This is a genomic window from Actinophytocola gossypii, assembly GCF_025165815.1.
In the GTDB taxonomy this organism is placed as follows: Bacteria; Actinomycetota; Actinomycetes; order Mycobacteriales; family Pseudonocardiaceae; genus Actinophytocola; species Actinophytocola gossypii.
Window position 1 is genome coordinate 511,614 of sequence record NZ_JAFFZE010000006.1, and the last position, 111,345, is coordinate 622,958.

Below are 111,345 nucleotides of genomic sequence, written 5' to 3' on the forward strand. Positions count from 1 at the left end.
GCGCCACGCCTGCGCCAGCCGGAACCGGGCCGGCTCGTCGGCGGCGAACGCGAACGCCAGGCTCTCGACGGGAAGCCGCCAGGTCTCGCGGCTGACCACGAGCCGGTCGATCGACACCCTCGGCGTGTGCGGCGCGGTCGGCATGATCTTGAACTGCTGCACCAGCTGGCCCATCAGCTGCTCGTTCAGCAGCTCCACCAGGTCCATCCGGTGCCCGCCGTCCCGGTCGTGCACCACCAGCCGGCCGTCCACCTCGGACACCAGCAGGTCGGCGACGAGCAGCGCGCCGGCCAGGTCCGGGCCGCACGCGTCGTGCGCGGACACCACCCGCAGGTCGCGCGGCTGCACCAGCGCGTCGGACAGCCGCTGCGGGGTGCCGCCCTCTTCGCGGGTCGCGGCCAGCACGATCCTCGGTCCGCCGAGGTCGTGGACCATGCCGGCGTGCAGCTGCGCCGCGTCCGGGTGCTGGGAGACGAACAACGCCGACCGCATGGTGTTCACCCCGGCGTGCAGCTCGCCGAGCACCCACGTGACGTCCCCGGCCCGCGCGGCGGCGGCGTCCTTCGCGGCGACCAGCACGTCCGGGCTGTGCTGCACGGCGCTGCGCCACCCGGGCCGGCGCGCGGCGAACGCGGCGCTCACCTGGTCCCGCACGGCGTCCGCGGTGAACGTGACCGCGCGCGCGTCCCGGTCGATGTCGAGGATGCCGGCCCACCGCTCCTGCAGCGCACCGGTCAGCCTGCCGACCACCCGCTGGTCGAGCCGGAAGATCACGTCGTTGGCCCACAGCCAGAAGTCCGCGAACCGCAGCGTCGACGCACCCGTCGCGGTGGCGCGCTCCCGGTGGATGTCGCGCAGCGCCCGCCGGTACAGCGCCGCACCGGCGGAGGTGAACCAGCGCGCGCTCTCCAGCAGCAGGGTCAGCGGCGGCCACAGCGTGGCCAGCACGTCCGGCCCGATCGTCACCTCGGTGTCGCGGCGGCACTCCTCGTGCACCAGCGTGCGGCCGGCGTAGAACTGGCCGGGCCTGCGGACCGCGGCGGCACCGGTGTGCCGGGTGAACGCCTCCTGCAGCGCGGCGATCCCGGCGGTGAGCCGGTCCGGGTCGCCGGTCGCGGCGGCCACCGCGCGCCGGCCGGCCTCGACCTCGTCCAGCGCGGCCAGCGCCGGCTCGCGGGCGTCGTCGTCGGTGATCGCCGCCAGCTGCCGGCGCAGCGCGTCCTGCGGCACCAGCTCGGCCGGGGACACCTCGAACGCCCAGGCGATCCTCCGCTCGTCCCGCAGTTTCCGCAACGCCCCGTACACGTCCACGCCGGGCAGTTCGGCCGCGATCTCGTGCGCGGTGCGCCGCCCGTCGACCGCGCGGAGCACGGCGGCCTCGTCGGGGTCGAGCGCGAGCGGGCTGCGCAGCGGAACGTGCAGCAGGTCGCCCTCGATCCCGACGAACGGCATCCGGCGCGGCACCGCCCACGGCAGCCGGTCCTCTGTGGACAACGCGCCGGCGAGCGCGTGCACCGCCCAGTTCTCCAGGTACACCGTGCGGTTGGCGAGCAGCCCTGGCCCGGGCCGCTGGTCGATGCCGGTCGCGTCGTCGACCACCCGCGCCCAGCCGACCGGGCCGAAGAAGCCGATCGTGTCGTTCTTCGTGGCGTAGCGCTGCAGGTAGCTGGTGACCAGCGCCTCCCACTGCCGGTACTGCGAGTTGCGCGCCGGGTCGCCCGCCGCGCGGCGCAGCGAGTCGACGGCGGTGTGCAGGGCGCGCGGGTTCTGCCAGCCGACCGCCTCCCGGAACCGCGGGTCGTCCGCAGCGTCCCGCAGGGCGGCGGCGAGCGGGCCGGTGGCGGCGGCGAACGCCTCGGCGTAGCGCGCCTGGGCGGCGGCGAGCCGGTCGGCGGCGGCACGGACGTCGTCGACGTCCGCGCGGTCCGACAGCTCGGCAGACAGCTCGTCCAGCCGGCCCTTGCAGATCATCTTCGAGTCGCGCCGCAGCCGCGGCTTGTCCTCGGCCGGCGCGACGGTCAGCGCCGCCTTGATCCAGTCGAGCACGACGCCGCGGATCGCGTAGAACTCCCGCTCCAGCCGGTTGACCTCGGCCGCGGCGGCCGCGACGGCCGGGGAGGCGATGCGCAGCAGCGGGTCGACGCCGAACCCGGTGCCGCGCAGCTCCACCCACCGCCACAGCGCCCAGTTCCGGTCCAGCGCCACCTGGTGCGGCGGCACGCTCGGCGCCTCCCGGTACGCCGACCGGTCCCGCCGCACGATCGCCACCTTCGGCGGGGTCGGTGAAGCGGACAGGGTGCCGACCACCTCGGTCAGCTCCGCGAGCCGGCGTGTCCGGTAGACCTCGCGGATCGGCAGCTCCACGCCGAACGCCTCGCGCACCCGGAACGTCAACCGCATGGCGGACAACGAGTTGCCGCCGAGGTCGAAGAAGTCGTCGGCCGAGCCGATGCCGTCCGCGCCGAGCAGCGCCCGCCACACGTCGGCCATCCGCCGCTGCGGCTCGGTGGTCAGCGGCGCGTGCTCCCGGTCCCCGGACGCGGCGGGCGGCGCGGGCAGCGCGCGCCGGTCGATCTTGCCGGACGCGTTGAGCGGCAGCTTCGCCAGCGGCACGTACCCGGCGGGCCGCAGGTAGTCGGGCAGCCGCTCGGCGACGGCGGCCCGCACCGCGTCGAGGTCCACGTCGGCCGGGGTGAGGTAGGCGACCAGGCGCCGGTTCTCCCCGCTGCCCTGGACGACCACCGCCGCGTCGCCGACGGCCGGGAGTTCGCGCAGCACCGACTCCGGCTCACCCGGCTCCACCAGGTAGCCGCGCAGCTTGACCTGGTTGTCGCCGCGCCCGAGGAACTCGAGCACCCCGTCGGTGCGCCAGCGGGCCCGGTCGCCGGTCCGGTAGAGCCGCGAACCGGGCGGCCCGAACGGGTCCGGCACGAACCGCTCGGCGGTCAGCGCCGGCCGGTTCAGGTAGCCGCGGGCCAGGCCGGCGCCGCCGGTGTACAGCTCGCCGGGCGCGCCGGTGGGCACCGGACGCAGGTCGGCGTCGAGCACGTGCACGGTGGTCTGCTGCACCGGCCGGCCGATCGGGGTGGTCGTGGTGGCCTCGGCGGGGTCGGTCATGGTGTGGCAGCTGGTGAACGTGGTGTTCTCGGTCGGCCCGTACCCGTTGGTCACCGGCCGCCCGCCCCGGGCTTCGAGCGCGGCCCGGACCGCCGCCGGGGCGAGCACGTCGCCGCCGGCGAGCAGCTGGTCCACCTCGGCCAGCGTCGCCGGGTCGTGCTCGACGAGCTGGTGGAACAGCCCGGCGGTCAGCCACAGCAGGCTCACCCGGTGCTCCCGGACCAGCCGGGCCAGCTCGGTGGCCTCCAGCGGTCCTGGCGGCGCGCACACCACGCGGGCGCCGGTGAGCAGCGCACCCCACAGCTCCAGCGTGGTCAGGTCGAACGACGTCGCCGACGCGTGCAGGAACGTCTGGCCGGGGCCGACGGTGGCGAAGTTCGGCTCGTGCACCAGCCGCACCACACCCCGGTGCGGCACCGCGACGCCCTTCGGCTTGCCGGTGGAGCCGGAGGTGTAGTTGACGTACGCGATCGTCTCGGCCGTCGCCGGACACGGCCCGGGCGGCGCGTCCGGCAGGCCCACCGGGTCGATCGTCTCGACCGGACCCTCGGTCCCCCGGTCGGCGAGGACGAACCGCGCACCGCAGTCCGCGAGCATGGCCGCCGTGCGGGCCGGCGGGTTGGCCGGATCGAGCGGCAGGTACGCGCCGCCCGCCTTCAGCACACCGAGGAACGCCGCCACCAGCTCCGCGCCGCGGGGGAGCGCGACGCCGACCGGCTCCTCGACGCGCAGGCCGCGGTCCCGCAGCGCGTGTGCGACCCGGTCCGCGCGCCGGTCCAGCTCCGCGTAGCTCCACCACCCGTCGCCGGCCAGCACCGCCGGCGCGGTCGGGTCGCGGCGGACCTGGGCGGCGAACAGGCCGGGCACGGTGGCGGTGCGCGGGTAGGCGCCCGGCGCGCCGCTCCAGCCGGCCAGCCGCTCCCGCTCACCCGGGGCGAGCAGCTCCAGCTCCCGCACGGTCCGGTCCTGGCTCGTGGCCAGCGCGACGAGCGCGGCCCGCAGGTGTCCGGCGAGCGTGTCGGCCTCGGCGCGCGGGTAGCGGTCGTGGATGATCGACAGCGCCAGCCGGGGCTCGGCGAAGGCGTAGACGGTGAGCGGGTAGCAGAGCCTGCGGTGCATGGTGACCGTGCGCTCCTGCCACTGCGGGTTGTGCTGGCGCAGCACGGTGTGCAGGTCCTGGCGCTCGAACAGCACGAGGCTGTTCAGCAGCCGCACGTCCGACGGGGTGCCGGCGTGCCGCTGGATCCCGGCGAGCGGCGCCAGCTGGTGGTCCCGCACCCCGAGCGCGCGCCGGCGCAGCTCACCCAGCCAGTCCAGGACCGTCCGTCCACTGTCGACCCGCACCCGCAGCGGCACGGTGGCGAGCAGCATCCCGACCATGTCGTTCGCGCCAGGCACCGACCCGTGCCGGACCGAGCGGGTGACGCCGAAGACCACGTCGTCGGTGCCCGCGTGCGCGGCGAGCACCAGTGCCCAGGCCGCGTGCACGATCGTGTTCAGCGTGACGCCCGCGTCGTCGGCGACCCGGCGCAGGGCCGCGGTCTCGGCGTCGTCGAGGGTGAAGGAGACCACCGGGTCGGCCGGGCGCTCGTCGTCGACCCGGCCGAACGGCAGCGGGGTCGGCCCGGACAGGCCGTCGAGGTGGTCGCGCCAGAACGCGGTCTCCCGTTCCTCGGCGTCCCGCCCGCTGAGCCACTCGACGAAGTCCGCGTACCTCGGCCGTTCCGGCGGTTCGCCGAGCCCCCGGTAGTCGTCGTCGACCTCGGCCAGCAGCATCGCCAGCGACCGCCCGTCCAGCACGGCGTGGTGCAGCGTGACCACGATCGTCTCGCCGCCGAGCACGGTGACCCGCACCAGCGGCGGCCGGTCGAACGCGAACCCCCGCTCCCGGTCGGCCGCGAGAAAGCCGTCCAGGCGCTCGTCCCGGACGGTGAAGTCCAACTCGACGTCGGCGTGCACCACCTGGGCGAGGTCGCCATCCAGCCGGAAGCCGGTCCGCAGGATCGGATGCCGCTCCACCGCGCGCACCCAGGCGTTCCGGTAGGCGGCGACGTCCAGGCCAGGCCAGCGCACGACGCACTGCACGATGTCGATGCCCGCGCCGGGCGCGCGCAGCCCGTTGAAGAGCATGCCCTGTTGCAACGGCAACGCCGGATACACCTCCGGCGCCGCCGCCGGCGCTGTTTTCGGGCGCACATGACCTCCAACGCGCATGCGAATGCGGAGTGAAAAAACCAGTGAAAGAAGAATGCCGGCGAACGTCAGCGAATATCAGCCGGCGAGATGTTCCCGGACGCTGCGCGGCCGCATGTCGGTCCACACCTCGTCGATGTGCGCCAGGCAGACCGAGCGTTCACCCTCGGTGCCCTCGAGACGCCAACCAGCGGGAAGTTGCTGGCCCGCCAACCAGATCGAGTACTGCTCCTCGTCGTTGACCACGACCTGGTACCGCCGGTCGTCACCCGTGCTCATGAACCCACGCCTTTCCCTGCGCACTGTACGGCGTGGACGCTACAGAAACGGTGAGTGCGGCGAATCGCCCGAACGGACTCATGCGAAACGCGATTTCGGAAGTGGTGTCACAATACGAGAGCAGCCGAGTACGAAACGCAAATGTCAGTGTGCATACCCGTCGGAATGTTTCCCGTTTGCATTCGCGTCGAATACCCTGAACGGCACTCGCGCCGTTGGTCCGATCGATGAAATGTGCCGTGCGGGGTTAGTCCATCCAGTCGAACGTGAGAAGACTTCGCGTCTTCTTCCTAGGCCGACCGCCCCAACGCCGACGGCCTGAACCGATCCAGTTCGGACCGGCTCCTCAGACCGGCTTCAACGGATCGTGCCCGATCGACATGAGCCGGTGCCGCCACGCGGTCTGCCCCGCGACGGGTTCGAGGTCCTCCCGCCGCTGCGCCCGGACCCGGTCCACGACCTTGCGCATGACCCGCTCGTCGTCGTCGGTGAGATCGCCGCGCCGCTTCCCGAGCACGTGCAGCACCTGCTGCCCGGTGGGGGTGCCGGCCTGGTCGGGCACGGCCTCGGTGTCCTCGTCGGCGTCCCGGGTGCGCAGCCAGTCGGACAGCTCCCGGGAGGTCATGTTGACGACCTCGTGGAACTCCTGCCACAGCGCTTCGTCGATCATTGGAGTCGCCTACCCCTGCGACGGGGGTCCGAAACCCACGAGGATGCGTAGCGGCACCCGTGCCGGGGTACGTGAGACGCGAGATTACGGGAGGACGAGTTGAGCAAGCACAAGCTGATCTACAAGCCGTTGGGGCTCCTGTTCGGCGTGCTCGGCGGCGTCGCCGCCAGTGCCGTGTTCGGCAAGGTCTGGGAGGCCATCACCGGCGACCGCGAGGCCCCCGAGCCAACCGACAAGAACCGCACGTGGAGCCAGATCCTGCTGGCCGCGGTCATCCAGGGCGCGATCTTCGGCGGCGTCCGGGCGGCCATCGACCGCAGCGGCGCCATCGGCTACCGCAAGGTCACCGGCACCTGGCCCGACGACGACTCCGGCAAGAAGAAGACGAAGAAGAAGTGATCACGTGGCGTACTGACCGCACCGTTCGCACCTGGTGAGCAGGTCGTGTTCGCAGTCGACCACGTGAACGAGGAACCGTTCCGCGGCCTCGAGTCGTGCTCGTTGCGTTCGGATCAGGTGCAGTCGCCGCTCGATCACACCGACCCGCTCGGGCTCGTCCCGGTGCAGAACCTGCCGGATCTCCGGCAGGCTCATCCCGACGCCCTGGCACGCCCGCAGCACACGCAGGCGGTGGAAGTGCTCCTCGGTGTACTCGCGATGCCCCGACGGCGTGCGGTCGGGCACCACGACACCCTCGTCGTCCCAGTGCCTGAGCACGTGCACCGCGACGCCGAGCCTGCTGGCGGCCTCTCCGATCTTCATGCGCTCATTGTCGCCGCTTGACCTCAGGTCGACCTGAGGTCCTACCGTCCGGGCATGAACCCGACCGAGACGCCAGTTCCCGTCATGATCGACGGGGCGAGCATCGCGACCTACGTCCTGGAACCGGAACGACCACCGGTGGGAGACGTCGTGCTGTGCCACGGCACGCCGTGGTCGGCCCAGGTGTGGGCCGAGGTGGCCCGGCACCTGAGCGCCGGCCACCGGGTGTTCCTGTGGGACATGCCCGGCTACGGCCGGTCGACCAAGGACCCGGCGGTCCCGGTCGACCTTCCCGCCCAGGTGGCCCGGTTCGCCGCGCTGCTCTCGCACTGGGGGCTCGACACGCCACACGTCGTCGCACACGACATCGGCGGAGCCGTGGCGCTCGGGGCGCACCTGCTCCACGGCGCCGAGTACGCGGGCCTGTTCCTCTGGGACGTCGTGACCCTCGATCCGTGGGGGTCACCCTTCTTCCGCCTGGTCGCGGACCACCCCGACGTCTTCTCCGCGCTCCCGGCCGCACTCCACGGCGCCCTGGTGAAGGAGTACGTCGCGGGCGCGGCACGTCACCAGCTGAGCACCGCCCGGGTCGACGCCCTGGCCCGACCCTGGCTGGGGGAGACCGGCCAACCGGCCTTCTACCGCCAGATCGCCGCGCTCAGCCCCGAGCACACTCGACCGGTCGTCGAGCGCCTCGGGCACGTGCGCTGCCCGGTCGGCATCGGGTGGGGGACGCGAGATCCCTGGCTCCCGGTGGACCAGGCGTTCGAGCTGCGCGCCCTGCTCCCCGGAACCCCACCCGTGACCGAACTGGCCGACGTCGGGCACCTCGCCCCGGTCGAGGCTCCGTCGGCGGTGTCCTCGGCTCTCGACGAGTGGTTCAGGGCCGTAGCAGGATCTTGATCGCGCCGTCCTGCTTCTTCTGGAAGATCTCGTACGCGTGCGGCGCGTCGGCCAGGGGGAGCTTGTGCGTCGCCAGGTCCTCGACGCCGAGCGGGTCGTCGTCGCGGGTCACCAGGGGGAGGATGTCGTCCATCCAGCGGCGGACGTTGGCCTGGCCCATCCGCAGCTGGATCTGCTTGTCGAACAGCTGCATCATCGGGATCGGGTCCACCATGCCGCCGTACACACCCGACAGCGACACCGTTCCGCCCCGCCGCACCGCGTCGACGGAGGACAGCAGCGCGCCCAGCCGGTCCACGCCCGCCTTCTCGGTCATCTTCGCCGCCACCGGCTTCGGCAGCAGCGTCGTCAGCTGTTGGGCGATCTTCCCGGCCGGCGAGCCGTGCGCCTCCATCCCGACCGCGTCGATCACCGAGTCGGCGCCCCGGCCCGCGGTCAGCTCGCGGATCTTGTCGCCGACGTCGCCCGGCTCGGTCAGGTCCACCGGGGTCACGCCGTACTTCGCCGCCAGGGCAAGGCGTTCGGGAACCAGGTCGACACCGATGACCTTCTCCACGCCCTGGTGCCGCGCGATCCGGCAGCACATCTGGCCGATCGGACCGAGCCCGAACACCGCCAGGCTCCCGCCGTCCGGCACGTCGGCGTACGCCACCGCCTGCCACGCGGTCGGCACCACGTCCGACAGGTACACGAACCGCTCGTCCGGCGGCCCGTCCGGCACCGTCACCGGGCCGTAGTGCGCCTGCGGCACCCGCAGGTACTCCGCCTGCCCACCGGGCACCCCGCCGTACAGCTTCGTGTAGCCGAACAGCGACGCGCCCTTGTCCTGGGCGCGCACCTGCGTCGTCTCGCACTGGCTCTGCAGGCCCTGCTCGCACATGTAGCAGTGGCCGCACGAGATGTTGAACGGCACCACCACGCGGTCGCCCGGCTTCAGGTTCGGCACCGAGGAGCCGACCTCCTCGACGATCCCCATCGGCTCGTGGCCGAGGATGTCGCCCTCCCGCATGAACGAGCCCAGCACCTCGTACAGGTGCAGGTCCGACCCGCACACCCCGGTACTGGTGATCCGCACGATCGCGTCGGTCGGCTCCTGGAGTTTCGGGTCGGGCACGGTGTCCACCCGCACGTCGCGCTTCCCGTGCCAGGTAACGGCTTTCACGCTGGTCTCCTTATCCGGGGTGGGTCTCGCCGCCGAGTGCGGCCAGCACCTCACCGCTGTAGTAGGACGAGAGCTGGTTCGACGCGAAGAACACGTACGACGGCGCCAGCTCGTCGGGCTGGGCGACCCGGCCGTACGGGGTGTTGCCGCCGAAGCTCTCCACGTGCTCGGTCGGCAGCGTGGACGGGATCAGCGGTGTCCACACCGGACCGGGCGCCACACAGTTGACCCGGATTCCCCGGTCCACCAACGCCTGCGCCATCGCGTACGTCCACGCGTGCACCGCGCCCTTGGTCGCCGAGTAGTCGATCAGCGTCTTGTTGCCGCGCAACCCGTTCACCGAACCGGTGTTGATGATCGCGCTGCCCTCCTCCAGGTGCGGCAACGCGGCCGCCGTGACCCGGAAGTAGCTGTGGATGTTCACCTCGAACGTCCGCAGCCAACGCTCGTCGGTGATCTCGGCCGGCGTGTCGGCCGGCTCCTGCGTGGCCACGTTGTTCACCAGGACGTCCAGGCCGCCCAGTGCCGACACGGTCCGCTCGACCGTGTCCCGGCAGTGTTTCCGGTCGCCGAGGTCGCCGGGGATCAGCTCGCACATCCGGCCTTCCGCGCGCACCAGCTCCGCGGTCTGCTTGGCGTCGTCGTGCTCGGAGAGATACGCGATCGCGACGTCCGCGCCCTCCTTGGCGAACGCGATCGCGACCGCCCGGCCGATGCCGGAGTCGCCGCCGGTGATCAGGGCCCGGCGGTGCCGGAGCAGGTCACGGCCCTGGTAGTCGGACATCGAGTCCCTCGGCTCCGGAGTCATCTCGTCGGTCGAGCCGGGGTGGGCCTGCTGCTGTGGGGGTTGTTTCCGCTCCGCCATGTCGGCGGGTTACCCGCGCGGTGGCGGGTCACACGGGAGATTTCAGGCGGCGTTCATGCGCCGGAGATGGGCCAGGACATGGAGACGGTGGTGCCGTGCTCGGACGGGGTGATGTTGGCGTCGGGGGTGAGGCCGCGGATCAACGGCAGGCCGCGGCCGCGTGAGCCGGGGTCGATCGGGGGTGGTTTCCACTGGCCGTAGTCGGTCACGGTCACCACCACCCGACCCTGCTCCTCGTCACGCACCGCGCGCAGGTCGAGCACTCCCTGCAACTGCCCCACATACGCGTGCTCCACGCTGTTGGCCATGGCCTCGTAGCTGGCGAGGGTCAGCGCGTCCCGGTCCTCCTCGGACAACCCGCACTGCTCGGCCCACTCGGACAGCGCATGGCGCAACCCGGTCAGCCGCGCGGCGGCTGCGGGTACTCGGAAATGGAGGTCGCCCTCCGGGACGTCGTCGAGCTGTTGTTGCCCTGCGTTCACTCCGGAGTCCCCTTTCCGCCTCCGGTGTCCTAATGTCGCATAGGAATCGGAACTAGGCACGGCAAATCTCAATCCTCTGTCAGCGCCTGATCGCGAGTGGGGAAGATCGAGATGGCGTCGGCCAACCCGGTCAGTTCCAGCGGACGGAACGTGGACGCTCCGGTGGCGACGAGCCGGAAGCGCGTGGTGCCCGCCTGCTCGTTGCAGCCGACCAGCACGCTCATCCCGACCGAGGCCAGGAACCCCACCTTGCTCAGGTCGACGACCACCATATCCGGCCGACGGGCGAGCACGGTGGCGATCGATTCCTCCAGTACCGGGGCCGTGGTCAGATCCACCTCACCGACCACGTTCAGCACCACCGTCTCACCGTGGTTCTCGACCTCGACCGAGAACCCGCGGCCACCCGCACTGTCGTCCTGGAACGCCTCGGAGCTCATGCCGTCACCTGCCCACACGTGTACAGCCACATGCGCGGGGAGGTACCCGGGCACGTCCCGGTTGAAACCCCGTGTCGTTCGGACCTGTCACCGCTGTGGATAACCGCCCTCCGACGGGGTCAAACCCTGAGCACGAATCGTTCTCACCATCGTCACCCTGGGCCATCGGTCGAGCCCGTGGGCGGCCTCACGGGCGCGGACGGCGCGCAGGTCGGCGGGCAGATCGCGGTCGGGGAGCACGGTGAACCCGAGCCGCGCGTAGTACGGCGCGTTCCACGGCACGTCGGTGAAAGTGGTGAGCGACACAGTGGTGATGCCGCGCGCCACCGCCCAGCGCTCCGCCGCGCCGAGCAGCCGGGCGCCGATCCCGCGCCGCGCGTGGGAGGGGTGGACGGAGACCTGCTCGACGTGCGCGTGCCCGTCGACCGGCGCCACCAGCAGGTACGCCACCGGGTGCGCGCCGTCGACGTACACCCACGCCCGCCCGTCCGCCTGGTACCCGGCCAGCTCGTCGAGCGTCAGCGGTTCGTCGTCGGCGATCTCGGCCATCCCGATGTCCCGGAACGGCTCGCCGGCCGCGCGTTCGATCTCGCGCAGCACAGCGAGGTCGGCGCGCCCCGCGAGCCGGATCATCGGGGCAGGTGGGCCAGGACGTTGACGATCGTGCCGTTGGGATCCTCGACGAAGAAGCGGCGGATCCCCCACGGCTCGTCGGTGATCGGATAGACGACACGCAGGCCGCGCCGGGTCACCTCGGCGTGCGCGGCGTCGACCGATGCCGGGTCGCCGACGTCGATGCCGAAGTGCGGCTGCGGGTTCTCCATGCCCCGCGGCGTGACGACGATCTGGGCGGCGGGAGTGGTCGGGGACACCAGGCCGAGGACCGGGTCCCGCATCCCGACCTCGAGGCCGAAGACGCCCGCGTAGAAGTCCTCGGCAGCGGAGAGGTCGCCGCCGTCGGCGTAGGGGACGATTCGCGTGATGTTCATGGTGCCGAGTCTGCGCCTGGTCGGTGCCCGCCCGCTTGGACATTTCGGAGCTCCTCGGCGAGGAAGCCGGTCGGGCTGGTGCCGGTGAACCGGCGGAAGTCGCGGACCAGGTGGGACTGGTCGGAGAACCCGCACCCGTGGGCGATCTCCGCCAGCCGGGGACGCCGGCCGGCCCGGACCTCGGTGCCGATCGCCGCGACCACCCGGTCGAACCGCATGAGGCGGGCCAGGGCCTTGGGCCCGATGCCGAGTTCCCGGTTGACCAGGGCGGACAGCTGCCGGGTGCTCAGCGCGGTGTTCCTGGCCAACTCGGTGATCGTCACGGTGCCGTGGCTGAGCTGGTGCCAGGCGGCGGTCACCTCCGGGCGGGGGCTCGCGTGCCGTCCGGCCGCGCGGGACCAGAGGTACTCGTCGAGCGCGGCGAACCGCCGCGGCCAGGTCGGCAGCTCGTGCAGGCGTTCCCGCAGTGCCCGGACCCCGTCGCCGAGCACGTCGACGCCCTCGCAGGTCAGGGCGGCCAGCGACGCGGCTGGCAGCCCGAACAGCGATCGCGCCGCCAGCGGGTGCACGGCCAGCTGGATCCCCACCTGGCGGCGTGTCTGCCGCACGTAGGTGGGGTCGGTGCGCAGCCCGCCGAGCACGACATCGTGGCGGGCCAGGCGGTTCCGTTCCCAGTCGTCCCGGGTCCGGGCGGTCCCGACCGGCTCGTCCAGGCTGACGAGGAACGTCAGGTACCGGGACGGGAGGCCGCGGTGCAGGCCCGGTGCCACCCCGTCCATGAAGTAGCCGTAGGCCGCCGGCACACCGGGCACGGTCAGCGCCCCGCGGGCGACCTCCCAGGTACTCATCGCAGGGCCAGCCAGTCGGGTTCGCGCAGTGCGAGCAGGGTGTCGAGCGGGGCGCGGCGGAACCCGCCGTCGCCGGCGGCCAGGGCGCGGTCCCAGACCAGTGTCCTGGCCGGCTTGGCGACCCGGCACGCCAGCTCGACCTCGGCCACCAGCTCCGCGCGCGGGGCCAGGTCGGTGAACGGCTCCAGGTAGGCGTCGCGCAGCCGGTGCACGGCCGCGTCGTCCAGGTCGTGGACCAGGCGCGGGACGCCGAGCGCGACCAGCATGCTCGCGAACGGGTGCGCCACCACCGCGTCGCCCCAGTCGTAGAAGCGGGTGCCGTCCGCGAACACGTTGGCCGGGTGCAGGTCGTTGTGGTCCAGGCTCGACGGCACCGGCGAGGCCGCGAGCCGGTCGCACCACGAGACGAACTCCGGGCGCGACGCCACCACCTCGTCGATCGCGGCGTGGTCGTCCGGGCTCTCGGCACGGCTCCTGGCCACCTCGACCGCCTCGTCGAACCGGGCCGGCATCGCGGCCGGGCGCATGTCCGTGACCCCGACCGCCAGCATCGAGTCCACATGGGACGCCAGATCCCGTTGCAGCGCCCCGTACCTCGGCAGCACCTCGGCGAGCACGGTCAGGTCACCGTCGAGTGTCGGCCCGCCGTCCGGTAGCAGGAGCCAGCCCCGCTCGGGGTCCGTCGCGATCGGGGTCAGCACCCGGTCCGGCACCACCGCGGCGAGCACCTCGTACAACCGCACCTCGAACACCGTGCGCGGGCCCGGCGCCTTGAACCACACCGGCCCCCGGTCGGTCGGCGCGGTGAGCACCGTGCCCCAGGCCCGCACCCGGTGCTCGACCACCGGCCCGGTGCGCGCGATGCCCGCCGCGGTCAACCGGCCGTCCATCCAGGACAGCACGTCGGTCATCCGGTGCCGACCACGGTCATGTCGTCCGGCACGCCGGGCAGGTCGTGGAAGATCCACAGTGGACGCCAGCCGGGCACCTCGTGGTACCGGCGCAGCTCCACCATCCCGGCCAGCCACCCGGTCCAGCCCGTGTGCGGCGGCGCGTCGAACCCGCTCTGCACGAACGTGAGCCGCGTCCGCCCCTCGGACCCCGCCAGCTCCCACGTCGACACCATCCCGTCCGGCCACTCCATCGACACCCGCCGCGCCGGCTCCAGCTCCAGGATCCGCGCCGCGTGGTCGGGGAAGTCGAAGCCGCCCATCGCCCAGCGGCCGCCGACCCTCGGCTCGACCCCGAGGTTCGCGCCGAACCAGCGGCGGAACACCTCGGGGTTCATCAGCGAGTCGTACACCGCGGCCGGGTCGGCGCCGATGGTGACCTCCGCGCGCTGCTCGGCGGAGGTGTAGTCCGGGCGCGGCGTCGGCTCGCGGCCCTCCAGGTACTCCACCAGGTTCGCGATCGCGAGGCCCCAGAACGTGGTCAGGATCGCCAGGTCGCTCGACTCGTCGGCGACCGCGTCGGCCCAGTTCGGCACGCCGCCGTGGGTCACCGAGACGACCGTCCCGTCGGCACCCGGCGAGACCGCCAGCTCGACCGTGGTCTCCACGCCGCCGACGGTCCAGGCGAAGCGCAACGACCGGTCGTCGGCGGACAGGAAGCGTTGGCGCGGCTCGATTCCCGGCGTGCCGGGGCCCCAGAACGCGAACCGGTCGGGCAGGTCGACTTCGACGTTGTCGGCGAGCCAGACCCGCAGCGCGGCCGGGTCGGTCAGCGCGGAGCGGGCGGCGTCGAGGGACGCGTCGGCCCTGGCGCGCAGGCGCATGGTCTCAGTCACGGCCACTCCTCGGGTAGCAGGCGAGCGCGAGCTTGAACGCGTCGCCCTCGGCGCCGCCGTAGCGGCTGAACAGGGACTGCAGGGTGTCGCGCAGGTCGTCGAGGAACTCCTGGCGGCGTTCCGGCGCGACCCGGATCTCGCCGGAGACGCCGAGCGACGGCAGCTCGGGTGCGGGGTCGAGCGCGGCCACGTCGTGCTGGACCTCCTCCATGAGGTCGAGCAGGTGGCCGAGGCTCAGCGCGTCCCGGACCCGCCGGTCGCCGATGCGGCCGACGAGCCCGGGGGAGAGCCAGTAGGAGTGCGCGGTGGCCTGGTAGAGCCCCTCGTTGATGCCGCGTACCCGGCGTTCGGCGACCTGGCGCACCAGGCCGGCGTCCACCAGGCGTTTCACGTGGTAGTAGACCCGTTGCGGGGTCTGGTCGAGCACGCCGGCGACCTCGGTGCAGGAGTGCGGTTCGGCGAGCTGGCGCAGCACTTCGACCCGTTGGGGCTTGAGCAGTGCCTCGGCCTGCTCGAGGTCGTCGAGGTAGAGCACGTCCTTCACGAGGAACAGTCTTTATATACAATATAATTTTGTCAATGGGTACCCAGGGCCGCCTCCGTCGGGTTGGCGTCGCGTCGTACCCGCGCCGCCGTGTCCTACGCGCGGGCGATGCGGTCGTTCACAGCGCCGCCGCCACCTGGTCGACGCCCGAGCCGGAGAGCGCGGCCAGGCCAGCTGGGCGCCCGGCGGCGACCATCAGCAGGTCGCCGACCGGCCCGCGGAGTTCCCGATGGCCCTCGCCGGCTGACCAGGCGCAGTCGGTGGCGGTCAGGCGGAGGCCCGCGAACCGCTTGCGGGCGCCGTAGAACCGGCTGGTCCGCACGTGGTCCAGCGCGGCGATCGTCTGCTCGACCGGCATCGGGCGGTCACGGCCGAGGGGACGGGCCACGTCCTGGCCGTGCACCAGCGCGTCGGCCAGCGGGTCCAGCAGCGCGGCACCCGGTGTGCGGCGCGGCGAACCGGCCGTCTCCCGCAGCCGTGCGATCAGCTCCGCCCTGGTGAAGCGGGCCACCTGGGCGCGGGCGGAGTCGTCCACCATGCGGTTCCAGTTGCCCCGGGCGCGGATCATGCCCGTGAACATCGTCCACCCGGTCGTGCGGGTCGACGTCGTCAGGTGGGCGGCCACGTGCAGCACGGTCCAGCCATCGCACAGCGAGGGCACCCGCCACTCGTGGTCGCCGAGGCTTTCGAAGAAGTCGGCGAGGCTGACTCGTTCGTCGCGGGTCCAGTCGAGGATCATGACCTCTCTACGAACGGGCAGCGGCCAAATGGACAAGGTCTGCCAGGCGGGAGTTCGGTGTCACCGACGGTGAACGCCGCGCGCGACCAGCTCCACGGTGACCAGCACCGCGACCGCCTCGATGGCGAGCAGCGCGACCAGCACGAGGACCTGGGTGGCACCCGCCTGCACCGGATCACCCCCGCCCAGCAGCACTCCCACGAACGCCCCCGGCAGCGTGACCAACCCGACCGTGCGCGTCTGGTCCAGTGCCGGCACCAGCGCCTGATGCGCGGTCGGCCGGGTGACCAGCAACGCCGCGTCCCGCTCGAGAAACCCGAGCGCGAGCCCCGCCTCGTACTCCCCGCGCCGCCCCCGCAGCTCGTCCAAAGCCCGCCGCCCCGCGAGCGTCGTGGCGGTCATCGCCCCGCCGGTGAGGATTCCCGCGATCGGGATCACCGCGACCGGCACCAGCGGCACCAGCCGGGTGCCGAGCAGCAGCGCCAACACCGGCGCCACCCCCGCCACGATCGACACCAACGGGATCGCGTTGCGTCGCCCGAAGATCCGCCGCGCCGAGGTCAACGCGGCGACGGTGACCATGAGCAGGACGAACCCCGCCGTCAGCCACCCCGACGCGAGCACCGCCGTGATCAACAGCGACACCGCGCCCAACTGCACCACGGCCCGCGCGGCGGCGGTGGCGACCGGCCGCCACCCCCCGATCCCACCCAGCCACACGGTCACCGCCGCGCCCGCCGTGAGCAGCACGAGCACCCCGGCCAGCGGCCAACCGACCGCGATCGTCCCGTCCACCCGCCCAGTCTGCCCACCCACACACCCGCGAGTCGTACGTTCCCGTCGCGCGAGTCGTACGTTCAGAGGTCCGTGACCCCCGCGTAGTCGGCGACCGGCGCGGTACCGGTGACCGCGTACTCCAGGAGCAGCAGCCCGCGCGCCGTGGCCTCGTGCCGCACGAGCCGCAGCCCGGTCGGCGCGGCGGGATGGGTGAGCAGCCGACGCCCGGACCCGAGCACCGTGGGCGCCACGACGAGCCGCAGCGTCTCGACGAGCCCCGCCGACAGCAGCGCCGAGGCGAGGCGCGCGCTGCCGTGGATCTGCAACTCCCCGCCCGGCCGCGTGGTCAACTCACGCACCGCCGCCACCGGATCGCCGCGCAGCACGGTCGTCGGCGCCCAGTCGGCCGTCCCGATCGTGTTCGACACCACGTACTTCGGCAGGCTGTTCATCCGCTCGGTGAACGGATCGTCGGGATCGGTGATCGCCGGCCAGTCCCGGGCGAACGCCGTGTACGTGCGCCGTCCGAGCAGCAGGCCGTCGGCCCGGTCGAGCCAGTCCGACGCGCACCGGACGAACGTCTCGTCCAAATACGGCACTAGCCAGCCGCCCGCGCTGAACCCGTCACTGGTGTCCTCGGTGGACGATCCGGGCCCCTGGCTGACCCCGTCGAGCGTGACGAACTCGGTGACCGCGATCCTCACCGCCCGGCCCCGCTCTCCACCAACGCGGCGAGCTGCCCGGTGGTGGTGCCCCAGCCGTCCGCGAAGCCCAGGTCCGCGTGCCGCGCGCGGGCGGTGGGATCGCCGTGCCGCACGGTGATCCGGTAGTCGGTGCCCTCCGGGTGGTCGCGCAGGGTGACCTCCGCGGTCATCGACACCGGCACGGGACTCGCCGGACGCCACCCGCTGTCGATCGCATTGGTGAACACGATCCGCTCGTGGTCCTCCACCAGGAGGAAGCACGCGTCCAGGTGCGGGACGAACGCGTCGCCGTCCTCGCTCATCGACGTGACGAACGCCCCGCCGGGCCGGACGTCGAGCCGCTCGACACGGCAGCGGGTCGGGGCCGGGATCCACCACCGCGCCAGGTTCGCCGGATCGGTCCACGCGTCCCAGACGCGCTGCCGCGGTGCCCGGATGATCCGGTCGACAGCAAGGTCGAGATCAGGATTCACTACTGCTCCTCGGGGTCGGTGACGAATCGCTCCAGCCGGTCGGTGCGGTCGGCCCAGACCCGCCGCTGCTCCGCCAGCCAGCCCTCCACCAGCGCGAAGCGCTCCCGGTTGAGCTCGCAGGTGCGCACCCGGCCGGACTTCCTCGTGCGGATGAGGCCGTTCGACTCGAGCACGCGCACGTGCTTCATGAACGACGGCAGCGTCATCGGGGCCGCACCGGCGAGGTCGCCCACGCTGGCCGGACCTCGGCCGAGCCGGTGGACCACGGCACGTCTGGTCGGGTCGGCGAGCGCGAGGAAGACGCCGTCGAGCACGGCGGAATGCTGAGCCATGAGGCTAAGTATTAGCCGCCGACAACACTTAACGCAAGGGCTAAGTGTCCGAACGGGAGCGCAGGCCGCGGAGGAGAAGCTCGATGACCGCCTCGGCGTCCGCCTCGATCTCGGTCGAACGCCAGTCCTCGGCGTGCTTCGGGTCGTGGAAACGGCTGGTGGCGCCGAGAACGGCGCGGGCGATCACGTCCGGCTCACCGGCGGCGAACTCGCCGCTCGCGATCCCGTCCGCGACGACCGCGCGGACCTGGGCGAGCAGGAAGTCGACGTGGGCGGAGGACTCGGCGCTGTGCTCGATCGCCAGCACCCGGAAGGTGGCGAACAGTTCCGGATCCACCCGCGCCTTCGCCCATTTCGCCGCGAACATGGTGGTGAGCAGCCGCCGCAGTCGCTCGGGCTGGGTCAGTCCCGGCTCCGCGATCGCCTCGGTCAGTTCGTCCCGCACCCGGTCGAGCCACCGCCGGATCACCGCCTCGCGCAGCGCCACTTTGGACGGGAAGTGCCGGTACACGCTGCCGTGGCTGACGCCGAGCAGCCGCGCGACGTCGACCACCGTGGCCTTCTCCGGCCCGTGCCGGCGCAGCACCTCCTCGGTGGCCGACACGATCGTCTCCGCGTCGAGTGGCTCCCCGCGCATCGTGCCTCCTTGTCGAGCGAACACCGCGAACGGTAAGGCGACGGGCTGACGGTCGTCAAACTGACAGATATTGACATCTGTCATTCCAACCCAATACGTTCGTCCGCATGGAAACGATCGAAGGCCGTCCCGTAGCCCGGATCGGCTACGGCGCGCTCCAGCTCGAACGCCTCACCGACCGCCGCGACGAGGCCGTCGCCCTGGTACGTCGGGCGATCGAGCTGGGCGTGAACCACGTGGACACCGCCGAGTTCTACGGCTTCGGCTTCGCCAACGCCGTGATCCGCGAAGCCCTGCGCCCCGAGGACGACGTCCTGGTCGTCACCAAGGTCGGCGCCGAGCCCGACCCGGACGGCCCCCTGCCACTGCGGACCGCGCAGCGACCAGAGCAGCTGCGCGCCGCCGTCGAGGCCAACCTGCGCAGCCTCGGCGTCGACCGGCTCGACGTGGTCAACCTCCGCCGCCTCGACTCCGGCCCGGGCCTGCGCCCGGAGGGCGACCAGCTCGTCGACCTCGACGACCAGCTCGCGGTGCTGACCGCCCTGCGCGACGAGGGCAAGATCGGCGCGATCGGCCTGAGCAGCGTCACCGCCGACGGCCTGCGCCGCGCCCTGCCGGCCGGCATCGTCTGCGTGCAGAACGTCTACAGCCTCGTCTCCCGCGAGGACGAGGACCTGCTGCGGCTCTGCACGGCCGAGGACATCGCGTGGGTGCCGTTCTTCCCGCTCGGCGGGGCCTACCCGGGGCTGCCCAAGGTCACCGAGGACCCGGCCGTCCGCGCCGTCGCCGAGTCGCTGGGCGTCACGCCGGCCCAGGTCGGCCTCGCCTGGCTGCTGCACCACGCCGCGAACATCCTGCTCATCCCCGGCACCGCCGACCGCGCCCACCTCGAGGCCAACCTGGCCGTCGGCGGGATCGCCTTCGACGACGCCGCCCGCGCCACCCTCGCCGCGGTGGAGTCCCGCTCCAGCGACGTCGCGTTCGGCTGACCGGGAAGGCCATCGTCGGCGAAGCCCCTGGCAGCTTCCGTCCACCGGCCGGCCGGCCGGCGACGGACGCCGCCAGGGTGGTGCCGTGCGCAACCGCTGGTCGGTGTTCAAGGACCCCGTCCACTACTGGACGGCCGTGGTGGACCAGGGCGCGCCGGCGATGCTGGCGCAGTTCCTGGACACCGTGCGCCGCGCCGGCCTGACCACCGGCGTGTACCGGCGCGAGCTGGTGGACGGCGACGCCTGGGACCGGGACCGCCGGCACCACGTGGTGGAGGCGTCCCGGATCGCGGTGTTCGAGTGGGACGGCGGCGTCGTGGAGCGGGAGACGTCCTGCCTGCGCGCGACCACGAGCGAGGGCGTCCAGCTGAAGCACTTCCCGCCGCTCGAGGTGATGTGGTTCCCGAGCCGGACCTGGTTCAGCGTGTCCATCACGCCCACGACCGACCTGTGGTGGCCGTGGTTCTTCGCCGACGGTTTCCCACGGGGGAAGGTCGTCGACAACCGCGCCCTGGCCCACCGGCACACCCCGCGGCTCAACCGGTTCCTCGCCATCGTCCGCGCCACGACGCTGCGGATGGGCGGCAGCTGGGAGAGCGATCCGGCCACGACGTTCCCCGGCCTGTACGAGCAGCTCGACGACCACCTGCTGATCCGCCTCGACGATGACGCCGACGCCGCCGCCGTCCCGGATCCGCCGCCGCGCCGGATCGTGCCCGTGGACCGGCGCAACCGCTGGCAGGTCGACGGACCCGTACTGCGGTGGGCGGCGGAGATCCCGGACACCACGACCGAGAGGTGGCGCGAGTTCGTCGAGTTCGTGGACATCGCCGCGGCCGATACCGGAATGGAACGCCTCGCCGTGTTCGACGAGTACGGCGAGGTCATCGAACGGGAGCTGGACTGTCTCGCCGACGTCGCGGGCAAGCGCCACGAGCGACATGACCAAGGGGTGATCGGGTGGGGCGGCCGGGCCGGACGCCTGACCGTCACCCTCTGGAGCGACGTCTGGCTGCCGTGGGGCGCCGAGGTGGACAACCGCGTGCTCGCCGCCCGGAACGCACCGCGCCTCAACGAGTTCCTCACCTGGGTCCGGGACGCGGCCGTCGAGCAGGGCGGCACCTGGCGGCTGGCCGAGGACGGTTCCGCCGCGTGGGCCGTCCGACAGCTCGACGAGCACCTGCTGGTCCGGATCTAGGACCCCACGTGGCCGACCGGCACGTCGCCGGCCAGGTCAAGGCACAGCTCCCGCAGCAGGCCGGCGAGGTTCGCCCGGTTCTCGTCGGACAAGGTGGCGAGCAGACCGTCCTCGTGGTCGAAGATCGCACCCGCCGTCCGGTCGACGACCTCGCGCCCGGCGTCGGTCAACCGCACAACGACGCGCCGTCCACCGCCTGGCTCCCGGCTCACCCACCCCTTCCGTTCGGCCCGCGTGAGCCGCTGGGAGATGGCGGCCGCCGTCACCGCCTCACGCTCGGCGAGTTCCCGGGTCGTCATCGCGTACGGCTCGCCACCGCGCCGCAGGGCTCCGAGCAGGTCCATCAGCGACGGCTCGATCCCGGCGCTCGCCAGGAGCCGGCGCCGTTCGTCCCCGAAGACCTTGGCCAGATGCCAGATCCGGGTGACCACGCCGATGGAGGAGGGGTCGAGGTCCGGCCGCTCCCGCCGCCAGGCCGCCATGATCTCCGCCGCGCGGTCGTCGTCGCTCATGTGCGTATATTAAGGCCTAAACGTATGGAGGTGGGATGTACATCGTCACCGGAGGCGGCACCGGCATCGGCCGCGCCATCGCCCTGGCCCTGCGCGACCAGGGCCGTCAGGTCCTCATCACCGGTCGCCGACCGGAGCCGTTGGCGAACGCCGGCCCCGGCATCACGGCCGTGGCCTGCGACAACGCGACCCCGGACGGCGTCAGGAGGATGCTCGACCACGTGCCGGGCAGCGTCGACGGCCTGATCCACTGCGCCGGCGGCAACCCCGCGATCGGCCGTCCCGACCCCGACTCGCCGGAGGCCGAGGCGGCCCTACTGGCCGAGACGGTCGACGGCAACCTGACGTCGGCCGCCCTCACCGTCACCGCGCTCGCGCCCCGCATGACGGCCGGAGCCTCGGTAGTGCTGTTCGGCTCCATCGCCGCCGAGCACGGCGTCGGCTACTACGGACCGGCCAAGGCGGCGGTCGCCTCGTACGCGGTCGGACTCGCCGCACGCCTCGGCCCGCGGGGGATCCGCGTCAACTGCGTCTCGCCCGGCTACATCGCGGACACGGAGTTCTTCGGTGGCCCACTGAGCCGGGAACGCGAACAACAACTCCGCGCGCAGACCGCCCTCGACCGCACCGGCCTACCGGAGGACGCCGTCGCCCTCACCCTGTTCCTGCTCTCGCCCGAGGCCCGCCACCTCACCGGCCAGAACCTCCACCTCAACGGCGGCGCCTTCACCACCCGCTGACCGGATCAGCAGGAACGGCGTGCCGAGCAGCAGCACCCCGGCCAGGGCGATCGCTTCTCGCGGCCCGGTCAGGTGGACGACGAGCCCCCACGCGAGGGTGAGCACGGCGATGCTGATCGTGCTGCTGACCGACCACGCGGTGAGCACCCTGGTCTGCCGTCCGGCGTCGGTGTACTTCAGGCGACAGGCCGCGAGCACCGGGTTGAAGAGAGCGCAGCAGGTGATCAGCCCGACTTCCGTGACCATCACGATCACCAACCCGACAGCTCCCGGTTGGACGAACGCGAGCCCAAGCGGCCAGCACGCCCGCAGCACACCGAAGACCCGAAGCACCCGGTGCTCACCGAACCGGGCGACGACCCGAGGAGCGAGCCGCGCCCCGACCAGTCCACCGACACACGGAACGGCGAATGCCAGCCCGTACTCCCAGGCCGAGAACCCCAGCGGACCGAGCATCAGCACCGCAAGCGGCGGTTCGGCGGCCATGATCAGCCCGTTGACCAGCAGCGCGTTCAGGAACAGCCGCCGCAACGCGCCGTGCGCGAAGATGTACCGCCACCCCGCCACGAGATCCCGCCGGCGAGTCCGCCGCGTCGCGGCCGCGGCCCGCTCCGGCGTGCGGATCGCGGCGACACCGAGCGCCGAGAGCAGGTGCCCGACCGCGTCCACGGCGAACGTGACCACCGGCCCGAACAGCCCGATCAGCACCCCGCCGGCCGGCGGCCCGACGATCGTCGCCGACCAGGTCACGGACTCGAAACGGCTGCTGGCCACCACGAGCCGGTCAGGTGCCACGATGCTGCGCAGGTAGGCGCCGCCGGCGGCACCGAACGCGATCTTCGCCGCCGCCGTGACGACCGACACCACCAGCAGTTGGGCGAACGACAACACCCCCAGCAGGTAGCCCACCGGAACGGATCCCAGCGCCGCGAACCTGACCAGGTTCAGCCCGACCATGACGGGTCGCCGCGCACGGGTCTCCATCCACGGCCCCAACGGGATCGCCAGCACCGCCCCGAACGCGAGCCCGCCCGCGGACAGCACCGCCACCTGTGCCGCACTCGCGTCGAGCACCTCGATCGCCACGATCGAGAACGCCCCGAACGCCAGTCCCGTGCCACACGCGCTGACCGCGTAGGCCGCCCACAGCCATCCGAACTCCCGGCCCAGCCGCACCCCGCGCGTCGTCCTCACCCGGTGATCGAACCCAAAAGCGTGTCCGCGGCACCAACAACTCGTCGCCCGGCGAGCCACAACCGGTGGTTGTTCGGTTAGGTTCCGGACTCGTGGACCTCGGCGCCGTACGCACCTTCACCGCGGTCGCGGAGCACGGACAGTTCCTGGCCGCCGCCGACGACCTGGGCATCACCCAGCAGGCCGCCTCGAAACGGATCGCGGCGCTGGAGCGGGAACTCGGCGTCCGCCTGTTCACCCGTACCGCGCGCGGCGTCACCCTGACCGTCGACGGCCAGGCGTTCCTCCCACCCGCACGCGAGCTCCTCCACGCCGCCGCCCGAGCGACGGCCGCCGTGACACCGGGCCGCCGGCCGCTGCGCGTCGACGTGGTCAGCCGCAGGGTCGCCCCCGGCAGCGTTCTCCAGGAGTTCCACCACCAGCACCCCGGCATCGACCTCGACGTCGTCACCCTGGTCAACGCGAACGCCGAGGCCGCCCTGGCGGAGGTCGCCGCCGGCACGGTCGACGCCACGTTCCGATCGCTCCGCGAAACCGTGGTCCCCGCCGAACTCCGGTCCGCCCGCGTGATCGACGACCGCCACGAACTGCTGGTCGGGCCGCGACACCCGCTGAGCGGGGCCGGCACCGTGACCATGACCGATCTCGCCGCGTACCGCGTCTGGATGCCCGGCATGACCGACCCCGAGCCGGTCGGCTACTACCAGGACCTCGCCCAGACCTTCGGACTCACGATCGACACCGCCGGCCCGAGCTTCGGGTACGAGGCGCTCCTGGCCGAGATCGCCGAGTCCGACCGACTGGCCACGTTCATCGGTGAAGGAACCCGATACCTCTGGCCGGAAAGCTATGCCCTGCGCCGAATCCCGATCGTCGACCCGACGCCGGTCTACCCGCTCTCGGTGATCTGGCGCGCCGACAACTCCCACCCCGGCCTCGCCGACCTCCTCGACCACCTCCGGACCCGACACCACCCGCGCACCGAGGACGATGTGTGGGCACCGGTCAGGGCGGTGGCAGGGTGACGCGGAACGTCGCGCCCTCGCCCGGGCGTGCTGTGGACGGTCGCGTGCCACCGTGCGCGGCGACCAGCGAGGCCACGATCGCCAGGCCCAGACCGGAGCCTCCGGTCCGCCGGGTCCTCGACGCGTCCGTGCGGTAGAACCGTTCGAAGACGCGCTCCGCCTGCTCCGGTTCGAGGCCCGGGCCGTCCGCGCCTCCCGCCTCGCTCCGACCGAGGCCCTGGCAACGCGGTGAAGGCTCCCTTCATCGCGCTCAACGCAACGAAGGGAGCCTTCACCGCACTCAGGCGGCGCCGCGGCCCTCGGCGGTCAGCCGGACCGTGACCTGTTCGCGCTCACCGTTGACGCGGACCGCGAGGACGATCCGGCCGGGGCGCAGGGCGGTCAGCTCACCCGTGGCCGGGTCGAACCTGGCCACGTGCCAGCGTTTCGCCTTCCCCGGCCCGACGTGCACCGACGGGGACGCGGACCAGTCGGCCGACACCGGGTACGCCACCGGGACCTCGCGGTCGTCCTGGGTCAGGGTTGCCGTGACCACCGTGGACTGGCCGACCGGGAGCGTTCCCGGCGCGTCGACCGACAGCGAATCCACGTGCGGGCGGACCTCGGCGGCGAGCCAGCGGTCCCGGTCCCACGGGTTGACGCCCCACAGGGACCAACCCGTGAACCCGCCGTCGTCCGGCGCGGTGGACGGGTTCTTGCCGGAGTTGCCGTTGATGAAGTACGGCACCCCGTCCACGTGCGACGCGTGGAACGTCCCCACGTGCGCACCGATGAACGCCGCCCCCTTCCCGGACCGCACCTGGAAGTCCGACAGCCACCGCTCGATCGTCGCCGCCTCCTTGCGGTCCGACAGCTCGCTCGCCCGCGCCGGCGTCGGGTCCCTCGGCGGCACGTGCTGCAGCACCACCACCGACCGCACCCGCCGGTCCCGCGCGGCCCGTTCCAGCTCGGTACGCAACCGGCCCAGCTGGGTCCAGTCACCACCCCGGTACGACAGCGCGGACGTGTCGAACGTGATGAACCTCGTCCCCCGGTGATCGAACGTGCGCTGCGTCTCGCCGAACGCGGCGGAGAAGTTGGCCAGACCGCCGTCGGCGCGTTCGTGGTTGCCGGGCACGTAGTGGTACGGCAACCGGCCGTCCAGCTCCTCGTCCAGGATCTTCTTCGCCAGGGCGAAGTCCGCCGCCGAGGCCTCGTCCACCAGGTCGCCGTTGATCACCAGGAAGTCCGGCCTGGCGGCCCGGATCTCGCGCAGCGTCCGGCGCGCGTTCGCGACGATGTCGCTGTCCGGATCCCGCGCGACGAACTGCGCGTCCGACATCACCGCGAACCGCCACGGCGCCCGCGACACGTCGCCGTCCCGCACGATCAGCGAATCACGAACCGTCGGCTCCGGCGGCACGTCCAGCGGCGGCGGCACCATCGCGGTGAGCTGGTCGAGCACCAGGTCACCGTGGTAGCTCGCCGACGGGTCCGTCTCGGCGGCGTAGAAACGGCGCAGTGTCAACGGGTACGTCGTCCCGGCCGGCACCTCGAACCGCAGCTGTTGCCAGCCCTCCCCGTCCAGGTACCCGGCTCGCATCGCGGGCAGCAGCTGCCCGTTCCCGTCCCACGCCTGCAACGACGCCCACTCACCGTGCCCGGACGAACGCACCCACAGCCGCAGTTCCTTGGGCTGCCCGGGAACCGTCAGTCCCTCGGGTGCGAGCGCCCCGCCGGTGCGGGTCCCGGTGCTCTGCGTGAAGTCGTACGTCAGCCGCAACCCGGGACCGTCGTGGCCCTCGGCCGGCTCCACCGCACCGGTGGCGCGCTCGCCGAAGAACCGCCAGCCCGCCGGGTCGGAGAAGTCCGCGACGACGGCCTCCTCCAGGCCGACGGTCACCGGCAGCACCGAGGTGACCCCGTCGACCTCGATCGTGACCAGCGTGGAACCCGTGGGGCGCAACGCTTCCACCGTGAACCGGCCGTCCGCCCCCGGCGTGATCGACAGCAGGTCCCGGTCGTAGGACAGCCGCACGTCCACCGGCTCGATCGGCGCGCGCCAGCCGTCGGCGTCCGCCCCGACGACCCCGAACGTCGTGGACTCGCCCTGCCCGGCCAGCGAAACCCGGTCCAGCGTCGCCTCCACAGTGGACACCGGGGGCAGCACGGTCAGCTCCACCTCGCCGCGCACCCGGCGCTGCGACACCGTGACGTCGGTGCGGCCCGGCCGCCGCGCGTGGAACACGCCGTCCTGGGAGACGCTGCCGTGCCGCGGCTCGGTCCACCAGCGCGGGTCCGACTTCGCCGGCCCGTAGGTCTCGTCGTACCCGGCGGCCCGCAGCGTCCGGGTGAGACCGGAGAACACCCGGTCCGGGTGGCTCAGCGCGACCGACGACGAGCCGGACGCGCGCTCCGGGTCGAGCACCGGCTCCACCCAGAACCCGTGCAGCCGCCCGCTGCCCTTCGCCGTGAACAGGCCGAGCCCGTTGGGCACCAGCCGCTGCGCGCCGTCCGACGGGCGGTTCTCCACCTGGACGTTCGACGCGCCGGGCTCGCGGGCCACGATCGTGGACGAGCCGCCGCCGTCGAGGTTCACCGCGTGGTAGGCGCCCAGCTCGACCATCATGTCGGCCAGCTCGTCCAGCCCGAGGCCCTGGGCGAACGCCGACTGCCGGCCGTCCGCGCTGAGCAGGAACATCTTCTTCCCGTCCCGGGAGAAGCCGACCGCGGTGCGCGGCGCCTGCGGCACGTTGTTGTTCTGGCTGGCGTCCTGCGCCTCGCCGTTGACCACGAGCAGCTGCCGGCCGTTGACCGCGGCGTGGATCCGCTGGCCCTCCTCGGTCCGGGCCTGGTAGTCGATGCTCACCGGGTCGCCGACCGCCAGCTCGGCCAGTGTCGCGGCGCCCTCGCCCCGGCCGACCAGGTACATCGTGTCCGCCGGGATCGGGCCCTCGCCCGCCTCGTCGCGGACCGCGGTGACGGTGTTGTCGACCACCTCGACCTCGGTGACCGCGCTCGCGCCCTGGGTGGCGCGGCAGCGGCAGTAGGTGCCCCACAACGGGGTGAACGCCTCGATCGCGCCGTCGGCGAGGGTCGGCTTGTTCAGGCCGGCCAGCGGCGGGTCGTCCTCGCCCGGCAGGTCGACGGTGCCCTCGAAGAACACCTCGCCGATCGTCCCCAGCCCGTCCGGGGTGATGATCGCGGCGGAGTCGTGCCAGGTCGGCGAGCTGTCCGGGGACTGGATGACCTCGCCGGACTGGATCCCGACACCGAGCGGCGCGGTGGAGTTGTTGATGTCGAAGAAGTCGCCGTTGACCGCGGCGACCGCGCCGGACCGGTCGGCCTGTACCGACAGCGGCTCGCCCTTGGCGACCTGGCCGGGGAACAGGTAGTCGACGGTCGTGCCCTTGGTCAGGTCGACGGCGAGGCTGTCGGCCTGCAGCCAGGTCGGGTCGCCGGTGTAGCCGTCCGGACCGTAGCGGTCGAACGAGCGGAGCGTGACGCCCGGCGCGACCGGGCGCTTCCGCTCGGCGGTCTCGATCCTCGGCGCCGGGTCCTCGGCGGCGGCGACCCGGGCGGCCGGCTGATCGAGCTGGTCGGAGGTGCTGGCACCTCGGTCGGGTTCGTCGGCGAGCGCGGTGGGGAGCGGGCTCAGCACGACCAGGGAAGCGGTCAGGGTGGTGATCGCGAGCAGCTTTCTTGGCACGGACCGAGTCTGACCTCTACGTCGGTTCTTCACCAGACCTAGAGATGTCCGGAAAGGAAATTCCCGGTGGCCTCAGCCCGCCGCGGTCCGCGCCAGCGCCACCCCGACCGAGGCGAACAGCGCCACCCCGGACAGCACGCCCGAGACCAGCCCGATCGTGGCCGCCGACGTCCCGGCCGCGCCGAGCACGAACCCGGCCACGCCCAGCACCGTCATCACCGCGCCGAGCACCAGGTACAGGTCCATGTGCCAGAGCTTCGCCAGCCCGACGAAGTGCACCCCGACCACGACCGCGATCCATGCGACGGCCACCTGGGGCCAGTCCAGTACGCCGTTGAGCAGCACGAGCCCGACGAACAGCGCGATCCCCTCGAACCCGACGATCCGCCAGTACCGCTGGTCGACGAACCCCCGGTGGTCGGTGTCCGGCGCGGCCGCCGCCCGCCGGGCCGCGAACGCGAGCGCCACGAGCAGCGCGACGGCCACCACCGCCCCGCCGACCCGGATGCCCAGCGGCCACCCGCCCGGCAGCCCGCCGCTGTTGACCTCGACGAACACCAGTCCGAAGGCGATCGCCACCACCGACCCGACCACCAGACCGACCGGTCTGTCGCCCGCCATCCGTTCCTCCACCCGTAGTGTCTGGGGAGGCAGCCTAGATCCGGCCCGCCCTCGACCGGGTGAATACCGGGCCGACGGCCCGATCAGATCGGACAATCGTCTCTTCCGAACGGAAGGACCAGGTCATGTCGCTTCGGCCGGTGGGCACGACCCTCGTCGCCGCTCTGGTGTTGGCGGGTTGTGGTGCGGAGGACTCGGGGGAGGAGGACGCCCCGATCACAAGCGCCGACCGTCCGTCGGCGACCAGCGCGAGCGGCACGCTCGCCCCGCCGGAGTCCGCGAACGGCGCGTTCACCTACGACCCCGCCCAGGCTCCCGCCGACGCCACGCTCGCCGTGGAGATCGTCGAGTCGGACGAGTCCACGACGGTGGAGCTCACCGTGGACGGTATGCAGCCCGACCGCGGGTACGCGGCGCACGCGCACACCGACCCGTGCGGTGCCGACGGCGCGGCCGCCGGCCCGCACTTCCAGCACGAGGTCGACCCGGCCGCGACGGCGGACGAGCCGTCGACCGACCCGGCCTACGCCAACCCCGACAACGAGATCTGGCTCGACCTGCGCACCGACGACACCGGCTCGGGCACCGCCAGCACCGAAGTGCCGTTCCGGTTCGGCGACCGGGAGCCCGCCTCGGTCGTCGTCCACGCGAACCCGACCACGGCGACCGGGCCGGGTGAAGCCGGCAAGGCAGGCGATCGGCTCGCCTGCCTCACCATCGACCAACGCTGATCGCGGCCCCTACGCGTGCGGGCAGGTGTCGCGGTAGTCCTCGATCGCCAGCCCGCTCGGCGCCGGGCAGAGGAACTGCTCGTAGCGGGTGTCGTTGTCCACGAACCGCTTGAGCCAGGAGATCATGTACTTCGCCATCGTCGTGTTCGGCGTCTGCGGGAAGAAGTGGCTCGCCCCGTTCAGCTCCATGTACGCCTTCTCCGACGAGGACGGGATCGAGTTGTAGAACGGGATCGCGTGCGTGTTCACCGACGCGACCGAGTCGTTCTCCCCGCCGATGACGAACGTCGGCACCCGGATCTCCGACCACGACTTGTCCAGGTTCCACGGCGCCAGCGGCACCGCGGCCTGCAGCGACGGCCGGCTCGACGACGCCTCGAGCGAGCCGCCGCCGCCCATCGAGTGCCCGGACACCGCCAGCCGCGACGCGTCGATCCGGTCGCGCACCGACGAGCGCTCGGTCAGGTAGTCCAGCGCCGCCAGCAGCTGGTCACCCCGGCTGTCCGGCTGGTCGAACCGGGACAGGGTGTCGATGGTGATCACCACGAACCCCTGGGACGCCAGCCGGGGTCCGATCCAGGCGATGCTCGACTGGTCGGCGGTGAACCCGGGGGAGATCGCCACCGCGCCGTAGCTGCCCTCGGCGGTGCTGATCGGGTAGTAGATCGTGCCGCCGCCGAAGCCGCTCACGACCAGCCGGGACACCGACGTGTCGGCCACCGCGAACGGGCCGCGGGAGTCCTCGATGCTGTCCTCGGTCGGGTCCGGCCCGCGCTCGTAGGGGTTCTCCTGGGCCTGGGCGGTGGTGGCGGTGCCCACCAGCACCGAGCCGGCCATGACCAGACCACAGAGGATTCGCAGGGTTCGTCTCATGTTCGTGCCTTCCTACCCACCGGAAGCGGATGATCACATACTGTGGCAAGCCGGTGCCGGTTCCCGCATCGGTGGAATCGCCAGTCCCGCTCGCGGCGGGCCCACCGAGCCGCCGGGCGCCGTACGCTCGGGTTTCGTGAGCCCCACCGCCGAGGAGATCGTCCGCGCCGCCGCGCGCTGGATCGGTCAGGGCACCCGCCTGGACACCCGCACGTTCGCGGCCGACCTCGGCATCTCGCGCAGCACGCTGTTCCGCCGGGTCGGCAACCGCGAGGACCTGATGGGCGAGGCGCTCTGGTACATGGCCGACCGCACGATGGCGGCCGCGACCCGGGCCTGGCGGGAGGCCAACGGCGACGTGGTGCGCGACGCGGCAGGAGAACTCCGCTGCCTGGCGGCGATGCGCCGGTACCGGGCCGCGATCGCCGGCAACCAGGGGTTCCGGCGGCTGATCGACGAGGAGCCGACGGTCGCGATCCGGGTGCTCACCGACCCGCACGGCCGGGTGCAGCCGAGGGTGATGGCCGCGCACGTCGACCTGCTGCGCCGGGACGTCGACGCGGGCGGGTTCACACCCGCGGTCAGCCTGGAGAGCCTGTCCTACGCGATCGTGCGGCTCGGCGAGGCGTTCCTGTACTCCGACGTGCAGGCCGGCCGGGCGCCGGACCTGGACGCCGCGTCCACGCTGCTGGCCGCGCTGGTGGAGGCGAAGTCCTGACGAGGGTTGTGGAACACATCGCCCTGGTGTTTCATCGACAGTGCCGTCACCGTCGACGCGAGGGAGTGCCGATGCCCGTCCGGATCGACGAGACTTGGCCGCCGGGGTTCCCCGGATCCCTTGTGTACCCGGAGGTTCCGGTCGGCGCGATCCTCGCCGGCTCGGTCCGCCGCTACGGCGACCGGGTGGCCTTCGCCCGCGGCGGCGAGGAGCTGACCTACACCGACCTGGGCGCCCGCGCGGCCGCGTTCGCGCACGGCCTGATCGCGCGCGGGGTGGCACCGGGCGACCGGGTCGCGCTCCGGATGCCGAACTGCCTCGAGTACCCGGTCGCCTACTACGGCACCGTGCTCGCCGGCGCCACGTTCGTGCCGGTCAACCCGCTGCTCCCGGAACCGGCCGCCGCCCGCCAGACCACCGACGCCGGCGCGGTGCTCACCGTGACCGCCGCCGACGTGCCAGGGATCGTCGAGGGCAACCCGCCCGCGCCGCCCGACGTGCCGTTCGACGTGCACGAGACCCTCGCGCACCTGGCCTACACCGGCGGCACCACCGGCGAGTCCAAGGGTGTGCGGCTGCCGCACCGCAACGTCGTGGTGAACACGCTCCAGTACGCCTGCTGGGTCTCCGGCTCCCGGCCCACCCTCGACGACGACGGCGGCCTGGTGCTCGACCAGGTCGGCGCCGAGACCGAGTGGCCGACCCGCCTTGGCACCGGCGTGACGATCAACCTGACCCCGTGGTTCCACGCCATGGGCACGATCGCCGGCCTGAACGCGATGGTCCTGATGGGCTTCACCGTCGTCCTGCACGACCGCCTCGACCCGAACACGTACCTGGCCGACGCCCAGCGCCTACGGGTGACCGCGATCGGCGGCGCCCCCGCCCTGTTCGCCGCGCTGCTCGCCTGCCCGGACATCGCGACCACCGACCTGTCGTCGGTCCGGGTGATCTCCTCCGGCGCGGCGCCCATGCCGGTGGAGATGATCCGCCGCCTGCACGAACTGGCCCCCGACGCCGTGATCAGCGAGGGCTACGGCCTGACCGAGGTGACGATGTGCGCGACGTCCGGCCCCGTGCACCGCTCCGGCACCCGTAGGCCGGGCACGGTAGGCGTTCCGATCTTCGACACCGAGGTGCGGATCATGTCGCCCGAGGGTGAGCCCGTGCCGCCGGGCGAGCGCGGCGAGGTCTGCGTCCGCGGCCCGCAGGTGATGCGCGGCTACCACAACCGCCCCGACGCCACGTCGGATGTTCTGGCCGACGGCTGGCTCCGCACCGGCGACATCGGCGTGCTGTCCGAGGACGGTTACCTGTCCATTGTGGATCGAATGAAGGACATGCTCCTGTACAAGGGTTACAACGTCTACCCGAGGGAGCTGGAGGAGATCCTCGCCGCGCACCCCGCGGTCCGCGCGGCCGCGGTGGTGGGCCGCCCCGACGATGCGGTGGGGGAGTTGCCCGTGGCGTTCGTCGTGCCGGCCGACCCGTCGGTGACCGAAGCGGACCTGATGGCGGCCGTGAACGAGCAGGTGGTGGCGTACAAGCGGCTGCGCGAGGTGCACTTCACCGACCAGATCCCGGTGTCGGCCGCCGGCAAGATCCTCAAGCGCGAACTGCGCGGCCGGCTGGCCGCCGCACCGTGACCCCGCCCGACCGGCTCGCCGCCGGTGGCGCACTGCTGGTGCTGGGCGAGTCGGGGATGGGCAAGACCCACCTACTGTCCACTGTGGAGCCCACCTTCGACGTACCGGGGGTGGCCGCCGAACGCGACCTGCCGTACGGCGCACTACACCGCCTACTGACCCCTCTGGCCGACCGTTTCGCCACGCTACCGTCCGCACTGTGCGACGCACTCGGCCGCGTACTCGGATCGGGCACGGAACCCGACCCGTTCCTCCTCCGCTGCGCGGTCCACCGACTCCTGACCGACTGCCCGGACGCGCGCCTACACGTCGACGACGCACAGTGGATCGACCCGAAGTCCCTGGCGGTGCTGGCGTTCACCGCCCGGCGCCTGGCCGGCCACCGCCTGACGGTGGTGTTCGCCGCCCGCCCGGAGCTGGCCCGCCCCGGCCACGACCCGCTGGCCGGCATCCCGCGCCGCTGGCTACCCCCGCTGTCGCCCGAAGCGGCCGAACGGCTCCTGCGAGAGCGGCAGGTCCCGGCCGGCCTACGCGCGATCCTGACCGAGGCAGCCGGCGGAAACCCAGGCGACCTGGTGGCATCGGCGGCCGCCCTGACGCCCGAGCAACTGGCCGGCCGGTCCCCGGTACCCACGGTGTTGCCACCAACGCGCTGCGCCGACTACCGATCCCGCCTGGCCGCCTTGTCCCCATCGGCCCGCCACCTCCTCACCTGCGTAGCGGCCAACCCAGCGCCGATGGACCTGGACACCCTGCCGCCCACAACCGAGACGGCCGAGCCGCCGACCACCGGCACGGCCGAGCGGCCGGTCACCGGTTCGGCCGAGCGGCCGACCACGACTGCGGTCGACGAGCTGCTGGCCGCCGGCCTGGTGCGGATCGCGGGCACCAGCCTGCGCCTGCCGAGCCCACTGGTCCGCGACACGCTCTACGCCCTGGCCACCCCCGCCGAGCGCCACGCGGCCCACGCCCACCTGGCGGCCACCCTCACCGGCCCCCGAGCCACCTGGCACCGCGCCATGGCCACCACCGACCCCGCCCTCGTCGACGAGCTGGTCGCCGCGGCCGCGCTCGCCGACCACGCCACCGCGGCGAGCCTGCTCGAGCGAGCCGCCGACCTCACCCGCCTCCCCGAATCCCGCGCCGCCCACCTGCTGGCCGCCGCCGAGCGTGCCTGGCAGGCCGGTCGCCCCGGCCGCGCCCGTACCCTCCTCACCCGCGCCCGCCCGGAAGGTCACCTTCAAGGAATAGCGCTCCTGCACGGGGAGATCGAGCTGCGCGACGGGGAGCCCGCCGTCGCCACGCACGAGCTGGCCGCGGCGCGCGACCCCGAGCGACCCGACGAGGCGCTCCTGCTGGCCGGCGAGGCCCGCCGGATCAGCGGCGACCTCGCCGGCTACCGGGCACTCGCCGGCCGCGTCACCGGTACCGGGCTCGCGGCCGCCCACTTCGCCGGGCTCACCGCCACCTTCGCCGGCCGGCACGACGAGGCCGCCGAACCGCTCCGGCACGCCATCGCGCTGGGGCTGGCGGCCCCGGACGTCGCCGCCGCCGTCTGGGCCACCGAGGCGGCGTTCGCACTCGGTGACGTCGAGCGGGCCCACGAGTGCGCGTCCGCCGCCGTCGGCCGGGCGCGGCTCGGCGGGCGCGCGTCGGCACTGCCGTGGGCACTGGTCCACCTGGCCCTGGCCGCGATCGCGCTCGACCGGCACCGGGGCGCGCAGGCCGCCATCGCCGAGGGGCTCGCCGCCGCGGACGCCGCCGGGCAGCGCAACACCTGGGTGGAGCACCTGTCCCTGCGCGCCCTGTCCGCCGCCCTCCTCGGCGACCGCGCCACCGCCGCGTCCACACTGGACGCCGCCGCTCCCGGCATCGCGGAACGCGCCCTCGGCCGCCCGTGCGCGATCACCGCCTGGGCCACCGCCTGCCTCGACCTCGCCGACGACCGCCCCGACGACGCCCTCGGCCGCCTGGAGACCATGGCCGCCGGGGTGAGCGGCGCGCAGCCCGCGATCCAGGTACTCGCCGCGCCGCAGTGGGTGGAGGCCGCCGTCCGCGCCGAACAGCCCGACCGCGCCGCCCGCGTGCTCGCGACCTTCGACGCCTGGGTCACCGCCGGCGCCAGCCCCGCCTGGCACGCCCTGTCCAGCCGCTGCCACGCCCTGCTCGCCACCACCCTGCCCGACGCCGAACACCACTACAGCACCGCGATCGACCGCCACCGCCGCGCCGGCGCCGCGATGGAACTGGCCCGCACCCAGCTGGCCTACGCCACCTGCCTGCGCCGCCACCGCCGCACCCGCCCCGCCCGCCCCCTGCTCCGCGACGCCCTACGCGGCTTCCGCGCGGCCGGCGCCGACCACTGGGCGACCAAGGCACAGGCGGCCCTGCGCGCCACCGGCGAACCCGTCGACCCGGCCCCCGCCACCCTCGCCGGCCTCACCCCACAACAGGCCGAGATCTCCCGCCTGGTCGCCGTCGGCGAGACGAACAAGGAGATCGCCCGCCGCCTGGTCATCAGCCACCGCACGGTCGACCACCACCTGCGCAACATCTTCACCGCACTCGGCGTCCGCTCCCGCGTCGAACTGGCCCACCGGATCACCAGCGCGCAACATGGGTGACATGGCTGACCGATTCGAGTACAAGGTCCTGGAACTGCGCGAGAAGCTGATCGGCGGCAAGATGTCCGGCGCCAGGTTGGAGAAGCTGCTCAACGAGCACGCGGCCGAGGGCTGGCGGCTCAAGGCCATCACGGCCGCCGAGATCAAGGGCCGTATCGGTCCCGGCGGCGTGGAAGGCGTCCTGATCACCTTCGAACGCCGCGTCTAGGCCCCCCTGCCCGCCACGTGTGCGACTCCCTATTTGTCATAGCCGTGGAACAGCCGATTGAACATATCAACTGGCTGCGCCGGGCGCACGCCAACGTCGCGGTGTCGGCCCGGTCGGTCAGCCCCGCTCGGACACCGTGAACTGGACCGAGTGCCAGCCGGTGGCGCCGTCGGGGATCGGGGGGACGCGGCGGCGGGTCTGGGTGTCGCCGGTGCGGTCGGTGGCGCGGACCTCGGCCTGGTCGCCGCCCGGCCCGAGGTCCACGTCAACGAGTACCTCCGCTCGGTGTCGACCATCGGCACCGACACCAGCGCGGTGTCCACCCGGTAGAAGTCCCGGTTCGCGGTGATGAACCGGGGCGTTCCGGCGCCGGCCGGGCGGCGGTCAGCGCGCCGACGGCCAGTACGCCGACCAGGACGGCGATCCGTCGCGACAGTGCGGTGTCCATGCCCGGTATTCGCTGCGGCGGCCGGGCGGCTTGCCGGGTCAGCGACCGAACATGCCGACCAGGGTGCCGGTGGTGAGCACGTGCCCGCCGAGCGCCCGGCGCACGTCGTCGGCCGTCGGCTCGTCGCCGAGGCCGAGCGGCTGGTCGGCGGCGTGCAGCCGGAAGAAGTACCGGTGCGCGTCGTCGCCGACCGGCGGGCGCGGGCCGCCCCAGCCGGACTCGCCGAAGCCGTTCCGCCCGGGAGTCGCCCGCGGCGGCAGGGCGTTCTCGTCGACCCCGCTCGCCTCCGGCGGGATACCGGTGACCACCCAGTGGGTGAACGTGCCGCCGGGAGCGTCCGGGTCCTCGCAGAGCAGCACCAGCTCGGCCGTGCCGTCCGGCGGCGTCCCCCACTCCAGCGGCGGCGACACGTTGCCGCCCTCGTAGGAGTACCGGTCCGGGATCAGCGTGTGGTCGGTGAACGCCGCACTGCGCAGCACCAGCCCGCCGTCGGCCGGCGTCGCGGACTCCTCGATCGACGGGTCGCCTCGGCTCGTGCCCCGGGTGCCGGTCGGGCCGGCGGCGCGGTCCGGGTCACCCTTCGGCCGGGGCGGATGCGCGCGTTGCAGTTCCTCGTTCGCCGCGCGGTCGGCGTGCTGGTCGGGCACGCCGCGCTCGTCGTACTCGGCGCGCAGCCGGGTGCGTTTGACGTCGTAACCGTGACTACCAGGATCAGGCATACAGCACGCCTACCCGGTCCGGACCGGGCCGAATCGCCCCTCGGGGGGTGGTTTGTGCGGGCCGCCGGTGGAAAGCCCTGGGGGATGACCGGCTTCTACTCTGGTGGCTCCAGCCCGTTCGACGAGTTCCTGTCCCAGTTCTTCGGTGGACGCGGCGGTGCGGCGGGTGGCGCGCGCGGCCAGCGGATCGACATCACCAGGTTCCTCAGCGAACAGGCCCGCGACGCGGTGGCCGCCGCGGCCAACGAGACCGCGCGCTGGGGCCGCGCGGACCTCGACACCGAGCAGCTGCTCTGGGGCACCCTCCAGTTCCCCGGCATCCGCTCGCTCGTGGCCGCCGCCGGCGGCGACCCGGACGAGCTGGCGCGGCGCATCGAGGAGCAGTCGCGGGTCGGCGAGCCGAGGGAGGGCCCGGTGCGGCTGACCCCGGCGGTCAAGCGCAGCCTGCTCGACGCGCACCAGATCTCCCGCGGGCTCGGCTCCTCCTACATCGGCCCGGAGCACCTGCTGCTGGCGCTGTCGGCCAACCCGGAGACCGGCGCCGGGCGGATGCTCTCCGCCGCGCGGGTCACCCCGGAGAGCCTGGCCGCCGGTGAACGCGGCTCCGGCGGGAGCGCCGCGCGGCCGCGCCGGTCGGACACCGAGACGCTGGACCAGTACGGGCGGGATCTCACCGAGCAGGCCCGCGACGGCGGCCTCGACCCGGTGGTCGGCCGGGACGGCGAGATCGAGCAGACCGTCGAGGTGCTGTCCCGCCGGCGCAAGAACAACCCGGTGCTGATCGGGGAGGCCGGGGTCGGCAAGACCGCGATCGTGGAGGGTCTCGCGCAGCGGATCGTCGAGGGCGACGTGCCCGACCAGCTCGCCGACCGCCGCGTGGTGCAGCTCGACCTGACCGCGATGGTCGCCGGCACCCGCTACCGGGGCGACTTCGAGGAGCGGATGAACAAGCTGCTCGACGAGATCCGCGCGCACAGCTCGGAGCTGGTCGTGTTCATCGACGAGCTGCACACCGTCGTCGGCGCGGGCGCGGCCGAGGGCTCGATGGGCGCCGGCAACATCCTCAAGCCCGCGTTGGCCCGGGGCGACCTGCACGTCGTCGGGGCCACCACGCTCGACGAGTACCGCACCAACATCGAGAAGGACCCCGCGCTGGAGCGGCGGTTCCAGCCGATCCTGGTGCCAGAGCCCTCGGTGACCGACACGGTGACGATCCTGCGCGGGCTGCGCGACCGCTACGAGGCCCACCACCAGGTCCGGTTCACCGACGAGGCGCTGGACGCGGCCACCTCGCTCGCCGACCGGTACGTCACCGACCGGTTCCTGCCGGACAAGGCCATCGACCTGATGGACCAGGCGGGCGCCCGGGTCAGCCTGCGGGTCCGCCGAGGCTCGACCAAGGCCCGCGAGCTGCGGGACCGGCTGGACCGGCTCGTCCGGGACAAGGACCAGGCCGTCGGCGAGGAGGACTACGAGCGCGCGTCCTCGCTGCGCGACGAGATCGGCACCGTGCGCGCCGAGCTGGACCGGGCCCATTCCGACGGCCGGCCGGTCGACGTGCCGGAGGTCGGCACCGAGGACATCGCCGAGGTGGTGTCCGGGCTCACCGGCATCCCGGTGCGGCAGCTGACCCAGCACGAGCGGGAACGCCTGCTCGCGCTGGACGAGTACCTGCACCGCAGGGTCGTCGGCCAGGACGAGGCCGTGCAGGCGGTGTCCGAGGCGGTGCGCCGGTCCCGCACCGGCATGGCCGAGCCGGACCGGCCGTCCGGGAGCTTCCTGTTCCTCGGCCCGACCGGCGTCGGCAAGACCGAGCTGGCCCGCACCCTGGCCGAGGCGCTGTTCGGCGACGAGAGCCACATGATCCGGCTGGACATGAGCGAGTACGGCGAGCGGCACACGGTGAGCAGGCTGCTCGGCGCCCCGCCCGGCTACGTCGGCTACGAGGAGGCGGGCCAGCTGACCGAGCAGGTGCGGCGCAAGCCGTACTCGGTGGTGCTGCTCGACGAGATCGAGAAGGCGCACCCCGAGGTGTTCAACATCCTGCTGCAGGTGCTCGACGACGGCCGGCTCACCGACGGCCGGGGACGCACCGTCGACTTCTCCAACACCGTCCTGGTGATGACCAGCAACCTGGGCTCGGAGCTGATCACCGCCGGCACCCAGGGCGCGCTCGGCTTCACCCCGTCGAACGAGGGTGACACGGACAAGCAGCTGCGCGACCGGCTGATGCGGGTGCTGCGCGACTCGTTCCGCCCGGAGTTCCTCAACCGGATCGACGAGATCATCGTGTTCCGCAGGCTGGAGGAGGAGCAGCTGCGGCGGATCACCGAGCTGATGCTGGAGCAGACCAGGCGCCGCGCGCACGCCCAGGACATCGAGCTCGAGTTCACCGACGCCGCGGTGGCGTGGCTGAGCCGGCGCGGGCACCAGCCGGAGTTCGGCGCCCGGCCGATGCGCCGCACCATCCAGCGCGAGGTGGACAACCGGCTGTCCAGGATGATGCTGGACGGCACCCTTGAGCCTGGCACCCGTGTCCGCGTGGACGCCGGGGACGAGGAGCTGACCTTCGACACGCCGCAGCCATCGGTGTCGTAGGTCAGCCTCCCCGCCCCACCCGGTTGGTGACCGCGAGCAGCCACAGCAGGTACGGCCCGCCGACCACCGCGGTCACCACGCCGACCGGCAGCGTGGTGCCGCCGAGCACGTGCTGGGCCGCCAGGTCCGACGCGGCCAGCACCAGCGCCCCGACCAGCGCGGACGGCACCAGCGCGACGCCCCCGACGAGCCGCCGCGTGACGGACAGCGGCGTCGGCGTGTTCAGCCCGACGATCGTCGCGTAGTAGAGCACCGCGACCGTGCCGGCAGCTGGTCGAAGCCGGGATGTCGGCCAGGTCGCTCTCGTCGCCACCGTTGACCAGGAACACCAGCCGGTCGGCGCGCAGCAGGTCCGCCCGTTCGGTGCTGAGGTTGACCCGGGCGTCGCCGGTGACGGGAAGCGGAACGCGCTAGCCGCACAGCGCGGTGTCGAGGGCCCGCTCGACGCGCTCGGCGGCCGGCAGCGACGTGGGGGAGCCGGTGACCACGACCGTGGCCGCGCGCCCGTCGTCGGTGACGCCGGTGCGGCTGACGTACCCCGGCGCGTCGCCGCCGTGGGTCCAGGCCGACGCCCCGCAGCTGAGGGGGAACGTGCCGAGCCCCAGCCCGTAGGTTCCGCCGGCGGTGAGGTGGAAGTCCGGGGCGGGAACGGTGGTGCGCATCTCCTTCAGCTCCGCCGGCCGCAACAGTTCGCCGTCCAGCAGGGCGGTGAGGAACGTGTTCAGGTCGCGCGGGGTGCCGATCAGCGCCCCCGCGGCCCACGCCAGCGACGTGTCCTGCACGGTCACGTCCACCGGCCCGGCGCCCTCACCCGCGGCCAGGCCGCCGTCGCCGGTCGGCAGGTAGCCGTGCGGGTGCGGGCCGTGGATCGTCTGGTCGCCCAGCTCCGGCCAGTACGTGTCGCGCAGGCCGAGCGGCTCGATGATCCGCTCGGTGATCTCCTCGCCGACCGGCCGCCCGGTGACCCGCTGCACGATCAGCCCGGCGAGCACGTAGTTGGCGTTGCTGTAGGAGAACCGGGCGCCCGGCGGGAACAGCGCGGGCTCGGCCAGCACCACGTCCAGCAGCTCGCGCGGCTCGTAGTGCCGGTGCCGGATCTCCAGGTAGTCCACGACGAGCTTGTCGTCGTAGTCGACCAGGCCGCTGGTGTGCGACAGGAGCTGCCGGACGGTGATCCGGCGGCCGTCGACGCCCTGCCCGCGCACCACGCCCGGCAGGTACGTCTCGACCGGCGCGTCCAGGTCGACCCGCCCCTCGCCGACCAACTGGAGCACGACGGTGGCGGTGAACGTCTTGGTGTTGCTGGCGAGCCGGACCCGGCCGTTGACCGGCATCTCGGCGCCGGTCCGCAGGTCGCCGACCCCGGCGGTGTAGTCGCGGGTCTCGCCGTCGGCGCCCCGCACGGCGGCCAGCGCGCCGGGGTAGCCGTCCTCGGCGACCAGCCGGTCCAGGGCGTGCTGCACGGCGTCGGCCGGTGGGTCGGCTGGTTCGGCCGGTGGGGCGGGCGTGCACGCGGCGGCGAGACCGGCCAGCGCGGCGACGGAGATGACGATGGAACGGAACACGGGACCCTCGCTCGGTGTGGTCGATGGTGACCCCACCGAGCCTGCTCCGCGTGGCGCCGGAGCACGATCCCGTGCGCTGCACGAAAAGCGGTAGTGCCAGCACTACCGGCGCTGCGCGTCCTCCAGGTAGCGCAGTACCGCGGTGACCCGCCGGTCGGCGCGGTCGGTCGGCGCGAGGTCCAGCTTGGCGAAGATGCTCCGGATGTGCTTGTGCACCGCGCCGTCGCTGACCACCAGCCGCTCGGCGATCGCGGTGTTGCCGAGCCCCTCGGCCATCAGCGCGAGCACCTCACGCTCGCGCGGGCTGAGCCGGTCCATCCGGGTGTCGGTGCGCGTTCTGGTCAGCAGCTGGGCGACCACGTCCGGGTCGATCGCGGTGCCGCCGGCCACCACCCGGTGCAGGGCGTCGAGGAACTCCTGCACCCGCCCGACGCGCTCCTTGAGCAGGTACCCCAGCCGGGCCCCGCCGCCGGCCAGCAACTCGGTCGCGAACGCCTGCTCGACGTAGGCCGACAGCACCAGCACCGCCAGCTCCGGCCTGCGCCGCCGCGCCTCCACCGCGGCCACGATCCCCTCGTCGGTGTGCGTCGGCGGCATCCGAACGTCCACAATGGCCACATCGGGCTCGTGTTCGCCGACGGCGGCGAGGAAGTCGTCCGGGTTGCCGGTCGTGGCGACCACGTCGAGGGACTCGGCGCGCAGCAGCAGCGCGAGCCCCTCGCGCAGCAGGGAGTCGTCCTCGGCGATCACGATCCGCATGGCGCGCACGATATTCTGACCGCTTGCTGCCACCGCCCGCGGGTGGCGGCGGTCACCTGTCAGTCTTGTCGGTCATGCCGATCCCCGAGCCGACCAGCGCCCACGGGCTCTGGCCGAGGGTCAGGGCGGTCACCGGGTGGATCACCTCCGACGAGGTGCAGGTGGCGGCCCTCGGCGCCGAGTGGCGCGCCGCCGGCGAGCACTTCGCCGCCGCGGCCGAGGCCCACCGTGTCGCCGATCTCGCCGCGATCTGGGGCGACGACGTCGGTATGGCGTTCGACACGAAGCTCGGCGGTAACCGCGAGCTGGCCGGCGGCAGCGTCGCCAGGATGGCCGCGCTCGCCGCGAAGGCCGACCTGTTCGCCGGCGAGATCGTCCGGGTGAAGACCGGGATCAACGACATCGTCGACGCGAACCTCGCCACCTACGCGATCCTGGGGACGATCCCGGGTGGACTCGGGGCCGCCGCACAGGACGTGTTCGCCACCCAGGTCGCCGGCCTGGTCGACCAGCTGGTCACCGAGTCGGCCGGCCGGATCAGCGGCCAGCAGGGCCTACCGCCGTCCCCGCCAGAGGGCGCCACCCCGGAGGAGAACGCCGCGTACTGGCGCTCGCTCACCCCCGAACAGCGGGACCGCCTCGCGCGGGAACGGCCGGAGCTCGTCGGCTCCCGCGACGGCTTCCCCACCACGCACCGGGACATCGCGAACCGCATCCTGCTCGACCGGGAGAAGGCCGCGCTGCTCGCCGAGCGGGACCGGCTCCTCGACCACATGGCCGGCAAACCCGGCCCGCACTCCGCCGAGCTGATGATGCTCGCGGAGATCGACGAGGAACTCGGCGGCATCGGGGTCATCGAGAGCAGACTGGACCGGGGGTACTACCTGCTCGGCTTCGACACCCGAGGCCGAGGCGAGGACGCCACCGCGATCATCGCGCACGGCAACCCCGACACCGCCGCGCACGTCGCCACCTACGTCCCGGGCGCGGAGAGCGGCTTCGGCGAGCTGGACCGCCTGATGCGCGAGTCCGACGCGATGTACGCCTCCGCGAACAGCGCCGATCCGGCGAACCCGACCAGCGCCGTGATCACCTGGCTCGGCTACGACGCCCCGGACACCGTCCTGCACGCCGTCTCGCCCGCCTACGCCGAGGCCGCGAAGGGCGCCCTCGACGACTTCCAGCACGGCCTGCGCGCCACCGACGAGGGCGAGCCGGCGCACCACACCGTCGTCGGGCACAGCTACGGCACCGTCGTCACCGGCTACGCGGCCCGCGACGAGCACCTGCCGGTCGACGACGTGCTCGTGCTCGGCAGTCCCGGCATGGGCGTGCGCACCGCCGCCGAGCTGAACATCCCGGACGACCGGGTCTGGGTGCTGGAGAACAACGACGACCTGATCGCCGACACCGAGTCGCACGGCGCCGACCCCGGCGACGACGCGTTCGGCGCCCGGCAGCTCAGCGCCGACCCCGAAGGCCGCCAACCCACCCGGTTGTGGGAGATCGACCCGCGCGAGATTCGCGAACAGCACGAGGACTACTTCTACCCCAAGGACGGCCGGGACCCCGCGTACCACAACATCGGCGACGTCATCGCCGGCCGGCCGCCGAGTCACCCGTGAACTTCATGAACATGCGACCCGACGAGGTCGCCCAGGCAGCGCAACGGTTGGCGCACAACGGAACCGCGCTCGGCGAGGCGTGGTCGGCCAGCAAGTCGGCGATCGCCGGGAACGAGAGCGGCATCGGCGCCGACCGGCTCGCCGACGCCTTCCGCTCGGTGTACACATCGGACAGCGAGGCCGCGCGGCGCGGCGCCGACCCCGTGCCGGACCTGCTGATCGCCGACGGCGAGAGCGCCCGGACCTGCGCGGACGAGTACCGCGCGGCCGACGACCGGTCAGCCGAGGAACTGCGGGCGGTCACCGGGTCGGAACTGGATCTGCGTGTATCTCCAAGTCATACCGACACGCTATGAGCGCTGGCCCCCGACCGGTGTCCGGCGAACACCCGACACCTCCCTACGCCGGGCCGGCGACCGCCCGTCCCCACAGCGGGTCGTGGTCGGAGTAGCTCGACCGGGTGGCGTCGCCCCACAGCTCGGAGAAGTGTGCCGAGTAGAAGATGTAGTCGATCTTGCGGTCGCCGTGGGTCGACTCGCCGCCCCGTCCGCCGCACGTCGCCCGGTCGGTCTCGTGGAACCGCCCGTCGCCCCCGGAACACGTGGCGTACATCGGGTCCAGGGCCGAGGCACCCGGCGTGACGTTGAAGTCACCGCCCACCACGATCCGGTACCCGTCGTCCTGGAAGCCGTTCAACCGGTCGGCCACGGCGGCGATCTGCGCGTCCTGGTCCTCCGCCTTGTGCGAGATGTGCGTGACACAGCCCAGGAACATGTCACGCTCGTTCGACCGCACGCACAGCAGCCTGCGTTGCTCGTTGCCGTGCTCGTTCGGCAGGTCGAAGTTCCCCACGGTGGTCCGGCCCGAGCGCATGAACAGCGCGTTGCCGTACGGCTCGCCGCTGTCGCACCTCGGCCCGGTCGGTCCCCAGGTGCCCACGTAGCCGTGGTCGTCGAGCTGGCTCTCCATGTGCCGGTACTGGTTCGCGCACACCTCGTTCAGCGTCACCACGAACGGCATGACGTCGGCGTCCTCCACCGAGGACACCACCGCCCTTGCCACCCCGAGCGCGCCGTCGTTGACCGAGCTGCCGGCCATGTTGAACTGGAGGTAGTAGTCCCGCGCCTGGACCGCGCCGGCCGGTGTGGCCAGCGAGAACGCGGCGGCGACGGCGGCCGCGGCGACCAGAAGCCTCTTCATCGACGTTCCTCTCGTCATAGGAGCCCCGACGAGCATCGCGCGCCGACTTTCACCGCGCTTTCATCCCGGGCAAAGCACGCGGGAGACTGTCGCCATGGAGTTCCGGGTGCTTGGTCCGGTGGAGATCGTCGGCGACGGGAAGCGCGGCGCGCTGCCGGGCCGGCTGCAACGGATCCTGGTCGGGGTCCTGCTCGCCCGCGCCAACCGCCCGGTCCCGGCCGACACCCTGACCGACGCGCTCTGGGGCGACCGCCCGGACCCGCGCGCCGCCCAGAAGCTCCAGCTGCACGTCCACCGCCTGCGCACCGCGCTCGGCGAGCCCGACCGCCTCACCCACGGCCCCGACGGCTACCGCCTGCGGGTCCAGCCCGGCGAGGTCGACGCCGACCGCTTCGAGTCGATGGCCGCCGAGGCGCGGGAGGCCACCGACGCCCAGCACGCCGTGCGCACCCTCCGCCGCGCACTGGAGCTGTGGCGAGGCGACCCGTTCGACGACCTCGACGTGCCGGTACTGGCCGACTGGGCACGCCGGCTCGCCGAGCACAGACTCCTCGCGCTGGAGGCCCTGTACGAGGCAGAACTGGCCTGCGGCATGGACGCCGCCGTCGTGGCGGAGCTGAGCGACCTGGTGCGCCGGTACCCGCTGCGCGAGCGCCTGCACGCCCAGCTGATGACCGCCCTGTACCGCTCCGGGAGACGAGCCGACGCCCTGGCGGCGTACCAGGCCGCCCGCGAGGCACTGGTCGCCGAGCTGGGCCTGGAACCCGGCCCCGAACTGCGCGACCTGCAACGCCGGATCCTCGACTCCGACGCCCCCTCGCCGGCGGCGGCCGCCCCCGCACAGCTCCCCGCGGACACCCGGGGCTTCGTCGGCCGCGAGCCGGAACTACGCGAACTGGACACCCTGATGGCCGGCGACGGCCCCGCACTCGCGGTGGTGGCCGGCACCGGCGGCGTGGGCAAGACGTCGCTCGCGATCCGCTGGGCACACTCGGCACGCGCCAGATTCCCCGGCGGCCAGCTCTACGTCGACCTGCGCGGCTACGGCCCCGACCAGCCGAGAACCCCCGAGGACGTACTGGCCGGCTTCCTCCGCGCGCTGGGCGTCGAAGGCTCCGCCATCCCCTCCGACCCCGCCGAACGATCCGCCCGCTTCCGCACCCTCGCCGACGGCAGACGGATGCTCGTCGTCCTCGACAACGCCCGCGACGTCGCGCAGGTCCGCCCCCTCCTGCCCGGCAGCGCGACCTGCGCCGTCCTGGTCACCAGCCGCGACGCCCTGGCCGGGCTCGTGGCACGAGAGGGCGCGCACCGAGTGGACCTGGCCCGGCTTCCCGAAGCCGACGCCAGGGCGCTGCTCCGCGTACTGCTGGGTGACCGCGTGGACGCCGAACCCGACGCCCTCGAGGCACTGGTGGCCCGATGCGCGAGGCTCCCGCTCGCCCTGCGAGTGGCCGCCGAACTCGTCCGCTCCCGCCCCGAACTGGGCGTGACGGAACTGGCCGCCGAACTGGCCGACCAACAGGACGCCCTGGACCTGCTGGACCTCGACGGCGACCGCCACACCGCCGTCCGGTCCGTGTTCTCCTGGTCCTACCAGCGCCTCGACCCGTGGACCGCGCTGGTGTTCCGCCTCCTCGGCCGCCACCCCGGCTGGGACACCGACGCCCACGCCGTCGCCGCCATGGCCGCCGCCCCGGTCCGAAGAACAAGACGCGCCCTGGACGCCCTGTGCCGCGCACACCTGGTCGACCAACTCCCCGGCGCCCGGTACCGCGCCCACGACCTGCTCCGCGCCTACGCCGCCGAACTGACCGACCCGTCCGATGATCCACTCGCCGCCGACCGCCTCCGCGACCACTACCTGGGCGCCGCGGCCGCCGCCATGGACGTCCTGGCACCGCACGAAACCGAACGCCGACCCAAGGTCTCCACCCCCGACAGCGAGCTCCCCCCGTTCACCGACGCGTTCCGCTGGCTGGACACCGAGCTGCCCAACCTCCTGGCCGTAGTCCGCCAGGATCCGTCGGTAGCCCCCAGAATGTCCGGCACCCTCTGGCGCTTCCTGGACATCGCCGGCTACCACGACGACGCGCTGACCCTGCACACCAGCGCCCTGGAAGCCGCCCGCGCCGTGGAGGACCCCCAAGCCGAAGCCGACGCACTCCGCGTCCTCGGCGCGGTGACGTTCCGCCTGGGTGACCACCCCACGGCCCTGGATCATCTGGAAGGCGCCCTGACCGCCTACGAACGCATCGGCAACCACTCCCTCCGCGCCGCCACCCTGAACAACCTGGGCGCCGTCCACGGCAGCCGAGGGGACCGCGCGGAGTCGAAACGCTGCTACCAGGAAGCCCTGGCCCTGTACGAGCGAACCGGCCAGGACGCCCTACGCCCGCCGGTACTGAACAACCTGGCGCGCACCCTGCTCGCACTGGGCAGCCCCGAGGAAGCGACCGCCCACTTCGAACAGGCCCTGGCCGCCGTAGCGGACGGCGGCGACCCCACCAGCGAGGCCAGCGCCCTCTGCGGCCTCGCCGAGGTGTGCCTGGCCACCGACCGAGCCGCCGACGCCCCCGACTACGCCCGCCGCGCCCTCGACGTAGCCCGCCAGTCCGGCCACCGCACGTTGGAGGGCACAGCCCTACGCGCCCTGGGAGTGGCCCACCTGCGCCTGGGTGACCCCGACCAGGCCACCCACCACCTGGAGTCGGCCCGAGCCGCCGCCCGAGAAGCCGGTGACAGCGAACTCCTGGCGAGTGTCCACACCGCACTGGCCGAGGTGACCGAAACAGGTCACCCCACCCCCCACCCGCCAGTCTCCCCATAACCTAGGTACATGGCCCTGTTCAAAAAACGCCGCCGAACCCCGAAGGCAGGCGAACGGCCACTCATCCAGATCATGGAAAAGCACGAGCCGACGACGACGGGCTCTGGCCCCGGAGTCCGTTCCTGCACCGAGTGCGGCCGCACCTGGCTCTCCATGCTCGGCCAACTGGCCGACACCGGCAAACTGGCTGACTACCGATCGCGCGGCGAGGTCCGCATCTACGCCAGCTGGGAGGAGACCATCGGCCTCACCTGCACCAGCTGCCGCCGCAGCCGCTGCCTGGACCACACCCCACCACCGACGACGTCGTCCGGCGTCCCCCAGGCCACCGACCACCCCTGCCCCACCTGCAACGCCCCCCTAGACCACGGCTGACCTCACCCGCTCGAAGCTGCCGCGGGTGGTTTCGTAAATGCACGAGACGCCATGGCTGAGCAGCAGTTCGACAAGTTCGTCGCCCGGATGCGCTGGCACCAGGACAGCAAGGTGCTTGGGCTGTACGTAGCGCGCGTAGTCCAGCACCTGACCGAGCGCGAGCCGAACATCGTCGCGGTCAATGGTCCCCTTCGCCTCGATGAGTTCTTCGGTACGAAGGTTGAAGAGATCAACCCGAAGCGGATGCCCCTGGCCGGTCAGGAAGATGAACTTACTGCTGAAGTCCCCTTCCGCTGGTTGCGCCCAGGACTGGTAGCGCGCCACCAGTTCGGCTTCGCGCCGGACAGCCGTCGCCTCGCTGGCCCTGGCCCGAGTTCGGAACTTCGCCACGCGATGCATCTCGACAGGCACATCCCGCACGAGGACGTCGCCCGTACCGACAGGCGGTTGCGCAGGGATGGTGTCCTGCCCCCGCAGCCGCGCACGCAGGCGCTCGGCCTCGGCCCGCATCTCGGCAGGACGAGCGACGAACTCGGCTGCCACGACGGCGTCCAGCTGATTGCCGTTGGTGCGCTTGCCGTGGTGGGTGGAATGCCTGGTGGCGATGTCCGCCATCTTGCGGGAAACGCTTGCCGGGCTCCTGAACTCTGGCCCGCGCCCTTCGAGGGGATGGAACTCCGGAGCCTGCAACAGCGCCGAGAGTTCGATGATGCGCCAGTCATTCTGCTTGGCGGTCGGCTGTTTCCAGTCGTTGTCCGCGACGACGGCACACGCCAGGATGATCTCGTCCCGTGTCCACACAATGGCGGGAAAGTGACGAACCTCGAACCCCAGGGCTCGTAGCCCCTCCGCCACGACGACTTCCCTGTCGGGTAGTTCGTCACCGGAAAGCCCGAGCGCTCGCCCGGCGATCGCCTTCGTGTCGTAGAGCGCCCCGTCCAACTCCAGGAAATACGTCGACGCCTTGCGAAACCGGTATTTCCGCAGAAAGGCGGACCGCCCGATCCGATCGCACTCGGCAGCGGCAAGCAGCACCCGCTCACGTTCCAACCCATCGAGTGTCACTCGATCAGGTTAACGAAGCTCCCTGTCTACGCGGGCCCTCACCGCTCGTGTTGCACAGGTCAGGCCGTGATCCGACCGGCGAAGTCGAACTCCCCGTCGGCGACTCCCGCAAGAAAGGCCGACCACTCACCCTCGTCGAACCGCAGTTCAACCTCGGTGGTGAGCGAGGTGACCAGCATGTCCCCACCGACCCTGGCGATGGCGACGACCCCGTTGGTGACGGTGCCCCCCTCGCGGGCGTCGCGCAGGAAGGCCGACCACGCCGGGTGCGACAGGGTGATCGTGCCCGCGGCGGGACGCTTGCTGTGTCGGACAGCCACGCCACCGGCGGACGGGGCGACCTCCACGCAGTTGCCGGTGGAGGTGCTGTAGCTGCTCTTGCGCCAGACGTTGAGCCCGGGCGCCTTCGGGGAGTCGGTGTTCATGGCAGGTCCTGATCACGTCGTGGATGAGGTCCAGTGACGCACTGCCGAGGATGTCATCCCGTTGACGTAGGCGGCTTCCGGAACGGGCGGCACGCGCCCCCGCGGGCACCGGTCGCTCGAACGAGTGGCGACCGGTGCCCGATGAGGCCAGGACATCACCGGTTGCGTTCCCTGGCGAACAGGGACTTCGACCACAGGTAACCCACCCCGCCGATCAGCAAGCACCAGCCGATCGCGAGCCATCCGCTGTTGCCGATCGGCGTGCCCAGCAGGAGGCCGCGAACGGTCTCGACGACCGGCGTGAACGGCTGGTACTCGGCGAACCAGCGCAGCGCGGTCGGCATCGACTCCGCCGGCACGAAACCGCTGCCCAGGAACGGAAGCAGGAGGAACACCATCGGCGTGTTGCTCGCCGTCTCCACGCTCTTGGCGACCAGTCCGAGCGCCACCGACATCCAGGTCAGCGCCACCGTCAACAGCAACAGGACCCCGGCCGCCGCGGCCCACTCGCCGAACCCGGCGGTCGGCGAGAAACCTACGGCCAGCGCCACCCCCGTCACCACCACCAGCCCGAGCACCGTCTGGATCACCGTGCCCACCACGTGCCCGGTCAGCATCGACGCCCGGCTGATCGCCATCGTCCGGAATCGCGCGATGATGCCCTCGGTCATGTCCATCGCGACCGACACCGCGGTACCGAGCGCGGCGCTCGCCACCGTGATCAGCAGAATCGCGGGCGTGACGTAGCCGACGTACTCCGCCCGGCCTCCCGCCCCGCCGAGCCCGTCACCGAGCGTGCCGCCGAAGACGTACACGAACAGCAGCAGGAACACGAGCGGCTGACCGAGCAGCATCAACGTCAGCGACGGGTACCGCCGCATGTGTCGCAGGTTGCGGCGCAGCATCGTCACGGAGTCGCGTGCCGCGTAGGACATGGTGGTCATGCCAGCTCCTTGGTCCGGTGCCCGGTGAGGCTGAGGAACACGTCGTCGAGGTCGGGGGTGTGCACGGTGAGGCCGTCCGCCGCGACGGCCTCGGCGTCCAGCCGGGCCAGCACGGCGCGCAGCGACGAGACGGTGCCGTCGGTGGGCACCCGCAGCGCCAGCGCGTCCTCGTCCGGAGTGGACTCGTGGAGCGCGCCGGCCGCGCGGCGCAGCTCGACCGGGTCGGCGAACCGGAGGCGCAGGTGCCCGCCGGGCACCCGCCGCTTCAGCTCGTCCGGGGTGCCCTGCGCGACCAACCGGCCGCCGTCGAGTACCGCGATGCTGTCGGCGAGCTGGTCGGCCTCGTCCAGGTACTGGGTGGTGAGGAAGATCGTGACGCCGTTCGCGGTCAGGTCGCGGATGATGTCCCACATGGTCCGGCGGCTGCGCGGGTCCAAGCCGGTGGTCGGCTCGTCGAGGAAGATGACCTTCGGGTCGCCGACCAGGGTCATCGCGAGGTCGAGCTTGCGGCGCATGCCGCCGGAGTAGGTCATCGGGATCTTCTTCGCGGCCTCGGTGAGCTCGAACCGGTCGAGCAGCTCCGCCGCGCGCCGCCGGCCGACGCGGCGCGGCAGGTGGTGCAGGTCGGCCATGAGGAACAGGTTCTCCTCGCCGGTGAGCAGGCTGTCGACCGCGGAGAACTGGCCGGTGAGGCCGATCGCGGCGCGCACGGCGTCCGGCTCGGTGGCCAGGTCGTGCCCCGCGATGGTCGCGCTGCCCGCGTCCGGTGTGACCAAAGTGGACAGTATGTTGACGGTGGTGGTCTTGCCGGCGCCGTTCGGGCCGAGCAGCGAGAAGATGGTGCCGGACGCGACCTTCAAGTCGACGCCGTCGAGGACGACCTTGTCGCCGTAGGACTTGCGCAGTCCGGTGGTCGTGACGCTCATTCGCTGACCTTTCAGGAACGGTGGACGTTGATGTCGCCGAAGGAGGTACGGGCCCGGGCCGTGACCCGGTCGGTCGCGGTGCCCGGGGAGTCGCTGGCGTCCATGTCGTTGTGCACCCGGCCGAACTGGGTCTTCACGTCGAGCCAGGCCGAGGTGCCCTCGTGGATGCCGATCTCGATCTCACCCAGCGCGGTCTCGAGGACGAGTTCGCCGCGCACGACGTCGAGGACGCGCACGGAACCGTTGGCGGTCCTGGCCTCCACCGAGTCCACCGCCCGCTCGACGACGATGTCCCCGTTGGCCGACCGCGCCCGCACGGAGCCACTCGCCAGGCCGATCTCGGTGCTGCCGTTGGAGTTCTTCACCACCCCGCCGCCGAGCTCGCCGATCCGCACCTGCCCGGAGCCGGTGCTGATGTCGGCGTTCCCGTCGATGCCCTCGACCACGATGTCGCCGACTCCGGTGTGCAGGTGCGACTCGCCCGCGTGGTCGAGCCGGAGCTGCCCGACCCCGGTCTTGTACCGGCATTCGCCGAGGCGGCCGGTGGTGTGCACGTCGCCGACGCCGGTGCTGCCGCGCACCCGCGAGCCGGCCGGCAACTCGATGGTCACCTCGATCGAGCGGGTCTTGTTGCCGAAGTCGAACGGCCGGCTCCGTGGCGCCTTGACCGACAGGACGCCGCCGGAGAACTCGACCTTCGTCTGCTCCGCGGCCCGCACGTCGGAGGCGTTCGAGTCGCGCGTCGGCCGGACGTCGACCACGGTGTCGTCCCGCTCGCCGGCGAGGATCCGCACGTTGCCGATGACCGGTTCGACGATCACGTCGATGGGTTGTGGGGTGTCGTAAGAAGGCATGGGTGTCCCCTCGAAAGTGGTGTAACGGGTGTTTCAGCTGGTCAGCTGACCCAGCCGGTGAAGTGCTGCGTCGAGTTCCTCGGTCCGCCGGAGGAGCGCGGGGTCTCGCCCCGCTCCGGCCGCAGTGCCGTGGAGGCGGCCCGCACGAGCCAGGCGTTGACCGACCGCCCCTGCGCCGCGGCGGCCTCCTCGATGCGTGCCTTGAGCTGCTCCGGCAGCCGGAAGTTGATGCGCGCGGTGGCGCCGTCGTCGTCCGGCAGCGGTGGCTCCGGCGCCGCCTCGGCCGCGACCGGCTCGGTGGCGAGGTCGGCGGCGGGCGTCGCGACGGCGAAGGTCGGGTCCCCAGCGCGCAACCGGACCTCGACCGACCCGGGCGCGAGGTCGCGGGTGATCTCGTCGGCCGCCGCCGACAGCGCGTCCAGCAGCGTGAGCCGGATGGTCGATGCCAGCGGCGCGGTCAGTCGTTCGGCCAGCGCCCGCGCCTCCTCGCCCCCGGCCTCGGCGGCGACGGCCAACTCCCGGCGCACGCTGTCCACGTACCGCGTCAAATCCATGGCACCACTATGGCACCACGATGGCGCCATCGCAAGCCACCATGGCGTGCCATGGTGGCGCCAGGCGGGCAGAACCCTCCGTATGCTGGGCAGATGACAGCGAAGCCGGTGGCGCGACTACGGGGAATCGCGGGTCTGGTCCTGACCGTTCGGTTCCTCACCGAGCTGGCCATGCTGGCCGGTCTGGCCGTGGCCGGTGCTCACCTCGGTGACGGTGTGCTGCTCGGCATCGCCGCCGCCGTCCTGCTGCCGACGGCCGCGGCGGTCGTCTGGGGTCTGTTCATCGGGCCCCGGGCCGGCCGTCGTCTACCGGAGCCGGCCCGGTTCCTGGTGGAGTTCGCGCTGTTCGCCGCCACGGGTGTGCTGCTGGCGTTGTCGGACTGGCTGGTCGCCGGCGTCGTGGTCGCGGTCGCCGGGATCGCCTTCGCGGCCCTCACCCGGGTCCACGCCAAGGACGGCTGATCAGGCCACGCTGAGTCGCAGCACGGCCTCGGCGCCCCTGATGACGACGATCTCGTAGACCTGGTTGTTGGTCTGCTGCCTCGATCCGACCGGGCCGCCGATCGTGCTCGAGAACCCGCTCGGCGACGTCTGCGACAGGGTGACCCCGGTGCCCTCGACGCTGATCGTCTTCGGACCGGTGCCGCTGGCGTCGGGCAGGGAGTCGCCCGACCTGACGATGACCTCGCACGTCCCGTCGGCGCAGGCCCGCAGGTCGCGGCCGTCGGCGGCCTCGAACGGCGGCGTCGTGGTCGTGGTGACCGCCTCGGTGGTCGTGGTCGTCGTCGTGGTCGTGGTGGTGGTCGTCGTGGTGGTGGTCGTCGTGGGAGCGGATGCCGAGTCCGGCGGGGCGTCGGTTCCACACGCGACCAGCAGGGCAGCGGGCACCGCGACCAGCATCCTCTTCATCATGAATCCGAACCTAGCCCGGCGGCCGCCGCCTGGCGGGCCGTCGGCAGGTTCGGGCCATCCGGCGTGAACCAGCGCGCCACGGCGGCGGCCAGCTCGGACCGGTCGGGGCGCGGGTCGGACGACGCCCACGCGACGTACGAGTCCGGACGGAGCAGGAGCGCGGTGAGGTCGGTGTCCGCCTCGGCGCGTACCACCTCGACACCGTCGACGGCGAGGTCGCCGGTGAGGTCGATCAGCACGGGACGTGCCGTCCTGGCCAGCTCGGCCAGGCGGACCGGGCCGTCGGCGGTACGCAGGTCGAGGTCGGGCGCGGGCCAGCCGGCCAGTGCGTGGGCGCCCTCGTCGACCGGGTACCGGACGTCGGCGCCGGCGACCAGGCCCGCGACGGCACGCACGACCCCCGGCTGGGTGAGCAGCTCGCCGAACACCGCGCGCAGACCGGTGACGTCCTCGCCCGGTGACAGGAGCGCGGCCTGGGTCCGGGAGAACGTCACCATCCGCTCGGCGATCGGGCGCCGCTCACGCTCGTAGGTGTCCAGCACGTCCGCCGTGCCGGCGACCGCCGCCGCGAGCTTCCAGCCCAGGTTGATCGCGTCCTGCATGCCCAGGTTGAGCCCGGTGCCGCCCGCCGCGAACACGTGCGCGGCGTCGCCGACGAGGAACACCCGGCCGTCCCGGTACCGCTCGGCGATCCGGGTGTTGCCGCCGTTGATCCGGCGCAGCACGTGCGGGCCGTCCCCGGCCGGCGGTCCGAGCGGTACCTCGACACCCAGCACCCGGGCGACGCTGGCCCGCAGCTCGTCGAGGCTCATCGGTTCGTCCGTCGCTGGCTGGTCCCATTCCGTTGTGGACACCAGCGCGGGCCGGCCGGGGAACGGCGCGTAGGAGAAGCCGCCCCCGGTGGTGCGGATGGGCAGGAACGGCCGGACCGGGCCGTGGCCGGGCACGTTCAGCGCGCCGGTCGCGGGGTCGAGCCACTCCGCCGGCACGCCGGCCTGCGCGGTGCGGTTGGTGGCCCGGTCGTAGGTGACGCCAGGGAAGCCGATCCCGGCGGCCTTGCGGACGGGGCTGTGCGCGCCGTCCGCGCCGACGACGTACCCGGCGCGCAGCTCGTAGTCCCCGTCCGGACCGCGGACGGTGAGCGTCACGCCGTCGGCGTCCTGGGTGAGTCCGACCAGCTCGTGGCCGCGGCGCATCTCGGCACCCAGCTCGGTGGCGCGTTCCTCGAGGACCCGCACCGTCTGGACCTCCGGCACGGGGAGGTTGTAGACCGGGCTGTCCTCGAGCAGCCCGAGGTCGAGCGGCATCGCGGCGAACATGAAGTAGCCGTCGTTGGGCCGGGGCGGGCCGGCCTGTCCGCTGAGCCGCTCGAACAGCCCCCGGCGGTCGACCATCCGGACGACCTGCCCGACGAGCCCGTTCGAGCGCGGCTCCGGATTGGGTTCGGTACGGCGCTCCAGCACCACCGGCCGGACGCCGCCGAGCGCGAGTTCGCAGGCGAGCATCAGTCCGTTGGGTCCGCCGCCGACAATGATCACGTCCATGGTCGTTCTCCTTTCGGGCACGCCGAAGCAGCCCGTCCGGCGGGCGGGTTGGCGTGCGGGGGGTTCAGCGCGGGTCGGGCAACCCGGCGCGGATCTGGTCGAAGACGTCGCGGATCAGCGACCCGAGTGACTGGCCGGGGTCGCGCGTCCAGCGGGCCATCGCCGCGCCGAGTCCGGCGCTGACGACCGCGGCCACGACCTGCGGGTACAGGTCGTCGGCCGTGGTGCCGGTCCGGTCGGCGACGGCGGCGGTCAGGTCGTCCTGGGCGGTGGCGTGGGCGCGGAACACCTCGTGCTGCACCGCCGGCTCGGCGAGCAACCGCTGCAGGGCGGCGCCGTACCGGTCGGCGTCCGGTCCGGCGGTGGCGGGCTCGAACTGCTCGACGACCGCGTGCACGAGCGCGTCCCAGAGCGGTTCGTCCGCCGGGCGTTCGCGCAGCACCTCGCCGATCCGCTGCCCCCGCTCGACCTGCGCGGCGACGACGGCCTCGGCCTTGCTGGCGAAGTAGTTGCGGAACGTGCGCTCGGAGACCCCCACCTCGGCGGCGACGTCCTCCACCGAGACGGCGTCCAGCCCACGCTCCAGGGCGAGCCGGATGGTCGCCCGGCTCAGCGCGAGCCGGGTCTCCCGCTTCTTGCGCTCGCGCAGCCCACCGTCGGTCATGGCAGCCACCCTAGCCAAACTTTCCGAGATTGCAAGTTTTCCATCTCGGAAAGTTAGCCCAGCTCCGCGCGCAGGGTCTCGGCGGTGTCGCGGATGATGTCGTAGAGCGCGCGGTCGCTGTCCAGCCATTCGGTCATGGCGACGTACACCAGCGTCACGCAGGTCTCGGCCAACAGGGCGGCCCGGGTGCCGTCCAGGCCGCGGGTCAGGAACCCCTGCCGGACCGCGTCGGCCATGGCCGCCCGCTTGCGCAGGTCGCGCTCACGCAGGCCGTCGTCGGACCGGACGAGTTCGCGGAGCTGCCGTATCGCCGCCTTGCGCGGCTCGAAGCGGGTCTCGGCGACGGTCCGCAGTCCCTCCAGGACCACCGTCATCGGGCTGGCGGAGGCCGGCGCCTCGGTCATCATCCGCTCGACCATCGCCGGGACCTCGGCGTCGTCGGTGAAGAGCACCTCGCGCTTGTCCGCGAAGTGCCGGAAGAACGTGCGGGTGGTCAGGCCGGCCCGTGCGGTGATCGCCGGCACCGTCGTCTCGGCGAACCCCTGCTCGGCGAAGAGTTCGAAGGCCGCCTGGCGCAGGCGCTCGCGCGTGTCGGGCGGCCACCTGCTCATGCCCCCAGTCTAGGTCATGGCACGGCGTGTCGTTGCGGAGAGTATCGGGTGCGCGTAGGTTGATGACACGTCATGTCATCACCCTGAGCGGAGTCGCGTAATGACCGAGGTGTGGATTCTGGGCGGCACGGGCCGCAGCGGGCGCGCGATCGCGGCCGAGCTGAGGAAGCGGGACATCCGCCCGGTGCTGGTCGGCCGGGACGCCAAGCGCCTGGCCGAGGCCGCCAAGGGGGACGAGGTGGTCGTGGCCGCGTCGGTCGACGACCTGGCGGCCGAGATCGGTCGCCGGCGACCGGCCGTCGTGGTCAACACCGTCGGCCCGTTCAGCGCCACCGCGGCACCGCTGGCGCGGGCGTGCCTGCCGGCGTCGACTACGTCGACCTGGCGAACGACCTGGCCGCGCTCACCACCACGCTCGGTCTCGGCGAGGAGGCCGCGGCCGCCGGCCGCACGCTCGTGACCGGCGCCGGGTTCGGCGTCACCGCGACCGAGAGCGTGGTGGTGACCCTGTGCGACGGACGGCCGGCGCCAGAGCACGTCCGGGTGGACATGGTGCCCTCGATGGCGATGGAGGCCGGCGTGGTCGGGGAGGCGCTGGCCGGCACGCTCGTCGACGGCCTTCCCGGCGTCGAGGGCGGCGGCCGGTTCCAGGGCCGCGCGTACCGGGGTGGTCGGCTGGTCCCGGCCCGGTACTTCGGCGACCCGTCCCGGCTCACGCTCCCCGACGGCTCGACCGTCGTCACCGCCAGCCTGCCGCTAGGCGAGCTGCTCGCGGCCCGGCGCGCCAGCGGAGCGTCCACCGTGGTCGCCGCGTCGAGCGAGGCCCCGTCGTCGCCGGTCGTGCGCGCGGTCGCGCCGGTGGCCATGTCGCTGCTCGCGCTCGAACCCGTGCGCGCCTTCGCGAAGCGGCGGCTGGCCGCCGTGCGGGTGAAGGCCAGGCCACGCCCGCGCGAGTACTCGTGGGGCCACGCGGTGATCCGGTGGGCCGACGGCACGACCCGCGAGGGCTGGCTGCGGGTCGGCGAGGCGCAGGCGTTCACCGGCGCGGTACCGGCCGAGGTGGTCCGCCGCCTGCTGGCCGGGCAGGGGCGGCCGGGCGCGTACACCCCGGCGGCCCTCTTCGGCACCTCCCTCGCCGAGGCGTGCGGCGGCGAGTACCACGTCGTCGACGACCCGGCCCGCCGCTGAACGTCAGGACCCGTCGGCCGCCCGGACCAGGATGCCGACCCGGCGCAGGACGTCGAGCTGGGCGACGTTGTACATCTCGACCAGGCCCTTGACGACCTGGGCGTTCGTGAACGCCTCGCCCCGGGGGGACCGCGCCGCCGGGTTCCGCAGCGCCGGGAACCGCTCGAACTGCTGGTGGACGTTCGGGGCGATGCGCTCGGCGAGTCGTTGCCTGGTGTCCTCGCCGGCGTCCTCGGTGAGGGTGGCGAACTCCGTGTCGAGCGGTTCGGTTGGCAGCGCGGACAGCTCCCGGACCGCGTCCATCGCCTCGGGACCGAAGACGCGGGAGTAGAGCAGCAGCAGGGACCGGTTGGCCTCCGACGTCTCGGCGACGGACGGGTCGAAACCCGGCGGCAGGTCCAGCAGCTCGCGCTGCCGGACGATCTCGGCCAGCTCCTCGCGCATCCGCTGCTGCCGTTCGATGCTCGCGGCCAGCTCGGCGTCGAGCGCGCGGAGGGGTCTCCTCGGCGCTCTCGTCCGACTCGTCGATGGCGGCCACGTCCGACAGTGACACGCCGAGGTCGACGAGCCGGCGGATCCGCAGCAGCCGGACCAGGTGCCGGACCTCGTACCGCTTGTACCCGTTCGCCGCTCGCTCCGGTTCGGCCAGCAACCCGATCCGGTGGTAGTGGCGGACGGTCTTCACCGTCGTGCCGGCGAGTTCGGCCAACTGACGGGTGCTCCACGCCACCCCGACCGCCCCCCGTTCGTGTTCCACCTTGACCGTGCCCCGAGGGCACGGTGTCGAGTGGTGGTCGACAGATCCACTTCTGAGATTACGTCGGGGAGTGTGCGCGGATGGATCGAAAACGTCGTGTCGGCCGAGGGGCGACCCTGGTCGCCGTACTCGGCCTCACCGGGGCGCTGGTCGGCGTGCCCACGGTGGCCGCCGAACAGGCCACCGTGACGTGGGGCGCGTGTCCCGAGGAGGTGCCGGCCGTTCCGGTGCCGTTGCGGTGCGCCACCGTCCCGGTGCCCCTGGACTACAGCGACCAGGACGGCCCGCGGATCGAGATCATGATCTCCCGGCTGGCCAGCGGGAACCCGGACAAGCGGCGGGGTGTGCTGCTGCTGAACCCGGGCGGGCCGGGGGGGCAGCGGGCTGACCCAGCCCCAGCTCCTGTACAGCCAGGGCATGCCGGACAGCGTCCTGGACAGCTACGACCTGATCGGCATGGACACCCGCGGGGTCGGGCACTCGGCGCCGATGAGCTGCGGCTTCACCCAGGAAGGGGCCTACTCCGGCAACATCCCGCCGTACGCGGTCGACGACGCTGCGGTCGTCGAGCAGGCGAAGATCGCCAAGGACGTCGCGAAGCAGTGCGCCGCCAACGACGACGAGGACCGGCTGCGCCACCTGACGACGGCGAACACCGCCCGCGACCTGGACCGGATCCGCGCCGCGCTCGGCGAGGAGAAGGCCAGTTACCTCGGGTACTCCTACGGAACCGCGCTCGGCGCCGCGTACGCGTCGATGTTCCAGGAGACCGTCGACAAGGTCGTGCTGGACAGCAACATCGGCGACACGCACCTCGACCACGACGGGCTGCGCCGGTACGCCCTCGGCATGGCGGACACGTTCCCCGACTTCGCGCGGTGGGCCGCCGCGAGGCACGAGAGCTACGGCCTCGGCCGCACGCCGCAGGAGGTGCGCGACACCTACTTCACCCTCGCCGAGCGCCTCGACGAGCAACCGGTGAACGGGGTCACCGGCGCGGTCTTCCGGCTCAGCACCTTCGGATCCCTGTACCGGACGACGATGTACGGCGCGCTGGCGCAGGGCTGGCAGGACCTGCTCGCGGGAAAGGCACCGGCGGCTGACCAGCCGGCGGCCGCCGAGGGAACGCCGTCACCGTACGACAACAGCTGGACCGTGTTCCTCGCCGTGACGTGCAACGACGTCGACTGGCCGGAGAAGCTGCGCACCTACCGGCAGGCCGTCGCCGAGGACCGCGAGCGGTACCCGCTCTTCGGCGCCGCCGCCGCGAACGTCCTGCCGTGCGCCTACTGGCCGTACGAGCCGGCCGAACCCCCGGTGGAGATCGACGACGACGGCCCCGCCGACGTGCTGATCCTGCAGAACGAACGCGACCCGGTCACCCCGCTGCGCGGCGGCGAACTGCTCGACGAGAAGTTCGGCGACCGCTCCCGCCTGGTGACCGTCGACGGCAGCGGCCACGGTGTCTACGTCCTGGGCGGCAACGCCTGCGCGCTGAACGTCACCACCCGCTACCTGGTCGACGGCACCATGCCCGAGCACGACGTGCGCTGCGCGGAGTAAACGCGTCCCCTCCCGTGTTGTGGCGTACGCGACGACACGGGAGGGGCCGCATGAGCCTTCGGCAGTACGAGTACGCCCTGGCGGTCGCCGAGGAGGGCTCGGTGACCGCCGCGGCGGAGCGGCTGCGCGTCGCCCAACCGTCGATGTCCCAACAGATCCGGAACCTGGAGCGGGAACTCGGCGTGCGCCTGTTCGCCCGCACCCCGACCGGCCTGGTGCCCACCGCGGTCGGCCGCGCGTTCCTGCGCGAGGCGGAGGTCGCGGTGCACGCGGCCCGGCGGGCGCGGGCGACCGCCCGAGCCGGTGCCGGCGAACTGGTCGGCGAGCTGGAGGTGGCGGTGCAGCTGGGCTTCGGCACCCGGCAGCTGCCGGGCGCGCTGCGGGCGCTGCGCCGCCGCTTCCCGCGCGTGGAGGTCACCGTCGTCGAGGAACCGAACGGCGCCGAACTGGAGCGACTGTGCCGCCGGGGCGGAGTGGACCTCGCCCTGATGGCGGCCTGCGAGCGCGGCCCCGCCAGCGCCCACCACCTCGGCGACGAGGAGTTCGTCGTGGTGCTCGGCGCCGGGCACCCCGGGCTCGCCGACGACCGCGTCGAGCTGTCCGCGCTGGCGGGGGAGCCGTGGGTCAGGTTCGACCGGGACAGCGCACTCGACGCCGTCCTGCGGAACGTCGTGCGCGACGACCCGACCACCGTCGCCCGCGTGTCCCAGACGGCGACCGCCGTGCGCTGGGCGGCCGACGGGCTCGGGGTGACCCTCGTCCCGGCCTCCGCGGTGCCCGACGGCTACGAGCACCTGGTGCGCCCGGTGTTCCCGGTCGTGTCCCAGCCCGTCATCGCCGTCGTCCGGCAGCACGCGGGCCCGGCCGAGACGGCCCTGCTCGACCTCCTGCGCCAGGAAACCTGGTTCGCTCCCGCCGCACTGGTCTCCTGAGGGCGCTCAGAGCTGAGTGCGCCCGCCGTCCACGGCCAGTTCGGCGCCCGTGGTGTAAGTGGCGTCGAAAGCGAGAAACGCGGCCGCCCGAGCGACTTCGTCGACGGTTCCGAAACGCCCCATCGGATTGTCCGCGACCACCTGCGCGGTGAACTGCTCGGCATCCTCCTCGGTCATCGTCTTCTCCAGAATTCCGGTGTCGATCGGACCGGGACTGACCGCGTTGACCCGAATTCCACGCGGCAGCAGCTCGCGGGAAAGGCTGCGGGCCAGCGAGCGCAGCGCCGCCTTGCCGGCGCCGTAGACGCTGGTGTCCAGCATGCCGATGGCGTTCGCGGCCGAGGTGGTGAGAACGACGCCGGCGCCCGCGCGCAGCAGCGGCGCGAGCTTCTGCACGGTGAAGAAGGCGCCCTTGACGTTGACCGCGAACAACTCGTCGTACACCTCCTCGGTCGTCGACTCGAAGGGCGTGGCACCCGCGATGCCGGCGTTGACGAACAGCCCGTCGACGCTGCCGAGTTCCCTGCTCACCCGGTCGGTCAACGCGTCCAGGTCGCCCAGGGACGCCACATCGCCCCGGACGGCCAGCGCGTTCCCGCCGAGGTCCCGCGCCGCGTCGAGGGTCGCCGAGGAACGACCGGTGATCACCACCCGGGCGCCGCCGTCCACCAGCCGCCTCGCCAACGCGAACCCCATGCCGGAGCCGCCGCCGGTGATCACCACGTTCCGGTCGCGGTACCTGCCGTCAGCCACGGGGGTACTCCCCGCCGTCCACCCCGATGACCTGCCCGGTCACCCACTCCGCCCGCTCGGACACCAGGAACAGCACCGCGTTCGCGATGTCCGCCGGCCGCCCGTCCCGCCCCAGCGGCGGTGTGTCGGTCGGCCCGGGTCCGATGTCGAGGCTCTCCCAGTACTTCCGAGTCGCTTCCCCACCGGGAGTGGCGGTCCTACCCGGACTCACCGCGTTGACCCGGACCCCGGCCGGAGCCAGTTCGACTGCCAGCCCCCGGCTGTAGCTCTCCAACGCCACCTTCGCCGCCTGGTAGTGCAGAAACGGCGGTGACGGCGGAAAGGTCGCCGCCGTCGACACATGCACGATCGCGCCGGTGCGCCGGTCCCGCATCCCCGGCGCCAGCAACGCGTCCACCCGCACCGACGCCAGGAGGTTCAGGTCCAGCGCGTCCCGCCACTCCTCGTCCGGAATGTCCAGCCCCGACCGGTGCGGCCGTGCCCCGCCCACGTTGTGCACCAGCACGTCCACCCCGCCGAGCACGTCCCGCACGGCCGCGGCGAGCGTCTCCGCGCCGTCCCGCGTCCGCACGTCGGCGGCCACGAACGCGGCCCCCTCCGGCGTCGTGCCCGTCGCCGACCTGGCGGTCGTGAGCACCTCTGCGCCCGCGTCCAGAAGCTGCCGCACGACAGCCGCCCCGATTCCGCGAGAACCACCCGTGACCAAAGCCCGCTTTCCCGCGAGTTCTCCCTTTTCCGACCCGTTTTCGGCCGTGGTCATGCCACTGTTCCTTTCGATTGTTCACCAACCTGTCGCCGAGCCTAAGCCGGCAAAAGAACGAGAAGCAAAGACCAAAAGTCAGCAGACGCCATAGGAACCCCCTATGTCACCCGCCATTTACCCGGCCGGTTCGGAGATCGTCGTCACCGCGCTCGACCGGTAGCGGAACGCGCGGGTTCATCCGGCGCTGTCCAGGCCGACGCCATCGCCCGGTCGATCACCCGGCGCCATCCCGGGTTCGTCGGAGTCGCGCGACTGGCGGCCGCGGCGAGCCAGATCAGTGCGAGCACATCCTCGGCCGAGCACGATTCGGCCAGCGATCCGCTGCGATGTGCGTCGTGCACGAGCGTCCGGGCGATCGCGGCGTTCCGCTCGCAAACGTCGCTGAGCGCGCCCGCCTCGGGATAACGCCGCAGGAGCGCGTCGCTCAGCGCCGGCTCCCGCTCCAACAGGTCGATCATCAGCCGCACGAAGGTGTCGAGCCGGTCCCGGGCGGTCTCCTGCGACCGGGCGGTGTCGGTCACCTCGAGCAACCTCCGCGCGAGCACCTCGGGCACGACCGCGTCGATCAGGCCCTCCCGGTTGCCGAAGTGGTTGTAGAGGGTCCCCACCTTGACGCCGGCGGCCCGTGCGATCGCTTCCAACGGCGCACCGAGACCGTCCGCCAGGAAGGCCTCGAGAGCGGCGGAGCGCAGCTTCTCGGCGTTCTCGCGGGCGTCACGCCGCCGGGATCGGTCCGGTGTCACGCGGGTAGATGCAACTACATCCGTCCGGCCCGGCGCAACCGCGTGGCACCCCTCGCTGACCTCTGATAACTTAAATTGAGGCAGCCTCAATTTGCTAGGAGCCTTCATGACGATGCTGACGATCGACGCGTGGGTGGACGTTCAGTGCCCGTGGTGCTACATCGGTTACGGCCGCCTGGAACGGGCGATCGAGGAGTCCGGCCACGCCGCGAGGATCCGGCTCGAGCCGCGCACCTTCGAACTCGACCCGATGGCCGACCCCTCGGTGGAGCCGGCGCTGGCGCGCATGACCGGCCGGTACGGGCTTCCGCTCGAACAGGCGCGCGCCAACGAGAGCGAACTCGCGGCGGTGGCAACGGCCGACGGTCTCGCCTACAGCTCGGACCGCCAGATGAGCTCGTCACGCGATCCCCTGCGGCTGGTGCACCTCGCGAAGGAGCACTGCGTCGGATGGCGGTTCGCCCGTGCCGTGCAGCGGGAGATCTTCTCGGGCAACGCCGAAGCCTTCGGCCACGAGACGCTGACCCGGCTCGGTGTCGACCTGGGCATCCCCGCGGCCGCGATCAGCGGCACGCTCGCCGGTGACGGATACGCGGACCAGCTGAAGGTCGACCGCGAGGAGGCCCGGCGGCTAGGTGCCCGCGGCGTCCCGTTCACCGTGTTCGGCGACCAGGTCGTCGTCCAGGGAGGGTCGACCGTGCCCGACTACATCGCGGCCATCGAACGTTCGTCGCACGCCGCCAGGCCGGCGGTCGTGGACGGGATCCAGTGCGCCGTGCGGAGCGGAACGGGGTCGGAAGCATGACGCTCCTGCAGCGGGTGGCGAGGATCGTGAACCGTGCGGTCCTGCCCGCCGTGTCGTCGCCGCGCCTGAACCGCCTGACGAGCGGACGGATGACCGTCGTCCGTTACACCGGACGGCGGTCCGGCCGCGCCGTCTCGCTCCCGGTGGCCTACCGCTCGGAACGCGATCGGCTCACGATCGACGTCTCGTTCCCGGACAAGAAGACGTGGTGGCGCAACTTCACCGGGGACGGAGCGCCCCTCACCGTCAGACTCGACGGGATCGAGCGGCCCGGCCAGGCGACCGCCGTCCGGGACGGCGACCGGGTGCGGATCGAGGTGACCTTGAACCCGCCGGACAGCGCACCGCCGACGAATTGAGCTCGGGCGGCGCGCACCAACCCCTCGACTTCGCGGTACTCGAACGCCGCCGCGTGACCTCCTGCGGACACGCCGCGACACCGTGCATCTGAACTCCCCACACATCCTCGGCAGCTTGAGCAGCCGGTGAACCACCGTCGCACGGTGTGGCTTGTGCGTCCCGGGTACGCCCCTGTTCTGCCCCGGCGCGGCTCGCACAGCATCCGCACGGGTAGCTGACAGGCGCCGGGGCACCGGGGGTCTGGGGGGTCGCTCCCCAGAAATTACGACGAACGACCCGATTCACGCTCTCCGTGAACAGGGATCACCCAGAGTGAGTGCCCCCGGCAGGATTCGAACCTGCGACACCCGCTTTAGGAGAGCGGTGCTCTATCCCCTGAGCTACGAGGGCGGCAGGGAACAGGGTAGCGGGTACGGCCGGCCGGTGGGGGTGGGGCTCTGCCGGGTTCGGGGTGCCGGCGGGGTGTGGTGCCGGCGGGTGCCCGGTTCCGTGTGCCGGGGTTCGATTGTTTCGCAAGTCGGGTCGGGGGCGTTGGCGGCGGTGCCTTCGTGGGTTTTCCGGTGCCTGGACGACGGCCGATGGGCATATTGGTATCGTTCGGTCACCTCCGCTCGCGCCGGTTCGCGAATTCGCGCTATTAGCGGCGGTCTGCTCGGCATGTCGTGATCAACGGAGCGTGTTCGTCGACGCTTGCGGGTGACGATCTTGTGGCTCTTTCGAGCGGATTATCGAGGTGTTGGGGCAGGTCAGCGTGTGGTAAGCACCTGAACGAGTGGTTTAGCGGGAATGTCACAAAAGGCTACCTGCCGCAACTCGACAAGGCGGACGTCGCGTATCGATTAGGCGGTGATGGAGGCGAATCCGGTTACTGTGGGAACAGGTCGCCGCGACTCGCGACACAGTGGGGTGGCGCGCGGCAACTTTCGGGTTGCTCCATCATTGAGCCCGGTGATCGGGGGTAACTTTCGATGCGTCGGGAAATCGCTTCTCGATCGCATTTGTGAGGAGAGTGAAATGCCGAAACTGGCTGGCCGCGGGACGCTTCTCGCGGCTCTTGCCGTGCCGTTCGTGGTCGTGGTGGCGCCCCTGACCGCCACGGCGGACACCGACCCCGCAGGCGTTGTGGCCACCGAGGAGGGTGCCGCGGTGCTCAGCACGTCCTCCACGGCCGTGCAGCACGAGGTAGGTGCCTGGTACGACGGTACGACCAACCTGGTGGACTCCGAGGAAGCCACCGAGACCCCGTCCGAGGAGGCGTCGCTTTCGCCGGTGAAGGCCCGGCCCGCCTCGATCGACCATCTCGCCATCAAGGGCGACGAGGAGGACGACGAAGACGAGGACACCGACGAGGAGAGCGTCGAGGACAACGGCGTCAGCTTCGTGGTGCACGATGAGTTCGAGGCCGCCGCCGGCGACGAGGGCGCCTGGGTCGAGACCTCCGAGTCCGGTGCGGTGGAATCCGATGGCATGTCCGGTGGCAGCGCCGCCTGGCACCACGAGGCCGAAGCGGCCGCGGGCGAGGACGGTGCGTACGTCGAGTCGAACTCGAGTGCGGCCGGCGAGTCCGACGGCTACCACGATGATTACAACGGTCACCACGGTGAGGACGACGGCTACCACGGTACGGGCGTGACCTTCGCCGGGTACGAGGAGACCACCGCCGCCGCTGGTGAGGAGGGCGCGTTCGTCGAGTCGACCTCGAGCGTCGCCGTCGACGCCGGTGGCTACGGCCACCACGGTGACGGCGCGACCTTCGCCGCGTACGAGGAGCACGCCGCTGCCGCCGGCGATGACGGTGCCTGGACCAGCAGCGTCGAGAGCGCCGCCGGTGAGATCGACGGCCACGGCTACGGCCACGGCCACGGTCACGGCGGCACCTTCGCCGGTTACTCGGCGGACGTGGCGGCCGCCGGTGATGACGGTGCCTGGACCAGCAGCGTCGACAGCGCCGCTGGTGAGCTGGACTGACGGAACGAGATAGGCCGCGCCGGCTCCCGCTCGCGGGGGCCGGCGCCTCATTCCCAGGAACAGGAGCAGGAGGAGGAGACGTGCGCGCTCGCGGGGAAGCCGTACGCCCGATGTCGGACAAGGAACTCCAGGTCGTCCGGATGCTCGCCGACGGCATGCAGGTCAAGCAGATCTCGAACCGTCTCGGCATCAGCGTGGAGGCGGTCTCGATGCGCCTGCGCCGCGCCGCCGACGCGCTCGGCACCGCGACCTCGGTCCAGACGGTCGTCGAGGTCATGCGGCTCGGCCTGCTCGGCCCGACCAGCTACCCGGCGCCGCGCGTGCGGCGCGAGGTCGCCGACCGGCACTCGTCGACCTGCGCCCTGTTGCGCAACCCGGTCTGCGACTGCGCCGGTCACCTCTAGTACGGCCGGCGCGGCGGGCGCACGCCCTCCAGATCGTCCTCGTCGAACGTGTCGAACTGGGTGAGGACCGGCTGCAGCTTGGCCAGACACCGGATCACGATCTGCGAGATGTTCGACGACGACGTGTTCATCGCCTGGGCGATCTCGCCGACGCTGAGCCCCTCGAACAGTCGCAGCCGGGTGATCTGCCGCTGCCGGTCGGTCATGTAGTCCATCACGCGCAGGATCCGCTTCCGCACCTCGCCCGCGTTCACCCGGCGGATCGCGATCATCGCCGCGTCCTCGACCGGGAGCATCACCACGAGGTCGTCGGCGAGGCCGGCTAGGTCGTCGATGGTGAGCGGCGCGGCGCCGCGGCCCGGCCGGCACATCCTGCGGCGGACCTGGCGCACCGTGATGTCGACCAGGAGGGCCTGCCAGTCGCACGGGGTCGGTGGGGGATTGGTCAGCACCGCCGCGAAGACGTCGTTGACCACGTCGTCGGCGTCGTTCTCGGCGTCGCACCTGCCGCGCAGGCCGCGCCGGGCCACCTCGGCGACGGTTTCGCGATAGTCGGTGTAGAGCTGGCCCCAGTTCACTGTTCGACCTTCGATCATCTCGGCGTACCGAAATCCTGCTCACCGTGGTGAGTGGGTTTTGGGTCGGAGAAGTAAGGTCGCCCCAGGACGACGTTGTCTGGAGCAAACGCAGGTGTGTGGGAATGCGGAATTCCGGGCCCTGCGGCTTCTTCACAGGAACAACAAGACTCTTATAGCACAGATCCGGTTCGTCGGCTGGGTTCAGTGGTCAGTGCTGGTCCGGGTCGGGTCGCGCGTGTTGCGGAGTGTCCTGGTTGAGGTGCCCGGTGAAGGCGGACTCGGCCGGATCGGCTTCCCGGTACCCGGGCCGGGATTCCCTGGCGAAGGCCGAATCCCAGGCGGTGGGCTGGGTTTCCGCGTTCTCGGGATCGACGGGCTGCGACTGCCCGGCGAACGTCGCCTCCCATGGGGCGGCCTGTTGCGGAACCGACTCCGACTCGGTCCGAGGCGTCGGCTGGGGGATGAACCTGGGTACGTCGTCGGCCTCTGTGGACTGTCCGGCGTCGGCGGCGTCCACGTGTGCGGGCGGTGCCGTGAAGGCGGACTCCGCGTGTGCGGACTGGGCTGTGAGGGCGGGTTCCGCGTGCGCCCCCTGTGCCGGGACGGCGGACTCGGTGTGTGCGGGCTGGGCGGTGAACGCGGACTCCGCGTGGGCGGGCTGTGCCGTGAAGGCGGAGTCGGCGTGTGTGGGCTGGGCCGCGTGTGCGGGTTGTGCCGCGAGGGCGGAGTCGGCGTGCGCGGGCTGGGCCGTGAAGGCGGACTCTGCGTGGGCGGGCTCTGTGTGTGCGGGCTGCGCCGTGAAGGCGGACTCTGCGTGGGCGGGCTGTGCCGTGAAGGCGGAGTCGGCGTGTGTGGGCTGGGCCGCGTGGGCGGGCTGGGTCGTGAAGGTGGATTCCGTGAGGGTGGGCTCCGCGTATTCCGGTTGTGCCGCGAGGGCGGAGTCGGCGTGCGCGGGCTGGGCCGTGAAGGCGGGCTCCGCGTCGGCGGGTTGGGTGGTGACGGCGGGCTCGTGATGCGCGGCGACGGTGGCTTCTACCGGGACGGGTTGCGGTTGGGCGGCCGGATCCGGTTCGGGCTGACGCGGTGGGGGCATGCGGTGGGACAGGTCGCCCGCCGCGAACATCTGGCGGAGGGCGGCCTCGCTCTCCCGTAGGCCGCGTAGGAGGGCGTTCGCCTGCTCCAGTGCGTCGTGGACGATCGTTCTGGCCTCTTCGGATGCCTGGGCGCGGCACGCCTCGGCCTCGTGCTGGGCCTGTTCGATGAGGGCGACTCGTTGGCGCAGCAGGCGTTCCGCCTGCTCGACGAAGCCGGCGGCCTCGGTCTCCGCGTTCCGGCGGATGGCCTGTGCGTCCTGCTCCGCGGTGTCGATCAGCCACTGCACGGTCGCGGACGTCGGGGAGGGCATCGACTCGCTGCCCGGGGCGGGGGCCGGCTCGGCGGCGAGCGCTCTGGCCACCGCGTTGTCACGTTCGGCCTGGGCGTGCTCTAGCGCCTGGCGCAGCACGAAGATCTCCTGGTCGACGACGGCGCGGTCGTACCCGCGGAACCGCACGGGAAACGCCGGGGCGTAGCCGGAAAGTACGTTCTCGGACACTGCAGCAACCCCTTCAGCTCGCACGTCAGGCGGAGAACGCGAGGCGGGGCCGGCCGAAAGAATCCGGCCGGCCCCGCCTCATCCCCACCAGAGGTGGTGGCAGCACGCCACCTGGTGCCAGGTCAGTTGTCCTGGATGGAGCCGCCGTCCTCGATCGAGCTGGAGGCGCAGTTCTCCGGCACCACACCGGTCGCCTCGCTGGAGCCGGGGGACATGATCGGGATGCCGACGCCGTTGAGCACGTTCTCCACCGGCACCTGCACGCCCAGCACGTTGATGTTGTTGTCGCAGACACCGACGTTGGCGTTCACGTTGTGCAGCAGGTCGGTGTTGTTGAGGTTGGCGAGTCCGACCTGGTTCCAGTCGTCGCCGCCCTGGTAGCCGTAGCCGTCGTCGGCCGACGCGACGCCGGCCAGCGGGATGACGCTGGTCGCGATGGCGGCGGCGCCCACGAGGAATTCTTTCAACACTGTGGAAACTCCCTATCGGTTTTCGTCTTGCTTGTGGGGACTTCGGGCCCGTGGACTCAGTTGTCCTGGATGGTGCCGCCGTCCTCGATGCTCGCGGAGGCGCAGTTCTCCGGCGAGACGGACTCGGCCTCGTGCGCACCGGGGGACAGCACGGGGATGCCGACGCCGTTGAGTGCGTCCTCGATCGGCACCTGCACGCCCAGCACGTTGATGTTGTTGTCGCAGACGCCCACGTTGACGTTGACGTTGTGCAGCACGTCGGTGTTGTTGAGGTTGAGCAGGCCGACCTGGTCGTAGCTCTCGTCGCCCTGGTAGTACTCCTCCGCGCCCTCTGCGGCGGCGACGCCACCCAGCATGACCATGCCGGCGGCAACGCCGGCGGTCGCGAAGCCAATCTTCTTCAGCATCTCGGTATTCCTTCGTGTTGTTTGCAGCTCACTGCCCAGTCGGATCTGTGATGCGACCGGGTGGCGACACTAGCGCGGTTTTTCGGTTCAATTCCACTTGGCTACTACTATCGTGCGACTTGATGCTGCCTTGATCTACAAAATCGCGCGAAAACGGCAGATTTAATAGCTCTCCGCAGTCAAAATCGCACTCGATCGAGGGATCAAGAGTCCCTCTGACGGGTGGCGGCAGCGCAGGGGTTAGGGTGCGGTCAAGCTCTGCCATTAGGGAGGACCATGGGCGACGGACGGCTGGAGGTCGACGCGATCTCCAAGCGATACGGCGACGTGGTCGCCCTGCGGGACACGACCTTCGACGTGCGCGCGGGCGAGCTGTTCGGGTTCGTCGGCAGCAACGGCGCCGGCAAGACCACCACCATGCGGATCGCGCTCGGCGTGCTCGCCGCCGACTCCGGCGCGGTGCGGTGGGACGGCTCGCCGGTCACCCTGGAGACGCGGCGCCACATCGGCTACATGCCGGAGGAGCGCGGCCTCTACCCGAAGATGAAGGTCGGCGAGCAACTCGTCTACCTCGCGCGGCTGCACGGTTTGTCCGCCTCGGCCGCCCAGCGCTCCATGACGGACTGGACCGAGCGGCTCGGCGTCGCCACCCGCCGCGACGACGACGTGCAGAACCTCAGCCTCGGCAACCAGCAGCGCGTCCAGCTCGCCGCCGCGCTCGTGCACAACCCGAGCATCCTCGTGCTCGACGAGCCGTTCTCCGGGCTCGACCCGATCGCCGTCGAGGTGATGAGCGGCGTCCTGCTGGACAAGGCCGCCGAGGGCATCCCGGTCGTGTTCTCCAGCCACCAGCTCGACCTCGTCGAGCGGCTCTGCCACCGGGTCGGCATCATCCGCGGCGGCCAGATGGTCGCGGTCGGCACGGTCGACGAGCTGAGCGCGGGCGGCGCCACGGAGATGGTCGTCGACGCCCCGCACGCGCCGGAGGGCTGGGCGAACGGCCTCGCCGGCGTCACCGTCCGCCGCCGGGAGGGCGCCCGCACGGTCCTCGAGCTGGGCCAGGGCGCCGACGACCAGGCCGTGCTCGCCGCCGCCCTCGCCACCGGCCCGGTCACCGAGTTCAGCCGCCGCCGCCAGTCCCTCACCGAGCTCTACCGCAACGTAGTGAACCAGGAGGCGTCGTGATCCAATCGCCTCCTGCGGCCTTCCCAACCGCACCTCAGGGGACCGTGACGTGAGCCAGCCACCGGTACGTGACCAACCAGGACCCTTCGTGCCCGAAGCGACCAGGACTTTCAGTTCCGGAGAGGCGGTCCTGCTGGTCGCGGGGCGTGAGGTCAGGACGAAGCTGCGGTCGAAGGCGTACATCATCACCACGGTCGCCACCGTGGTGTTGCTCATCGGGTTCGCGCTGGTGATGAAGCTGGTCAGCGGCGGCTCCGACGCCACGGTCGGCGTCACCCCGCAGAACGCCGCGCTGGCCGAGCCGCTGAAGGCCGTCTCCAGCTCCATCGGCCAGAACGTCGACACCAGGGAGGTGTCCGAGCAGGACGGCCGCGACCAGGTGGCCGACGAGTCCGTGGACGCGCTGCTCGTCGGCCAGGGCGACCAGCTCCGCGTCGTCGTCAAGAAGGACATCGACGAGAACCTGCGCAACGCGCTCAACGTGCTCGCCGGTCAGCTCGCGCTCAACCAGGAGATCGCCCAGCTCGGCGGCGACCCGGCCCAGGTGAACGCGACCATGGCGGAGGCGGAGGTCCTGGTCGAGCCGCTCGAGGAGCCGTTCCCCTACGACCCCCAGCAGCTCGTCCTCGGCATCATCGCCGGGATCCTGATCTACATGTCGCTGCAGTTCACCGGGCAGCTGGTGGCGCAGGGCGTGGTCGAGGAGAAGTCCAGCCGGGTCGTCGAGCTGCTGCTGTCGACGATCACCCCGTGGCAGCTGATGGCCGGCAAGGTGCTCGGCATCGGGTTCGTCGGGTTCCTCCAGATGGCGGTGATCGGCGGGTTCGGCGTGGCCGCGGCGCTCGCGCTTGGCGTGCTGACGATCGCGGTGTCGACCGCGGTGGGCACGGTCGTCTGGCTGGTGGTCTGGTACCTGCTCGGCTTCCTGATGTACTCGCTGCTGTTCGCCGGACTCGCCGCGCTGGTGTCCCGGCAGGAGGACGTCGGCGGGGTCATCTCGCCCGCGCTGATGATGGTGATCGCCGGCTATGTCGTCGGCATCTCGGTACTGCCGACCGACCCGGGCAACACCCTGGTCGGGGTGCTGTCGATCATCCCGCTGTTCGCGCCGACGCTGATGCCGATGCGGCTGGCGATGGGCGGGGTGCCGTGGTGGGAGGCGGCGCTGTCGGTCGGGCTGGTCGTGGTGCTGATCCCGGTGCTGGTCTGGCTCGCCGGCCGGATCTACGCGAACGCGGTCATGCGCAGCGGCGCGCGGGTCAAGCTCACCGACGCGTTGAGAACGGCCTGAGACACGTCTTGAGCAGTGGTCACTCCCCGCGACCAGGTAGGATTGCCTCCAATGTGGCAGCGCTTACAGCTGCCACCCGTCGGCAAGCCCACATGACCGCCCACTGTCGGGGAGGCGTTCGTGATCAAGGTGCTTCTCGCGGACGACGAGGATCTCGTCCGTTCGGGACTTCGCACAATCCTGTCCAGCTCCGGTGACATCGAGGTCGTCGCCGAGTGCGACGACGGCCTGCACGTGGCCGACCTGGCCCGCCAGCACCGTCCGCACGTGGTGTTGCTCGACATCCGGATGCGCTCGGCGGACGGCATCGTCGCGCTGCGGCGGCTGCGCGGCCTGCCCGAGCCGCCGGTGGTCGCGATGCTGACCACCTTCGACGTGGACGAGTACGTGCAGGAGGCCCTGCGTATCGGCGCGAGTGGGTTCCTGCTCAAGGACACCGAGCCGGCCGTGCTGATCAAGGCCGTGCGTGACCTGGCCCGTGGCGGGGCCGTGCTCGACCCGAAGGTCGCCGCGCGGGTGCTGTCCGCGGTCGCCGACGGTGAGCGCGCGGCCGAGCCGGCGCGGCGGCTGCTCTCGTCGCTGTCCGACCGCGAGCGCGAGGTCGTGGCGCTGATCGGGCAGGGGCTGTCCAACGCGGAGATCGGCAGCGCGCTGCACCTGTCCGAGGCGACCGTGAAGGGCTACGTGTCCGCGGTGCTCGGCAAGATCGGCGCGGTGAACCGGGTGCAGGCGGCGCTGGTCGCCTACCGAGGCGGTCTGATCGCCTGATCGTCTCGGTTCAGTGACATTCACGCGCGCGGGCTACCCGATTTTCCGCATTGCTTGTGTTGCTTGTCGTCGTGGCTTGTCATGCCTTTTTCGGGTTGGCGACCGATCTGCCGTTCATGCATCATCCGGACGAGTCGACAAATCTGCGTGTCGTGGATTCCACGGTGACCTCTGGTGACCCGAACCCGCATTTCTTCAACTATCCGAGCCTGTTCCTGTACCTGATTCCGCAGTGCACCTCGACGGGCCGCTGCTTGGCTGGCCGGGGGCGTTCGTCACCGGGGGTGGGGTCCGTCGGAGTTGGTGCGCTGGGCGCGTTGTGGGTTTTCCGGCGCGGAACATGGGCGGCGTACGTGTTCGCCGGTGCGTCGATCGGCCTGGCCGCGGGCGCCAAGTACACGCCGGTTCTCGTGGCGGTGCTCGTACTGGTGGTGACGAAAAGACGCCAGGCATTGTTTCGCCTACCCGTGGCCGGAATCGTATCGGCGGTATTCTTTCTGCTGAGTACACCGTTCGCGCTGCTGGACGCCGGCACTACGCCACCGGTCACGACGGCATGGAGGGGCGTGCTGGTCGCGGCCGCGCTGGCCGGCCTGCTGGCGGTCGCCGTGGTCCACCGGGGCCGGTGGCCGGTGGCCGCGGTCCTGCTGACGTTCCCGGTGGTCCACGGCGATGCTGCTGCTGGCTCCACTGGCGGCGTTCCTGGTCGAGCGGATGAAAGGTCGGGTCCCGGTCACGACCGGCGCCGCGCTCGCGGCGCTGGCGGTGGCCGTGGTGACCACGTGGCCGCCGCCCGGCCCCACGACGTGGCGACGGGCCGTCGACTGGTTGGCCGCCCGCCCCGGCGCGACGCTGTTGGTGGAGGCGTACAGCCCGTACCCGGACCCCGACCGGCACCGGATCGTCGCCCGCGACCGCCTGGTCGATGGTCCCGTCCCACCCGGAACCGACTACCCGGTCGCCGCCGAGACCATGTACGGCCGCTACCTGATCGGCGCGTACCCGAAGCAGGAGGCGGCCTACGAGAAGTTGTTCCGGTCGCGAACCGCGCTTCCCATCCGCCGGGCCGTCGAGGTGGGGGCACCTTGTCGCCACGCTTTGCTGGCAGGCGTCAGGTCGCCCTTGGGGTCTTCTCGTGGTGGGGGCTTGACCTCCAGTGCGATCGAGGTACGAGCATCGGGGCATGCGAGTGATACAGGTTGTGCGGTTCGGTGGTCCTGAGGTGCTGGTGCCGGCGGACCTGGCGGACCCGGTCGCGGGTGACGCCGAGGTCGTGGTCGACGTCGAGGTGGCGGACGTGTTGTTCCTCGACACGCAGCTCCGGTCCGGGTGGGGCCGTGGGTACTTCGCGGTCTCACCGCCCTACGTCGCCGGGAACGGGGTCGCCGGCACGGTGTCGGCCGTCGGGCCGGGGGTGGACTCGGCGCTGGTCGGGCGGCGCGTGATCGCGCGGGTCGGCCCAACGATGAACGAGGTGCAGGTCCCCATGGGTGGGTATGCGGAACGAGCGGTCGCCGCGGTGGGCGAGGTGGTCGAGGTGCCGGACGGGCTCCCGCTCCGGGACGCCGTCACGTTCCTCCACGACGGTCCCACCGCGCTCGGCCTGCTCCACCACGCCGCGCTCCAGCCGGGGGAGCGCGTCCTGATCAACGCCGCCGCGGGCGGCCTTGGTGCGCTGCTGGTCCCCCGGGCCAAGGCGGCGGGAGCGACGGTCGTCGCCGCGGCCCGGGGGGCGCGCAAGCTCGAGCTCGTCCGCGAGTGGGGTGCCGACGTGGCCGTCGACTACACCGAGTCCGGCTGGCTGGACGAGGTCGGAGGCGTGGACATCGTGTTTGACGGGGCCGGCGGCGCGGTGGGGGAGGAGGCGTTCGGTCTGGTCGCGGAGGGCGGGAGGTACCTGTCCTACGGCGCCGCGTCCGGGGATTTCCCCCGAGTCGACCAGGCCGACGCCTCGCGCCGTGGCGTCCGCTACCTCGGGATTCAGGAGTTGCGGTACGACGGGCCGGAGGCGCGGCGGGAGCTGCGCGCCCTGATGGCCGAGGCCGCCGCGGGGCGGTTCCGACCGTTCGTCGGGCAGGCGTTCCCGCTGGAGCGGGCCGCGGACGCGCACGCCGCGATCGAGGCCAGGCGGACGGTCGGCAAGACGGTGCTCGAGGTGGGCTGATCCTTTTTCACTCCGGCGGCGAACTATTACAGTGCAGGCGTCGACGGAGACGAGGAGTGTTACATGATCAAGTACGTTGCCCTGTACCAGCCGCCCGCGGATCCGGAGGCGTTCGACCAGGCGTACTTCGAGTCGCACAAGCCGCTCATCGACGCGGTGCCGGGGTTGGTTCGGCAGGAGATCGCCAAGGTCACGCGCACGTTCGTGCCCGGGTTCCTCGGCGAGACCCAGCCGTACCTCATCGCCGAGCTGTACTTCGAGTCCAAGGAGGCGATGAAGGCCGCCTTCGCCTCGCCGGAGTGGCAGGCGTCGGGCGCGAATCTCACCGAGATCGGCGGGATGGACCTGGTCGCGATGTTCTCGGCGGAGGTCGTCGAGTGACGGTTCCCGGCACGGCCGTGGTGGTCGGCGGGGGCACCATGGGCGCGGGGATCGCGCACGTGCTGCTCGCCGCCGGTACCTCGGTCACCGTCGCGGAGGCGGACGCGGCGCGGGCGGAGGCGGCTCGGGGCGCGGTCGAGGCGTCGTTGCGCAAGGCGGAGGAGCGGGGGAAGCTGGACCGGCCGCGTCGGGAGGTGCTGGGCGGGCTGTCCACTGTGGACGACCTGGCGGCACTGCCCGGCGACGCGGAACTGGTGGTCGAGGCCGTGCCGGAGGACCTCGGGCTCAAGCAGCGGGTGCTGGCGACGGCCGCGCGGGCCTGTCCGGACGCGGTGCTCGCGTCGAACACCTCGTCGCTGTCGATCACCGCCCTGGCGGACGGGCTGCCGGGGGAGCGGGTGATCGGGATGCACTTCTTCAACCCGGTGCCGGTGCAGGCGCTCGTCGAGCTGGTCACCCACGGTGGGCTGCCGGCCGGGACGGTCGCGACCGTGCGCGGGTACGCCGAGGCGCTCGGCAAGACGGTGATCGAGGTGCGTGACTCGCCGGGGTTCGCGACGTCGCGGCTCGGGGTCGCGGTCGGGCTGGAGGCGATCCGGATGCTCGAGGAGGGCGTCGCGTCCGCCGAGGACATCGACACCGGCATGCGCCTCGGCTACGGCTGGCCGATGGGTCCGCTGCGGCTGACCGACCTGGTCGGGCTGGACGTGCGGCTGTCGATCGCGTCGCACCTGGAGGGCGCGCTGGGGCCGAGGTTCGCGCCGCCGGAGCTGCTCAGTAACAAGGTGGCGCGCGGCGAGCTCGGCCGTAAGACTGGGCGGGGGTTCTTCGACTGGTCGTGAAGGGGATGCCGTGCTAGTGAGGTCCTATCGGCAGGGTGACGACGCGGAGCTGTACCAGCTCGGGCGGCTCGCGTTCGGTGGGCCGAGGGAGCCCGAGCCGGACATGTTGTGGTCGGCGCAGCCGGGCTGGACCGGGCTGGTCGCCGAGCGGGACGGCGCGATCGTCGGCAGTGTGAAGGTGCGCGAGTACCGGCAGTTCTTCGGCGGCGCCGCGGTCCCGATGGGTGGGCTCGCGAACGTCGCCGTGCACCCGCACGCCCGCGGCGGCGGCGTCGCCACCGCGATGCTCGACGCGGTGCTGCCGCACATGCGCGAGCGCGGGCAGGTGATCTCCGCCCTGTTCCCGTCGGTGCCGCCGCTCTACCGCACCCGCGGCTGGGAGCAGACCGGTGACTACGAGCGCGCCACTCTGCGCTCCGAAGCGCTCGCACTGCTGGGTAAACCGGCCAAGCGGCCGGTCATGCGCCGCGCCACCCGCGACGACCTGCCCGCCCTGGCCGACGCCTACCGCAGCGTCGCGTCCACAGTGGACGGAATGCTCGACCGTGCCACGGCGGCGTTCCAGCCGGAGAAGGTGCTCGACCTGGACATCGTCGACATCGTTCCCGGCGTGGACGGGTCGGTCCTCGGCTACGTCAGCGCGGACCGCCCGGACGGCGAGCGGCTGCTCTGCCACGACCTCGTCGCCCGCGACCGCGACACCGCGCTCGGCCTGCTCGCGAGCCTCGGCAGCTGGTCGGGGCTGCTGGACGAGGTCTCCCTGCGCATCGTCGACCCGGCGTGGTGGCAGCTGCTGGTGACCCTGCCGGTCCTGCACGACGTGCGCAACCACCCGTGGATGCTCCGCGTGGTCGACCTCCCGGCCGCCGTGGCCGCCCGCGGCTGGCCGGCCGCCACCGCGCTCCGTCCGTCCTCAGTGGACATCGAGGTGGTCGACGAGCACGCTCCGTGGCATTCCGGGCGGCACCGGCTGGTCGTCGAGGACGGTACGGTGACCTGCGAACCCGGCGGCACCGGCGCGGTCCGCCTCCAGGCCCGCGCCCTCGGCCCGTGGTTCGCCGGCTCGGCCGACACCGCGATGCTGCGCCGCGCCGGCCTGCTCGACGCCGACCCCGCCGACGCCCGCCTGCTCGACCTGCTCACCGGCGCCCCGCACCCGTGCCGGATGGCCGACTCGTTCTGAACCGCCTTCAGGGCACGTGAGCGGGGGTGAAGGTCACCGGGAGGCGGAGCAGCGCGATCGTCTCGGCCAGCTCCGGACCAGGTCTTCGTGATGCTCTTCCGGGCACGAGACCGGCGCGAACGTGCTCACCTGGGTGTTCCACCGCCTCGGGTCCGCCAGGAGGTCGACCACGAGCTCGACGGCCGCCCGCCGTCGCTCGCCGACTGCGGCCGGCTCGCCTACACCCGCTGCGTGATCGACGAGGCGCAGCGGATGTACCCGCGGCAGTGGCAGGGCTGGCGCCATCGCGGCCGGCACCGACATCCTGTTCAGCCCGTACCACGTGCACCGGCACCCGGACTTCTGGGACGATCCGGAGGAGTTCCGCCCGGAGCGGTTCGCGCTCGGCGAGATGCGCCTGGTGCCCCGCACGCGCTGAGCAGGGCCTCTCAGGCGCGTCTCAGCAGGGCGGGCGACACTTGCCGCATGCGCATCCTCGTTGTCGACGACGACCGGGCCGTGCGGGAGTCGCTGCGGCGGTCCCTGCAGTTCAACGGCTACCAGGTGGACCTGGCCACCGACGGTCAGCAGGCCCTGGAGTCGATCACCGCCGAGCGCCCGGACGCCCTGGTGCTCGACGTGATGATGCCGCGTGTCGACGGGCTCGAGGTGTGCCGGCGGCTTCGCGGCACCGGCGACGACCTGCCGATCCTCGTGCTGACCGCCAGGGACACCGTGTCCGACCGGGTCGCCGGGCTGGACGCGGGCGCCGACGACTACCTGCCCAAGCCGTTCGCGCTGGAGGAGCTGCTGGCCCGGCTGCGCGCGCTGCTGCGCAGGCGGAACTTCGACACCGCGGCGGGCGAGGCGGCGCCGAAGACGCTGTCCTTCGCCGGCCTCGACCTGGACCCCGGCACCCGCGAGGTCCGCCGGGGCGAGCGGTCGATCAGCCTCACCCGGACCGAGTTCTCGCTGCTGGAGCTGCTGCTCGCGCACCCGAAGCAGGTGCTCACCCGCGGCCGCATCCTGGAGGAGGTCTGGGGCTACGACTTCCCGACCTCCGGCAACGCGCTGGAGGTCTACATCGGCTACCTGCGCCGCAAGACCGAGTCCGAGGGCGAGCCTCGGCTGATCCACACCGTGCGCGGGGTGGGCTACGTGCTGCGGGAGACGCCCCCGTGATTCCGGACACCCCGGCCACGATCATCAACCGGCAGCGGATGTCGTTGCGCGTCCGGGTGACCTGGCTGGTGGCGAGCTGCGTGGCCGGGGCGGTGGCGCTGGTGTCGCTCGGCGCGTACCTCACCGTGCGGGACAACCTGTACAACCAGATCGACGCCACCCTGGCCCGCAAGGCCACCGAGACGGTCAAGTCGACGGCGGTGGCCGAGACGCCGACCGGATCGTTCCCGGCCGCGTTCCTCCGGCTGTCCGACGTGCAGTTCGTGCTGATCGACTCGGCCGGCACACCGCTGTTCCCCGACCGCGACCTGCCGCCGGTCAGCGGCACCGAGCTGGCCGTGGCCCGCGGCGAGGCGTACAGCCGGATCCGCACCGACACGGCGACCGACGCGCGGGTGTTGTCCGTGCGCTACCGGGACGGCCAGGCGCTGGTGCTCGCCCAGTCGCTGCGGCCGACCAAGGAGCAGCTCACCGACCTGTCGCTGGTGCTGTTCCTGATCGGCGGCGCCGGCGTGGTGGTCGCCGCGCTCGCCGGGACCGCCGTGGCCCGCACCGGCCTGAGCCCCGTGCAACGCCTCACCCGCGCCACCGAAAGGGTCGCCCAGACCGGTGACCTGCGCCCGATCCAGGTCGAGGGCGACGACGAGCTGGCGCGGCTGTCGCACAGCTTCAACCTGATGCTCGCCGCGGTCGCCGACGCGCAGGAACGTCAGCGCAGGCTGGTCGCCGACGCCGGCCACGAGCTGCGCACGCCGCTGACGTCGCTGCGGACGAACCTGGAGCTGCTGCTGGCCGCGGAACGTCCGGGCGCCCCGACACTGGCCGAGGAGGACCGCTCGGAGATCCACGACGACCTGCGGGCCCAGCTCGACGAGCTGACCCAGCTGATCGGCGACCTGGTGGAGCTGGCCAGGGAGGACGCCCCGCCGGCGACCCGCGAGCAGGTGGACATGGTCGAGGTGGTCGAGCGGGCGTTGGACCGGGCAAGGCGGCGGGCGAGCGACGTGCACTTCGAGGTCGACCTGCGCCCGTGGTTCCTGCTCGGCGAGCCGGCCGCGTTGGAGCGGGCGGTGCTGAACCTGCTGGACAACGCGGTGAAGTTCAGCCCTGCTGGCGGGACGGTGCGGGTGGAGCTGCGGCCGGCGGGGGACGGGTACGCGTTCCTGCAGGTCGCGGACGCCGGGCCGGGGATCAACGACGCGGACCTGCCGTACGTGTTCCACCGGTTCTACCGGTCGGACGAGGCGCGCACACTGCCCGGATCCGGGCTCGGCCTGGCGATCGTGAAGAGCGCGGCGGAGCGGCACGGCGGTCAGGTGTACGCGGGCCGGTCGGCGGACGGCGGCGCGCTGATGGCGGTGCGGTTGCCGGGGGCGTCGTCGATGATGTCTCCGATGAGCTGAACTCACCGGCTCCGCATAGGTTGGTCTCAGGCCGTTCTCAGGACCAGCACGCAAGGTGATGACATGACCGAGGACAACCGGGACCCGAGTCCCGAGGAGCCGGCCCGGTCGGAGCCCGCAGCCCCGGCCCCCGGCGCCGAGCCAGCTGCCGGTGCCGCCGACCCCGGTGCCCCACGCGCCGCCGACCAGCCGTCGCCGCCCGAGCCCGCCCGGCCGGCCGAGCCCCCTTCGGGATCGACGCCCGGCCTGACGTTCGGTTCACCTGACCCTGTGGCTGGCTCGCCCGGCCCGGTTCCCGGTTCTTCCGACTCCGTGTCGGGCTCGTCCGGTCCGGTGTCCGGCTCGCCCGGCCCGGTTCCCGGTTCTTCCGACTCCGTGGCCGGCTCGCCCGGTCCGGTGCCCGGTTCGGCTGACCAGGTGTCCGGTTCGCCCACGCCCGGCGCCGGCTGGACGCCTGGTTCGTCGCCCTACGGCGGCCAGCCCGGCTCGCCGTACGCCCGTCCGAGTTCGGCGTCGTTCGGCGACGACACGTCGACTCCGCCGCGAGGTTTCGCCCCGCACGGCGAGGGCGTCCTGTTCGGCACCGCCGTCAACCAGGGCGGTGCCCGGCCGCGGACGGCAGGCTACCCGTCGATGGGCCCGCCGACCGGGGTCCAGCCGCAGGTGCCCGAGCAGCGCAGGGCACGCAACGGTCTGGTCGCCGGCGTGACGGTGCTCGCCCTGCTCGTCGGCGGTGGTGCCGGCGCGGTCGGCGGGTACGTCGTGTCGGAGAACAACGACTCGGCGCCGGTCACGAACGCGCTCGACCGTCCGCCGCCGGCGGAACGGACTTCCACCGCCCCGTCGGGTTCGATCGAGGCGGTGGCGGACAAGGTGCTGCCGTCCGTGGTGCAGTTGCAGGTGCGTGGCGGGTCCTCGGCAGGGGAGGGTTCCGGCTTCGTGATCAGCTCGGACGGGCTGATCGTCACCAACAACCACGTCGTCGAGGCCGCCGCGGACGGTGGCCAGATCGTCGCCGTGTTCCAGGACGGCAGCACCGCCGCCGCGGAGATCGTCGGCCGCGACCCGACGTCGGACGTGGCCGTGGTGCGCGCCGACAAGACCGGGCTCCAGGCGGTCGAGCTGGGTCGCTCCGACGACCTGCGCGTCGGCGAGACGGTGGTGGCGATCGGGTCGCCGTTCGAGCTGTCCGGCACCGTGACGTCCGGCATCGTGAGTTCGCTGCACCGCCCCACCAGGGCCGGCGGCGAGGACGGCTCCCAGGCCACGGTCCTGGACGCGATCCAGACGGATGCCGCGATCAACCCCGGCAACTCCGGTGGCCCGCTGGTCAACATGCAGGGCCAGGTCGTCGGCATCAACTCGGCCATCTACAGCCCCACCCAGAGCGGTTCGGTCGGCATCGGCTTCGCGATCCCGATCAACCAGGCCAGGCGGGTCGCCGACCAGATCGTCGAAACCGGCCAGGCGACCCAGACCGTCCTCGGCGTGACCGTCCGCGACGGCGACCAGGGCGGTGCGCAGATCGTCGAGGTCACCCCCAACGCGCCGGGCGCGAAGGCCGGCCTGGAACCCGGCGACGTCGTCACCAAGCTCGACGAACGCCGAATCGACACCTCGGACGCGCTGGTCGCCGCGGTTCGCGCCCACGCCCCCGGGGACAAGGTCCGACTCGAGTTGGACAACGGTTCGCGCACGGTTGAGGCAACACTTGCCGGACAGCCGGTCGAAACTGAATGATTAGCGTGGGCAAATCCCACCCATGACGCTCGGCCCCAGGACAGGGGCCGAGACCAACCCCGGCTCGATGCCCCCGAGCCGGAAGAGCTCCTCGAGGGCTCTGCGAACGGCGCCGCACGCGGACGGTCAACCCCTCGCTCGCCCGCGTGCGGCGCCTCGCACGACCACAGTCCGATCGGAATCCTGGTCGGTGTCGGTACCGTCGGCCGCGTGAGGCATACCGCGATCGTGTTGCCGGGTGGGCGGTACGGGCCGCAGGCGCCCCTTCTCATGTATGCCGCCGATGCCGTCGAGGCTCGTGGCGGCTCCGTTCGCCACGTCACCTGGGATCCGCCCTACGAGCCCGGCGCCATCCCGCCTGACGACGTCACCTCCTGGGTCACCGCTCAGGTCCCGCCCGTCGACACCCGCCCGCTCCTCATCGGCAAATCGCTCGGTACCCACGCCGCCGTCGTCGCCGCCGAGCACCGGTTGCCGGCCGTCTGGCTCACCCCGCTGCTCACCGTCGCCCCGGTCGTCGACGCGCTCCGCCGCGCCACCGCCCCCGCCCTGCTCGTCGGCGGCACCGCCGACCGGTTCTGGGACGGCGACCTCGCCCGTGACCTCTCCCCGCACGTCCTCGAGATCGACGGGGCCGACCACGGGATGTACCTACCCGGCCCCCTTGCCGCCTCCGCCGCCGTCCTCGGGCAGGTCGTCACCGCCGTCGAGAGGTTCCTCGACGACGTGGTCTGGCCAGGCCACTGACCAGCACCCCCACCCACACCACGCCCAGCGCCACCGCCAACCCCAGCACGTAGTCCCGGTCGTGCAGGCCCGGGTTCTCCGGCACCCCGTACGGCCGCCACAGCAGCGGCACCGCCAGCACCACCAGCACCCCGCTCGACACCGCCCCCACCGCCACCGGCGCACGCCAGCGCTCCGGCACGAACCGGGCCACCGCCAACCCGACCACCCCGACCAGCGGCGCCACCACGGCGTCGTGCACCACCGGCCCCCCGGCGAACCACAGCAACGCCGGCACCGACACCGACTCCACCGCCAGCCACGCGCCCCAGGCCAGCGCCGCCACCCCCAGGACCGCCAACACGACCCGCACCTACGCCACCTCCAGCCGCGTGACCCACTTCGTCTGCAACACCCCGGGCCGGCTCGGCGCGATCAGCCGGCACGGGTACCCGTGGTCCGGCGACAGCACCTCGCCGTTCAGCCGCAGCGCGAGCAGCGTCCTCGGATCGTCCGAGTGCGTCCCCGGCAGCTCGCTCGTCCGGTACGCCCCGCGCTCCTCCAGCGACGACACCCGCACCCGCGCACCCGGCGCCACCCCCGCCAGCCGCAGCAGGTCGGCCACCGGCACGCCGGTCCACGTCGCGGACTGGCTCCACCCCTCCACGCACGCGATCGGCAGCGTCTCCGTCGACTGCGGCAGCGCCCGCAACTCGGCGAGGGAGAACTCCCGCATGCCCACGGTCAGCCGCCACGTGTCGTCGACCTCGGTCACGCCGGCGGCCCGCGCGGTGCGGTTCACCGGCACGCCCTGCGGACCACGCGCCGACCGCCAGGACAGCACCGACACGTCCCGCAGCGCCGGCACCGTCGCACCCGCCGTCGCCACCACCGCCACCCCGGTCGCCAGCCAGGTGCTGCGCAGGAACTGCCGCCGGGACAGCACCGGCGCCGGCTCGCGGTCCAGCCGGGACAGGCCGCGCCGCACGACCGGCAGCTTCACCGCCACGTGCACCAGCACCGAGCCGATCGCCACCCAGGCCACCGTGTGGTGCGCCTCGACGAACCCGAACCCCCACACGTAGTTCTGCGCCACGTTGAACAGCCCGGTGACCACCTCGAAGAACGCCGCTCCGGACAGCACCAGGATCGACGCCCGCTCCAGCGCGTGCGGCAGCGACCGCACCAGCGGCCGGCCGAACAGCTTCGGGTAGACGCTCCACAGCTTGGCCAGCAGCAGCGGAACCGACGCGACCCCGCTGACCACGTGCACGCCCTGCGTGATCCGGTACAGGTCGGCCGGCGCGGACGGCCAGTAGCTCCCGCGCTGGGCGAAGTGGCTCAACAACCCGGTCAGGAAACAGATCCCGAACGACACCCCCAGCCAGAGACCGATCCGCACGGTCACCCGCTCGTCGTGTGCGGCGCCACGAAACTCGGGAACACGCACCCTCATCGGCCCACCTCCGCGAACCAGCGGCCGCCCGCCGCGCGCACCCAGCCCGTCGACATACCGGCCTCCCCGGCGACGTCGGCCACCGCGTCCGCGGCCACCCACGCCCAGTCGAACCACCGGCCGCGCTCGGGGGTCGCCGTCGCCACCCGCACCCGCCCGTGCCGCACCCCGCCACCCGGCGGATCCACCTCGACCAGCGCGCTGCCCTTGTCGCACAACAGCTCCCGCACCCGGCGCAGCAGCCGGACCGGGTCGCCGCCGATGCCGATGTTGCCGTCGGCCAGCAGCGCGTGCCGCCACGTCCCCTCGCCGGGCTGCGGCTCGAACACGTCCCGCCGCACCGCGGGCGCGCCGGCCTCGGTCGCCAGCCGCACCGCCACCGGCGACACGTCCGTGCCCAGCGCCGGCACCCCGCGCGCCAGCAGCGCCGCGGTCAACCGTCCGGGCCCGCACCCGACGTCCAGCGTCGGGCCTGTGCAGTGCCGCAGCAGCAGCTCGTCGCCCGGTGACGGCGCCGCCCGCCACCGCTCGGTCGGCAACACGATCCGCTCACCCGTCGCCAGCTCCAGCCAGCACCGCCGGCCGAGCAGTCCGGGCGCGAACTCGTCCGCGGCGATCACGGTGTTCACGACGCCACCGCCGAGTACGCCCGGGCGAAGTGCGTGCCCGGCGCCGTCGCCGCCACCCGCGCGGCGTCCGCCATCGTGTCCACATCGGACATCGCGAGCAGCCGGCGCACCCGAAGACCCTTGCCACGCAGGGCGAACAGCGTCCGGCTGCCGGTGTCCGGGCGGGACGTCGGCACCGTGCGCAGCACCGACGCCGCGGCGGGGGAGCGCAGGCCGAGGCCCCACCAGCCGCCGTCGGTCGCCGGGCCGAGCACCGCGTCGGTGTCCTCGGCGAGCAGCCGCACCACCGCCCCGGTCAGCACCTCCGGCCGCAGCTGCGGGGTGTCCATGCCGATCTGGAACACCGGCACGCCCGGGAACAGCCCGCCCGCCTCCGCGTGCGCGTTAGCCAGCCGCTCGCCGAGGTCCGCGCCGCGCTGCGGGACGACCGTGCACGACGACAGCACCGCGGTCAGCTCCGCGGACCGCTCGGCCGCCGGCAGCGACCCGGTCATCGCCACCACCGGCAACGTCCCGGGCACCGCGAGCACCGCGGCCAGCGTGTCGAGCAGCGCCGCCGCGGCCAGCCCGGCCGCCACCCGGTCGCCGACCGACCTGGCCAGCCGGGTCTTCGCCAGCCCGGGCACGGGGGCCTTCGCCACCACCAGCAGGCACGCGTCCGGCGCCGTCATCGCAGCACCGCCGCCATGTCCCGGACCGCGCGCGCCGTGCCGCGCACCGAACCGGACACCTTCGACCGGGTGCCCGCCGCTCTCGGCCGGTACGGCACGTCCAGCTCCACCACCGGCCAGCGCGCCCGCGCCGCCCGCAACAGCAGCTCCAGCGGGTAGCCGAACGCCCGGTCGGTCACCCCGAGTTCCAGCAGGTCGCGTCGCCGGACCGCGCGCGCCGGAGCGATGTCGGACACCGGCACCCCCCGACGACGCAGCATCGCCGCCAGCACCCGGTTCCCGGCCCGTGCGTGCCACGGCCACACCCCGCGCGCCACCGGGACCCGGCGGCCGACCGCGAGCCGCGCCCCGTCGTTCACGGCCGCCACCAGCGCGACCAGCGACGCGGGGTCCAGCGACCCGTCGGCGTCGAGGAAGCAGACGGTTTCCGACCGGGCCGCGAGGAGTCCGGTGTGGACGGCGGCGCCGTAGCCCTTCCTCGGCTCGCGCAGCACGACCGCGCCGTGCTCGGCGGCGACCTCGGGCGAGCCGTCGGTGGAGCCGTTGTCCACCACGATCGGTCGGTAGCCGGCGGGCATCGCCGCCAGCACCCCGGGCAGTGCGGCGGCCTCGTCCAGGCACGGCAGCACCACGTCGACAGCGTTCATGCGAACGAAGCTAGGTCCACCCGGGACGGACGGAAAGCGTTGCGGCGCTTACCGAAGTATGACGTCGCCCGAGTTCTTACCGAGTGCTGACGGATCGCCGCCGCACCGCGCGCGGATCCGCCGGGCGGCCTACGGTCCACCCCGTGACCACCGCCGTGACCCGCCAGGAGGCGACCAGCACCGGACACCGTGCCGACCTCGTCGCCGGTGCCTGCGCGCTGCTGCTGGTGGCCGCCGCGCTCGTGGTCGGCATGCTCACCGGCGCCCGGCTCCACGGCGGCGAGCGGTTCCCGGGCGCGTCGCCGAGCTTCGGCGAGTACCCGGTCCTCGGCCACCTGTCCCCGCACGTCGGCCCGGGCACGCTGCTGGCCGTGCTGGTCGCCGCCGCCGTGGTCGCCTGGGGTCCGGCGCTCGCCGAACGGCTGCGCTGGCGGGCGGTGCTCGCGGTCGCGTACCTGACGTCGGTGGCGTGGATCCTCGCGCTGGCGCTGGTGGACGGGTGGCGGCCGGGCGTGGTGCACCGGCTGGAGACCCGCGAGGAGTACCTGCACGAGGTGCCCGGGATCACCGACATCCCGGCGATGCTCCGCGAGTTCGCCGCCAGGATCCCGGCCGGGCAACCGGACTCGTGGACCACGCACGTGTCCGGCCACCCGCCGGGCGCCACCCTGACCTTCGTCTGGCTGGACCGCATCGGGCTCGGCGGCCCGACCGCGGCCGCGTTGTTCTGCGTCGCGGTCGCCGGCCTGGTCGCGGTCGCCGTGCCGGCCACGGTGGCCGTCCTCGGCCGCGTCGACCAGGCCCGCGCCGCGATCCCGTTCGGGTGCCTGCTGCCGGGCGCGGTGTGGCTCGGGGTCTCCGCGGACGCCATGTTCGCCGGGGTCGCCGCCGTCGGCGTGCTGCTGTTCGCGCTCGGCGCGGCCCGGCGCCGGTGGTGGCTGTGCGCGGCGGGTGGCGCGGTGCTCGGCTGGTCGGTCTTCCTGTCCTACGGGCTGGTGCTGATGGCACCGGTCGCGCTGGCGGTGGTGCTGGTGACGCGGTGCTGGCGGGCGCTGGCCTACGCGGTGCCGGCCGCGCTGGCGGTCGCCGGGGTGTTCGCGCTGGCCGGGTTCTGGTGGCTGGACGGCTACGACCTGCTGGTGCGGCGGTACCACGACGGCATCGCCTCGGCCCGGCCGTACTGGTACTGGGTGTGGGCGAACCTGGCCTGCCTGGCGCTCGCCGTCGGCCCCGCGGTCGCCGCCGGACTGCGGCGGACGGCACCGGAGTTCCTGGTGCCGCGTCCGTCGCCGGTGCCCGCGCTGGCCCGCGGCGCGGCGCTCGCGGTGCTGGCCGCGGACCTGTCCGGGCTGTCGAAGGCGGAGACCGAGCGGATTTGGCTACCGTTCGCGGTGTGGCTGGCGGTGGCCGCCGCCACGCTGCCGGGCGGGTCCCGGCGGTGGTGGCTGGCCGCCCAGGCCGCGACCGCGCTCGCGGTCAACCATGTGCTGCTGACGAACTGGTAGGTGAGGATGAACGCGCCGTCGAGGGTGCTCGTCGTGGACGACGACCTCACCGTCCGGGACGTGGTGCGCCGCTACCTGGAGCTCGCCGGGCACCAGGTGGCGCTCGCCGACAACGGCGAGGACGCGCTGGCCTGGATCGCGCGGAACGAGCCCGACCTGGTGGTGCTCGACCTGATGCTGCCCGGCATCGACGGCCTCGAGGTGTGCCGGCGGCTCCGGGCGACCAGCGCGGTCCCGGTGGTGATGCTGACCGCGCTCGGCGAGGAGGAGAACCGGATCGCCGGCTTGCAGCTGGGCGCCGACGACTACGTGACCAAGCCGTTCAGCCCCCGCGAGCTGGCCCTGCGGGTGTCGTCGGTGCTGCGTCGCGCCGCCGCCCCGCCCGCCGCGGCCGCCAGGGTGCTGACCGACGGCGACCTGCGCGTCGACCTTCCCGCCCGCACGGCGTCCCTCGGTGGCGCGGAGCTGGCGCTGACCACCAGGGAGTTCGACCTGCTGGCGTTCCTGCTGTCCCACCCGGGTGAGGCGTTCACCCGCGAACAGCTGTTGGAACGGGTGTGGGGCTGGGACTTCGGCGACCAGTCCACTGTGACCGTCCACGTGCGACGGTTGCGGGAGAAGATCGAGCCCGCCCCCGCGAAGCCGAGGCGGATCGCGACCGTGTGGGGGGTGGGGTACCGCTATGACGCCGCACCGTAGCCAGATGATCGACCCGAGCGAGTCGTTCGGCGAGCTGCTCACCCACGCCCTGCACATCCTGCCGGTGGCGCTCGCGCTGGTCCTCCCGGTGGTCGCGCTCGGGGCCGGGGTCCTCTACTGGGTCCGCCGGGGCTCGCTGACCACGACGATGACCGTGCTGGTGCTGGTCCCGGTGGTCGCGTTGATGGCCGGGGTGCTGGGCGTCAGCGGCTTCATGTTCAACGCGACCCTGACCACGATGGCGCTGGTGTGCCTGCTGGTGGTGCTGGTGACGCTGCCCGTGGCGCTGCTCCTCGGCCACGCGATCGCCCGGCGGAGCGTGTGGGAGCGGGAGGCCCGCGAGCGGGAACGCGCGGCGGAGGCGTCCCGCCGCGAGCTGGTCGCCTGGATCAGCCACGACCTGCGCACCCCGCTGGCCGGCATCCGCGCTATGGCCGAGGCGCTGGCGGACGGCGTGGTGTCCTCGCCAAGGGAGGTCGCCGGCTACGCCACCCGGATCGGCGGGGAGAGCAGGCGCCTGGCCGGCATGGTCGACGACCTGTTCGAGCTGTCCCGCATCACGGCGGGCGCGCTGCGGCTGACCATGTCGCAGGTGGCGCTGGGGGAGGTGGTGAGCGACGTGCTGGCCGCCCAGGCGCCGATCGCGCAACGCAAACGGGTGCGGGTCGCGGCCGAGGCGGCCACCGAGCCGGTGGTGTTGGGCAGCGACCCGGAGCTGGCCCGGGTGGTCCGCAACCTGGTCTCCAACGCCATCCGGCACACCCCGCCCGACGGCACGGTGGCGGTCCAGCTCGGCGTCGACGGCCACGACGCGGTGCTGTCCGTCGCCGACGGCTGCGGCGGCATCCCGGACGCCGAGCTGGACCGCGTGTTCGACGTGGCCTTCCGCGGCTCGGCCGCCCGCACCCCGACCCTGACTCCCGACGCGCAGCCCGGTGCCGGTCTGGGCCTGGCGATCGCGAAGGGCCTGGTGGAGGCCCACCGCGGCCGGATCGCCGCCCGCAACCAGGGTCCTGGCTGCCGCTTCGAGGTCCGCCTGCCGCTGGCCGTCCGGTGACCGCGCTACCGGCGTCCGACGGCCGGTTCAGCGCGTGAAGTAGCCGGCCACGTCGGCGATCAGGTCGACCGTGCCGGCGTTGTTGTACAGCCACACCTCGCCGTCCGGGCCGACCGAGGTCGACGCCAGGTTCGACGCGGTCTGGCCGCGGACGAGGTTCAGGTTCGAGGCGCCGGGGCGGGCCGGGGTGGCCGACGTCCTCGGGTGCGCCGTGACGTACGTGGCGGTGCTCGGGGAGACGCCGGTCAGGTTGACCACCGCGCCGGTGACGTCGGCGGTGTCCGTGGTGTCCAGCGCGATCGAGTGGCCGGTGCCGCCGGTGGGCACCCAGGTCACCGCCTTGGTCCGGGTGTCGAGCAGCCGCCACGGCGTGACCGCGACGAACGACGAGCCGGCGCCCGGGGCGTACCAGCCGGCCAGGTCGGCGAGCAGGTCCACCGTGCCCCAGTGGTTGTACAGGTCGACCGCCCGGTCGTCGCCCAGCTTGACCGTGACCAGGTTCGGGGTGGCGTTCGCGTCGGCCAGGTTGAGGTTCGACACCGCCGGTCGCGGCTGCCCGGACGGCCAGGCCGAGACGTAGGTGGTGCCCGTCGCGCCGACGCCGGTCAGGTTCAGCGTCACCGCCGTCGCGTCCGCCGGGACGAACGGCGCCAGGTCCAGGGTGCGGGTGGTGCGCGTGCCGAGCGGTGCACCCGGCCGGGTGTCGAGCACCCGCTCGGGCGCCTGCGGCGTGAACAGCCCGGTCGCGTCGGTCGCGTACCAGCCGGCGAGGTCGGCGAGCAGGTGCGTGTTCCCGTTGTGGTTGTACAACCGGACCTGGCGGTCGGCCCCGACCTTGACCGTCACCAGGTTGGGGCGCGTCTCGTCCCCGGTCAGGTTCAGGTTGGACACGGAGGGTCGCGGTGCTCCGTTCGGCCACACCGTCACGTACGTCGCCGCCGACGCGAGGCCGGTGACGTTCAGGACCGCCGCCGTCGCGGTGGCGGGCAGCCGTCCGGAGAGGTCGAGCGTGACGCTGCCGCGCGGCCCCAGCGGGGTGCGGGTGCCGACGCCGACCGCGTTGCGGGTGTCCAGCACGCGCACCGGGTCGGTCGCGGTGTAGCCGGCGGGGTCGGCGGCCTGGGTGGCGAGCGCGCTCAGGGTGGCCTCGCCGCCGCTGATGTAGTTCAGGTCGGTGGCCGCGGCGATGCCTGGCACGGAGCCCTGGTTGGTGTACTGCCACATCGTGTAGTCCGGCCACCCCGGCGGCATGGTCGGCGTACTCGCGTACGAGGCGACCCACAGCGGGTGGCCGGCGAACGCGGAGGTCCCGCCGGTGCAGTCGCGCCACCAGCTCGCGCTGGTGTAGATGATGGCGTCGACGCCGGTGCGGCGCTTGACCTCGGCCAGGAAGTCCCGGATCCAGGCCACCATCTGCGCGTCGCTCAGGCCGTAGCACGCGTCGGTGCCGTCGTCGCCGACGTACGGGTTGGCCTCGACGTCCAACGCGGGCGGCAGCGTGTCGCCGTCCTGCCGGTAGGCGGCCCGGTCGAGGAAGTAGTCCGCCTGTTCGGTCCCGTTGCTCCAGTTCGGAATGGCGAAGTGGTAGGCGAAGGTGTACATGCCGGCCGCGGCGGCGCCCGCCCGGTCGCCGGCGTAGTACGGGTTCGTGTAGTAGGTCCCCTCGGACGCCTTGATCGAGACCGACCGGTAGCCCGCGCCGGCGACCTGGCCCCAGTCGATCGCGGCGCCGTTCGGGTGCTGGTGGCTGGCGACGTCGATCCCCTCGACATCGGCGGCCGCCATCGCCGGCGGGTTCTCGGCGCGCTCCTCGTCCAGTTCGGCGGTGGTCCGGGGACTGTGCGTGTTGTCGACGTTGTCGCGCTCGACGCCGCCGGTCACGATCGGCGCGCCGCTCGCCACCGGGGCGATCGCCACGAGCACACCCGCCGCGAGCGCGGCCGCCAGAACGCCGCCCAGGACACGCCCAGCCACATCGACCCCCAGATCGTCCGAGTTCGTCGATCTTGTATCGCTCGGGGCCGGCGGAAGTTACACCGATCCGGTGACGGCGGCGGGTGCCCGCAGCGGGGCCGACGCGAACTCCGCGATCCCCCGCGCGAACGGCGTCCTGGCCGTGAACCCCAGCAGTTTCCTGGCCCTGGCCGGATCGGCCACCACGTGGCGAACATCACCCGGCCGGGCGCCGCCCACGACCCGAGGGCTGGGCCCGTCACAGGCCGAGGCCAGCTCGGTGGCCATGTCCAGGACGGTGTGCGGTTCGCCGGAGCAGACGTTCACGGCGGTCAGCGCGCCGGACGGAGCCGCGGACTCGCCGGTCTCGCCGGTCTCGCCGGTCTTGCCGGTCTCGTCGGTCTCGCCGGTCTCGACGGCGAGGGCGTTGGCCAGCGCGACGTCGGTGACGTGCACGAAGTCCCGGAGCTGGCGGCCGTCCTCCAGCACGGTCGGCGCCTCGCCACGCCGCAGGGCGGAGCGGAACAGCGAGGCCACGCCGGCATAGGGGGTGTCGCGGGGCATCCGGGGCCCGTAGACGTTGTGGTAGCGCAGGGCCAAGACGGCGCCGCCGGTCTGCCTGGCCCACGCCGAGGCCAGGTGTTCCTGAGCTGCCTTCGTGGCGGCGTAGGTGCTGCGAGGGTCGATGGCCGCGTCCTCGCCGACCAGGGCGGGGGTCAGGTCGGCCCCGCAATCCGGACAAAGCGGCTCGAACCGCCCCCGTTCCAGGTCGTCCGGATGGCGAGGCCCAGGCCGAACCTCGCCATGATTGGGGCACCGATAACGACCCTCGCCGTAGACGACCATCGAGGAGGCCAGCACGAGCCGCCGCACCCCGACCCGATGCATGGCCGCGAGCAGCACCGCGGTGCCGTAGTCGTTGTGCAGGGCGTAGTCCGGGGCGTCCGAAGGATCGAGCCCGTGCCCCACCACGGCGGCCTGATGACAGACGACGTCGACCCCGCGCAGCAGGCGGGCGAGCAACTCCCCGTCCCGAACGTCCCCGACGACGAGGTGCGTGTCCGTCGGCTGTGGACCGTGTGCCTTGGGTGAAAGGTTGTCAAGCAGCACGGTGTCATGGCCGCGTTCGGCCAGGCTGTCCGCGACGTGGGAGCCGACGAACCCGGCCGCACCGGTGATCAGAACGCGCATGCCGTCGACGGTATGGCGGGTGGTGGTCTGCCGAGCCGTTTGAGGTCGCCGCGTCACCGAATCGTCAGATGTCCCCACGCGGCGCGGCCTTTCCACGAACGAGTGGCCGACCCGACTACGGTGGGAGACATGGAACGCAGCGCGCAGCGGCTCGGCAGGGCCCTCATCGTGATCGTCGACGACCGGGTGGCCCATGGGGAGCACGAGGATTCGGTCGGCCCGCTGGTCACCGAGCTGCTCGAGGAGAACGGTTTCATCGTCGACGGCATCGTCGCGGTGGCCGGGGAGACCGTGGACATCCGCAACGCGCTGAACACCGCCGTAATCGGCGGCGCCGACCTGGTGATCACGGTAGGCGGAACCGGCGTCTCCCCCCGAGACGTGACCCCCGACGCGACCCAGGGCGTCCTGGACCGCCCCATCCCAGGCATAGCCGAGGCGATCCGCTCGTCCGGCCTGGCCGCAGGCGCGGTCGACGGCGGCATCTCCCGTGGGCTCGTCGGCATCTCCGGCAGCACCCTGGTCGTGAACCTGGCCGGCTCCCGCACCGCCGTCAGGGACGGCATGGCGACCCTGTCGTCCCTGGTCCCCCACGTGATCGACGAGCTGTCCGGATTGGACGCCACGTAGAAGCCCGGTCTCGGTTCAGCCCAGCCCCAGCCCGGTCTCGATCTCGGCTCTCACTCCCGGCGCCGATCTCGTCCCCGTCCGGCGCGCCCGCTGAAGCGCAACCCGGCCATGGCCCAGCGCCGCCTGGCCCGCTGTGGCCCTGGTCCGGCTCGGGCCGACTCAGCGTGGCTCGGCTCGGCTCGGTTCGGCGTGGTCCGGCTCGGTTCGGCGTGGTCCGGCCCGGCGTGGCTCGGCTCGGCTCGGTTCGGCGTGGTCCGGCCCGGCGTGGCTCAGCCCGGCTCGGCTCGGCGTGGTCCGGTTCGGCGTGACTTGGTTCGGCTCGGTCCGGTTCGGCGTGGCCCGTTCAGCGCGGCCGGTTCGGCGTGGCCGGCCCGCCCGGCCGATGTGGTCCGGTACGACGTGGCGTGGGCTGGCGTGACCCGGAGGCTGCATGGTTCGGCCCCGACGTGGACCCCGCCCGACGTTGCGCGGCCTGACGAGGCCCATCCCGACGTTGCGCGGGCTGACGAGGCCCATCCCGACGTTGCGCGGGCTGACGAGGCCCCATCCCAACGTTGCGTGGGTTGGCGCGGGACGTGCCGGTTCCGGCCCGGTCTTGGGTCGGTTCCGGTTCGGTCGGGGTCCGATCCGGTCTCGAGTGCCGATTCCGGCTTCGATCCAGGTCTCAGTCCCGGTCGTGATGCGGCGGGCGGTTCCGCTCGTACCACGCGTCGCGGTCGCCGGACGGGTGCTCGGGTTCGCGCTCGTCGGACGTGGTGGCCGGGAGCACGTCGCCGAAGATCTCGTCCAGGTTCGGGCGGGTCGGCTGGCGACGTCGCTGGTCACGTCCCGGTTGGTCCCGCTGGTCCCGCTGGTTCGGCTCGTCGGTCACCTCCTCATGGTCTCGTACGTGGCACGGCTTGCGGCGGAGCCGTGCACCTGCCGGTGAACGCGCGGCGCGGTCGAGCGGCCTCGTGCGCGCTCGCGCGTCGACACCGCCGCACACTCCCGCAGTCGAGGTGACGGGGCCTTACCCGTCGTGGTCGCCGCCTCCCACCGCGCATGCGACACGGTCAGACAGGCGACCTCGCGCGTGTCACCGGTGTCGGCGGTCAGCTCGCCGTTGACGCCGGTGGGCGGCCATGCGTGCGCGTGGTCACCGGAGTCGACCGGAAGGGCGAGCCCGTCGTCGTGGCGTCGGCCGGGCTCCTCGCGGGCGCCTTGCTCTGTCGCTGACCGGGGCGCCCTCGTGGTAGGCGGCTGTTTCAGGAGCCGCGGTTTGGCGGGTAGCCGCCCTGGTCGCCAGGAGGCTGGTGGGGCGGCTGTTGGACCGGTGGTGGCTGGGTCGGTGGTTGCTGGGTCGGCGGGGCTTGGGTCGGTGGCTGTTGGTTCGGTGGTGGCTGGTTCGGTGGCTGTTGGGTCGGTGGGGCTTGGGTCGGTGGTTGCTGAGCCGGTGGGGCTTGGGACGGGGCCTGCTGCATGGGCGGTGCCTGGGTGTGTGGCTGCTGGAGCGGGGGCTGCTGCGGGGGCATCGGCCCGGGAGGTGCCTGTTGGGGTGGGCTCTGCTGGGCGAATCCGTGCTGGGGTGTGGGCTGGGAATGGGACAGGCCGGACTGCTGCTGGAGCAGGTCGCGGATCTCGGTCAGGAGTTCGATGTCGGTGGGCTCGGACGGGCCCGGTTCCTCGCCCCGCTTTCGGCGTTCCTGGACCTTCTTCATCGGGAAGACGAGCAGGAAGTACACCACCGCCGCGACGATCAGGAAGTTGAGCATGGCCGTGATCACGGCGGCGAAGTCGATTCTGGACGCCTCGTTGCCGGCGACGATGGTCCACGACAGACCGCTGACGTTCGTGCCCCCGATCGCGGCGATCAGTGGCTGGATCAGATGCTCGGTGATCGACGTGATGATCGCCGTGAACGCGGTACCGATCACCACCGCGACCGCCAGGTCCACCACGTTGCCGCGCATCAAGAAGTCCTTGAACCCCTTCAGCACGATGTCTGCTCCTTGTCCCTCGTCGGAAGCGAATCTCGGCAGCCGTGCTCGTCGAGCACCCGACCACTAGCGCAGCGTAACCGCGACCGGCTGTCCCAACGACACGGACGCGAGGCGAGTCGCATCCGCACGTGGCACGGCGATCACCACCAGCCGGCCGGAGCGGTCGGCGTCGGCCGGGGGCTCCGCACGGACCGTGACGACGGTGGCGTTCGCGGCGAGCAGCACACCGGCGGTCGCGCTGTCCGGGGAAACCGTCACCACGTCCACTCGCGCCCCGGGCGTGAGCAGGGCGGCCACCTGGGGATCGGCCAGCCGCACCGGCACGGCGACCGCCGACGGGTCGCCGGTGGCGAGGCGGCTGTTCTCCCGGCCGACGAGCCGGGTGCTGGTGAGCGGCTCGCCGCGGGACGCGGCGCCCGCCAGCACTCGACCGGTCGCCTGCTCGGCGGTGGTCAGTGCGGTGGCGGGGCGTAAGGACTCGGGGGCGCGGACGATCCGGACATCGTCGGGGCGCAGGCTCGAACCCGGCGCCAGGTCGCGGGCGGCGACCAGCATCGGCACCGTCGGCTCACCTCGGGCCTGGGGCGGTGGGCGTACCACCAGCACCGCGGCCAGCAGCACGAGCAGCGCGGCGACGACCCGGCGCGGCGCGAGCAGGCGTGGCCAACCGCGGGCGGCGGTCAGTTGGCGGAGGCGGTCCCTGGTGAGGGGCGTCAGTGCGGATCTCATGTCCGCGACGTTATGGCGGAAACGCGGGATGTGCGGAGGTCAGGGCGCTTCCTGTGGACAACTGGGCCTGGTGGCGCGGTTGTGGATAACTCGGATCGTCAGGACGCGACCGCGGCCTTGCTCGTGGTACTGCTTGACGAGGACGACGAGCTCGATGACGAGGACGGGCTCGACGAGGAAGCAGACGACGACGAGGAAGAAGTGGAGGTGGTCGACTCGGACTTGCTCTCGGACGAGGACGAGGTCGACGAGGACTCCGGCTTGCCGGAGGCCGACGAGGACGACTCCGAGCGGCTGTCGTTGCGATAGAAGCCACTGCCCTTGAACACCACACCGACCGAGCCGTAGAGCTTGCGGAGCTGGCCGGAGCACTCCGGGCACTCGGTCAGCGAAGCATCGCTGAAGGACTGCACCGCCTCGAAGCGGTGCTCGCAAGCCTTGCATGCGTACTGGTAGGTGGGCACGGGCCGTTCCTTCCCCGGTTCTGGCACTCGACTCGGGAGAGTGCTAAGGCCATTCTGCGACAGCGCGCGCCCGGAGTGCAAACATCCTCAAGCGATCCTGCCGACATCACACGACCGGATACGTCACACGAACCGGAGCAGACCCCGGTTCGGCGTGAGCACCGCCGTCATCCGCACGTCGTGGGGCTCACTCGGCAGGGCCTCGAAGATCTCCTGGTCGCGCACGATGGCCACCAGCTCGGTGCCGTTGGTCGCGAGTGGAAGCGACTGGTCGTAGTGGCCGGCACCCCGTCCGAGCCGGATCCCGTTGCGGTCCACGGCGAGCGCGGGCACCAGCACCATGTCCGCGATCCGCAGGGCGGTGACGCCGAGCAACTCGCCGTTCGGCTCACGCAGCCCGTACGGGCCCGGAACCAGCGAGTCCTTACCCGCATACCAGCCCCATTCGAGGGGTCCTTGACTGGTGACCACCGGCAACAGCACCCGCGCGCCGAAGTCGTTCAGCTCGTCCAGCATCTGGACCGAGCCGGGCTCCGAGGCGATCGGGACGAAGGCACAGACGGTGTGGCCGGGTCGCACGACCCGACCGCTGGTCAGGTGGCTGGACAGGGAGATGGCCTCTGCGAACCGGACGCTTGCCGGCACCCGGCGGCGCTCGGAGAGCAGCTCCTTGCGCCACCGCCACTTCGTCAACGCGGCTGTCGGTTCGCGATCACTCCCAGGCCGGGCCACGACATGAGGTTAGGCTGGCTGTCCATGGCGCCATCTACCGCAGTCAGTTCCGAACCCGGTTCCGCGTCCGTCAGCGGCATCAGAACGGCCATCGTGCCGGCCGCCGGGCTCGGTACCCGTTTCCTGCCCACGACCAAGGCAGTGCCGAAGGAACTGCTGCCGGTCGTGGACACACCGGGAATCGAGTACGTCGCCGCCGAGGCCGCCGAGGCGGGCGCGAGCCGGCTGGTGATCGTGACCTCACCGGGCAAGGACGCCGTCGCCCAGTACTTCCAGTCCCAACCCGATCTCGAGGACACCCTCGAGCGGCGGGGGAAGACCGACCTGCTGGCCAAGGTGCGCCGCGCACCCGGCCTGCTGTCGGTGGAGACCGCGATCCAGGAGGAGGCACTCGGACTCGGGCACGCCGTGAGCTGCGCCGAGCCCAACCTGAACCCAGACGACGACGTGGTGGCCGTGCTGCTGCCCGACGACCTGGTCCTGCCGACCGGCGTCCTCGGGCGGATGGCCCGCGCCCGCGCCGAGCACGGTGGCACCGTGCTGTGCGCGTTCGACATCCCGAAGGAGCAGATCTCCGCCTACGGGGTCTTCGACGTCGAGGACACCGACGACGCCGACGTCAAGAAGGTCGTCGGCATGGTGGAGAAGCCGAAAGTCGAGGACGCCCCCTCGACCTTCGCGGCGGCCGGCCGCTACCTGCTCGACCGGGCCGTGTTCGACGCGCTCAAGCGGATCACGCCGGGCGCGGGCGGCGAGTTGCAGCTCACCGACGCGGTCGCGATGCTGATCACCGAAGGGCACCCCGTGCACGTCGTGGTGCACCGCGGCGGACGTCACGACCTGGGCAATCCTGGTGGTTTCCTGCGTGCCGCCGTGGACTTCGCGCTCGCTCACCCCGAGTATGGGCCTGAGCTGCGCGAGTGGTTGCGCGGGCGCGTGCAGGAATAACGACACAGGGCGGGGTCGGGAATGAGGTCAGTCGACGAGCAGCTCGGCAGGGCACTTGCCGCCGCCGTCCGGCCCGCGCCGGTGCGGGTGGCCATCTCCGAGGCGCAGGGCCTGCTCTGCGCCGAGGAGGTCGTCGCCGAGCACGCGCTGCCCGGCTTCGACCAGGCGGCCGTGGACGGCTACGCCGTGCGCAGCGTGGACGTGCAGGCCGCCGGCACCGAGCCGGTGCTGCTGCCGGTCGTCGGCGAGATCCCGGCCGGGTCGCGCCAGCCCCGGCGGCTGCAGCCCGGCCAGGCGGTCCGCGTCGACACCGGCGCACCGCTGCCGACGCTCGCCGACGCCGTCGTGCCGATCGGCTACACCGACGGTCACCAGGCCCGGGTGACCGTCAACCAGCCGGTGCCCTCGGCCGCGTTCGTCCGGCGCACCGGCGAGGACGTGCAGACCGGCGACGTCGCGGTGCGCCGCGGCGCGCCGATCGGCGCCGCCCAGGTCGGACTGCTCGCCGCGGTCGGCAAGTCGAAGGTGCTGGTCTACCCGAGGCCACGGGTGTCGATCATCTCGCTGGGCGACGAGCTGATCGACGTCGACCGGACCCCTGGCCAGGGGCAGGTCTACGACGTCAACTCGTACTCGCTCGCCGCCGCCGCCCGCGACGCCGGGGCCGAGGTGAACCGGGTCGGGATCGTGTCGAGCGACAGCCGGCGGCTGCGCGAGACCGTCGAGGGCCGGCTGCTGCTCAGCGAGATCGTCGTGATCGCCGGCGGCGTCGGCGGCGAGCTGGCCGAGGAGATCCGCTCGGCCCTGTCCGACCTCGGCGACATCGACATGACCAGGGTCGCCATGCACCCCGGCTCGGTGCAGGGGTTCGGCCGGCTCGGCCCGGACGCCGTGCCGACCTTCCTGCTGCCGTCCAACCCGATGAGCGCGCTGGTCGTCTTCGAGGTCATGGTGCGGCCGCTGATCCGGGCCGCGCAGGGCAAGCGCAACCCGCACCGCCGGCAGATCACCGCCCGGCTGCTGTCCCCGATCGCGTCGGTCAAGGGCCGCCGGGGGTTCCTGCGCGGCCAGCTGCTGCGCGACGAGAGCAACGGCGAGTACCTCGCCCAGCCGCTCGGCATGTCCGGCTCCCACCTGCTCGCGTCGCTCGCCGAGGCGAACTGTTTGATATTGGTGGACGACGAGACCACCGAGATCGTCCTCGGTGAAGAGGTACAGGTCAGTTTCCTGGCACAACGTGGCTGAAGGGACGCCCGCGGGGTGAGTTGGTCGGTGCCGCAGGGGCGGCATCCCGGTTGGCCGGCCAGGTTGGGGCCGCTGCGCGTGCCCGCCGGGGTGGTCGAGGTGCGCGCCCCCAAGCTGTTCGACGCGACCGCGTGGAGCCGGGTGCGCCGGCGCGACCGCCTGCACCTGGAGAGCTGGGAGCCGACGGTCCCCGGCAACTGGAACGACAACAACGCCACCCTCGCCTGGCCCGGCCAGTGGTCCACCCTGCGCGGGCTCGGCCGCCGTGGCATGTCCCTGCCGTTCGTGATCCTCGTGGACGGCGAGTTCGCCGGGCAGGTCACCGTCGGCAACGTGGTGCGCGGCGCGCTGTGCTCGGCCTGGATCGGGTACTGGGTCGGCACGCACGCGACCGCGGGCGGCGTGGCCACCGCGGCCGTGGCCCTGGTGGTCGACCACTGTTTCGGCGCCGCCGGCCTGCACCGGCTGGAGGCGACCGTGCGCCCGGAGAACCAGCCGAGCCTGCGCGTGCTCGGCAAGCTCGGCTTCCGCGAGGAGGGCGTGTTCCGCCGGTACCTCGACGTCGCCGGGGGTTGGCGGGACCACGTGTGTTTCGCACTGACCACAGAGGACGTCCCGAATGGACTCGTGGCCGGTTTGGTCGCCGGGGGACGCGCCGAGCTGGTGTGATCGTCCCGGCGTGCCCCTCGGCGCGCCTCCGACACTGATGTGACTGTTGTGACTAGCGTGGCGTGGGAAGTCGCGGGAGGATCGTCACGGGGGAGGTGTCGAGGCATGCCGAGCTCGCTTGTCGTGGTCGCGCTCGTGCTGGCGTGGCTCGTCGTCCTCGTGCCGATGATCGTGCGCAAGCGCCAGGAGGTCGCCCGGACCGCGGACTCCGAGCTGGCGGCCAGGGTGGTCCGGAGCGGGAGCGGTGAGGCCGAGGACGAGGCGGAGTACGGCGAGTACGGCGACGAGGAGGCCGCCATGCGCGACACCGACGGTATCGACGAGGATTTCGGTGACGGTGTGCCCGAATCGCACGATGCCGTGCACGACGATGCCGCGGTGGACGACAATGACGTCGACGACGCCCCGGAGGATGCCGCCCATGACGCCGACGGTGAGGACATGACCGGGTACTACGACGAGGCGGACCTCGGGTACGCCCGTCGCTACCGCCCCGGCCGCGGCGGCTTCGACCCCGAGGCCGCCGCCATCATCGCGAAGGCCAAGTACGCCTTCCGGCAGCGCGTCGTGCTCGCCATGATCATCGGCGCCATCGCCACCGCCGTGGTGGCCGCCGTCGCGTTCCCCATGCTGTGGTGGGGGCACGGCGCCCTCGACGTCGTGCTCGTCTCCTACCTCGTCTACCTGCGGCGCCAGGTCCGCATCGAGACCGAGATCCGCGAGCGCCGCCTCGCCCGGCTGCAGCGCGTCCGCCGCGCCCAGGCCGCCGCCGCGCGCCAGCGCCCGGTCGAACAGGCGTACGTCCCACCGCCCGCGTACGAGCCCGACCAGCCCACCTACGCCGAGGACGACTACGACGACGCGTACGAGCCCCACGAGCCCCACGAGCCCCGCGAGGACCCGTACGTGCCGTACGACCCCGAGCAGGCCCTCGGCCCGAGGGAACGCGTGTCCGACGGCCCGTCCAGGCCCCCCGTGACCCGCTCCGGCGCGACCCTGGTCGACATCGACGACGAGGACCCCACCTTCGACGAACTCGACGAGCCGGGCCGGATGCCCTACCGGCGCGCGGCGGGCGAGTAGCGGCCTGGTACGCTGACGCGGCACCACCAGGGGCTGTAGCGCAGTTGGTAGCGCGCCTCGTTCGCATCGAGGAGGTCAGGGGTTCGATTCCCCTCAGCTCCACGCACCGGAGGCTCGTGCTCGCAGAGAGCGCGGGCCTTTTGCGTTCCGTAGTGTCTTCTGGGGGACGACTCCCAGAAGATCGCGGGCGAGGCCGCGTCTCGCGAGCGGTGTTCGAGCAATCTCTCGTAGCGTCCGCTGGGGTCCTTCTGGCGGTGTCAGCGCTGCCTATCATTCCGGCGTGAGCAGCGAGGCCCGTGACGAGTTGGTCGGCCGGATCATCGATCACGAGGACATCGATCACGAGGAGTGCGCGCGGCTGGTCGGTGAGTTGGTGACCGTCGAGCAGCTCCGTGGGGTGGTCGCGGAGTACAACTGGGACTGTGGGTACGAGGTGCCGGCGGCCGTGGTCGCGCATCCGGCTTGTGACCGGGGGCTCGCGTTGCTGCTGTTCTGGGAGTTCGACGACGGGCACCTGTTTCTCGACGAGTCGTCCAGCGACCGGCCCGCTGCCGACGATCCGGCCGGGAGGCGGTATGCGCGAACGTTGTTCGGCCGCCTGCGCGACGGCCGCTATCCCAGCGGGTCGACGGTGTACGACACCGGGTGCTTCGGCGAGCACCTGCATCCGGCGGGTAGCGGCAAGGCCCGTATCCGCGAGTTGAGGACCCGTAGAAAACTGGAGGAGTTTCCCGAAGCGTTCCTCCGACCGGAACTCGGCTGACCCGTGGCACAGCTGGAGCGCGTGGAACTCGAACCGTTGTTCGTGGTAACCGGGCCGGCGGGGGAACGGGATATCTCGCTGGCCGAGGTCGAGTTGGGTCAGGTGATTCCGGCGGACTACAAGGATCTGCTGCGGATCACCGACGGATTGTCGTCCGGTGGAAATCTGGTTCTGCTCGGCGCGGCGGACATCGTGGAACGCAACCGTGATTACGAGGTCGCGGTGTACCTGCCAGGCCATGTCATGATCGGTGACGACAGCGGTGGCACCGCGATCCTGATGCGCTGCGGTCAATCCGCTGTTTTCGAGGTCGACATGGGCGCGATGGACATGGCGTCCCTGGAACGCAGCGCGTCCTCGCTGCGCCAGCTGCTCGTCGAGTTCGGTGGGAGGACGCTCGGCGAACGGGAAATCGTCGAGTGATTCGCCCGCTTCCCGGCACAGTCGTGTCGTTGGGTGGCGTGTGTGGAGTATGATCGTGCCCAGCCGGCGGTCGAGGTCGGTCCTGTCGCGTGCGTTCGTACGATTGCCAGGCGGTGGCGAGGTTGTCGCACTGGACCAACTGGGTCGAACTGGTTTCCTGGGTGGCGGGGATCTTTGCCGCGCTGTTCGGCATCGCCATGACCGTGCAAGCGTCGAACTCCTCCCGGATGAAGGCGACGTTGGAGTTGGCGGAACCTTTCGTTCGCGCGTTGGCGCTCTCCCTGGACAAGCCGGAGTTGCTGGCGGCCTACGAATCCGAGTCGAAGACCGCCAAGGAAATTCTGCGCAAGCGAACACGCCGCAAGCTTGTCAGGTTGGGATTGGTACTTGGGGCGCTGGGGATGGTGGCGGGCGTGAGCCTGTTGCTTTCTCAGGTTTATCAGCCTCGTAGTGCCAACGGGCTTCGATTCGCCGTCGGCGACGCGGCACAGCAACAGTGTGAGCAGCGAGGGCTCGGGTCGGTTGCCAATATTTTGTGTACCAATCGTTGGTCCCTCAACTCGTCGGAGCAGGAGATTGAGGCGCAGGCCACCTTCCCCAGCCCGGGGCGCGAGGCAGACCTGGACATCGCCGTTCGTGGCTGCTCGGGCCGCGCGCAGGTTCAGTGGGAGCTGCTCGCTGATGGCGAGTTGCTCGGTAGAGGCGTGACTGGTTCTGATTCCTCCGAACAGATATCGGACGTGCCCGCGAGCGTGTCAGCGCTGACTGTTCGAGCCGAGCGGATCGATGATGATTCCTGCTCGGCGGAACTCGTCGTCGAGGCCGTCGTGTGGCTTTAGCTGTGCGTGGAGTGCGGGTTGACGACCTGCTGCCACTGGTCGCGGTAGGTGAGGCTGGTCATGGTCTCGCCGGACAGGACGTCGTGGGGGAAGGTGGCGTCGGGGGCGCTGGCGCAGTTGGGCGGCGCGGCTTCTCGACGTCCAGCCGACCGACCGCGTCATCGAACTCGGCTGCGGGGCCGCCGATCCCGATACGTCGCGCGGACAATGTGACGTCAGAGGCGTGGGAAGGCGTCGAGATGCGACGCAGGGGCGTGTCACAACGTCAGATCGCGGCGATGACCGGTAAGTCACCTTCGACGTACTGGTCCGGATCGCCGACGGCCTGGGTGTCCCGATGGGATACATGGGCCTCGCGTATGGCGAAGTCACGGCCGGAGTGGTCGAGACGCGCGAAGCGGACGACTGCTCGAGCTCACTGACGGGCCTCGTGCGCAATCAGCGTCTTCCCGCCGGTGACGCACGGTGAAATCCGCATTCGATGCTGCTCGGTCGTTGTTTGTGCCGTTCTGCCTCGGTGCGCAGGTGCGGGTTGGGTTGGCGTCCCGGCTGTGCGTGTCACAGCGCGTTAGCATTGGTGGATGTTGGCTTTGATCGCGCGGGGGATCGCCGCGGATGGGTGACCGGCTGGCGCCCGGCTGGAGGCGGCGGTGGCCGGAGGCTGTCCTGTGGGTGGCGTTGGCGGTTCCTCTCGTGTTGGAGGTCGTGACCGTCGACGATGCGGTTGTCCGGTGGCTGGCGTTGGTCGGCGGCGGCCTGGTGTTGGGCGCGGCGGTGGTGCTCTTCGACCGGTTCCCGGTCGGGACGTTGTGCTTCCTGGTCGCTGCGGCGGTGGTGCCGGCGCTGGTGCTGGCGCCGACGGTCACGAACCCGGCGTGGGTGTGGCCCTTCGTCGCGGCCTCGGTCTTCGGGTTCCGCGCTGGGCGGCGGCTGGACGACACGAGTCCGGTGCTGTCCTCGCTGGCCGCGGTGGTGCTGGCCGGGTTGCCGGTCAGCGTGCTGGTGGACAGTTCGGCGCGAGGTGGCTTCGGCCTCCTGTTCGGGCTGTACGACTGGTTCGTGTTGGTGCTGATCCTGCTGGTCGTGGTCCTGGTGCCGTGGATGGTCGGCCGGTACCGGCGGCAGCGGGCCGAACTCGCCGCCGCCGGGTGGGAGCGCGCCGCCTTGCTGGAACGTCAGCAGCGGCTGGAGGTCGACCGGGCGCGGCTGCGGGAGCGGGCCAGGATCGCGCGGGACATGCACGACTCGCTCGGCCACGAGTGGGGGCTCATCGCGCTGCGCGCCGCCGCGCTCGAGGTGACCGCGGACCTACCGGAGCGGCAGCGTGCCGCGGCGGGTGAGCTGCGTGCTGGTGTGGCGGAGGCGACCGAGCGGCTGCGGGAGATCATCGGGATGCTGCGGCCGGACGGCGAGCTCGCGCCGGATGAGCGGGTCGACATCGCCGGGCTGGTCGAGCGCGCCGCCGGCGCGGGCATGGACATCGGGTGGGAACCGCCGGAGCCACCGGTGGGGTCGGTGCCTGTCGCCGTGGAGCGGGCGGCGCATCGGGTGGTTCAGGAGGGCCTGACCAACGCGACCAGACACGCGCCCGGCGCACCGGTCACCGTCCGGGTCGAACACGGGACGGGCAGCACGACGGTAAAAGTCACGAATGGAGCGGCGAGCGAGCAGCCGGGTGACACGGCGGGGGGTGGCTATGGGTTGGTGGGACTGGCCGAGCGCGTCCGGCTGCTCGGCGGCACGCTGGCGGCCGGTCCGCGAGACGGCGGGTTCGCCTTGGTCGCGACACTCCCACACGACGCACGCCCCGCCGATCTGCCCGCGGACCTGAATGGGAGCGGCGACAGCGAGTCGACCCGCGAGCGTGCCCGTACTCGCGGCGAGGCACGGCGCCGTCTCACCAGCGCGATCCGGGTGCCGGCGTTGGCGGGCACCGTGGTCGCCGTGCTCGCGATGGCGCTCTACGCCCTCGTCGGTGCGAACAACACCCTCGACCCGGCGCTGTTCGAGCGGATTCCGCTCGGCGCGACCCGCGCTGAGGTCGAAGCGCAGGTGCCCCCGTTCCAGATCCTGGGTGACCCGGAACGCATGCTCCCCGCGCCGCCGGAGGACGCGGAGTGCCGGCAGTACTGGTCGAGCGAGCAGAGCGACGACCAGCTGTTCTTCCGGCTGTGCTTCGTCGCCGACCGGCTGGTGGTCAAGGAGGTCGTCCCGCGCAGCGCGATCTCGACCGGCTCGGAGTAGGCGGGGGACGGAATGAGGAGGACGCGGTGATCCGCGTGGTGCTGGCCGACGACGAGCCACTGACCAGGGCCGGCATCCGTACGGTGCTCGGTGCGGAGCCGGAGTTCGACGTCGTCGCCGAGGCCGGTGACGGGCACGAGGCGGTGGAACTGGTCCAGGCCCACCGGCCCGACGTCGTGCTGCTGGACATCATGATGCCCAGGCTGGACGGGTTGTCGGCGGCGGCCGAGATCCGCCGGACCGCGCCGGCCACCGGCGTGATCATGTTGACGACGTTCTCGGAGGACGAACACATCGCGCGTGCGTTCGACGGCGGTGCCAGCGGTTTCCTGCTCAAGACCGGTGATCCGCGGGAGCTGTTCGCCGGCATTCGGGCCGTGGCCGGCGGTGCGGCGTACCTGTCGCCGAAGATCGCACAGTGGGCGATCCGGCGGCTCGACACCGACGGCGAACGGATGTCCAGTGCGATGCGAGCCCGCGAGCTGGTCGACGGCCTCACCACGCGCGAGCGGGAAGTGCTGGCGCTGCTCGGCAGCGGGTTGCCCAACGCGGAGATCGCCCGCCGGCTGCACGTGGTCGAGGGCACCGTGAAGGTGTTCGTGAGCGCGATCCTGCGCCGCCTGCAGGTGCCGAACCGGGTGCGGGCGGCGATCATCGCCTTCGAGGCGGGTCTGGTCGAGCGCGACTGAGACCGAGCCTATGACTTTCGGCTAGTCCGGTCGGCTGCTTTCGGCAGATGTCCGGCGCCGCCGCGCTCGCGATGCTCGTCGCATGGCGAAGAAGAACTGGCGAAAAGCCCTCGTCCCAGCCCTCTGCGCGGCGATGCTGGCGGGTCTGGCGGGCACTGCCACCGCGGCCCCGACCACCGACCGGCTGCCCGTCGAGCTCAGCCTGCCCCGGCCGACCGGCCTCTACCCGGTGGGCACGACCGACCTGCACCTCGTCGACCACGATCGCACCGATCCCTGGGCGTCTCCGCCGGGTCGGCCGCGGGAGCTGATGATCTCGCTGTGGTACCCGGCCTGGCCGGCGCCGCACCGGCCCACCCGGCACCTCACCCCGGGGACGGCGGCGTACTACGACCAGACCTCCGGGTCGGTCGGGCTGAACCCCGGCGTCGCCGACTTCGCCGGGACCAGGACGCACGCCAGGCCCAGCGCCATCGCGTTGCCCGGTGAGCGCCCGGTGGTGCTCTACTCGCCGGGCGGCGGGCAGTCCCGTTCGTTCGGCACCACACTGGTCGAGGATCTCGCCAGCCGCGGCTTCGTCGTGGTCACCGTCGACGCCACCTTCGCCGGGCCGGTGGAGTTCCCCGACCGGATGGAGCTCCCGGCCAGCGGCGTCGACATGGTGCAGATGATGCGGGAACGGGCACGGGACACGAGTTTCGTGCTCGACCAGCTCCGTGTGATCGCCGCCGGCGGCAACCCCGACGCGGCGCACCGCCCCCTCCCGGCCGGGATCGCCGCCGCGCTCGACCTGTCGCGGATCGGCATGTTCGGCCACTCCATGGGTGGTTTCACGACCGCCGAGACCATGGTGACCGATGACCGGATCGACGCGGGCGCCAACCTCGACGGCAGCATGGACCCCCGCTACGGCCAGGCGTCGACACGCGGTGTCGACCGTCCCTTCCTGCTCATGGGCGGCGGAGTCAGCGGCGACGACGACCACCCGCACAACCACCGGCACGCGCCGGACTGGGCCTTGTTCTGGGACAACTCCACCGGATGGAAGCGGGATGTCTACCTGCCCACCGCCGAACACATGAGCTTCTCCGACGCCCAGGTGATCCTGCCGCGGATCGACCGGAAGGAACCGTTGCCGGCCGAGAAGCTGGCGGGGGCGATCGGAACCGTCGACCCCCGGCGGAGCCTGGCCGCGCAGCGGGACTACCTCGCCGCGTTCTTCGGACTGCACCTGCGCGGCCGGCAGACGACCCTGTTCGACGGCGACTCCCCGGCACACCCCGACGTGCGGCTCGTCCCGTGACCGCCCGACCGGAGGCCGGGGGGCCGGGATGCTGACCGATCTGCTCGACTGGCTGCAGGGCCTACCCCCGGTGTGGGTGGTGGTCGGTGCTGGGGTGCTCGTGTTCGGCGAGTGCACGCTCGGCCTCGGGTTCATCGCGCCCGGCGAGACCGGCCTGTTCGTCCTCGGCACCACCGCCACCAGCCCGCCCGCCTTCCTGACCATGTGGCTGGTCACCACCGTGTGCGCCGTGGCCGGTGACTCGGTCGGTTACCTGCTCGGCAGGCGGTACGGACCGCGGCTGCGGCAGACGAAGATCGTGCGACGGCACGGCGCGCAGGGCTGGGACCGGGCCACCGAGTCGCTCCGGCGGCGTGGGGCGATCGCGGTCCTCGTGGCGATCTTCCTGCCGGTGCTGCGAACCCTCGTGCCCGCCGCCGCGGGTGCCGCCGGCCTGCCGTACCGGACGTTCCTCCCCGCCGTGCTGGTGGGCGCCACCGGATGGTGCGCACTGCACATCGGGATCGGCGCCGCGGCCGGCGAGGCCGCACGGCGGATCGAGGACCTCGTCGGTACCGGCAGCATGATCGCGGCCGCCGTGCTGGTAGCGATCGTCACCGCGACGGTGGTCATGAAGCGCAAGCGCACGGCGGCCGGAAGCAGGGTCCGGTGACGCCCTTCCTCCACGATCAAGTACCTCACCCGGACGAGCAGATCCGGGCGTCGGTTCGTGGGTCAGGTGCTTGGGGTGGTCACCTGGCGCCACTGGTCGCCGTAGGCGAGGCTGGTCATGTCCTCGCCGGCCATGACGTCGTGGGGGAAGGTGGGCTCGGGGGCGCTGATCTCGTCCAGGCGGCCGAGGGTCTCGGCGTCGAGGGTGACGTCGAGGGCGGCCAGGTTCGAGGTCATCTGGTGCTCGTTGGTGGCGCCCAGCAGGGGGATGACGCTGCCGGGGCGGGAGCGCAGCCAGGCGAGCGCGACCTGCGCGGGGGTCCAGCCACCGGCCTCGGCGATGGCGACGACCTCGCGCACGATGTGGTCGCCGCGTTCGCCGCTGAAGTCCCAGCCGCCGCGGGTGAGGCGGCCTTCGGCGCCGTTCAGGTACTTGCCGGTGAGGCGGCCTTCGGCCAGTGGTCCCCAGGCGATGGTCGCCAGGTCGTGCGCGCGGGCCATGGGCATCAGTTCCGACTCGACGGAACGGGCGAGCAGGTTGTAGCGGAGCTGAACCCCGACGAACGGGGACCACCCGCGCAGCTCCGCGAGCGTGTTCGCCTGCGCGATCTCCCAGGCAGGCCAGTCCGACACCCCGACGTGCAGCACCTTGCCGGCCCGGACCTGGTCGTCCAGTGCGCGCATCAGCTCCGGCAGCGGGGTGAACGCGTCACGGGCGTGCACCCAGAGCACGTCGACGTAGTCGGTGTCCAGGCGGCGCAGGCTCGCCTCCAGCGAGGTGACCAGGTTCTTGCGGTGGTTACCGGCCGTGTTGAGGTCGCCGGGCGTGGTTTGCAGGGTGTACTTCGTCGCCAGCACGAAGCGGTCGCGGCGGCCCCGCAGGACGCGGCCGATGATCGACTCCGACTCGCCGCCGGTGTACGCGTTCGCGGTGTCGATGAAGTTGCCGCCGGCGTCCGCGTAGCGGTCCAGCATCCTGGTGCTGGTCTCCGCCGGGGCGCCCCAGCCCCAGTCCTCGCCGAAGGTCATGGAGCCGAGCGCGAACTCGGAGACGCGGATGCCGGAACGGCCGAGAAGCGTGTAACGCATGAGAACTCCTGTCGTTGTCGGTACCTCCACGTTGGCTCGGCGTGCGGGGGGTGGGCCAGGCCGGTGTGTTCCTGGGTGTGGCTCACCCAGGTACGTCGGCCCGGTGCGGCCTAGCATCGGGGTTGTGGACAGCGACGGACTTGGCGCGTTCCTGCGGGCACGGCGGGCGCAGGCCCGCCCGGACGCCGCGGCTCTCACCACGTCGGGACACCGTCGGGTGCCCGGGCTGCGCAGGGAGGAGGTCGCGGTGCTCGCCGGCCTCAGCGTCGACTACTACACCCGGCTCGAGCAGGGCCGCGAACGGCACCCGTCCGAGCCGGTGCTGGACGCCCTCGCGCGTGCCTTCGACCTGGACGCCGACGCACGGGCGCACCTGCACCGGCTGGCCGGCCGCACCGCACCCCGCGAGCTGGTCGAAGTGGTCGGCCCGGAGCTGTCGGCACTGATGGGGGCCTGGCCGGCGACCCCGGCCTACGTGATCAACCGAACCATGGACATCCTCGCCGAGAACGCGCTCGCTCGGGCCATGCACTCGGGGTTCGCCGAGGCCGGGAACCTGGCCAGGATGGTCTTCCTCGACCCGGCTGGGCGCGACTTCTACGTGGACTGGGAACGCGCGGCGCACTCCGCCGCCGCGCATCTGCGGCTGGCGGAAGGCCACGATCCACGACACCCTCGGCTGCTCGAACTGCTCGACGAGCTCACCACCCGCAGCTCCGCGTTCCGCGACCTCTGGAACCGGCACGCCGTGCGCGGCAAGACCCGGGACGCGAAGCAGTTCCGGCACCCCGAGGTCGGTGTGCTGACGCTCGACTACGAGACCTTCGACGTGCGCGCGGCCTCGGGGCTGCAGCTGGTCGTGCACCACGCCCCGGCCGGCAGCCCGAGCGCGGACGCCCTGAGCCTGCTCGGCTCGCTGGTCGCCAGCCGCGAATCCGGCGCGTAGCCGGGGGCAGTGGAACAGGCGTCGAGGACGGCTCGAAGTTGGTCGACAGCCGACTCGACTCCTGAATAGCGTGGCGGCGGTTCGCAGATGACGAAAAGGGGCAGCACATGTCCACTGACGTCGCAATGCCCACGCCGGGGATGTTGACGCCGGATTTCTTCCAGAATCCCTATCCCTTCTACGCTCTTTTGCGGGACCACGCGCCGGTGTGTCCGATTGTGGTTCCGCCGGCGAATGTCCGGGTGTGGTTGGTGAGCCGGTACGCCGACGTACGCGCCGGGTTCGCCGACCCCCGGCTGAGCAGTGACTACCGGTACGCGCTGCCCGACTTCCGCGCGGCGGGCCTCGCGTTCGGCGCCGGCACGGTCGCCGAGCGCACCATGCTCAACCTCGACCCGCCGGATCACACGCGCCTCCGCCGGCTCGCCGGGGGTGCCTTCACCTCGGCTCGGATCGCGCAGTGGGACGCCACGATCCAGGGCACGGTCGACGGGCTGCTCGACGCGCTGCCGGTCGGCGAGCCCGTCGACGTGATGGCGCGGGTGGCCGCGCCCCTGTCGGTCCGGGCGATCTGCGCGGTGCTCGGCGCGGAGCCGGGTGACGAGGCCGACCTGCGGCGATGGGGCGACGTGGTGTTCACCGCCGATCCCGCCGAGCAGGCGGAGATCCCGAAGGCCACCGCGCGGCTGCTGGAGTACGCCGAGAACCTCGTGGCCCGCAAACGGGAGCGGCCGGGGGACGATCCGCTGTCCGAGCTGGTGCGGGCGAGCGACTCCGCGATGCTCAGCTCCGACGAGCTGGTCGCCACCGCGGTCGGGCTGGTGGTGGCCGGGTACGAGAGCACCATCAGGCTGGTCGGCGACCTGCTGCTCGCGCTGCTCGACCACCCGGACCAGCTGGCCGCCCTGCGCGACGGCGGGTACACCACGGCCGACGCGGTGGAGGAGACGCTGCGCTACGACGGCCCGCAGTCCAGCTCGCTGTGGCGGTTCACCACCGAGGAGCTGGAGATCGCGGGCACCGCGATTCCGGCGCACGAGCCGGTGCTGTTGCTCGTCGGTTCGGCGCACCGGGACGAGCGGCACTACCCGGATCCGGACGTTTTCGACCTCGGTCGGGCGGACAAGCGGAACCTGGCTTTCGGGCACGGCATTCACCACTGTCTGGGCGCGGCGCTCGCTCGGTTGGAAAGCCGGATATTGCTCGACTCGATGTTGGCGCGGTATTCCTCGATATCCCTGGCCGTGCCGCGCGCGGAAATCTTCTACAAGCCGTCCATGGTCGTTCGTGGGCCCGGTGAACTGCCGCTCGTTCTCCACCAGGAGGTCTCGTGATCATCGCCATCGGCCTGTATCCGGGGTTCACGGCGCTGGACGCGCTCGGGCCGTACCAGGTGTTCACCACCGTGCCGGAGGCCGAGGTGGTGCTGTGCGCCGCCGAGCCGGGCACGGTCGTCGACGACCACGACCTGCTGCACCTCAACGTCGACGCCACCTTCGCCGACGTGCCGCGCCCCGACGTCCTCCTGGTCCCCGGCGGGCCCGCCTCGCTCGCGCTGGCCAGGGACGACGCCCCGATCGTCGAGTGGGTGCGGAACGCCCACCCGCACACCAGGTGGACCACGTCGGTGTGCACCGGGTCGCTCGTGCTCGGCGCCGCGGGTCTGCTCGACGGCCTGCCCGCGGCCACGCACTGGGCCTTCCGCGACGAACTCGCCCGGTACGGCGCGCGGCCGGCCGACGAGCGCGTGGTCGTGGACGGGCGGATCGCCACCGGCGCCGGCTCGTCGGCGGGGATCGACCTCGCGCTGACCCTGGTCACCGAGTTCGCGGGCCCCGAGCTGGCGCAGGGGATCCAACTCGCGCTCGAGTACGACCCCCGGCCGCCGTTCGACA

117 protein-coding genes, 2 tRNA genes and 3 pseudogenes (2 of these 122 running past the window's edge) are annotated in these 111,345 nt (G+C 72.2%); 58 read left to right on the forward strand and 64 right to left on the reverse strand.

Annotation, left to right across the window (positions count from 1 at the left end; genetic code table 11):
- From JT362_RS07035 to JT362_RS07045, 3 genes are all read right to left on the reverse strand, one after another.
- Positions 1–5,313, reverse strand: partial view of a non-ribosomal peptide synthetase gene (locus JT362_RS07035; RefSeq protein ID WP_260190198.1) — the 5' portion only. The gene continues 279 nt to the left of window position 1, outside the view; only the first 5,313 of its 5,592 coding nucleotides appear in the window; it begins with the start codon at positions 5,311–5,313; the stop codon falls past the left edge of the window.
- Positions 5,314–5,388: 75 nt separating this feature from the next.
- Positions 5,389–5,589: an MbtH family protein gene (locus tag JT362_RS07040; RefSeq protein ID WP_260190199.1), complete on the reverse strand. Its 201-nt coding sequence runs from the start codon at positions 5,587–5,589 to the stop codon at positions 5,389–5,391.
- Positions 5,590–5,935: 346 nt separating this feature from the next.
- Positions 5,936–6,259: a DUF3140 domain-containing protein gene (locus JT362_RS07045; protein WP_260190200.1), complete on the reverse strand. Its 324-nt coding sequence runs from the start codon at positions 6,257–6,259 to the stop codon at positions 5,936–5,938.
- Positions 6,260–6,358: 99 nt separating this feature from the next.
- Between JT362_RS07045 and JT362_RS07050 the strand changes: the two genes are divergently transcribed.
- Positions 6,359–6,658 carry a DUF4235 domain-containing protein gene (locus JT362_RS07050; protein WP_260190201.1) on the forward strand — a complete coding sequence of 100 codons (300 nt, stop codon included), beginning with the start codon at positions 6,359–6,361 and terminating at the stop codon, positions 6,656–6,658.
- Here the strand turns inward: JT362_RS07050 and JT362_RS07055 are convergent, their stop codons facing one another.
- Positions 6,659–7,021 (reverse strand): MerR family transcriptional regulator, encoded by a 363-nt coding sequence (locus JT362_RS07055; protein WP_260190202.1) that lies wholly within the window; start codon positions 7,019–7,021, stop codon positions 6,659–6,661.
- A 54-nt stretch (positions 7,022–7,075) separates the two neighbouring features.
- Here JT362_RS07055 and JT362_RS07060 point away from each other — a divergent pair, with 54 nt between their 5' ends.
- The gene (locus JT362_RS07060; protein ID WP_260190203.1) at positions 7,076–7,924 is read left to right on the forward strand and encodes an alpha/beta fold hydrolase; all 849 of its coding nucleotides are present in this window, start codon (positions 7,076–7,078) and stop codon (positions 7,922–7,924) included.
- Here the strand turns inward: JT362_RS07060 and JT362_RS07065 are convergent.
- The 16 genes from JT362_RS07065 to JT362_RS07140 form a co-directional block, all read right to left on the reverse strand.
- Complete coding sequence (locus JT362_RS07065; protein ID WP_260190204.1) at positions 7,902–9,086, reverse strand: zinc-dependent alcohol dehydrogenase; 1,185 nt, start codon at positions 9,084–9,086, stop codon at positions 7,902–7,904. The two genes, JT362_RS07060 and JT362_RS07065, sit on opposite strands and share 23 nt — an antisense overlap.
- A 10-nt stretch (positions 9,087–9,096) precedes the next feature.
- Positions 9,097–9,951 (reverse strand): SDR family oxidoreductase, encoded by an 855-nt coding sequence (locus tag JT362_RS07070; RefSeq protein WP_260190205.1) that lies wholly within the window; start codon positions 9,949–9,951, stop codon positions 9,097–9,099.
- A gap of 53 nt (positions 9,952–10,004) precedes the next feature.
- Positions 10,005–10,433, reverse strand: a complete 429-nt coding sequence (locus JT362_RS07075; protein ID WP_260190206.1) for an ATP-binding protein — start codon at positions 10,431–10,433, stop codon at positions 10,005–10,007.
- A 68-nt stretch (positions 10,434–10,501) separates the two neighbouring features.
- A complete protein-coding gene (locus JT362_RS07080) occupies positions 10,502–10,873 on the reverse strand; it encodes an STAS domain-containing protein (RefSeq protein WP_260190207.1) in 372 nt (123 codons plus the stop codon).
- Positions 10,874–10,960: 87 nt separating this feature from the next.
- Positions 10,961–11,506, reverse strand: coding sequence for a GNAT family N-acetyltransferase (locus tag JT362_RS07085; RefSeq protein WP_260190208.1), 546 nt, complete (start codon positions 11,504–11,506; stop codon positions 10,961–10,963).
- Complete coding sequence (locus tag JT362_RS07090) at positions 11,503–11,862, reverse strand: VOC family protein (RefSeq protein WP_260190209.1); 360 nt, start codon at positions 11,860–11,862, stop codon at positions 11,503–11,505. The genes JT362_RS07085 and JT362_RS07090 overlap by 4 nt, the downstream gene beginning before the upstream one ends.
- Positions 11,859–12,710, reverse strand: coding sequence for an AraC family transcriptional regulator (locus tag JT362_RS07095; RefSeq protein ID WP_260190210.1), 852 nt, complete (start codon positions 12,708–12,710; stop codon positions 11,859–11,861). Before JT362_RS07095 ends, JT362_RS07090 begins: the two co-directional genes overlap by 4 nt.
- Positions 12,707–13,621, reverse strand: a complete 915-nt coding sequence (locus tag JT362_RS07100) for a phosphotransferase (protein ID WP_260190211.1) — start codon at positions 13,619–13,621, stop codon at positions 12,707–12,709. Before JT362_RS07100 ends, JT362_RS07095 begins: the two co-directional genes overlap by 4 nt.
- Positions 13,618–14,496 carry an SRPBCC family protein gene (locus JT362_RS07105; protein ID WP_260190212.1) on the reverse strand — a complete coding sequence of 293 codons (879 nt, stop codon included), beginning with the start codon at positions 14,494–14,496 and terminating at the stop codon, positions 13,618–13,620. Before JT362_RS07105 ends, JT362_RS07100 begins: the two co-directional genes overlap by 4 nt.
- Positions 14,489–15,040 carry an ArsR/SmtB family transcription factor gene (locus JT362_RS07110; protein WP_260190213.1) on the reverse strand — a complete coding sequence of 184 codons (552 nt, stop codon included), beginning with the start codon at positions 15,038–15,040 and terminating at the stop codon, positions 14,489–14,491. Before JT362_RS07110 ends, JT362_RS07105 begins: the two co-directional genes overlap by 8 nt.
- 118 nt (positions 15,041–15,158) lie before the next feature.
- The gene (locus JT362_RS07115) at positions 15,159–15,779 is read right to left on the reverse strand and encodes a maleylpyruvate isomerase family mycothiol-dependent enzyme (protein WP_260190214.1); all 621 of its coding nucleotides are present in this window, start codon (positions 15,777–15,779) and stop codon (positions 15,159–15,161) included.
- Positions 15,780–15,839: 60 nt separating this feature from the next.
- Positions 15,840–16,574 carry an ABC transporter permease gene (locus tag JT362_RS07120; RefSeq protein ID WP_260190215.1) on the reverse strand — a complete coding sequence of 245 codons (735 nt, stop codon included), beginning with the start codon at positions 16,572–16,574 and terminating at the stop codon, positions 15,840–15,842.
- A gap of 62 nt (positions 16,575–16,636) precedes the next feature.
- The gene (locus tag JT362_RS07125; RefSeq protein WP_260190216.1) at positions 16,637–17,260 is read right to left on the reverse strand and encodes a dihydrofolate reductase family protein; all 624 of its coding nucleotides are present in this window, start codon (positions 17,258–17,260) and stop codon (positions 16,637–16,639) included.
- Positions 17,257–17,733 (reverse strand): SRPBCC domain-containing protein, encoded by a 477-nt coding sequence (locus JT362_RS07130; protein ID WP_260190217.1) that lies wholly within the window; start codon positions 17,731–17,733, stop codon positions 17,257–17,259. Before JT362_RS07130 ends, JT362_RS07125 begins: the two co-directional genes overlap by 4 nt.
- On the reverse strand, positions 17,733–18,065 hold the full coding sequence (locus JT362_RS07135) for an ArsR/SmtB family transcription factor (RefSeq protein WP_260190218.1): 333 nt from the start codon (positions 18,063–18,065) through the stop codon (positions 17,733–17,735). Before JT362_RS07135 ends, JT362_RS07130 begins: the two co-directional genes overlap by 1 nt.
- 40 nt (positions 18,066–18,105) lie before the next feature.
- A complete protein-coding gene (locus tag JT362_RS07140) occupies positions 18,106–18,702 on the reverse strand; it encodes a TetR/AcrR family transcriptional regulator (protein ID WP_260190219.1) in 597 nt (198 codons plus the stop codon).
- Between the two features lie 107 nt (positions 18,703–18,809).
- On the opposite strand from JT362_RS07140, the gene JT362_RS07145 reads away from it, so the two are divergent.
- Entirely contained in the window at positions 18,810–19,691 is an 882-nt protein-coding gene (locus JT362_RS07145; RefSeq protein ID WP_260190220.1) for an aldo/keto reductase, read from the forward strand.
- Positions 19,692–19,776: 85 nt separating this feature from the next.
- Entirely contained in the window at positions 19,777–20,889 is a 1,113-nt protein-coding gene (locus JT362_RS07150) for a hypothetical protein (protein ID WP_260190221.1), read from the forward strand.
- On the opposite strand, the gene JT362_RS07155 is transcribed toward JT362_RS07150, so the two are convergent.
- A complete protein-coding gene (locus tag JT362_RS07155) occupies positions 20,886–21,401 on the reverse strand; it encodes a MarR family winged helix-turn-helix transcriptional regulator (protein WP_260190222.1) in 516 nt (171 codons plus the stop codon). The two genes, JT362_RS07150 and JT362_RS07155, sit on opposite strands and share 4 nt — an antisense overlap.
- A gap of 35 nt (positions 21,402–21,436) precedes the next feature.
- Between JT362_RS07155 and JT362_RS07160 the strand changes: the two genes are divergently transcribed.
- Positions 21,437–22,141: an SDR family NAD(P)-dependent oxidoreductase gene (locus tag JT362_RS07160; protein ID WP_260190223.1), complete on the forward strand. Its 705-nt coding sequence runs from the start codon at positions 21,437–21,439 to the stop codon at positions 22,139–22,141.
- Here the strand turns inward: JT362_RS07160 and JT362_RS07165 are convergent.
- The gene (locus JT362_RS07165; RefSeq protein ID WP_260190224.1) at positions 22,034–23,335 is read right to left on the reverse strand and encodes an MFS transporter; all 1,302 of its coding nucleotides are present in this window, start codon (positions 23,333–23,335) and stop codon (positions 22,034–22,036) included. The genes JT362_RS07160 and JT362_RS07165 overlap by 108 nt on opposite strands.
- 92 nt (positions 23,336–23,427) lie before the next feature.
- Between JT362_RS07165 and JT362_RS07170 the strand changes: the two genes are divergently transcribed.
- The gene (locus tag JT362_RS07170) at positions 23,428–24,360 is read left to right on the forward strand and encodes a LysR family transcriptional regulator (protein WP_260190225.1); all 933 of its coding nucleotides are present in this window, start codon (positions 23,428–23,430) and stop codon (positions 24,358–24,360) included.
- Here JT362_RS07170 and JT362_RS07175 read toward each other — a convergent pair.
- The 3 genes and pseudogenes from JT362_RS07175 to JT362_RS07185 all read right to left on the reverse strand — a co-directional run.
- Positions 24,341–24,487, reverse strand: a pseudogene (locus tag JT362_RS07175) (ATP-binding protein); the annotation flags it as partial. The gene JT362_RS07170 and the pseudogene JT362_RS07175 overlap by 20 nt on opposite strands.
- A 153-nt stretch (positions 24,488–24,640) precedes the next feature.
- A complete protein-coding gene (locus tag JT362_RS07180) occupies positions 24,641–28,048 on the reverse strand; it encodes a phosphodiester glycosidase family protein (protein ID WP_260190226.1) in 3,408 nt (1,135 codons plus the stop codon).
- Positions 28,049–28,120: 72 nt separating this feature from the next.
- A complete protein-coding gene (locus JT362_RS07185) occupies positions 28,121–28,669 on the reverse strand; it encodes a hypothetical protein (protein WP_260190227.1) in 549 nt (182 codons plus the stop codon).
- 125 nt (positions 28,670–28,794) lie between these two features.
- Here JT362_RS07185 and JT362_RS07190 point away from each other — a divergent pair, with 125 nt between their 5' ends.
- Positions 28,795–29,400: a superoxide dismutase family protein gene (locus tag JT362_RS07190; protein ID WP_260190228.1), complete on the forward strand. Its 606-nt coding sequence runs from the start codon at positions 28,795–28,797 to the stop codon at positions 29,398–29,400.
- 9 nt (positions 29,401–29,409) lie between these two features.
- On the opposite strand, the gene JT362_RS07195 is transcribed toward JT362_RS07190, so the two are convergent.
- Positions 29,410–30,273, reverse strand: a complete 864-nt coding sequence (locus tag JT362_RS07195) for an alpha/beta hydrolase family protein (RefSeq protein WP_375546452.1) — start codon at positions 30,271–30,273, stop codon at positions 29,410–29,412.
- Between the two features lie 136 nt (positions 30,274–30,409).
- On the opposite strand from JT362_RS07195, the gene JT362_RS07200 reads away from it, so the two are divergent.
- From JT362_RS07200 to JT362_RS07220, 5 genes are all read left to right on the forward strand, one after another.
- Positions 30,410–30,991 carry a QsdR family transcriptional regulator gene (locus JT362_RS07200; protein ID WP_260190229.1) on the forward strand — a complete coding sequence of 194 codons (582 nt, stop codon included), beginning with the start codon at positions 30,410–30,412 and terminating at the stop codon, positions 30,989–30,991.
- 71 nt (positions 30,992–31,062) lie between these two features.
- Positions 31,063–32,637: a class I adenylate-forming enzyme family protein gene (locus JT362_RS07205; protein WP_260190230.1), complete on the forward strand. Its 1,575-nt coding sequence runs from the start codon at positions 31,063–31,065 to the stop codon at positions 32,635–32,637.
- Positions 32,634–35,261, forward strand: coding sequence for a helix-turn-helix transcriptional regulator (locus JT362_RS07210; RefSeq protein ID WP_260190232.1), 2,628 nt, complete (start codon positions 32,634–32,636; stop codon positions 35,259–35,261). The genes JT362_RS07205 and JT362_RS07210 overlap by 4 nt, the downstream gene beginning before the upstream one ends.
- Before the next feature lies 1 nt (position 35,262).
- Positions 35,263–35,469 (forward strand): DUF4177 domain-containing protein, encoded by a 207-nt coding sequence (locus JT362_RS07215; protein ID WP_260190234.1) that lies wholly within the window; start codon positions 35,263–35,265, stop codon positions 35,467–35,469.
- A gap of 150 nt (positions 35,470–35,619) precedes the next feature.
- Entirely contained in the window at positions 35,620–35,799 is a 180-nt protein-coding gene (locus tag JT362_RS07220) for a hypothetical protein (RefSeq protein ID WP_260190418.1), read from the forward strand.
- A 156-nt stretch (positions 35,800–35,955) separates the two neighbouring features.
- Here the strand turns inward: JT362_RS07220 and JT362_RS07225 are convergent, their stop codons facing one another.
- Positions 35,956–36,432 carry a YbhB/YbcL family Raf kinase inhibitor-like protein gene (locus JT362_RS07225; RefSeq protein ID WP_260190409.1) on the reverse strand — a complete coding sequence of 159 codons (477 nt, stop codon included), beginning with the start codon at positions 36,430–36,432 and terminating at the stop codon, positions 35,956–35,958.
- A gap of 288 nt (positions 36,433–36,720) precedes the next feature.
- Between JT362_RS07225 and JT362_RS07230 the strand changes: the two genes are divergently transcribed.
- The gene (locus JT362_RS07230; protein WP_260190235.1) at positions 36,721–39,234 is read left to right on the forward strand and encodes an ATP-dependent Clp protease ATP-binding subunit; all 2,514 of its coding nucleotides are present in this window, start codon (positions 36,721–36,723) and stop codon (positions 39,232–39,234) included.
- Between the two features lies 1 nt (position 39,235).
- Here the strand turns inward: JT362_RS07230 and JT362_RS35350 are convergent, their stop codons facing one another.
- The 3 genes from JT362_RS35350 to JT362_RS07245 all read right to left on the reverse strand — a co-directional run bounded on the left by JT362_RS35350 (position 39,236) and on the right by JT362_RS07245 (position 41,558).
- Complete coding sequence (locus JT362_RS35350; protein WP_311202669.1) at positions 39,236–39,547, reverse strand: iron chelate uptake ABC transporter family permease subunit; 312 nt, start codon at positions 39,545–39,547, stop codon at positions 39,236–39,238.
- A 97-nt stretch (positions 39,548–39,644) separates the two neighbouring features.
- The gene (locus JT362_RS07240) at positions 39,645–40,799 is read right to left on the reverse strand and encodes a serine hydrolase domain-containing protein (protein WP_260190236.1); all 1,155 of its coding nucleotides are present in this window, start codon (positions 40,797–40,799) and stop codon (positions 39,645–39,647) included.
- A gap of 102 nt (positions 40,800–40,901) precedes the next feature.
- Entirely contained in the window at positions 40,902–41,558 is a 657-nt protein-coding gene (locus JT362_RS07245; protein WP_260190237.1) for a response regulator, read from the reverse strand.
- Between the two features lie 74 nt (positions 41,559–41,632).
- Here JT362_RS07245 and JT362_RS07250 point away from each other — a divergent pair, with 74 nt between their 5' ends.
- Positions 41,633–43,183, forward strand: a complete 1,551-nt coding sequence (locus tag JT362_RS07250) for an alpha/beta hydrolase (protein WP_260190238.1) — start codon at positions 41,633–41,635, stop codon at positions 43,181–43,183.
- A gap of 11 nt (positions 43,184–43,194) precedes the next feature.
- Complete coding sequence (locus tag JT362_RS07255; protein ID WP_260190239.1) at positions 43,195–43,539, forward strand: hypothetical protein; 345 nt, start codon at positions 43,195–43,197, stop codon at positions 43,537–43,539.
- A gap of 43 nt (positions 43,540–43,582) precedes the next feature.
- On the opposite strand, the gene JT362_RS07260 is transcribed toward JT362_RS07255, so the two are convergent.
- Positions 43,583–44,383, reverse strand: a complete 801-nt coding sequence (locus JT362_RS07260; protein ID WP_260190240.1) for an endonuclease/exonuclease/phosphatase family protein — start codon at positions 44,381–44,383, stop codon at positions 43,583–43,585.
- Between the two features lie 94 nt (positions 44,384–44,477).
- Here JT362_RS07260 and JT362_RS07265 point away from each other — a divergent pair, with 94 nt between their 5' ends.
- Positions 44,478–47,213: an AfsR/SARP family transcriptional regulator gene (locus JT362_RS07265; protein WP_260190241.1), complete on the forward strand. Its 2,736-nt coding sequence runs from the start codon at positions 44,478–44,480 to the stop codon at positions 47,211–47,213.
- A gap of 9 nt (positions 47,214–47,222) precedes the next feature.
- Positions 47,223–47,588 (forward strand): hypothetical protein, encoded by a 366-nt coding sequence (locus tag JT362_RS07270; RefSeq protein WP_260190242.1) that lies wholly within the window; start codon positions 47,223–47,225, stop codon positions 47,586–47,588.
- Here JT362_RS07270 and JT362_RS07275 read toward each other — a convergent pair.
- The 6 genes from JT362_RS07275 to JT362_RS07300 form a co-directional block, all read right to left on the reverse strand.
- Positions 47,574–48,653: a ScoMcrA-related endonuclease gene (locus JT362_RS07275; protein ID WP_260190243.1), complete on the reverse strand. Its 1,080-nt coding sequence runs from the start codon at positions 48,651–48,653 to the stop codon at positions 47,574–47,576. The two genes, JT362_RS07270 and JT362_RS07275, sit on opposite strands and share 15 nt — an antisense overlap.
- A 59-nt stretch (positions 48,654–48,712) precedes the next feature.
- Positions 48,713–49,078, reverse strand: coding sequence for a DUF397 domain-containing protein (locus JT362_RS07280; protein WP_260190244.1), 366 nt, complete (start codon positions 49,076–49,078; stop codon positions 48,713–48,715).
- A gap of 155 nt (positions 49,079–49,233) precedes the next feature.
- A complete protein-coding gene (locus tag JT362_RS07285) occupies positions 49,234–50,022 on the reverse strand; it encodes an ABC transporter permease (RefSeq protein WP_260190245.1) in 789 nt (262 codons plus the stop codon).
- Positions 50,019–50,948: an ATP-binding cassette domain-containing protein gene (locus tag JT362_RS07290; RefSeq protein ID WP_260190247.1), complete on the reverse strand. Its 930-nt coding sequence runs from the start codon at positions 50,946–50,948 to the stop codon at positions 50,019–50,021. The genes JT362_RS07285 and JT362_RS07290 overlap by 4 nt, the downstream gene beginning before the upstream one ends.
- A gap of 11 nt (positions 50,949–50,959) precedes the next feature.
- A complete protein-coding gene (locus JT362_RS07295; RefSeq protein WP_260190248.1) occupies positions 50,960–51,802 on the reverse strand; it encodes a DUF4097 family beta strand repeat-containing protein in 843 nt (280 codons plus the stop codon).
- Positions 51,803–51,843: 41 nt separating this feature from the next.
- Entirely contained in the window at positions 51,844–52,356 is a 513-nt protein-coding gene (locus tag JT362_RS07300) for a toxin-antitoxin system HicB family antitoxin (RefSeq protein WP_260190249.1), read from the reverse strand.
- 93 nt (positions 52,357–52,449) lie between these two features.
- Here JT362_RS07300 and JT362_RS07305 point away from each other — a divergent pair, with 93 nt between their 5' ends.
- Positions 52,450–52,818 (forward strand): YrdB family protein, encoded by a 369-nt coding sequence (locus JT362_RS07305; protein ID WP_260190250.1) that lies wholly within the window; start codon positions 52,450–52,452, stop codon positions 52,816–52,818.
- On the opposite strand, the gene JT362_RS07310 is transcribed toward JT362_RS07305, so the two are convergent.
- The 4 genes from JT362_RS07310 to JT362_RS07325 form a co-directional block, all read right to left on the reverse strand.
- Complete coding sequence (locus JT362_RS07310; RefSeq protein ID WP_260190251.1) at positions 52,819–53,268, reverse strand: hypothetical protein; 450 nt, start codon at positions 53,266–53,268, stop codon at positions 52,819–52,821.
- Positions 53,265–54,812, reverse strand: a complete 1,548-nt coding sequence (locus tag JT362_RS07315; RefSeq protein WP_260190252.1) for an FAD-dependent monooxygenase — start codon at positions 54,810–54,812, stop codon at positions 53,265–53,267. Before JT362_RS07315 ends, JT362_RS07310 begins: the two co-directional genes overlap by 4 nt.
- 64 nt (positions 54,813–54,876) lie before the next feature.
- Positions 54,877–55,476 carry an acyl-CoA-like ligand-binding transcription factor gene (locus tag JT362_RS07320; RefSeq protein WP_260190253.1) on the reverse strand — a complete coding sequence of 200 codons (600 nt, stop codon included), beginning with the start codon at positions 55,474–55,476 and terminating at the stop codon, positions 54,877–54,879.
- A gap of 53 nt (positions 55,477–55,529) precedes the next feature.
- The gene (locus JT362_RS07325) at positions 55,530–56,087 is read right to left on the reverse strand and encodes a TetR/AcrR family transcriptional regulator (protein WP_260190254.1); all 558 of its coding nucleotides are present in this window, start codon (positions 56,085–56,087) and stop codon (positions 55,530–55,532) included.
- A 100-nt stretch (positions 56,088–56,187) separates the two neighbouring features.
- Between JT362_RS07325 and JT362_RS07330 the strand changes: the two genes are divergently transcribed.
- Positions 56,188–56,547, forward strand: a complete 360-nt coding sequence (locus JT362_RS07330) for a saccharopine dehydrogenase family protein (protein ID WP_260190255.1) — start codon at positions 56,188–56,190, stop codon at positions 56,545–56,547.
- Positions 56,442–57,275 (forward strand): saccharopine dehydrogenase family protein, encoded by an 834-nt coding sequence (locus JT362_RS07335; protein WP_260190256.1) that lies wholly within the window; start codon positions 56,442–56,444, stop codon positions 57,273–57,275. The genes JT362_RS07330 and JT362_RS07335 overlap by 106 nt, the downstream gene beginning before the upstream one ends.
- Positions 57,276–57,278: 3 nt before the next feature.
- On the opposite strand, the gene JT362_RS35355 is transcribed toward JT362_RS07335, so the two are convergent.
- Positions 57,279–57,719, reverse strand: a complete 441-nt coding sequence (locus tag JT362_RS35355; protein ID WP_311202670.1) for a hypothetical protein — start codon at positions 57,717–57,719, stop codon at positions 57,279–57,281.
- 142 nt (positions 57,720–57,861) lie between these two features.
- Positions 57,862–58,032, reverse strand: a pseudogene (locus JT362_RS35360) (MerR family DNA-binding transcriptional regulator); the annotation flags it as partial.
- Positions 58,033–58,449: 417 nt separating this feature from the next.
- Here JT362_RS35360 and JT362_RS07345 point away from each other — a divergent pair.
- Both JT362_RS07345 and JT362_RS07350 read left to right on the forward strand, forming a co-directional pair.
- A complete protein-coding gene (locus JT362_RS07345; protein ID WP_260190257.1) occupies positions 58,450–59,595 on the forward strand; it encodes an alpha/beta hydrolase in 1,146 nt (381 codons plus the stop codon).
- A 50-nt stretch (positions 59,596–59,645) separates the two neighbouring features.
- The gene (locus tag JT362_RS07350) at positions 59,646–60,527 is read left to right on the forward strand and encodes a LysR family transcriptional regulator (RefSeq protein WP_260190258.1); all 882 of its coding nucleotides are present in this window, start codon (positions 59,646–59,648) and stop codon (positions 60,525–60,527) included.
- 6 nt (positions 60,528–60,533) lie between these two features.
- On the opposite strand, the gene JT362_RS07355 is transcribed toward JT362_RS07350, so the two are convergent.
- The 3 genes from JT362_RS07355 to JT362_RS07365 all read right to left on the reverse strand — a co-directional run bounded on the left by JT362_RS07355 (position 60,534) and on the right by JT362_RS07365 (position 62,786).
- Complete coding sequence (locus tag JT362_RS07355; RefSeq protein WP_260190259.1) at positions 60,534–61,280, reverse strand: SDR family oxidoreductase; 747 nt, start codon at positions 61,278–61,280, stop codon at positions 60,534–60,536.
- Positions 61,273–62,040, reverse strand: coding sequence for an oxidoreductase (locus tag JT362_RS07360; RefSeq protein WP_260190260.1), 768 nt, complete (start codon positions 62,038–62,040; stop codon positions 61,273–61,275). The genes JT362_RS07355 and JT362_RS07360 overlap by 8 nt, the downstream gene beginning before the upstream one ends.
- Positions 62,041–62,183: 143 nt before the next feature.
- Positions 62,184–62,786: a TetR/AcrR family transcriptional regulator gene (locus tag JT362_RS07365; protein ID WP_260190261.1), complete on the reverse strand. Its 603-nt coding sequence runs from the start codon at positions 62,784–62,786 to the stop codon at positions 62,184–62,186.
- A 106-nt stretch (positions 62,787–62,892) separates the two neighbouring features.
- Here JT362_RS07365 and JT362_RS07370 point away from each other — a divergent pair, with 106 nt between their 5' ends.
- Entirely contained in the window at positions 62,893–63,591 is a 699-nt protein-coding gene (locus tag JT362_RS07370) for a DsbA family oxidoreductase (protein WP_260190262.1), read from the forward strand.
- Entirely contained in the window at positions 63,588–63,950 is a 363-nt protein-coding gene (locus JT362_RS07375; RefSeq protein ID WP_260190263.1) for a hypothetical protein, read from the forward strand. The genes JT362_RS07370 and JT362_RS07375 overlap by 4 nt, the downstream gene beginning before the upstream one ends.
- 318 nt (positions 63,951–64,268) lie before the next feature.
- Here JT362_RS07375 and JT362_RS07380 read toward each other — a convergent pair.
- A tRNA-Arg gene (locus JT362_RS07380) sits at positions 64,269–64,341 on the reverse strand.
- A 516-nt stretch (positions 64,342–64,857) separates the two neighbouring features.
- On the opposite strand from JT362_RS07380, the gene JT362_RS07385 reads away from it, so the two are divergent.
- Positions 64,858–65,919, forward strand: coding sequence for a hypothetical protein (locus JT362_RS07385; protein WP_260190264.1), 1,062 nt, complete (start codon positions 64,858–64,860; stop codon positions 65,917–65,919).
- An 80-nt stretch (positions 65,920–65,999) separates the two neighbouring features.
- Positions 66,000–66,323 carry a LuxR C-terminal-related transcriptional regulator gene (locus tag JT362_RS07390; RefSeq protein WP_260190265.1) on the forward strand — a complete coding sequence of 108 codons (324 nt, stop codon included), beginning with the start codon at positions 66,000–66,002 and terminating at the stop codon, positions 66,321–66,323.
- On the opposite strand, the gene JT362_RS07395 is transcribed toward JT362_RS07390, so the two are convergent.
- The 4 genes from JT362_RS07395 to JT362_RS07410 all read right to left on the reverse strand — a co-directional run bounded on the left by JT362_RS07395 (position 66,320) and on the right by JT362_RS07410 (position 69,372).
- Complete coding sequence (locus JT362_RS07395; protein WP_260190266.1) at positions 66,320–66,901, reverse strand: sigma-70 family RNA polymerase sigma factor; 582 nt, start codon at positions 66,899–66,901, stop codon at positions 66,320–66,322. The genes JT362_RS07390 and JT362_RS07395 overlap by 4 nt on opposite strands.
- A 208-nt stretch (positions 66,902–67,109) precedes the next feature.
- A complete protein-coding gene (locus JT362_RS07400; protein WP_260190267.1) occupies positions 67,110–68,495 on the reverse strand; it encodes a hypothetical protein in 1,386 nt (461 codons plus the stop codon).
- Positions 68,496–68,617: 122 nt separating this feature from the next.
- Positions 68,618–68,965, reverse strand: a complete 348-nt coding sequence (locus JT362_RS07405; protein WP_260190268.1) for a hypothetical protein — start codon at positions 68,963–68,965, stop codon at positions 68,618–68,620.
- 56 nt (positions 68,966–69,021) lie between these two features.
- Positions 69,022–69,372: a hypothetical protein gene (locus JT362_RS07410; RefSeq protein WP_260190269.1), complete on the reverse strand. Its 351-nt coding sequence runs from the start codon at positions 69,370–69,372 to the stop codon at positions 69,022–69,024.
- Positions 69,373–69,648: 276 nt separating this feature from the next.
- Between JT362_RS07410 and JT362_RS07415 the strand changes: the two genes are divergently transcribed.
- The 13 genes from JT362_RS07415 to JT362_RS07475 all read left to right on the forward strand — a co-directional run bounded on the left by JT362_RS07415 (position 69,649) and on the right by JT362_RS07475 (position 82,237).
- Positions 69,649–70,557 carry an ABC transporter ATP-binding protein gene (locus tag JT362_RS07415; protein ID WP_260190270.1) on the forward strand — a complete coding sequence of 303 codons (909 nt, stop codon included), beginning with the start codon at positions 69,649–69,651 and terminating at the stop codon, positions 70,555–70,557.
- An 88-nt stretch (positions 70,558–70,645) separates the two neighbouring features.
- Positions 70,646–71,848: an ABC transporter permease gene (locus JT362_RS07420; protein ID WP_260190271.1), complete on the forward strand. Its 1,203-nt coding sequence runs from the start codon at positions 70,646–70,648 to the stop codon at positions 71,846–71,848.
- A gap of 120 nt (positions 71,849–71,968) precedes the next feature.
- Positions 71,969–72,616 (forward strand): response regulator, encoded by a 648-nt coding sequence (locus tag JT362_RS07425; protein WP_260190272.1) that lies wholly within the window; start codon positions 71,969–71,971, stop codon positions 72,614–72,616.
- A gap of 672 nt (positions 72,617–73,288) precedes the next feature.
- Complete coding sequence (locus tag JT362_RS07430) at positions 73,289–73,837, forward strand: hypothetical protein (protein WP_260190273.1); 549 nt, start codon at positions 73,289–73,291, stop codon at positions 73,835–73,837.
- The gene (locus tag JT362_RS07435; RefSeq protein ID WP_260190274.1) at positions 73,800–74,780 is read left to right on the forward strand and encodes a zinc-binding dehydrogenase; all 981 of its coding nucleotides are present in this window, start codon (positions 73,800–73,802) and stop codon (positions 74,778–74,780) included. The genes JT362_RS07430 and JT362_RS07435 overlap by 38 nt, the downstream gene beginning before the upstream one ends.
- A gap of 63 nt (positions 74,781–74,843) precedes the next feature.
- Positions 74,844–75,161: an EthD family reductase gene (locus tag JT362_RS07440; protein ID WP_260190275.1), complete on the forward strand. Its 318-nt coding sequence runs from the start codon at positions 74,844–74,846 to the stop codon at positions 75,159–75,161.
- Complete coding sequence (locus tag JT362_RS07445; protein WP_260190276.1) at positions 75,158–76,003, forward strand: 3-hydroxyacyl-CoA dehydrogenase family protein; 846 nt, start codon at positions 75,158–75,160, stop codon at positions 76,001–76,003. Before JT362_RS07440 ends, JT362_RS07445 begins: the two co-directional genes overlap by 4 nt.
- A 16-nt stretch (positions 76,004–76,019) precedes the next feature.
- Positions 76,020–77,186, forward strand: coding sequence for a GNAT family N-acetyltransferase (locus JT362_RS07450; RefSeq protein WP_260190277.1), 1,167 nt, complete (start codon positions 76,020–76,022; stop codon positions 77,184–77,186).
- A 283-nt stretch (positions 77,187–77,469) separates the two neighbouring features.
- A complete protein-coding gene (locus JT362_RS07455) occupies positions 77,470–77,604 on the forward strand; it encodes a cytochrome P450 (protein ID WP_260190410.1) in 135 nt (44 codons plus the stop codon).
- Positions 77,605–77,651: 47 nt separating this feature from the next.
- A complete protein-coding gene (locus JT362_RS07460) occupies positions 77,652–78,347 on the forward strand; it encodes a response regulator transcription factor (protein WP_260190278.1) in 696 nt (231 codons plus the stop codon).
- A 38-nt stretch (positions 78,348–78,385) separates the two neighbouring features.
- Complete coding sequence (locus JT362_RS07465) at positions 78,386–79,750, forward strand: sensor histidine kinase (RefSeq protein WP_260190411.1); 1,365 nt, start codon at positions 78,386–78,388, stop codon at positions 79,748–79,750.
- Between the two features lie 63 nt (positions 79,751–79,813).
- Positions 79,814–81,490 (forward strand): trypsin-like peptidase domain-containing protein, encoded by a 1,677-nt coding sequence (locus JT362_RS07470; RefSeq protein ID WP_260190279.1) that lies wholly within the window; start codon positions 79,814–79,816, stop codon positions 81,488–81,490.
- Positions 81,491–81,700: 210 nt separating this feature from the next.
- Positions 81,701–82,237, forward strand: coding sequence for an alpha/beta fold hydrolase (locus JT362_RS07475; protein WP_260190280.1), 537 nt, complete (start codon positions 81,701–81,703; stop codon positions 82,235–82,237).
- On the opposite strand, the gene JT362_RS07480 is transcribed toward JT362_RS07475, so the two are convergent.
- From JT362_RS07480 to JT362_RS07500, 5 genes are read right to left on the reverse strand one after another with little or no spacing between them, the layout of a single operon-like run.
- A complete protein-coding gene (locus JT362_RS07480; RefSeq protein WP_260190281.1) occupies positions 82,188–82,589 on the reverse strand; it encodes a hypothetical protein in 402 nt (133 codons plus the stop codon). The genes JT362_RS07475 and JT362_RS07480 overlap by 50 nt on opposite strands.
- Positions 82,590–83,672 carry a molybdopterin-dependent oxidoreductase gene (locus JT362_RS07485; RefSeq protein WP_260190283.1) on the reverse strand — a complete coding sequence of 361 codons (1,083 nt, stop codon included), beginning with the start codon at positions 83,670–83,672 and terminating at the stop codon, positions 82,590–82,592.
- Entirely contained in the window at positions 83,669–84,301 is a 633-nt protein-coding gene (locus tag JT362_RS07490; protein WP_260190284.1) for a methyltransferase domain-containing protein, read from the reverse strand. The genes JT362_RS07485 and JT362_RS07490 overlap by 4 nt, the downstream gene beginning before the upstream one ends.
- A complete protein-coding gene (locus JT362_RS07495; RefSeq protein ID WP_260190285.1) occupies positions 84,298–84,972 on the reverse strand; it encodes a TIGR04282 family arsenosugar biosynthesis glycosyltransferase in 675 nt (224 codons plus the stop codon). The genes JT362_RS07490 and JT362_RS07495 overlap by 4 nt, the downstream gene beginning before the upstream one ends.
- Entirely contained in the window at positions 84,969–85,619 is a 651-nt protein-coding gene (locus JT362_RS07500; protein WP_260190286.1) for a glycosyltransferase family 2 protein, read from the reverse strand. Before JT362_RS07500 ends, JT362_RS07495 begins: the two co-directional genes overlap by 4 nt.
- 143 nt (positions 85,620–85,762) lie before the next feature.
- Between JT362_RS07500 and JT362_RS07505 the strand changes: the two genes are divergently transcribed.
- Genes JT362_RS07505 through JT362_RS07515 form a run of 3 tightly spaced genes read left to right on the forward strand, consistent with a single transcriptional unit; the run spans position 85,763 to position 88,880 of the window.
- The gene (locus JT362_RS07505; protein WP_260190287.1) at positions 85,763–87,124 is read left to right on the forward strand and encodes a hypothetical protein; all 1,362 of its coding nucleotides are present in this window, start codon (positions 85,763–85,765) and stop codon (positions 87,122–87,124) included.
- A 6-nt stretch (positions 87,125–87,130) separates the two neighbouring features.
- A complete protein-coding gene (locus JT362_RS07510) occupies positions 87,131–87,823 on the forward strand; it encodes a response regulator transcription factor (RefSeq protein ID WP_260190288.1) in 693 nt (230 codons plus the stop codon).
- A 4-nt stretch (positions 87,824–87,827) separates the two neighbouring features.
- On the forward strand, positions 87,828–88,880 hold the full coding sequence (locus tag JT362_RS07515) for a sensor histidine kinase (protein ID WP_260190289.1): 1,053 nt from the start codon (positions 87,828–87,830) through the stop codon (positions 88,878–88,880).
- A 27-nt stretch (positions 88,881–88,907) separates the two neighbouring features.
- Here the strand turns inward: JT362_RS07515 and JT362_RS07520 are convergent, their stop codons facing one another.
- Together JT362_RS07520 and JT362_RS07525 are read right to left on the reverse strand one after the other, a co-directional pair.
- Positions 88,908–90,854, reverse strand: coding sequence for a GH25 family lysozyme (locus tag JT362_RS07520; protein ID WP_260190290.1), 1,947 nt, complete (start codon positions 90,852–90,854; stop codon positions 88,908–88,910).
- 57 nt (positions 90,855–90,911) lie between these two features.
- Positions 90,912–92,024, reverse strand: coding sequence for an NAD-dependent epimerase/dehydratase family protein (locus JT362_RS07525; RefSeq protein WP_260190291.1), 1,113 nt, complete (start codon positions 92,022–92,024; stop codon positions 90,912–90,914).
- 129 nt (positions 92,025–92,153) lie between these two features.
- Between JT362_RS07525 and JT362_RS07530 the strand changes: the two genes are divergently transcribed.
- Positions 92,154–92,654: a MogA/MoaB family molybdenum cofactor biosynthesis protein gene (locus JT362_RS07530; protein WP_260190292.1), complete on the forward strand. Its 501-nt coding sequence runs from the start codon at positions 92,154–92,156 to the stop codon at positions 92,652–92,654.
- A 664-nt stretch (positions 92,655–93,318) separates the two neighbouring features.
- Here JT362_RS07530 and JT362_RS07535 read toward each other — a convergent pair.
- From JT362_RS07535 to JT362_RS07555, 5 genes and pseudogenes are all read right to left on the reverse strand, one after another.
- Positions 93,319–93,525, reverse strand: a complete 207-nt coding sequence (locus JT362_RS07535; protein ID WP_260190293.1) for a hypothetical protein — start codon at positions 93,523–93,525, stop codon at positions 93,319–93,321.
- 685 nt (positions 93,526–94,210) lie between these two features.
- Positions 94,211–94,630: pseudogene (gene mscL / locus JT362_RS07540) on the reverse strand (large-conductance mechanosensitive channel protein MscL); the annotation flags it as partial.
- Positions 94,631–94,696: 66 nt separating this feature from the next.
- Positions 94,697–95,362, reverse strand: a complete 666-nt coding sequence (locus JT362_RS07545) for an SAF domain-containing protein (protein WP_260190294.1) — start codon at positions 95,360–95,362, stop codon at positions 94,697–94,699.
- A gap of 98 nt (positions 95,363–95,460) precedes the next feature.
- Positions 95,461–95,826, reverse strand: a complete 366-nt coding sequence (locus tag JT362_RS07550) for an FmdB family zinc ribbon protein (protein WP_260190295.1) — start codon at positions 95,824–95,826, stop codon at positions 95,461–95,463.
- Between the two features lie 123 nt (positions 95,827–95,949).
- A complete protein-coding gene (locus tag JT362_RS07555) occupies positions 95,950–96,558 on the reverse strand; it encodes a 5-formyltetrahydrofolate cyclo-ligase (protein ID WP_260190296.1) in 609 nt (202 codons plus the stop codon).
- A gap of 24 nt (positions 96,559–96,582) precedes the next feature.
- Between JT362_RS07555 and JT362_RS07560 the strand changes: the two genes are divergently transcribed.
- From JT362_RS07560 to JT362_RS07620, 12 genes are all read left to right on the forward strand, one after another.
- Positions 96,583–97,506, forward strand: a complete 924-nt coding sequence (locus JT362_RS07560) for a UTP--glucose-1-phosphate uridylyltransferase (protein ID WP_260190298.1) — start codon at positions 96,583–96,585, stop codon at positions 97,504–97,506.
- 21 nt (positions 97,507–97,527) lie between these two features.
- Entirely contained in the window at positions 97,528–98,751 is a 1,224-nt protein-coding gene (gene glp / locus JT362_RS07565; RefSeq protein WP_260190299.1) for a molybdotransferase-like divisome protein Glp, read from the forward strand.
- A 15-nt stretch (positions 98,752–98,766) separates the two neighbouring features.
- Positions 98,767–99,420 (forward strand): GNAT family N-acetyltransferase, encoded by a 654-nt coding sequence (locus tag JT362_RS07570; protein WP_260190300.1) that lies wholly within the window; start codon positions 98,767–98,769, stop codon positions 99,418–99,420.
- A gap of 105 nt (positions 99,421–99,525) precedes the next feature.
- Complete coding sequence (sepX, locus tag JT362_RS07575) at positions 99,526–100,503, forward strand: divisome protein SepX/GlpR (RefSeq protein WP_260190301.1); 978 nt, start codon at positions 99,526–99,528, stop codon at positions 100,501–100,503.
- Between the two features lie 29 nt (positions 100,504–100,532).
- Positions 100,533–100,605, forward strand: a tRNA-Ala gene (locus JT362_RS07580).
- Positions 100,606–100,783: 178 nt separating this feature from the next.
- Positions 100,784–101,266, forward strand: coding sequence for a DUF4274 domain-containing protein (locus tag JT362_RS07585; RefSeq protein ID WP_260190302.1), 483 nt, complete (start codon positions 100,784–100,786; stop codon positions 101,264–101,266).
- A 3-nt stretch (positions 101,267–101,269) separates the two neighbouring features.
- Complete coding sequence (locus JT362_RS07590) at positions 101,270–101,689, forward strand: SMI1/KNR4 family protein (RefSeq protein ID WP_260190303.1); 420 nt, start codon at positions 101,270–101,272, stop codon at positions 101,687–101,689.
- 89 nt (positions 101,690–101,778) lie between these two features.
- Positions 101,779–102,528, forward strand: coding sequence for a hypothetical protein (locus JT362_RS07595; protein ID WP_260190304.1), 750 nt, complete (start codon positions 101,779–101,781; stop codon positions 102,526–102,528).
- A 705-nt stretch (positions 102,529–103,233) separates the two neighbouring features.
- On the forward strand, positions 103,234–104,772 hold the full coding sequence (locus JT362_RS07605; RefSeq protein ID WP_260190305.1) for a sensor histidine kinase: 1,539 nt from the start codon (positions 103,234–103,236) through the stop codon (positions 104,770–104,772).
- 26 nt (positions 104,773–104,798) lie between these two features.
- Positions 104,799–105,461, forward strand: a complete 663-nt coding sequence (locus JT362_RS07610; protein ID WP_260190306.1) for a response regulator — start codon at positions 104,799–104,801, stop codon at positions 105,459–105,461.
- Between the two features lie 82 nt (positions 105,462–105,543).
- The gene (locus tag JT362_RS07615; protein WP_260190307.1) at positions 105,544–106,764 is read left to right on the forward strand and encodes an alpha/beta hydrolase family protein; all 1,221 of its coding nucleotides are present in this window, start codon (positions 105,544–105,546) and stop codon (positions 106,762–106,764) included.
- A 28-nt stretch (positions 106,765–106,792) separates the two neighbouring features.
- The gene (locus JT362_RS07620; protein WP_260190308.1) at positions 106,793–107,416 is read left to right on the forward strand and encodes a DedA family protein; all 624 of its coding nucleotides are present in this window, start codon (positions 106,793–106,795) and stop codon (positions 107,414–107,416) included.
- Positions 107,417–107,478: 62 nt separating this feature from the next.
- Here JT362_RS07620 and JT362_RS07625 read toward each other — a convergent pair whose 3' ends face one another.
- Entirely contained in the window at positions 107,479–108,504 is a 1,026-nt protein-coding gene (locus JT362_RS07625; protein ID WP_260190309.1) for an aldo/keto reductase, read from the reverse strand.
- Positions 108,505–108,628: 124 nt separating this feature from the next.
- On the opposite strand from JT362_RS07625, the gene JT362_RS07630 reads away from it, so the two are divergent.
- From JT362_RS07630 to JT362_RS07640, 3 genes are all read left to right on the forward strand, one after another.
- Entirely contained in the window at positions 108,629–109,450 is an 822-nt protein-coding gene (locus tag JT362_RS07630; protein ID WP_260190310.1) for a helix-turn-helix transcriptional regulator, read from the forward strand.
- A 251-nt stretch (positions 109,451–109,701) separates the two neighbouring features.
- Positions 109,702–110,784, forward strand: a complete 1,083-nt coding sequence (locus JT362_RS07635; RefSeq protein WP_260190311.1) for a cytochrome P450 — start codon at positions 109,702–109,704, stop codon at positions 110,782–110,784.
- Positions 110,781–111,345, forward strand: the 5' portion of a protein-coding gene (locus JT362_RS07640) for a DJ-1/PfpI family protein (protein ID WP_260190312.1). The gene runs 98 nt beyond the window's last position; 565 of the gene's 663 nt are visible here — the first part of the coding sequence; its start codon is at positions 110,781–110,783; its stop codon lies beyond the right edge, outside the window. The genes JT362_RS07635 and JT362_RS07640 overlap by 4 nt, the downstream gene beginning before the upstream one ends.

Bases quoted from the DNA above. Each gene is read 5' to 3' on its own strand.
- JT362_RS07040 (WP_260190199.1), bottom strand. From the start codon at position 5,589: ATGAGCACGGGTGACGACCGGCGGTACCAGGTCGTGGTCAACGACGAG.
- JT362_RS07045 (WP_260190200.1), bottom strand. From the start codon at position 6,259: ATGATCGACGAAGCGCTGTGGCAGGAGTTCCACGAGGTCGTCAACATG.
- JT362_RS07055 (WP_260190202.1), bottom strand. From the start codon at position 7,021: ATGAAGATCGGAGAGGCCGCCAGCAGGCTCGGCGTCGCGGTGCACGTG.
- JT362_RS07060 (WP_260190203.1), top strand. From the start codon at position 7,076: ATGAACCCGACCGAGACGCCAGTTCCCGTCATGATCGACGGGGCGAGC.
- JT362_RS07070 (WP_260190205.1), bottom strand. From the start codon at position 9,951: ATGGCGGAGCGGAAACAACCCCCACAGCAGCAGGCCCACCCCGGCTCG.
- JT362_RS07080 (WP_260190207.1), bottom strand. From the start codon at position 10,873: ATGAGCTCCGAGGCGTTCCAGGACGACAGTGCGGGTGGCCGCGGGTTC.
- JT362_RS07085 (WP_260190208.1), bottom strand. From the start codon at position 11,506: ATGATCCGGCTCGCGGGGCGCGCCGACCTCGCTGTGCTGCGCGAGATC.
- JT362_RS07090 (WP_260190209.1), bottom strand. From the start codon at position 11,862: ATGAACATCACGCGAATCGTCCCCTACGCCGACGGCGGCGACCTCTCC.
- JT362_RS07095 (WP_260190210.1), bottom strand. From the start codon at position 12,710: ATGAGTACCTGGGAGGTCGCCCGCGGGGCGCTGACCGTGCCCGGTGTG.
- JT362_RS07100 (WP_260190211.1), bottom strand. From the start codon at position 13,621: ATGACCGACGTGCTGTCCTGGATGGACGGCCGGTTGACCGCGGCGGGC.
- JT362_RS07115 (WP_260190214.1), bottom strand. From the start codon at position 15,779: ATGATCCTCGACTGGACCCGCGACGAACGAGTCAGCCTCGCCGACTTC.
- JT362_RS07135 (WP_260190218.1), bottom strand. From the start codon at position 18,065: ATGGCTCAGCATTCCGCCGTGCTCGACGGCGTCTTCCTCGCGCTCGCC.
- JT362_RS07140 (WP_260190219.1), bottom strand. From the start codon at position 18,702: ATGCGCGGGGAGCCACTCGACGCGGAGACGATCGTGTCGGCCACCGAG.
- JT362_RS07145 (WP_260190220.1), top strand. From the start codon at position 18,810: ATGGAAACGATCGAAGGCCGTCCCGTAGCCCGGATCGGCTACGGCGCG.
- JT362_RS07155 (WP_260190222.1), bottom strand. From the start codon at position 21,401: ATGAGCGACGACGACCGCGCGGCGGAGATCATGGCGGCCTGGCGGCGG.
- JT362_RS07160 (WP_260190223.1), top strand. From the start codon at position 21,437: ATGTACATCGTCACCGGAGGCGGCACCGGCATCGGCCGCGCCATCGCC.
- JT362_RS07185 (WP_260190227.1), bottom strand. From the start codon at position 28,669: ATGGCGGGCGACAGACCGGTCGGTCTGGTGGTCGGGTCGGTGGTGGCG.
- JT362_RS07190 (WP_260190228.1), top strand. From the start codon at position 28,795: ATGTCGCTTCGGCCGGTGGGCACGACCCTCGTCGCCGCTCTGGTGTTG.
- JT362_RS07195 (WP_375546452.1), bottom strand. From the start codon at position 30,273: ATGAGACGAACCCTGCGAATCCTCTGTGGTCTGGTCATGGCCGGCTCG.
- JT362_RS07205 (WP_260190230.1), top strand. From the start codon at position 31,063: ATGCCCGTCCGGATCGACGAGACTTGGCCGCCGGGGTTCCCCGGATCC.
- JT362_RS07215 (WP_260190234.1), top strand. From the start codon at position 35,263: ATGGCTGACCGATTCGAGTACAAGGTCCTGGAACTGCGCGAGAAGCTG.
- JT362_RS07230 (WP_260190235.1), top strand. From the start codon at position 36,721: ATGACCGGCTTCTACTCTGGTGGCTCCAGCCCGTTCGACGAGTTCCTG.
- JT362_RS07245 (WP_260190237.1), bottom strand. From the start codon at position 41,558: ATGCGGATCGTGATCGCCGAGGACGACTCCCTGCTGCGCGAGGGGCTC.
- JT362_RS07250 (WP_260190238.1), top strand. From the start codon at position 41,633: ATGCCGATCCCCGAGCCGACCAGCGCCCACGGGCTCTGGCCGAGGGTC.
- JT362_RS07255 (WP_260190239.1), top strand. From the start codon at position 43,195: ATGCGACCCGACGAGGTCGCCCAGGCAGCGCAACGGTTGGCGCACAAC.
- JT362_RS07260 (WP_260190240.1), bottom strand. From the start codon at position 44,383: ATGAAGAGGCTTCTGGTCGCCGCGGCCGCCGTCGCCGCCGCGTTCTCG.
- JT362_RS07265 (WP_260190241.1), top strand. From the start codon at position 44,478: ATGGAGTTCCGGGTGCTTGGTCCGGTGGAGATCGTCGGCGACGGGAAG.
- JT362_RS07270 (WP_260190242.1), top strand. From the start codon at position 47,223: ATGGCCCTGTTCAAAAAACGCCGCCGAACCCCGAAGGCAGGCGAACGG.
- JT362_RS07280 (WP_260190244.1), bottom strand. From the start codon at position 49,078: ATGAACACCGACTCCCCGAAGGCGCCCGGGCTCAACGTCTGGCGCAAG.
- JT362_RS07285 (WP_260190245.1), bottom strand. From the start codon at position 50,022: ATGACCACCATGTCCTACGCGGCACGCGACTCCGTGACGATGCTGCGC.
- JT362_RS07290 (WP_260190247.1), bottom strand. From the start codon at position 50,948: ATGAGCGTCACGACCACCGGACTGCGCAAGTCCTACGGCGACAAGGTC.
- JT362_RS07295 (WP_260190248.1), bottom strand. From the start codon at position 51,802: ATGCCTTCTTACGACACCCCACAACCCATCGACGTGATCGTCGAACCG.
- JT362_RS07300 (WP_260190249.1), bottom strand. From the start codon at position 52,356: ATGGATTTGACGCGGTACGTGGACAGCGTGCGCCGGGAGTTGGCCGTC.
- JT362_RS07305 (WP_260190250.1), top strand. From the start codon at position 52,450: ATGACAGCGAAGCCGGTGGCGCGACTACGGGGAATCGCGGGTCTGGTC.
- JT362_RS07310 (WP_260190251.1), bottom strand. From the start codon at position 53,268: ATGATGAAGAGGATGCTGGTCGCGGTGCCCGCTGCCCTGCTGGTCGCG.
- JT362_RS07315 (WP_260190252.1), bottom strand. From the start codon at position 54,812: ATGGACGTGATCATTGTCGGCGGCGGACCCAACGGACTGATGCTCGCC.
- JT362_RS07320 (WP_260190253.1), bottom strand. From the start codon at position 55,476: ATGACCGACGGTGGGCTGCGCGAGCGCAAGAAGCGGGAGACCCGGCTC.
- JT362_RS07325 (WP_260190254.1), bottom strand. From the start codon at position 56,087: ATGAGCAGGTGGCCGCCCGACACGCGCGAGCGCCTGCGCCAGGCGGCC.
- JT362_RS07330 (WP_260190255.1), top strand. From the start codon at position 56,188: ATGACCGAGGTGTGGATTCTGGGCGGCACGGGCCGCAGCGGGCGCGCG.
- JT362_RS35355 (WP_311202670.1), bottom strand. From the start codon at position 57,719: ATGCGCGAGGAGCTGGCCGAGATCGTCCGGCAGCGCGAGCTGCTGGAC.
- JT362_RS07345 (WP_260190257.1), top strand. From the start codon at position 58,450: ATGCCGGACAGCGTCCTGGACAGCTACGACCTGATCGGCATGGACACC.
- JT362_RS07350 (WP_260190258.1), top strand. From the start codon at position 59,646: ATGAGCCTTCGGCAGTACGAGTACGCCCTGGCGGTCGCCGAGGAGGGC.
- JT362_RS07360 (WP_260190260.1), bottom strand. From the start codon at position 62,040: ATGACCACGGCCGAAAACGGGTCGGAAAAGGGAGAACTCGCGGGAAAG.
- JT362_RS07370 (WP_260190262.1), top strand. From the start codon at position 62,893: ATGACGATGCTGACGATCGACGCGTGGGTGGACGTTCAGTGCCCGTGG.
- JT362_RS07375 (WP_260190263.1), top strand. From the start codon at position 63,588: ATGACGCTCCTGCAGCGGGTGGCGAGGATCGTGAACCGTGCGGTCCTG.
- JT362_RS07410 (WP_260190269.1), bottom strand. From the start codon at position 69,372: ATGCTGAAGAAGATTGGCTTCGCGACCGCCGGCGTTGCCGCCGGCATG.
- JT362_RS07415 (WP_260190270.1), top strand. From the start codon at position 69,649: ATGGGCGACGGACGGCTGGAGGTCGACGCGATCTCCAAGCGATACGGC.
- JT362_RS07430 (WP_260190273.1), top strand. From the start codon at position 73,289: ATGCTGCTGCTGGCTCCACTGGCGGCGTTCCTGGTCGAGCGGATGAAA.
- JT362_RS07435 (WP_260190274.1), top strand. From the start codon at position 73,800: ATGCGAGTGATACAGGTTGTGCGGTTCGGTGGTCCTGAGGTGCTGGTG.
- JT362_RS07440 (WP_260190275.1), top strand. From the start codon at position 74,844: ATGATCAAGTACGTTGCCCTGTACCAGCCGCCCGCGGATCCGGAGGCG.
- JT362_RS07460 (WP_260190278.1), top strand. From the start codon at position 77,652: ATGCGCATCCTCGTTGTCGACGACGACCGGGCCGTGCGGGAGTCGCTG.
- JT362_RS07465 (WP_260190411.1), top strand. From the start codon at position 78,386: ATGTCGTTGCGCGTCCGGGTGACCTGGCTGGTGGCGAGCTGCGTGGCC.
- JT362_RS07470 (WP_260190279.1), top strand. From the start codon at position 79,814: ATGACCGAGGACAACCGGGACCCGAGTCCCGAGGAGCCGGCCCGGTCG.
- JT362_RS07485 (WP_260190283.1), bottom strand. From the start codon at position 83,672: ATGAGGGTGCGTGTTCCCGAGTTTCGTGGCGCCGCACACGACGAGCGG.
- JT362_RS07495 (WP_260190285.1), bottom strand. From the start codon at position 84,972: ATGACGGCGCCGGACGCGTGCCTGCTGGTGGTGGCGAAGGCCCCCGTG.
- JT362_RS07500 (WP_260190286.1), bottom strand. From the start codon at position 85,619: ATGAACGCTGTCGACGTGGTGCTGCCGTGCCTGGACGAGGCCGCCGCA.
- JT362_RS07510 (WP_260190288.1), top strand. From the start codon at position 87,131: ATGAACGCGCCGTCGAGGGTGCTCGTCGTGGACGACGACCTCACCGTC.
- JT362_RS07515 (WP_260190289.1), top strand. From the start codon at position 87,828: ATGATCGACCCGAGCGAGTCGTTCGGCGAGCTGCTCACCCACGCCCTG.
- JT362_RS07525 (WP_260190291.1), bottom strand. From the start codon at position 92,024: ATGCGCGTTCTGATCACCGGTGCGGCCGGGTTCGTCGGCTCCCACGTC.
- JT362_RS07530 (WP_260190292.1), top strand. From the start codon at position 92,154: ATGGAACGCAGCGCGCAGCGGCTCGGCAGGGCCCTCATCGTGATCGTC.
- JT362_RS07545 (WP_260190294.1), bottom strand. From the start codon at position 95,362: ATGAGATCCGCACTGACGCCCCTCACCAGGGACCGCCTCCGCCAACTG.
- JT362_RS07560 (WP_260190298.1), top strand. From the start codon at position 96,583: ATGGCGCCATCTACCGCAGTCAGTTCCGAACCCGGTTCCGCGTCCGTC.
- glp (WP_260190299.1), top strand. From the start codon at position 97,528: ATGAGGTCAGTCGACGAGCAGCTCGGCAGGGCACTTGCCGCCGCCGTC.
- sepX (WP_260190301.1), top strand. From the start codon at position 99,526: ATGCCGAGCTCGCTTGTCGTGGTCGCGCTCGTGCTGGCGTGGCTCGTC.
- JT362_RS07615 (WP_260190307.1), top strand. From the start codon at position 105,544: ATGGCGAAGAAGAACTGGCGAAAAGCCCTCGTCCCAGCCCTCTGCGCG.
- JT362_RS07620 (WP_260190308.1), top strand. From the start codon at position 106,793: ATGCTGACCGATCTGCTCGACTGGCTGCAGGGCCTACCCCCGGTGTGG.
- JT362_RS07625 (WP_260190309.1), bottom strand. From the start codon at position 108,504: ATGCGTTACACGCTTCTCGGCCGTTCCGGCATCCGCGTCTCCGAGTTC.